Genomic DNA, 104,148 nt, shown 5'->3' with positions numbered 1-104,148 from the left:
CCATCACGGTGGCCAGGGACCTGGACGGCACGACAGTGGACTTCGGTGGCACCGATGGCGCGCGCACGCTGGGCGGCGTGAAGGCCGGTGCGCTGAGCGACACCAGCAACGAAGCGGTGAACGGCTCGCAGCTGCACGCGACCAACCAGAACGTGACGACCAACACGGCCGGCATCGCGGCCAACGCGACGAACATCGCGGCCAACACGACGAACATCGCGGCCAACACGACGAACATCGCCGCCAACGCGACGGACGTTGCGGCCAACAAGACGGCGATCACCAGCATCGACGGCCGCGTGACCAATGTGGAAGGTTCGGTCACGAATCTGACGCAGCAACTGGACGGCGGCAGCGTCGGCCTGGTGCAGCAGGACGCGACCAGCAAGGCCATCACGGTGGCCAGGGACCTGGACGGCACGACGGTGGACTTCGGTGGCACCGATGGCGCGCGCACGCTGAGCGGCGTTGCCGACGGTGCGATTGCAGCGGGCAGCAAGGAAGCCGTCAACGGCAGCCAGTTGTATGCGAACTCGGCGAGCGTGGCCGCTGGTCTGGGTGGCGGCTCGACCGTGAACGCGGACGGCACGATCAGCGCACCGAGCTACAGCGTGGGCGGTACGACCGTGCATAGCGTAGGCGATGCCGTCACCAACCTGGATGACCGGGTCACGCAGAACACCACGGACATCACGAAGCTGCAGACCCAGGTGGGCGACGTCGGAACACAACTGTCGGGCGCGGTGCAGTACGACCGTAACGTTGACGGTTCGGTGAACTTCGGTTCCGTGACGCTGGGTGGTGGCCAGAGCGCAGGTCCGGTGATCCTGACCAATGTGGCGAACGGCACGAGCCAGTATGACGCGGTGAACTACGGCCAGCTGTCGGCGTTGCAGGACCAGGTGACGGATCTCAACGGCCAGGTGATGGATCTCGGTTCCCAGGTGTCGAACATCCAGCCGGTCACCCCGGATGTTTCGTCGTCGGACCGCAACAGTGAAGCAGTGGCTAACGCGGCGATGCCGGGTACCGGTGCGGGCAGCACGGTGGTTGGGGCAAACGCCAGCGCCGCAGCGGAGAACGCGGTGGCAGTGGGCACCAATGCGGCGGCGACCGGCGTCAACTCGACGGCGATCGGCACGGGCTCGCAGGCTGGCAATGCGAACTCGGTGGCGTTGGGTCAGGGCTCGGTGACGGATCGCGATAACTCGGTATCGGTGGGTTCAGCGGGTCACGAACGCCAGATCACCAACGTCGCAGCGGGTACGGCGGACACGGATGCAGTCAATGTCGGTCAGATGAACAGCTCGGTCGCACAAGGCGTTCAGCAGGCCAACAACTACACCGATCAGCGTATCAACGCGACCAACCAGGCGGTCAACAATCTCGCCAGGAACGCCTACTCGGGAATCGCCGCCGCTACCGCGCTGACGATGATTCCAGAAGTCGATCAAGGCAAGAAACTGTCGTTCGGTATCGCGGCAGCGACTTACAACGGTTATCAGGCGATCGCACTGGGCGGTACGGCTCGTATCAAGGACAACATCAAGGTGAAAGCGGGTGTTGGGATGTCCGCGGGTGGCACGACTGCCGGGATTGGTGCCTCGTATCAGTGGTAAGCGGTCGGCGGGAAAGGGTGCGTGTGCCCTCTCCCGCTTTTTCACGATCCCCAGACTTCTTTCGTGGGAACAAAGTGGCAGTTGAACTGCCCTTCTAGTCTTACCGTGTCACATAATTAGTTGCACAGTCTATTGCCGTACAGGAAGAGTGCCATCGTTGCGTGAGTCGTAGTCCAAGCAGGGGTGCTGTCACGTTAAATTGTTCGCGACGCAATAGCGGAGAGGACAGACGCCTGCTCAGAAAACGGACGGAGTTTGGGTGGCCTCAGTGAAACAATGCCAGGCGGCGAAGCGTGTGGCGAGCTGTTTGCGGTAGAGTGAGGCGCGTAGCAGGTGTCGCTTGAGCGCGAAGTGCTGACGGATCGGACCGAAGCTCGATAAGAAAGCCTGCGTGCGTTCAGGATCGCGGAAGCCACGCATGCGTCGCTCACGTTCGCGCGTCGGCTGATGACTGTTTTCAGCTCGGTTATTGATTCGCGCGCTGGCTTTGACGAAAACGTGCTTCACATGAGCGAGCTCGGGAATCTCGGCTTTCGCCGCCGGATAGCTGCGCAGCTGGTCGGTCACGATCTTGCGCGGTGCTTCAGCACACGAGGCAAGCGTTCAATGCATCACCTATGACGCAGGCGAAGGCGCTGACGATCCGCCTCTAATGTTCGCTTTCACAACGGCTATCTGAAATGGAGTCGTTGGCGACTGGTAATACTCGGCGCGTCTTTAGCGAACACGCGGAAAGTATTGCGGCTTTTCATGCACGAAACAGGGACACCCGTCTTCATGGATGGACGCGAGCCTCGAAAATAAATCATCGAACGCGCGCTGCGATTTTTTTCGCATTTTTTCCCCGTACGATGTTTTCGTGCTTTTCTGCCGCTTTGCGAATAGAGGTTTATGAAAAACAGAATTGCCGGATTCGATGGATTGCGCGCGATCGCTGTGCTGATGGTGTTTCTGCAGCATCGACTCTTCGGCGACATCGGCGAAATCGGGCATCTCGGCGTGTGGATTTTCTTTGCGCTGAGCGGCTTTCTGATCATCGGCATCCTGTCGTCGCGGCGCGCGCGCATCGAAGAGGGCGACAGCTGTTTCCGCACCGAACTCGGGCGCTTTCTGTTTCGTCGCACGGTGCGCATCTTTCCGATCTATTACCTGATGCTCGTCGTGATGTGCGTGCTGATGGCATTCGGCCTCGCGAATCCGGAACTGGCGAGCGGCATGCCGTTTCACTTCGCGTATCTGTCCAACTTCTGGATCGGCTCGGTGCTGCGTTACTGGCCGGGCCGCTATTCGCACTTGTGGAGCCTCGCGATCGAGGAGCAGTTCTATCTCGTCGTTGCGCCGTTTTTGCTGCTGCTCGCGACGCGGCGACATCGAGCGGCATGTTGGGCGATCGTGGCGCTCGGCCTTGCCGCGCTGTTCGCGATGCGCGCCGCGCATTGGGATGAGATCACGATCTATACGCACCCGTTGAGCAATGTCTGGTTGCTCGCGTTGGGCGGCATCGGTGGTCTGGTGATCGAGGACGATCGCGGCCGCGTGCGTGCCTGGCTCGGTCATGGCCTGACGCTGTTCGCGCTGAGTCTGGTCGTGATCGGTTTGTGCGCGGCCGAGCCGAGGTGGAACATGCTCGACGATCCCTTGCTGTTTACCGCGATCAGCGCAACGTACGGGATCGGTATCGCGGCGCTGGTGGCTTCGATCGCGTGTTGCCGCAATGCTGCCGTGATGGGTCTGCTACAGACGCGTTGGCTCGCCGGTCTTGGGCGTATCAGTTACGGCTTCTATCTGTATCACAACCTGATCCCCGATCTGACGCGTAACCGTCACGCCGAGGCGTTGTTTGGCGGCACCGTGCCGATGTGGGCACATATGCTTGGCATCGTCGCGTCGTTTGCGATTTCGCTTGGCATTGCGGTGCTGTCGTGGCGGTTGATCGAGGCGCCGATTTTGCGAGTGAAGGCGCGCGGCGAATCGGTATTGAAAGCAGCGGAGAACGTCGCTTCCGACGTAGCCTGAAAGATCGAACCAGGTCGATGCGCGAGGCGCTTTCCCGCGATGCCGACCGACCCGGGATCGTCGGACTTCGCGTAGCGCATCATCAGGCCCGTCAAGCCGCCGCAGGCTCGTGCACGATCTTCAGCGTGCTCTTGTGCTCGGCGATGAACCGATAAACGGTGTCCCCGGGTACGGTCTCGTGCTCGAGCAACTGGTCCGAAATGTCGCGCAGTACCGGCTCGTACGCGTGCAGTAGCCCGTAGCAAAGTTCGTTGAGTTCCTTGAGCAGCACGTTCGCATGCTCGATTGCGCTCTTCATTTGCAGGCCCGCATACTGCGACGGCAGCGCCGCGAGACTGAACAGATCGCCGTCGCTGTTGAAGCCGAACTTCGACACCATGTCGAGGCTGATACGCGAGGCCTCCTGCAAGTCCGACGCGGCGCCGCTCGATGCTTCGGAGAACATCAGAATCTCCGCGTTGCGTCCGCCGAGCAGCACCTGGATCTCGTTGCGGATTTCCGTTTCGCGGTACAGGTGCTTGTCCTGCGCCTTCGTGATCAGCGCGACGCCAAGCGCGCCGCCGCGCGGCAGAATCGTCACTTCCTCGAGCACGCCGGTGCCAAGCAGCGCCGCGACCAGACCATGACCCGCCTCATGCACCGCGATGCGCCTGCGCTCGTCCTCGGTGAGCGCGCGCTCGGCGCCGCTCACGTCGCCGATGCGCGCGATCTTGATCGCTTCCATGAAGTGCTTCGCGGCGATTTCGTTATCGCCCGCCTTGCGCGCGATCAGCCCCGCCTGATTCACGACCATCGCGACGGTGGCCGGCGACAGTCCGGTCGTCAAACGCGCGAGCTGGTCGTAGTCGATATCCGCCGCTTTCGACTTCAGCCGCTGCGCGTAGAAACGGAAAATCTTGGCGCGGTCTTCGCGATCCGGCAGACGTACCTGCACCGTGCGATCGAAACGGCCGGGACGGCGCAATGCCTCGTCGAGATTGTCGGGATGGTTGGTCGCGGCCACGACGATCACGCCCTCGTTCGACTCGAAGCCGTCCATCTCCGCGAGCAGCTGGTTGATGATCCGGTTGCTTTCGGCTTCGACCGGACCACCGCCGGTGTCGGTTCGTTTCGCGAGACCGTCCGCTTCGTCGATGAAGATGACCGTCGGCGCGTTCTTGCGCGCGAGTTCGAACAGGTGCCGCACCTTCTGGATACCGACACCGTAGTACTTCGCGCTGAAATAGCTGCCCGTGATCGAAATGAAGTTCGCGCCGCATTCGCCGGCCAGCGCCTGAGCGAGCCGCGTCTTGCCGACGCCGGGCGCGCCGACCATCAGGATGCCGCACGGCGCGCGCACGCCCAGCGACGAGAACTGCTTCGGATCGGACAGGTAACCGCGAATGTCGGCGAGCGCGGCCTTCGCTTCGTTCGCGCCGATCACGTCGTCGAAACGCAGCGTCGGTGTTTCGCTGAGCAGCTTCGCGCCGCCCTTCATCTCGCGTCGCATAAACCACGCCATGCCGCCGATCAGCGCGAGCGGCAGCAGCACGCTCAGCGCGTCGCGGAACTGGTCGAACAGCTGGGTCCAGCGTGCGCCGTCGCCGTGGATATCGACGTCGGGCAGCCATACGAGCTGATACGCGGCGGCGTCGGAGCGCTCGCCCAGCAGCAGCGCGTGCGAGAAGGTTGCGTTGTGATCGGTGACGAAGTACTTCGAGCCGTCACGCAGCGACACCAGAATCGCGTTGGGACTCACGCCGATCGCCGCGACGTTGGTGTCGTGAATGTCGCGCAGCATCGTCGACGCATCCTTCTCCGCATGCGTCCACGCGGATGCATCGTGACGCATCTGGCTCGCAATGCCGCTCAGCGCCGGCGCCTGCGGCTCGGCGCGATGCTGGATATACCAGACGCCCCAACCGACCAACACCGCGATCAGCACCGCCATAGCCGCCACCGCAATTTTGCGTGCGCGCTTTTTCCCAAGCGAATTATTTCCCGGCTTCATGAGTCATTTCCAAAATGCGGACTTGAACAAGCCCTTACTTAATCAAGCTGTCTGTCAAACTTACCTGTCGAAATCGGAAGGCGGAGTCTGCGGAAAATCGGCTGGGGGCGAAGCGCCACACGGCGAGGCTCAAAGGACAATTCAGAAGGACGACGATCTTTGCGTTCCGGTGAGCCGCGTTAGCCGAAGGCAGTATGCCGGCGGTACGCTTCCGTCAAAGTCGCGGAAAAGGCCTTTGTACCGTCTATCCGGCCATCGACACGCCGGAAGGGGACGCGGGAAGCGCGCGTAGGGCGTCGCCGCCTTGGCTCCGGCGCACAGTTTATCAGCGTAAAAAGCGGCGCGTGTTTTTAAATGTCTATATCTAACCGCACCCCAATTAAAATCAGTCAGAATTACTGACAAAGCGCAATTTAGACAGACCTAAATGATCTGAAAATAGGCCACGATTAAGTCAGGATTTTGGAATCGGCTGGCAATACCGGCGGATGAGCGACGGGTCTCTGTGGACCCGTTCGCGTCATCGCCACTTTTCTCTCAGGTTCTGCTTCTTGGGCGCCGGCGCCGAGCGGCATCGACGGTTCTTTCTACGCTGCACTTCTTTCGGTCTTCGCGGACGACTCCGACATCTCAGGCCGCCGTGCGCCGCTGGCCCGAGCCTGCAAGCGCAACATGTCGCGCAGCTTCGCGATGCGCGCGCGCTGATTCTGGATCAGATGATGCGTGTCCTCGAGCGCGCGAATACGCCGCTCCCAATAGACGTGGTCGAGTTCACCGGATTGCGCGGCGCCCTTGCGCGCCACGAAGGCAAGCACACTCTCGAGATGCTGCAAGTGGCCATCCGCGAATCTGGCCGGAAGCCGCCCGCCGCATTGCGCGGCTGCTTGCCTGTTGGTGAGGCTCATCTTCGCTCCCCCGCGTCCTGCCTGTTGGCCTGATGACTTCGCCGCATCGATCGCTAAAGTCGAAAGCGATCTGCAATCTGACCGTTTGACCATAGCGCAGTTTTTGGATGCGGCTTGACCGTGCGTCTCAAAATAGGGCGCGGGCGTGAGAAATGCCGACTGGTATGGCCCGTCTTTGCGTGCTGAAACAGCTCGTCGCGCGGGATTGCCGCACTCGCATCGCGGCGACCAGGCGCGATGCCGGGCCCAAGGTAGACACCACCCATCACCGATTTTTCGTTCTGCTGCCCGTTCTGACTCAGCGTGATGCCGTCGATCGCGCCGCTTGCATTCGTGCGCAACGCATCGAGCCGACAATAGGCAACACATGGCGCCCGCCATCGGGCACGATGCATAGGGGCACCCATTTCAGGAGATTCGACCATGCAGCCGGCTGAAACCCCTTCCTTCGCGGCGTCGCTCGACGCGGGTCTGAGCGGCGCGACGCGCGTGTATTTCATCGTCGGCGATCCGATTGCGCAGGTGCGCTCGCCGTCCGGCGTGACCGCCGCGTTGCGTTCGGCCGGCCGCGATGCGCTGGTGGTGCCCGCGCACGTCGCGCCAGCCGATCTGCCGGCTTTTTTCGCGGGCATCGCGCCGATGCGCAACGTCGACGGCGTGATCATCACGGTGCCGCACAAATTCACCGCGGCGAGCTATTGCGCGACGCTCGCCGAAGAAGCCGCGTTCCTTGGCGCGGTCAACACGCTGCGCCGCAACGCCGATGGCGGCTGGCATGGCGGCATGTTCGACGGCACCGGCTTCGTTGCGGCGCTCGTCGCGGCGGGCTGCGAACTACAGGGCAAGCGCGCGCTGCTGGTCGGCGCGGGCGGCGCGGGTTCGGCGATCGGCCATGCGCTGATTCAGCGCGGCGTCGGCTCGCTCGACGTGCGCGACAACGACGTCGAACGCACCGGTTCGCTGACCGCACGGCTCAATGCGCTCGGCCGAGGCAAGGCGCGCGGTGCGGCGGCCGACCTCGACCCGAGTCCGTATGACGTGGTCGTCAACGCATCGCCGCTCGGCATGCGCGCGGGCGATTCGTTGCCGATCGACGTCGCGCGCTTGCCGGCCAAGACTTTTGTCGGCGATGTCGTAACGAAACCGCCACTTACGCCGCTGATCGAAGCGGCACGCGCGCGCGGTTGCCCGACCGTGACGGGCACGCAGATGTTCGAACGCGTGTGTGATCGAATGGTGGAATTCTTGCTGGAGACGCCGACGTCTACGTAACGGCGCGAAGCAACCAGGCGCGCGCTGCTACACTGGCGCGAAATTGCCGTGCCGAAGATCCCGCACGGCATGCACGAGGCGTGGCGCAATCCTGCGCCGCGTTCACATCGCCCTCTGCGCGCCAACCCATGCTTCGATTCGACAACCTCAGCAAGCGCTATAGCGACCGCGTCCTGTTCGAAGGACTGCACTTCGACGCGACGTCCGGCTGCGTCGCGTTGAACGATGAATCCGGCAGCGGCAAATCGACGTTGCTCGCCATCCTCGCCGGCGCGCTCGAACCCGACACCGGCGACGTATGGCTCGGCGGTCATTCGCTGCGCGCCGCGCCGCATGCCGCGCAAGCGCTGCTCACGTATGTGCCGGAAGACAGCATGAGCTGGCCCGATCAGACCGGCCGCGATTATCTGCGGCAGGTTGCGGCGGCGCGGCACACCGCGCTGACCGACGACGTGCTCGCGCTCGCCGAACGCTTCGGCCTCGCGCCGCATCTGGACAAACGTTTCGAGCAGATGTCGTATGGCAGCCGCAAAAAGGTGTTTCTGACGGCGGCCGCGCTCGGCGAAACCCGCGTGCTGATCGCCGACGAACCGGCCGGCGGACTCGACGCGTCAGCGCGCGCGGTGCTCGCCGAGCTGTTCAGAACGCTCGGCACGACGCGCACGGTGTTTTTCACGAGTTACGACGAAGGGTTCACGCAGGCCTGCGAAGCGACGGGTGTCAGTTTCGCGGACCTCGCGAGGGGCATTTGAGCTAGGGCCTGTTCACGCTAATAACGGGCTTGCGCTGGCCGCCAGAAGGGCCGAGCGCAAGGATTGCGACGCAACGAATACTCGACGTATTCGCAAGGAGCATGACGCGGCGATCGGCCCTTCTGGCGGCCAGCCCCTTGAAGGTTTTTTTAAAACAGGGGAACGTGCCTTTGCGCCCGTATTGCGGCGTCGGTCGTCGCTTGTTTGGCTCGGCCAAACGGCGCTCCTCTCTCCTTGCACTACGCGCGCAAAGGCACGTTCGCAAGCCCGTTATTAGCGTGAACAGGCCCTGGAGCGATCCCGCGGGTCATGCGGGCCGGGCGCGAGCGTTGAATCCTCAGATCGCCACACAAATCTTGCCGAAGTGCGCACCCGATGCCTCGTGCCGGAACGCGTCGGCGAGCTTGTCCAGCGCGAACGTGCTGTCGATCACCGGCTTGATGCCCGTGGTCTCGAGCGCGCGCACCATGTCGATCTGATCCTGCCGGCTGCCGACGATCAGCCCTTGCAGACGCTGTTGCCGCGCCATCAGATGCGCGGTCGGCACCTGACCCGCGCGGCCGGTCAGCACGCCGATCAGCGCGATGTGCCCGCCGATGCGGCATGCGGTGATCGACTGCGGCAACGTGCCGGGACCACCCACCTCGATCACGTGATCGACGCCGCGCCCGTTGGTGATGTGACGCACTTCTTTGCCCCACTCGGGATTGTCGCGATAGTTGATCGTATGGTCGGCACCCAGTTCACGCAGCTTCGCGAGCTTCGCATTCGACGACGACGTCGCGATCACCGACGCCCCCATCGCCCTCGCCATCTGCAAGCCGAAGATCGACACGCCGCCGGTGCCGAGCACGAGCACGCTGCTGCCTGCCTTCAACTGACCATCGACGACCAGCGCGCGCCACGCGGTCAGCCCCGCCGTGGTCAGCGTCGCCGCTTCGGCGTGGCTGTAGCCGGCCGGCGCGCGCGTGAAGTAGTGGCTCGGCAGCACGACGACTTCGCGCGCGTAGCCGTCGACGCCGTCGCCGGGGGTGGTCGAAAAATCGCCGATCGCGGGCGAACCGTTTTCCCAGTGTGGGAAGAAGCAGGACACGACGTGATCGCCGGCCTTGAATTCGCGCACGCCTGCGCCGACCGCTTCGACGACGCCCGCGCCATCGGCCATCGGGATGCGGCCCGCTTCGGCCGGCAGATTGCCGCAGACGACGCCGTAGTCGTGGTAGTTCAACGAACTAGCGCGAATGCGCACGCGAATCTGCCCGGCCTCGGGCTGACCGGGATCGGCGAGATCGACGACCTGCAGGCTATCGACTGTGGCGGGAGAACCGATTCTGACGGCTTTCATGTTTTCGATCCTTGGTGAGTGGTGCGCTGCCGTGAGCAGCTCGATGTCCACGCACGATGCGCGTCGGATGTGCATGCGCCATGCCGGCGCGAATGCGAACCGGCATGCAGGCGCCGCGCGAGCACCGCGCTATTTGACGGTCTGGATGACTTCGAAGCCTTCGAATTCCGGGTGGCCGAGATACAGCACGCGGTTTTCGTTACCGGCACTGCGATGCGCGGCACGAAACGCGTCGGACTTCGTCCATGTCTCGAACGATCCATAGTCGCGCCAGATCGTATGGCTCGAATAGAGCACGTGATCGTCCTTGCGCGGTCCCTTCAGCAAATGAAATTCGACGAAGCCCGGCACCTCTTTCAGATGGGTGTCGCGCGTGGTCCACAGATGTTCGAAGGCGTCCTCGGAGCCGGGCGCCACCTTGAAGCGGTTCATCGCGATGTACATGCTGTCAGCCTCGTTGAGTGAGTGATGCTGCCAATGATGCTGGCTTGGTCATCCGGTCGCGTTTCATTATAGGCGTGCGTTGCTTTGCCTCCGCTTGACCTTACCACGGCAGGAAGCTCCACGATGTCCGACGTGACCGTTAGAATCGCGCGGATCACGTCGCCACTCTCTTCAACAACGGAAAACCAATATGAAAAACCTTCGCGCGTTGCGCGCTCTCTGTGTGTTCGGCGGTTTGGCATTCGCGGCGGCGGCTCTGCCCGCTCACGCGCAACATCAGGGCATGCCCGGCATGGACATGCCGGATTCGGCGCATACCGGCTCGGGCGCATCGACGCAAGCCTTCAAGGCCGCCGACGAGCGCATGATGCATGAGATGAGCGCCCCCGAATACACCGGCGACGCCGACCGGGATTTCGTCGCGCACATGATCCCGCATCACCAGGGCGCGATCGAGATGGCGCAGGCGGAGTTGAAATACGGCAAGGACCCGGAGATCAAGCGGCTCGCGCGCAACATCATCAAGGCGCAGCATGACGAGATCGCGTTCATGCGGCGCTGGCAGGAAAAGCACGGCGGCAAGTGACGCAGCGCGAGCATCACCAGCGTGGCTGCTTGCGCAACAGCGGCGACATCGCGATCAGACCGATGATCGGCCCAGGCAGCAGCAGCCATGCGACGCGCACGTCAAGCGCGTGAAATACGCTGGTCGACCACAGGATCGAGCATGCGGACAGGAAAAAGCCGAAGCTGTTCTGCAGCGTCAGCGCGCCGCCGATCTTGTCGGCGGGACAGGCCTTCACGGACAGCGCCGAAAACTGCGGCGAATCCGCGATCACGCTGATGCCCCACACGAGAAGTAACCCGAGCTGCGCGGCGGTGCCGAGCCCGGTGGTCAGCGGATAAATCGCGCACAGCGTGCCCGAGATCGTCAGCGCGAGAGCGGCGGTGCGCGCGCTGCCGACCACCTGGCTGAGTCTGCCGCCGAGCAGGCAGCCGAGCGCACCGATCGCGATGATCAGGAACGACCACAACGCGACGGTGCCCGGCGTCGCCGGCGCCCCGCTCGCGAACGCGCGCTGCACGAGCAGCGGCGTCAGCGTCCAGAACGCGTACAACTCCCACATGTGACCGAAATAGCCGAGCGCGGCCGAGCGAAACTCGCTGATGCGCACGACCTGCCCGACGCCCGCCGACAAACCGAAGCGTCGGCTGCCCGAGCGCCGCGCGTGCGGCCCTTCGCCGAGCACGAACACCAGCAGCGCGCCGATCACCGCGAGTCCGGACGAAGTGAGCACCACGGTTTGCCACGGCACGCTCGACAGCAACGCACGAATCGCATGCACCGACGCCGTGCCGAGCGTCAGCATCGCAACGAGCAACGCGAGCGTCTGCGCGGCGCGGCGCGGGTCCCACGTAACGAGCAGCTTCATGCCGAGCGGATAGATGCCGGCAAGCGCGACGCCCACGCCGAAGCGAAACACGAGCGCCGACGCGAGCCCGCTGCTGCACAGCGCGAACAGCGCATTCAAGGTCGCGCCGAGCACGCCGCAGACGGCGAACACCTTGCTTGCCGACACGCGATCCGCGAGTCCGGTGGTCGCCGACAGCAAGGTCCCGACGATAAAGCCAGCCTGCACTGCATTCGTCAGCCAGCCGATACCGGACGCGCTCAGATGCCAGGCGATCTGCAGATCGCGCATCGCGCCGTTCGCGCTGAACCACAACGACGTACCGAGCAATTGCGCAATCGCGATCACGAGCACCGCGCGTCTCGCGCGCGCGATGTCGTGCGCCGCGTCGCCGGACTTCGTTGCGTCGGCGTCCAGCCTGTTCTGCATCGTGGCTCCTCTGCGTCGGGACTGAGTCGGCCGCTGGGGAGTGGTTATGAGTGCGCGGCCGGAGCGGCCATTGTAGACGACGCGAAGGTTTGCATCGGCGAAGGCGGCGGCGGTGGCGCGCCTGGATCGGGGGGTCAACGGAACACGAGTCGCGTCCACGTCACGCCGCTGTCGCGGTTGGCCTTCTGAACCGATGGCGTGCGCAACTCGCGTACGAGTCGCAGGCCTTGCTCGCTCGCCAGCCGGATCGTCTCATCGGGGGTAACGTCGAACATGCGACGGCCGGCGGGAACCGGTCCGTGCCGCAGCGACATGATCAACACGCCGCCGTCGCGCAGCAACGACGCAACGCGCGGCATCGCGCGTTCGCGCTGCCGCGCATCGAGATGCATCCAGACCGCGGTGAGCATGACTACGTCGAAAGTGATGCGCTTCGACTTCGCTAGCACGACAGCGAGATCAGGCAGGCTATCGTCGAGCCACTCGATGCGCGTCGACGCATGCAGCTCGCGCGCCGCGTTGCGCAATGCGTCGACCGGTTCGACCGCGAGCACCGTATGCCCCATCGCCGCGAGCGCGGCCGCGTCCGTGCCGATGCCCGCGCCGATATCGACGATGCGCGACGGCGCCTGCGGTATCCAGTCGAGAATCGGCCGATGCCGATCGCCGAACGACAGCGTGCGCCATCGCTCGATCAGCGCGGCGGCCTGCTCTACGTAGCCTTCCGTGCCGCTGACGTTGGCCGACATCGGCGCCGCCTCAGCCCTGCTGCGGCACCCTGACCCACCCCTCCATCAACACGCGCGCGCTGCGGCTCATGATCGCCTTCGTGACAACCCACTCGCCGTCCTTCTGACTCGCCTGCGCGCCGACGCGCAACGTGCCCGACGGATGCCCGAAGCGCACCGACTCACGCTCGCCGCCGCCCGCCGCCTGATTGACGAGCGTGCCCGCGATCGCCGCCGCGGTGCCGATCGCGACCGCCGCCGTGCCCATCATCGCGTGATGCAGCTTGCCCATCGACATCGCGCGCACCAACAGGTCGACGTCGCCCGCGCGCACCGGCTTGCCGCTCGACGCCACGTAATCAACCGGCTTCGCGACGAATGCGACCTTCGGCGTGTGCTGCCGCGTCGCGATCTCGTCGAGATGCTTGATGAGCCCCATGCGCAGCGCGCCATGCGCGCGAATCGTCTCGAACATCGCGAGCGCCTTCGCGTCGCTGTTGATCGCGTCCTGCAACTCCGTGCCCTTGTAGCCGATCGCCTCGGCGTCGACGAAGATCGTCGGGATGCCCGCGTTGATCATCGTCGCCTTCAACGTGCCGACGCCTGGCACTTCCAGGTCGTCGACGAGGTTGCCGGTCGGGAACATCGCGCCGCCCGCGCCTTCTTCGTCGGCGGCCGGGTCCATGAATTCGAGCGGCACTTCGGCGGCCGGAAAGGTCACGCCGTCGAGTTCGAAGTCGCCGGTTTCCTGCACCGCGCCATCGCTCATCGGCACGTGCGCGATGATCGTCTTGCCGATATTGGCCTGCCAGATGCGCACGATCGCGACGCCGTCGCGCGGCACGCGGCTCGCCTCGACGAGGCCCGCGCTGATCGCGAACGGCCCCACCGCGGCCGACAGGTTGCCGCAATTGCCGCTCCAGTCGACGAACGCCTTGTCGATCGACACCTGACCGAACAGATAATCGACGTCGTGATCGGGCCGGCCGCTGCGCGAAATGATCACGGTCTTGCTGGTGCTCGACGTCGCGCCGCCCATGCCGTCGATCTGCTTGCCGTACGGATCGGGACTGCCGATCACGCGCATCAGCAGCGCGTCGCGCGCGGCGCCCGGTCGCTGCGCGGCCTCGGGCAGATCCTGCAGACGGAAAAACACGCCCTTGCTGGTGCCGCCGCGCATATAAGTGGCCGGAATCTTGATCTGGGGAAGGTGGGCCATGAAGGTGTCCTGAGGTGACATGTTCTTTGATGAAGGGCGATGCGGCTCGTCAAGCCGCATCGCCCTGGTCTGTTGCGACGTTCACTGCAAACGCGCGTCTACCCGTCAAGCCGCTGCTCTGGTCGACTCGAGAAAGTCCTGCGCGAAACGCTGCAGCACGCCACCGGCCTCGTAGATCGACAGCTCTTCGGCCGTATCGAGCCGGCACGTCACCGGCACTTCGACGCGCTCGCCGTTGCGGCGATGAATCACCAGCGTCAGATCGGCGCGCGGCTTGCGCTCGCCGATCACGTCGAACGTCTCCGTGCCGTCGATGCCGAGCGTCAGGCGATTCACGCCGGGCTTGAATTCGAGCGGGAGCACGCCCATGCCGACGAGGTTCGTGCGGTGAATCCGCTCGAAGCCTTCCGCGACGATCGCTTCGGTGCCGGCCAGCCGCACGCCCTTCGCGGCCCAGTCGCGTGACGAACCCTGGCCATAGTCGGCGCCCGCGATCACGATCAGCGGCTGCTTGCGCTCCATATACGTTTCGATCGCTTCCCACATGCGCGTGACCTTGCCCTCGGGCTCGATGCGCGCGAGCGAACCGGCCTTCACCTGGCCATTCTCCAGCACCATCTCGTTCTTCAGCGTCGGGTTCGCGAAGGTCGCACGCTGCGCGGTCAAATGATCGCCGCGGTGCGTCGCGTACGAATTGAAGTCCTCTTCGGGCAGGCCCATTTTCGTCAGGTATTCGCCGGCCGCGCTGTCGGGCAGAATCGCGTTCGACGGCGACAGGTGGTCCGTCGTGATGTTGTCGCCGAGCACGGCCAACGCGCGCATGCCCTTCAGCGTGCGCTCGCCGGCGAGCGCGCCTTCCCAGTACGGCGGACGGCGAATATAGGTGCTTTCTTCGCGCCAGTCGTACAGCGGGTCGGCCTTCGCGCCGGTGTCGGGGGAGACCGCGAACATCGGTTCATACACTTTGCGGAATTGCTCGGGCTTCACGCTCGCGGCGACGATCGCATCGATCTCCGCATCCGACGGCCACAGATCTTTCAGCGTGACCGCATGACCGTACGCATCGACGCCGAGCACGTCCTTCTCGATGTCGAAGCGGATCGTGCCCGCGATCGCATAGGCGACGACCAGCGGCGGCGACGCGAGAAAAGCCTGCTTCGCATACGGATGGATGCGGCCGTCGAAGTTGCGGTTGCCCGACAGCACGGCGGTCGCATACAGATCGCGCTCGATCACTTCCTTCTGGATCACCGGGTCCAACGCGCCGGACATGCCGTTGCACGACGTGCACGCATACGCGACCACGCCGAAGCCGAGCTGTTCGAGTTCAGGCAAGAGCCCTGCCTCTTCCAGATACAGCGTGACCGCCTTCGAGCCCGGCGCGAGCGAGCTCTTGACCCACGGCTTGCGCACGAGTCCACGCCGGTTCGCGTTGCGTGCGACCAGGCCCGCCGCGATCATGTTGCGCGGATTGTTCGTGTTGGTGCAGCTCGTGATCGCGGCGATGATCACCGCGCCGTCCGGCATCAGACCGGGCTCGTTCTCGACCTTGCCGCTGACGCCGCGCGCGGCCAGCTCCGACACCGGCAAGCGGCGATGCGGATTCGACGGCCCCGCGAGCGTGCGCACCACGCTCGACAGATCGAACTCGAGCACGCGCTCGTAGTCGGCGTGCTTCAGCGTATCGGCCCACAAGCCGGTTTGCTTCGCATACGTTTCCACGAGTTTGACGAGTTCGTCGTCGCGGCCGGTCAGCTTCAGATAGCGGATCGTCTGCTCGTCGATGTAGAACATCGCGGCAGTCGCGCCGAACTCGGGCGCCATGTTCGCGATCGTCGCGCGATCGCCCAAGGTCAAATTCGCGGCGCCCTCGCCGTAAAACTCGAGGTACGCGCCGACCACCTTCTCTTTGCGCAAGAACTCGGTCAACGACAGAACCACGTCGGTCGCGGTAATGCCCTCGCCCGGCTTGCCGCTCAGCTCCACGCCGACGATATCGGGCAGCCGCATGTACGACGCGCGGCCGAGCATCACGCTCTCCGCTTCGAGGCCGCCGACGCCGATCGCGATCACGCCGAGCGCATCGACCATCGGCGTATGCGAGTCGGTGCCGACCAGCGTGTCGGGAAACGCGACACCGTCCTTCACCTGCACGACCGGGCTCATGCGTTCGAGGTTGATCTGATGCAGGATGCCGTTGCCCGGCGGAATCACGTCGACGTTGCGGAACGCGCGCTTGGTCCAGTTGATGAAATCGAAGCGGTCTTCGTTGCGGCGATCTTCGATCGCGCGATTCTTCGCGAACGCATCCGGATCGAAACCGCCGCACTCAACGGCCAGCGAGTGATCGACGACCAGTTGCGTCGGCACCACCGGGTTCACGAGCGCCGGATCGCCGCCTTGCGCGGCGATCGCATCGCGCAGACCCGCCAGATCGACGAGAGCGGTCTGGCCGAGAATGTCGTGGCACACGACGCGCGCCGGGAACCACGGAAAATCGAGCTCGCGCTTGCGCTCGATGATCTGTTTCAGCGAAGCGGTCAGCGTCACCGGGTCGCAGCGGCGCACCAGGTTTTCGGCGAGCACGCGTGACGTGTACGGCAGCTTGTCGTAAGCGCCGGGCTCGATCTTGTCGACCGCGGCACGCGTATCGAAGAAGTCGAGCTCGGTGCCCGGAAGGCGTTTGCGGTTGGCAGTATTCATGACGTAGGGACAGGACGGTTATCGGCCGCCGGACGGTATGCCGGCGGCGTCGGGCGGCGCTTCGCTCGCGCGCCGGCCGGACAGTGCGGGTAGTTTAGCTCGCGGCCTCAGCTCAAACGCGCTTCGCCAGCGGCACGAACGGCAGATCGTCCGGACCGGTGTAATTCGCGCTCGGGCGGATGATCTTGTTGTCGACGCGCTGCTCGATGATGTGCGCGCTCCATCCTGCCGTACGCGAGATCACGAACAGCGGCGTGAACATCGCGGTCGGCACGCCCATCATGTGATACGACACCGCGCTGAACCAGTCGAGGTTCGGGAACATCTTCTTCGCGTCCCACATCACCGATTCGAGGCGTTCGGCGATCGAGAACAGTTTCGTGTTGCCCGCTTCCTTCGACAGCTTCTTCGCGACTTCCTTGATGATCTTGTTGCGCGGGTCCGAGATCGTGTAGACCGGATGGCCAAAGCCGATCACGACTTCCTTGTTCTCGACGCGGCGGCGGATGTCGGCTTCGGCTTCGTCAGGCGTCTGGTAGCGCGACTGGATTTCGAACGCGGCTTCATTGGCGCCGCCGTGTTTCGGGCCGCGCAGCGCGCCGATCGCGCCGGTGACCGCCGAGTACATGTCCGAGCCCGTGCCCGCGATCACGCGGCCGGTGAACGTCGACGCGTTGAACTCGTGCTCCGCGTACAGGTTCAGCGAGACGTGCATCGCATCGACCCACGCCTTCGACGGCTCGACGCCATGCAGCAGATGCAGGAAATGACCGCCGATCGAATCGTCGTCGGTTTCGACCTCGATGCGCTTGCCGTTGTGCGAGTAGTGGTACCAGTACAGCAGCATCGAGCCGAGCGAGGCCATCAGCTTGTCGGCGATATCGCGCGCGCCGGGCAGGTTGTGATCGTCTTTCTCGGGCAGCACGGTGCCCAGCACCGACACGCCGGTGCGCATCACGTCCATCGGATGCGCGGCGGCCGGAATCCATTCGAGCGCGGCCTTCACGTTGGCGGGCAGGCCGCGCATCGACTTCAGCTTCGTCTTGTACGCGGTCAGTTCGGCCTGGGTCGGTAGCTTGCCGTGGACCAGCAGATAAGCGATCTCCTCGAATTCGCACGCCTCGGCGATGTCGAGAATGTCATAGCCGCGATAGTGCAAATCGTTGCCGGTCTTGCCGACCGTGCACAGCGCGGTATTACCCGCGGTCACGCCCGACAGCGCGACGGATTTTTTCGGTTTGAAAGCGCCTGCGTTCGGCGTGCTGTTGTCTGCTTCGCTCATCGATTGTCTCCAGAAAGGGTTGGAATTTGGCCATTGCTTCGACTGGGCTGCCTTGTACGCAAAGAACGGGCCAGGCCGCTCACCGCCAGCTAAGTGCCTGATTTGGCGGGAGTCCGGCGAAGCAATGACGCGACCCCGTCCGACGCTCGATTTCATTAATGAAACTCCGGATTTCAAATCGGCAATGAATGCTCGCATAATGGAGGTCCCGAACCATCCCGTTGCGAGCCGTCCGCCTTGAGCACGCCTCTTTATGAACCGCCGCAGCGTCCGCGCGTCTGGGCGCTCAGCATTAGCCGCCTGCGCGATCTGTTCTTCGACATCGCCGGCGAATACGTGGAACGCGCGGATGTTCGCATCGTGTCGCACGCCTTCGAAGACGCGGTGCGCGAAATCGAGGCCGCGGGCGCCGCGCGGCCCGACGTCGTGCTCGCGGGCGGCTCGAACGGCGCGTATCTGAAGACGCGCGTGTCGGTGCCGGTCGTGCGGATCAGTCCGACCGGCTACGACGTCATGCATGCGCTCGCCCGCGCGCGTCGGGAAGGCGCGCGCGTCGCGCTCGTCACGCACGGCGACACCCCCGACGAAGTGCGGCGGTTCGCCGCCGCGTACGCGCTCGATGTCACGTTCGCGTCGTACCAGTCGGCGCAGGACGCGGAGAGCGTCGTGCTCGATCTCAGCGATCGTGGCATCGACGTCGTGGTCGGCCCAGGCATGGTCACCGACCTCGCCGCGAATGCCGGCATGGGCGCGGTGTTTCTGTACTCGCGCGCGTCGGTGCGGGCCGGCTTCGACACCGCGCTCGAAGTCGCGCAGGCCACGCGCCGCGAAACCGTGCGACGTCAGCGGCTCGACACGCTGCTGCAGCACCTGCGCGACGGCGTGGTCGCGCTCGATGCGCAAGGCCGCGTCGAACTGATGAACCAGCGGCTCGCGGGCGTGCTCGGTATCGATGCGGCAAAGGCCGTCGGCCGCGCGCTGCTCGAACTCGCACCCGACCTCGCGGGCAGTCTGCCGGACGCGGAGGGCGACAGCTTCTGCACGGTGCGCGGCGCCAGCTATGTCGTGCATCGCGGGCCGCTCGCAAGCAGCGGCGCGGCGCCGGGCACCGTGCTGACGTTTCAGGAATCGCGCGCGGTCGAACGGCTCGATCGGACGCTGCGCGCGCGTCAACGCGTGCAGCAGTTCACCGCGCGCTACCGGCTCGACGATATCGTCGGCGCGTCGGAATCGATCGAACGGGTGCGCGCGCTCGTCGTGCGTTATGCGAGGTCGGACGCGACCGTGCTGATTCTCGGCGAAAGCGGCACCGGCAAGGAAATGGTCGCGCAGAGCATGCATCAACTGAGCGCGCGACGCGACTTCGCGTTCGTCGCGATCAATTGCGGCGCGTTTCCGGAGGCGCTGCTCGAAAGCGAGCTGTTCGGCTACGAGGAAGGCGCGTTCACCGGCGCGCGCAAGGGCGGCAAGGCGGGGCTGATCGAAGTCGCGCATCGCGGCACGCTGTTTCTCGACGAGATCGGCGAGATGCCGTTGCCGTTGCAGAGCCGCCTGTTGCGCGTGTTGCAGGAGCGCGAGGTGGTGCGGCTCGGGTCGACCGAGCCGATGCGCGTCGATATCCGCATCGTCGCAGCGACGCATCGCGCGCTGACCGACGCCGTTGCAGAGGGCAGTTTCCGTGCCGATCTGTACTACCGGCTCAACATCCTCAGCATCGCGCTACCGCCGCTGCGCGAGCGGCCGAACGACCTGCTGCCGCTCGCCGCCGAACTGTTGCGCCAGGCGGCCGCGCGCGAGCCGAGGCTGGCGGCGCGCGTGCCCGACGCGCAGACCGCCGCTCGCATGCTGGAGGGTTTGGGCGCGGCGTTGCGGCGCTATGCGTGGCCGGGCAATGTGCGCGAGTTGCAGAACGTGATCGAGCGGATCGCGGTTGAACTCGCCGATGGCGATGCGGACACGGATGCGAGTGCGGCGCTCGTCACGCGCGACATGCTGCGCGCGATCGCGCCGGAAGTCGTCGAGCCCATCGCGCGCGCGAAGCCGGCGGCGCTGACGCTGCGCGAGCGCAGCCGTCATGTCGAGGCCGATGAAATCCGCGCGGTGCTCGCGGTTCACGACGGTGATCGCGATGCGGCTTGCGCCGCGTTGGGCATCAGCAAGACGACGCTGTGGCGCAAGTTGAATGCGGGGCGGTAGAGAGGGTTACGGTTTCACTGCCCGCACGATCACGCCGTTCCAACCGAATACGACGCGATGCGCATCCATGCGGAATACGGCCGCGCAATTGTCGCTGTCCAGCAGTAGGGCCTTCGGGGGCAAGCCCGTATCTTCGAGGTTGATGCCGTAATAGTCTTTGAGCTTTGGCGCGGTCTCGACGGTGCGGACGTTGAAACCGCCGTGCGGACGACAGCGGTCGCCTGCGAATTCGATCTGCCCAGTCGATATGCTCAGCACCTTGCCGAGCAGTCGTTTTGCCTCAGGTATTCCGCCCGAGACATCGCTGTATGCGACCACATCGGTGACGGTCCATTTTCCGTTGAATGATGACGGGGTGGCCGTGACCCCGGTGGCAGAGCAGGTGGTCGCAATCAGGTAAATGATCAGCGCCGGGCACAGTGGTTTGAGCATCACGGTCGCTGCTTCCTGAAAGGCGCCGATTCCCGTACCCGCCGATTCGCCAGTCCCCGGCTTCTGCGGGGCGAGCCAATCGGGCGCCCCCGCCGATCGCGTGGGGTCACCTATTGAGCGACATGTGCTGCGCGACTCCTTCCATATCCCCCCGATTTGCAGGGTCCAGCGCTTCTCGTGTATTCCGATCCGTCGAGTTGTATGCGAAAGAGACTGCCGCGTCGAACTGCGCTTGTGTCAGTGCGTGCCCGATGACCGTGGCCCTAACGAGCCGCTCGGCGTCGTGAACGCGCGCCGTTAAGACAGCGTTCACCTGCTCAGGTCAGACCGCGCGCTGCAACTCCGCGTGTGTACAGGGTCCGAGGTGCGCCAGTGTTCCGACTCCCCACGTACAGTTTCCGTTGATGGGCGCATCGTTGTAATAGCGCATGACCACGCCCTCATTGAACCTGAGTGCAGCGTAACCTTCCGCGCTCATCCTCATTGCGTCGTTTGCACCCGGCGTATTTGCCGCCATGTCATCTCCTCGAAGACAATTGCATAGGCGAGCGCTACGGACAACTTGCTCACTGCCCGTAACGCGAGCGGAAATTTACCATCGCTTGCCCTGCTTGAAGCGCTATGCAGTAAATTTTGGGCCGTCGCCCAAACAAACCGCATACCGTCGTCATCCGGCATGCCGCGCTGATAGTCGAACGGCTGCGGATTGCTGAGATTCTGTGGCACGCGGGGCTTTTGTAATAGCGCCCATAAAAACCGCCTCAATAGAGGCAGTAACAGTAATGCAACAGGGGTACCAGGGGAAACAGGCAACCATCGACTCTGCTGCTGGCGACCCGATCATCATACGGACCCTTGACTGGTGGATCCGACTTCGCTGACGCGGTACGGCCTACGGAAACGGAAACTGATCCGGCTCCACGCGCAAACGTTGCTGCACTTCAGGGTGATATATCGAGAGAACGCCAAGCGCCATAGCGCCGAGACGCTTCGCGATGTTTTCACCTAATTTGCCGCCCGGAATCGCTGAAAGACGCCAAGGCGCGACAACGGCGTTTTCGCGTAGAGCGGCCAAGTCGGAATCCTTGAGTGAATACATTTCAAACTGTTGCAGCTCTTCGTTATACGAGACGACGAATGATTTTGACGGGACCATAGTTCAGTATCCTCGACATTGGTTATACAACCGGAAAGCGTTGTCCTTGCACGCGCGCCCCGTTGCCGCAGCGACACCACCGCAGCCGGAGCAGTCGTGGCGGCGGTACTCGCAAGGATGGGCGGGCAGCGGGCAGACGTGATCGTCTATCGCGACAGCACTGGGTAGTTCGAGGGGCTGCTGGTGGACGACGACGACAGCTTTGCCGGCTTTCTCCCACTCGGCGCACGTTCGCTAGCGGAAGCGCTCGCGCGACTTCCTGAAGCGCTCGCGGCCCTGCGCGCGCCGGACGCGCAACAGTAGGTTTGATAACTCCCGAATGCCCGTTGCACGCACAGCGCATAAGTGCGCGGGCGGCGGGCTACGTCTGTGAAGGCTTGTCGATCGGCTCTTGCGTAACCGACATGTACTGCTTGATGTCAGGCTGACCGAGCGCAATCACGTTGAGTATTGCGACGCCGAGCCTCCGCGCAAATTCGTCGTCGAGTTTGAAATCGTACTCATCGAGAAGGATCGGCATTTCGATTTTCCCAGCCAGCAACGGGGCAAGCCTGGTTGGGTCAACGGTTTGCACCGTGAGCCGTTGACGGTCCTCTGTATAGGTTAGAACCACGGAATACGGCGGATGAGTAGCCATCAATATCCTCTGCACTGTTGATAGTTCTGGAATGCCTGCGTTTTGCATAGCACGATGCCGCGTGTACCGCCCATTGGGCCAGCCAGTGCGTTGCACAGGTCTAGGTCCCGTTCGTACTGCGCGAAGCATTCGGTCTCGTGAAAATCGCTCACTCCGCGCGCCGCAATGTCCTGCACATCGTCACTCACGGCATCTGGCTGATAGTTGAACGCCTGAGCATTGCCGAGGTTCTGCGGCGCGCGCGGGCTGTTGCCATAGAGCGAACTTAACACTGGGTACAGTGTCTTTTAGCATCACGGCCACTGCTTCCCGAAAGGCGCCGATTCCCGTAGTCGGAGATTCACGAGTCGAATCGCCTACTCAGCGTCGATGTCGAGCGTCTCAAATTCCACAGCTAGCTCCGCGCCGGCCGTTGCGAGGACTAGCGCTACTTGAGACCCCGGCGTCTTCGAAAACCGCTCGCTTTTAGAGAGCATGGCGCGGGCGAGATCGTAATTCGTGTCCCCCGGCGTGAGGATCTTCATCTCAAAGACGATGTTATTGGACACGCTGAAATGTTCAACGGTGCAGCGACTGGTTCCGCTAAAAGTTGCCGTTGCTCGCTTCCCTTCATCCTCCAACATGACAATAAGTTTATGCTTATCCCGAACCACGAGAGCGTTGATATACCAGTCGTGGAAGTAACCAAATTCCTTGAGTTTGTCCATCAAACAAATCCTTTACCAAGGTAGCAGCGAAAATGCATTTCCCTTATCTCTAACGCCATTTTCCCAATTATGGGAGTGTGGAACGCCAAACCCGTGATCGTGACCGAAATCAATATCGACGGCCGCGTTACCGTCTCCGTCATATAAGCGCCATTGTTTCTTGCCCGATGTGTTTTCGACCCATTGGTTAGGTGACCCTCCTTCTGAGGGAAGCCATGCCGTTTGCATTTCACCGCCCGTGGGAATGTCCTCGCTGTACTCGAACGGCTGAGCTTCGCCTAACGAACCAACACGGGGAGAATACGACGGCGTACCGGCATTCTGCGGCACCCGGGGGCTGTTGCCATAGAGCGAACTTAGCATGTCCGCGTCGGCCGGTTGTTGCGCGCGCGCGGACGCTGTCCGGGACGCCTTTTCCCGCTGCTCCCGTATCGCCTGCACGCACTTGCGCATCTCGTCCCGCTCAGGGACGAAGATCAGGCTACCGTCCTTCACTTCGTTGTAGAGGGCTTTAGCAACCTCATCGTCTTTCATCCTGTACATATGAAAGCGGTTGTCACTCCGGCCGAGCATATCGCGTAACTCGTATGGCTGGTGCGACAGCAGCACGGATGGGCTATGTTGCAGCCACGCCGCGCGCGCTTCCTCCATGCCCTGCACAATGTCATCGTGCGCTTCGCGGGCTGTGCTCGCCGGCAATGCAAAATGGAACCACCGATCCACGTCAAACAACCAGCGAGACCTGATGTGAAGGTTGAACGATCTGTAAAGGCTGACCGAGAAGAAATGTCCGTGCCGCCTTTCACGGACCTCATGATGAGAACCCAGGGAAAGTGAAGTCATCGTGCCTCACAGTCAATAAAGGAGGCCAATTGTGCATCAAGGTACCATCCCAAAAAACCCCTGGTTAAGCCTTGCAGGAGGGGCACGCCGCGCCTGGCACGGCATGAACGAATGCACCACGAATAAAATGACCGCCACCACATCCCCAACCCAATTCTTCAAAGGAGAAGCCCAGCATGTCGAACAAATACCGGATTGCCGTCATCCCCGGCGACGGCATCGGCGTCGAGGTGATGCCCGAAGCGCTGCGCGTACTCGAAGTCGCGACGCAACGCTTCGGCATCGAGCTCGAATATCGGCACATCGAATGGGCAAGCTGCGACTACTACGCGAAGCACGGCAAGATGATGCCGGACGACTGGAAAGCGCAACTGCAATCGGCCGATGCGATCCTTTTCGGCGCGGTCGGCTGGCCCGACACCGTGCCCGATCACATCTCGCTGTGGGGGTCGCTGCTGAAGTTTCGCCGCGAGTTCGACCAGTATGTGAATCTGCGGCCCGCACGGCTCTTTGCGGGCGTTCCCTCGCCGCTCGCGGGACGCAAGGCCGGCGACATCGACTTCTGGATCGTGCGCGAGAACACCGAGGGCGAGTATTCGTCGGTGGGCGGCGTGATGTTCGAAGGCACCGAGCGCGAGTTCGTGCTGCAGGAGTCGGTGTTTACGCGGCATGGCAGCGAGCGCGTGCTGAAGTTCGCGTTCGATCTCGCGCAGCGCCGCGCGCGCAAGAAAATCACCGTCGCAACGAAGAGCAATGGCATCGCGATCAGCATGCCGTGGTGGGACAAATGCGCGGCCGGCATCGCCGCGCAGTATCCGGACGTCACGTGGGACAAGCAGCACATCGACATCCTGTGCGCGCGTTTCGTCCTGAACCCGGACCGTTTCGACGTGGTCGTCGCGACCAATCTGTTCGGCGACATCCTGTCCGATCTCGGCCCCGCGTGCACGGGCACGATCGGCCTCGCGCCGTCGGGCAACCTGAATCCGGACCGCAAGTTTCCGTCGCTGTTCGAGCCGGTGCACGGCTCGGCACCCGATATCGCCGGCAAGCACATCGCGAATCCGATCGCGATGATCTGGTCGGCCGCGATGATGCTCGACTTCCTCGGTCATTCGAGCGGCAAGGAGCGCGCAGCGCACGACGCGATCCTGAAGGCGATCGAGGCGACGCTGAGCGAGGGTCCGCACACCGGCGACCTTGGCGGCAAAGCAAGCACGAGCGAAGTCGGCGAGGCGATCGCGGCAAAACTCGCCTGATATGAACGGCGCGCCAGGCCCATCAAAGCGCGCTGCGAATGCCTGGCCGCCGATCGTTCGACATGAAGGGATGACGGCGCAACGCCGGATGCGCCGTCATCGACAGTTGCGCCGCTCGTAGAGCGACCATTCGCCCTCGTGCGTCACCAGGGCGACATCGCATTCGCTATTGGCGAAGAAATCTTTCGGCAACGGCCCCTCCTTGCGAACGAAGAAATAGCGGTACAGACGGCCATTGTCCTTATTCCATTCGAAACCCGCCGGATCGTGTTCGAGCGTCAGCGGGGCCATAGGCATCATGCCCGGCCTGAAGCGCGCGATCTGCGGCACGTAAGTCGCGAAGTTCGGATCGACGAAACCGTGTTTCTCCGCCTGATACCACAGCGACTGGTGCTCGTACGCGGCCGGGCTCCTGTACGCGGGACTCGCGCGATCGAATATCAGACTTAGCGCGCGTTGATCCGGTTCGGTCCGCGACAGCAGCGCGTCCAGCGGCGCGTTCTCGACGGCGAAACGATGCAGACGAACCGTCTGGTCCGCAAAGAAGATCCAGCATCCGGCGATGATCAACGCTTGTACGGCGACGCCGGGCAGCGCACCCCGGTTCGAACCGGACGACGCACGGCGAGCGCCGTTCGCCGACGTTTGCGGCGCGCAGAACATCAACGCATACGCGGGCAACAGAAACAGCGCGAAACGGTGATACAGGTACGCCGTCTTCAGCGCCGTGCCGGGTACGACGAACCACACGAACGCCACGGCGAGCATCGGCACGATGACCGAGCGATCGGGATTGATCCTGTTGCGCCACAGCCACGGCGCGGCGAACATCAGCGCGACGAGCGGCAAATACACGGCCGCGCTTTTGTTCATGCCCCACACGTAGACGGGCAGCGAAAGCACCCGCTGCAAGTCGAAGCCCCATTTGAATACGTCTACGCCGGGCACCGTCTGCCCCAGCAGCGGATCGGTCGCGCGGCTCCACAACATATACGCGATGCACAGCACACCGAGCGGCACGAACGGCGCGAGCGCGAGGATCTTGCGGACCAACGTCTTCTGTTTGAACAGCACGAAGCCGACGCCTACCGCCATCGCAAGCAGAAACACGAGCCCGTGACAGAAGAACAGCGCCGTGCCCGCAACGAACATCCATACCCCCTTCCTGACCGAAGTCGCCTTCGCATAGTCGTGCGAGAGCCACATGAACAGAATGCCCAACGGGGTCGCGACCAGAAACGTATAGAAGCCCCACATGAAGGCGAAGCCGAAAAATCCCGGCACGAACAGCCAGTCGAGCCGTGGATCGCCGCCCAGATACCTGCGAAAGCCCACGCATGACGCCACGAACGCGAAATACGCGAGCATCAGCACGCAATTGAGCGCGGCGCCGATCGGCATCAGATACGTGAGCGGCAGCGCGAGGCCGTAGCCGACGAGGTACGGCGTCAGCAGATTGAGCTGCACGAGGTTTTGCCACGGCGACGTATGCTCGAGCAGATCGCGCAGCAACATCACCTGTCCCGCGTGTTGCGGCAGGTCCACCAGGGGCGGACGCGGCGCGATCCAGAACAACGCTCCGCCATACAGCACGGTGACGATGAAAAGCACGCGCGGAAGAATGGTGGCGAGCCGGCCGGAGCGCGAAAACAGCGCGTCTGCGGACACCGCGTCGGCGCCCGGGGTCGCCGGCGCCGAACGATCGACGGGAGAATTCATAACGTTTGCTCAATGATGAAACGAGGACGCTGCTTGGTTTCGGCGTACGTCTTCGAGATGTAGCCGCCGATCACACCGAGAAAGAGCAACTGGATACCGCCGAGAAAGTACATCGGGATTACCGTCGAAGCCCAGCCGGGCACCGTGAGGTTGGTGAAGATGCGCGCATAGGCGGCCCATGCGCCGAAGCACAGCGAGCCGATCGCCAGCAATGCGCCGATGCGCGTACTCCATTGCAAGGGAACGGCGGAGAACGACGTGATGCCGTCCAGCGCGAGGACGATCATTTTGCTGAGCGGGTATTTGCTCTCGCCCGCAAAGCGCGCGGCGCGCTCGTATTCGACGATCGCAGTCTTGAACCCGAGCAGCGGAATGATGCCGCGCAGGAAAAGATTGACCTCCTGAAACTGACGCAACGCTTCCACTGTCTTGCGGCTCATCAGGCGAAAATCCGCGTGGCCCGGCAGGATATCGACGCCGAACGTCCGGAGCAGCTTGTAGTAGTTGCGAGCGGTGAAGCGCTTGAAGAATGTGTCCGACGTACGTTTGTGACGCACGCCGAAGACGATTTCCGCACCCGACTGATATTCCGCGAGCATGCGTGGAATGGCTTCGATATCGTCCTGAAGATCCGCGTCGAGACTCACGAGTACATCGCCTTGAGCCGTCATCAGACCGGCGAGCAGCGCATTCTGATGGCCGCGATTGCGCGAGAGTTTGATGCCGCCGCAGCGGGCATTCTGCGCGTGCAGCACTTCGATGATCGACCAGGTACGGTCGCGGGAACCATCGTCAATGAAAGTGATGCGGCTTTCGTTGCTCACCTCGCCGGCTTCGATCAATCGCTCCAGAAGTGCGAGCAGCCGCTTGCCTGTCTCGGTGATAACCTCTTCTTCGTTGTAGCACGGTACGACGAGATTCATCGTCGTCATAGGCAACTCCCCATTCTGAAGCTGGCTCGACCCAGAGTCAGGCACAGAGTCCGGCGTTTAACCTAGTTGGACATTAGTACGCATCGCCGACCACAGGCAAGCATAAGGACCTCTTTGTCCGAAATGTGCTAATGCATCGGAAAAAACGTCGAATTAGAGCCGCAACGGAATTACCACATCGGAATGCGAACAACCACTTTTTACTGGCACTGGTCTGCATCAGCATGCCGATACGCGCAAGGCCATGCGATTGTTCGCGTGGTCCCGTATGATTGGGTCGTGGAGACAATGGAGAATGCATGAACCGTCACGCCAGATCGCTTTCCAATTGCCTTTGGAACCGATGTTCACGGAAAGGATGAATAGCATGGACAAGGCCGAGTTCGACAGCTTTGCTGACGAGTATCTTTCGCTGCACGCCCGTAACATCGCGGCATCGGGAGAAGGTCCGGAGTTTTTCGCCGAGTACAAGATCCGCGACATCGCCGAGGAGATGACGCGACGCGATGCGCTGCCCGCGCGCATGCTCGATTTCGGATCGGGCGTGGGCACGTCGATTCCATGGGTGAAGCGCTATTTGCCGGACGCACAGCTCACGTGCGCGGATGTATCGGAGCGTTCACTGGAAGTCGCGCAAAGCCGCTTTCCCGATTCCTCGCGCTTCGTCCACTTCGACGGTCACACGCTGCCTTTCGAGCAGGGCGAATTCAATCTCGCCTATGCGATGTGCGTGTTCCATCATATCGATCACGCCGAGCATGTTCATTTGTTGGGCGAACTGAAGCGCGTCGTGGGTCCGCGGGGCACGGTCGTCATCTTCGAGCATAATCCGCTGAACCCGCTGACCGTCAGGGCGGTCAACACCTGCGAGTTCGATGTGAACGCCAAACTGATCACCGCGCGCAACATGAAGCGGGCGTGCCTCGATGCGGGCTTTTCCGACGTTGTCGTGCGCTTCCGGATTTTCTTTCCTCACATGCTGGCCAAACTGCGTCCACTCGAAAAATATCTGACCCATGTTCCGCTCGGCGCCCAATACGCCGTCTACGCGAGCGCCGCATGAAGGCGGCCATTCGATGAACAGTCTACGCACGACAGCATCGCGTACCGAACCTCTTCGCCAGTTCATCAAATATCTTCTGGTTGGCGGCCTCAATACGGTGATCTCGGCCGCCATCATCTTTATCGTGCAAGCGGCGGGCGCGATTCCTGTAGTTGCCAACATAGTCGGCTACGCGATGGGTGTGGGACTGAGCTTCGCGCTCAACAGCAGGTTCACGTTCAGGACGGAGGCCACGCGGCACACCGCCATCCGCTTTCTGATCGTCGTGCTGATCTCGTACCTGGCCAATCTCGCGACGATGGTTTCGGTGTTGCATCTCACGCACGCGCCCTATCTCGCGCAACTGTGCGGCATTCCCGTCTACGTGATCGTGGGCTTTCTCGGCAACCGGTATTGGGCGATGCGCGGGCGCGCACGCTGACGATGCGCCTCGTATCCGCACGTCATTGATATCCGTTCACGATTTTGTCGACGTGGCGGGATACGGTAAGCACATGTCTGAAGAACATTTACTATCTTTTGCGGAAGGCGCCAGGAATAACAACGTCTTACGAAAAGATTATCAATGCCATTCACCGAGGACGCCGCCATGAGTCGAGAAGCCTATCCGATCGAAGTCGAATTCCCCGATATCGCGCCGCACGAGCCATCGTCGTCGGGCGTTGCATACGTCCATACGTTCGATTCGGGCGTGCCCGGCCCGCACGTGATGATCAACGCGCTCACGCACGGCAACGAAGTGTGCGGCGCGATCGTCGTCGACGAACTGCTGCGCCGCGCGCTGCGGCCGCGACGCGGGCAGCTCACGCTGTCGTTCGCGAACGTCGCCGCGTACCGGCGCTTCGATCCGGCGAATCCGGACGCCGCGCGCTTCGTCGATCAGGACTTCAATCGCGTATGGACGGCGGCGGTGCTCGACGACACGTCGCGCAGGTCGAGCGAGCTGCAGCGCGCGCGTGCGATGCGCCCGGTGATCGATACGGTCGACGCGCTGCTCGACCTGCATTCGATGCACGAGCGGTGCAAGCCGCTGATCGTCGCGGGACCGCTGCAAAAAGGCATCGACCTCGCGGTGCGGCTCGGTACGCCCGCCACGGTGATCTGCGACGAAGGGCATCCCGAAGGCCGCCGCATGCGCGACTACGAAGGGTTCGGCGATGCCGCGAGCCCGAAGAACGCGCTGCTGATCGAATGCGGCCAGCATTGGGAGCGCCGTGCGGTGGCCGTCGCGCGCGATACGACCGCGCGCTTCCTGCTGCTGGCCGGCGTGATCGACGAAGCGGATCTGCCGCCTGGATGGCTCGCGCCATTGCCGCCCGAGCAGAACATCGTGCGCGTGACACAGCCGGTCGTCGCAACCAGCATGGACTTCAGCTTCGCCGCGGCGTACACCGGCCTCGAGGTTTTCGCCGAAGCGGGCGCCGTGATCGGCTGGTCGAACGGCGAAGAGGTGCGCACCCCCTACGACAACTGCATGCTCGTGATGCCGTCGCTGCGGCAGTTACGCCCCGGTGTGACGGTGGTCCGGCTGGGGCGAATCGAGCGGACGGTGGCCAATCCCGGGGTGACGGCCTGACGGTCAGATGTCTCGACGCCGTTCGCCGGTTGCTTTGGCGCGTTGAGCTTGGCGCGCCTCGTCCTTTCTGCGGCCCTATTGCAGCGCGCCGCCTCCCACGCATCGGCGGGCACGTCAGCCACTGCGAAGCTCGGGTATTCCCCCGTTGACCGCATCGATTTCATTCCTTACAGTGGCGCGCGTTCGCATAGAGAATCACAGTTCTTTATTCGAACAAATTCCCTCGCCCGGCGCGATTCCGTCAAACCGATCCGTCCGGGATGATTCATTGCCGATGAACGGCCAGTTGGCCCGCCGCAGGCATCGTACGCCGTTGCCAGACGGCGTACAGTCTTAGAGAAGAATAGCTCGTCGTGTCGGGCCTTTCGCTGCCAGGAGACCATCATGAACCGCAGCCCCGCTGTGAACGTTCAAACCTTCATCAACGAGCATCCGTTTTCGCCGTTCCAATGGCTGATCTTTTTCATGTGCTTCATCATCGTCCTGCTGGACGGTTTTGACACTGCTGCGATCGGCTTCATCGCGCCTTCACTGATCACCGAATGGGGTATCGACAAGCCCGCGCTCGCGCCGGTGCTGAGCGCCGCGCTGTTCGGCCTCGCGTGCGGCGCGCTCGGCTCGGGTCCGTTGTCCGACCGCCTCGGGCGTCGCTCGATGCTGGTCGGCTCGGTGCTGCTGTTCGGCGTCGCCTGCCTCGCGTCGGCGTTTTCGACCGGCATCGACCAACTGACCGTGCTGCGCTTCGTCACCGGCGTCGGCCTCGGCGCCGCGATGCCGAACGCGGTCACGATGATGGGCGAGTACTGCCCGGACAACCGCCGCGCCACCATGATCAACCTGATGTTCTGTGGCTTCCCGCTCGGCGCCGCGTTCGGCGGCTTCCTCGCCGCGTGGATGATTCCGCATCTGGGCTGGCGCAGCGTGCTGATCCTCGGCGGCGTCACGCCGCTGCTGCTGTTGCTGCTGTTGCTCGCGAAGATGCCGGAGTCGGTCCGCTACATGGTCGCGAATAACAAGCCGGCCGAGCGGATTCGCGCCGCTCTCGCGCGCATTTCCGGCGACGCGGTGCAGGCCGTCGGTTTCACGATGACCGAAACCGCGCCGCAAACCGGCGGCAAGGGGCTCGGCGTCGTGCTGTCGCGCTCGTACATCGTCGGTTCGGTGATGCTGTGGGTCGCGTACTTCATGGGCCTCGTGATCTTCTACGCATCGATCAACTGGATGCCGATCCTGCTGAAGGACGCCGGCCTCACGCCGCAACGCGCGACGCTGATCTCCGCGCTGTTCCCGCTCGGCGGCGTCGGCGCGGTACTGGCCGGCGTGCTGATGGACCGCTTCAACGCGAACCGCGTCATTGCGGTGTGCTATGCACTGACCGCCGTCAGCGTGTACTTCATCGGTCAGGCGGCCGGCAACGTCGGCGCGCTCGTGCTGATCGTGTTCATCGCCGGCGTGCTGATGAACACCGCGCAATCGTCGATGCCGGCGCTCGCTGCCGCGTTCTACCCGACCGTGGGCCGCGGCACGGGCGTCGCGTGGATGCTTGGCGTCGGCCGCTTCGGCGGCATTGCGGGTTCGTTCCTCGTAGCGGAGCTGGCGCGCCGCCACTTCTCGTTCGGCGGCATCTTCGCAACGATCGCGGTGGCGGGTCTGCTATCGTGCGTCGCGCTGCTGATCAAGCAGGCGGCACGGCCGCAGGCGGCGGAAGCGGGTGCGTCGAAGACGGAGTCGTTCGGCCATTGAGCCTGCAATGAAATGTGCGCACCAGCGGACCGGTAACGGGTCGACCGAGTGGTGACCCAGAAGCCGCCCCGCGAATCGCAGGGCGGCTTTTTGTTTCGCTGAACGCCTGGAATCTCTCGCTTACCTGAACGCGAGCTGTTGCTCGACACACAGCAGCACGGCAATCAGAACCATCGCCGCGCCTGAAACCTGGCTAAAGGATCGGCCGCTGCCGCTGTGACGCATCGACGTCACACCCGTTCGCCTGCGGCATTGTGATCCACGGCGGCGAAAAGCGCCCCGGCCTACTTCCCGATACACTACGCAACAATTTTTCCGCGCGCGGCCAGGCGCGGCGATCACCGCCGCTGCCGCGCCGCCGCCGTCTCATGTCAGGACTCCGGTAATGAAACGCGTAGTCGTATCCGCGCTCGTCGCGCTGTGCATCGCACAGCCGGCCGCTCAGGCCGTCGCGCAGACCGTCAGCGATCAATGTTTCGCGCTCGGCGATATCGCCGGCCAGGTCGCGTCGTGGCGCGCACACAAAAAGACCAAAGCTCAGGCGCTCGAACAGGCCGCCCACTACTACAAAGACCCGTCCGACCGCGCGGCCGTCGACGCGATCATCGAAAAGATCTACAGCCCCGACGCGCCACACATGACGCCCGATCAGGCGAGCATGGCGATCACGTCGGAGTGTGTGAACCAGCACAAGGGGCAGGCATCGCCGGCACAGTGATGCCGGCGTGTCACCCGCGACGCGCTAGCGCCGCCGGAACGCATCCAGCGACGACAGTGCGTTGCCGCGGAAATCGAACAGCGTGTTGTTGTCCCACTGGTCGCACCGCGCCGAGAAACTGCGCCTGGCCGGCGGGCGTCTGCGGGTACGGCGAGGTGCCGACATTGGTCATCGAGTCCGGTTCCGGATCGCCGTCGCTGGTCGTCCACGGATACGCGGTCTCGACGACGATCACGTCCTTGTCGTAGCGCGTCGCAAGATCGTTCACATTGCCCTGCAGGTCGCTGAACGAGCCCTGCCCGATCACGTCGAACGTGACGCCACGCTGCGTCATGTTGTCGAACCACCAGCGGCTCGTCGCGTTGTTGCCGCCGCTGTCGATATGCAGCATCACCTTGATGCGCCCGTCGACGGATTTGACCGCGTCGTGCCCGGCCTTCAGCAGCGCCGCGAGGTTATCGAGCTGATCGTACTTGCCGAGCGGCCACAGCATGCCACCGGTAATCTCATTGCCGATCTGCACCCACTCGGTTGACTTCCTGCCGTGACGTGACAACCACACCACGTCACGCGTCTTTCCACGCGCAGACGTCGCCGGTATTCAGGCGCGGCTCGCCGAGCACGAACGTCGCATTGCGCGGTGCTGGCGCCTGCACCGGTTGCGCGCCGAAATTGAATGCGAAGGTCAAGCCGCCGCGGCGGCGCAGCCTCAGTCCGTCGGCGAGTACCTGCGTATCGAGGCCCGCATCGCGCGCCGCCTGCCGCAACAGCGTGCGATGCAGTTCATGCGACAGCCAGCCGGCCACATAGCGCACGTTGCCGTGCGTCAGCAGCGCGGGCCAGGCATCGTCGAAGCGCGCGGCAATGCCTGTCTCGCCATTGGCGCGCACATGCTCGCGCCAGTGCAGCGCGCGACCCTCGGTGCCGTCGATCGACAGCGCGGGCGCGAGCGTCGAGCGCAGCGTTTCGACTTCGAGCACCTGGATCGGCAGCGCGCGCTGCAACGCGCCGGGCGGCAGATTGCCGGGAATCGCGAACGCGTCGGTTTTCGAGCCGCTGCGTGGGCCGAACACCCATTGCGCGTTCGAACGCGCGATCTGCTCGACGAGCGCGGCGTCGATCACCGCGAGGCTCGGCACCACGACTAGCTGGTAGCGCGAAAGATCTGCCCGGCTCGACACGATATCGACATCGAGCCCGAGTTCGCGCAGCGACTCGTAGTAGTCGAACGCGAGCGTCTGGTAGTCGAAGCCCTTGCCGTGACGCTGGATTTCGAACATCCACTGCGTCTCGTAGTCGAATACCAGCGCGGTGGCCGCGCGCGCGGGCGCGGCGAGCGTCGACAGCACCGTACTGCCCGCGATCTCACGCGCGGCCCGTTGCACCTCGAGACCGCCCGGCGACAGTTCGTCGTTCGGCAGATTGAGCCCGGAATGCATCTGCTCCTGCGCATACGGGAACTGACGCCAACGGAAATACGACACCAGCTCCGCGCCATGCGCGAACGCCTCGTACGCCCATAGCCGCACCATGCCCGGCGCCGGAATCGGATTGCACGACGCCCAGTTCACCGGACCGGCCTGCTGCTCCATCACCCAGAAGCGCCCGCCGCCAATGCCCCGGTAGCGGTCGTGATCGAACGCGGACACGTCGGGATGTCCGGTACGCGCGAAGCGCGCCTTCTGCTCCTGCGGCAACGCGATCGACTCAGTGCGCGCAATCGGATAGCTGTCCCATGCGGCGACGTCGATCGCGTTGTCGGCGGCGAAGCGATAGTGATCGAAGGTCGTGAAAAAGCCCATGAAGTTGTGCAGCAGATCCGCGTTCGGCGCATGCTCGCGCAACACCTCGATCTGCTCGCGATGGAAGCTCGCCACCTCGTCGGACATGAAGCGGCGGAAGTCGAGCAGATGGATCGGATTGGCGTCGGTGGGTGTCAGCGTCGGCAGCCCGATCGCGTCGAACGACGGGTACTCCATGCTCCAGAACACGTTGCCCCACGCGTCGTTCAACGCGCCGATCGTTGCGTAGCGCCGCTGCAGCCACGCGTGAAAGCGCTGCAACGCCGCAGCCGAATAGCTCGGCACCGTGTCGTGGCAGCCGAGTTCGTTATCGGTCTGCCATGCGACGATCGACGGATGCCGGCCATAGCGCTTCGCCATCGCGGTGACGATGCGCACGCATTCGCGCCGGTACGTGTCGCTCGAAATATCGTAGTGACGCCGCGAGCCGAAATTCCAGCGCGCGCCGTCCGCGCGCACCGGCAACACGTCCGGATGCGCGTCGACGAGCCACTTCGGCGGCGACGCGGTCGGCGTGCCGAGCACGAGTTTCAGGCCCGCTTTCGCGAGCGTTTCGACCGCTTCGTCGAGCCATTGCCAGTCGAATTCGCCGGCGCGCGGCTCCATACGGCTCCACGCGAATTCAGCGATCCGCACATGCGTGATGCCGAGTTCGACCATACGTTGCGCGTCGTCGGCCCACATCGCGCGCGGCCATTGTTCCGGGTAGTAGCAGACACCAAGTTGCATGTGAAAGTCTCGTGGTGAGTTGACGTCGAGCCGTCGTTTCAATCGTGTTTCAAGCGCCCTTTATCCCTTGCTCGCCCCGAAGGTCAGTCCGGCGACGAAGTGCCTTTGCATGCCGAAGAACATCAGCACCGAAGGCAACGCGGCCAGCACCGAGCCCGCCGCGACGAGGTTCCACGCAGTCGTCCACTGCCCTTTCAGCGCGGCGACGCCCACCGTGATCGGCGCGGCGGCGTCGCCTTGCGTGAGGCACAGCGCCCAGAAGTAGTCGTTCCACACGAACGTGAACACGAGGATCGCGAGCGCGGCGAGCGCGGGGCGAATCAGCGGCAGCACGATGCGCAGATAGATCGTCCACTCGCCCGCGCCTTCGACGCGCGCGGCCTCGATCATCTCGAACGGCAGTTGCTTGATGAAGTTGCGCAGAAACAAGGTGCAGAAGCCGGTCTGAAACGACACATGAAAGATCACCAGCGCCCACACGGTGTTGAACAGGCCGAACTTCAGCGCCATGTCGCGCACTGGAATCATCAGGATCTGGATCGGCACGAAATTGCCGGCGACGAACGCGAACAGCACGGCCGTGTTGCCCGGAAAGCGATACGTCGCCAACGCGAAGCCCGCCATCGACGCGAGCACGATCGCGCCGATCACCGACGGCACCGTGATCAGCACGCTATTGGCGAAGTAATGCAGCATCGGCGTTTGCGTGAGCGCGGTGCCATAGTTCTCCAGCAACGCGAAGTGTTTCGGCCACGTCCAGTAGTCGCCTTGCGACAATTCATCCGTCGAGCGGATCGAGGTCAGCAGCACGGCGAGCATCGGCAGCAGCCAGATAAACAGCGCCAGCGGCAGCGAGGCCTTGTAAAGCGTGCGATTCAGCGGTTTCCAGCGTTCGACGGGAAGCGGATACATGACCGGGTACTCCTGACGTTCAGAGAATCAGCGTTCCTCGCGCAACATGCGGCGCAGATGGAACACGATATAGACGAGCATGATCGCGAACAGCACGACTGCAATCGCGGCGGAATAGCCTTCGCGGTAGTACTTGATCGCCTGGTCGTACATGAAATAGGCGAGCACGGTGGAACTGTCGAACGGACCGCCGCCACTCATCACCGCGATCAGATCGAAGCTGCGCAGTGCGCCGATCACGGTCAGCACCACCGCCATGAAGGTGGCCGGCCGCAATTGCGGCAGGATCACGTGCCACAGCAGTCGCAGCCCTTGTGCGCCTTCCATGCGCGCGGCCTCGACCACCTCGGGATTGATGCCGGTGAGCCCGGTCAGATACAGGATCATGCAGAACGGCGCCTGCGGCCACAGCGCGGCGAAGATGATGCCGAACGTGACCGTGTGCGGATCGCCGAGCACCGGGATGCCACGGCCGACGATCAGCCGCAGCAGCCCGAACGTCGGATCGTAGAACCAGCTGAATACGAGGCCGACCACGACGCCCGACAGCACGAACGGCGCGAAAAACAGCGACTTCACGACGCGCATGCCGCGCACCTGCTGGTTCAGATACAGCGCGAACAGCAGACCGAGAGGCGGCGCGAGCAGAAACAGCGCGAGCCAGATCAGGTTGTTCTTCAGCGCCGTATAGAACGTATCGGACTGAAACAGCTCGACGTAATTGGCGAGACCGGCGAAGGTCTTCGGCGTCATGCCGTCCCAGTGGTAGAAGCTCAGCGAAATGCTGCTGATGATCGGATAGATCACGCACAGCGCGAACAACGCGCAGCCCGGCAGCAGAAAGAAAAACGCGGCGCGATGCTGATGACGGCGCGTCGTCGAGACGCGACGGTGCCGCGCCGCGGGCAGGCGGCGCGCTGCGGTATGAGACATGGAGCGGCCTCGTCGGAAATCGAAGGCGGAATTGGGACCCGCAAGCCGGCCGCGCTCAGGCGGCCGGCGCGGCGGGACTTACTTCTGGTAGATGCGCTTGCGCGTCGCTTCGAGATGAGCAAGCACGCTGTCGAGTTGCGACGGATCGCTGTAGAACTGCTGCATGGCCTTCATGCCTTCGTCGGCCATTTCCTTCTGCATATCGCGATCGTAGAACTGCGCGATGCCGCCCTTCGTGTTCGCGAGCGTCTGGAAGCCGACCTTCGAGATCGCGTCCTCAGGCGCCGCCGCCTGGCTGTTCGACGGCAACTGTCCCCAGCCCTTCGCGAGTTCGGCGTTGATCTTCGGCGTCTCCATGAACGCGAGCAGCTTGCGCGCGTCGGCCTTGTTCTTCGCCTTCGCCGGAATCAGCAGCACGTTGACGGGGCCGTCCTCGGCCATCGGCACGTTCGCGTCGAGCACCGGAAAGCGGAAGAAGCCGATCTGGTCCTTGATCGACGGCGGGAAGCTCGCCGAGAAGAACGTGCCCATCAGCATCATCGCGGCTTTGCCGTTGTTGAGGATCGGGCCGATCGAATCGACGTCGTACGACAGCGCATTGTCGATAAAGTCGTGATTGTCGAGCAGCGTCTTCCACGTCGTGTAGACCTTCTTCACGCGCGGATCGGTGTACGGAATTTCGCCGGCCATCAGCTTCTGATGGAACTCGTTGCCGTTGATGCGCAGATCGAGATAGTCGAACCAGGCGGCCAGCGTCCAGCTGTCGCGTGCAGCCACCGCGATCGGCGCGACGCCGATCGCCTTCAGCTTCTTGTTGGCTTCGAGCAGTTCGTCCCACGTTTTCGGCTCGCTCCTGATGCCGGCCTTCTCGAACAGATCCTTGCGATAGAAGAAGCCGTACGCGTCATAGCCGAGCGGTGCCGCATACTGCTTGCCCTTGTACGTCGACGCGTCCTTGACCGACGCATACTGCTGCGACCAGCCGTTCTTCGCCCAGTCCGAGCTCAGATCTTCGAGCAGACCACGTTGCGCGTAATAGGCCATCCGCTCGCCGTCGTGCCACGAGACGACGTCGGGTGGATCGGTGGCGAGCCAGCCGCCCATCTGCACCTTGTAGGCTTCCTCGGTCACGTAGGTGATTTTCAGGTCGATGTCGGGATTGGCTTTCTTGAACTGGTCGAACGCATCCTGCCAGGTCGAGCGCTAATTACCGCGCGCCGATACGTTGACGTTCAGCGTGGCCGCGTCGACCGCGGCGCTGCCGAGCGCGCCGACCATCACGGCGGCGGCGATCGACACCTGTGCGAAATGGCGAAGGCGAAGAGCAATCATCTATGTCTCCTTGTCTACCTTGTTGACCGGCTACGCAGCGTGGCCGGCGATGTAACCCGCTCTATGGCGGAATTCAGTCCGACGAACCGTTGAAGCAGACGCGCGATCTCGACGCGCGTCTGGCCGCGCAGCGCGGCATCGAGATTCGATAGCGGCTCGTCGAACAGAAACACGCCCGGCTCGCGCACGATCGCGCGGCCGATCGCGACGCGCTGCCGCTGGCCGCCCGACAGCGCTTTCGGATGTCGTTCGAGCAAGCCTTCCAGTTGCAGAATCCGCGCGGCTTCGCGCACCTTGCGCTCGATCACGTCCTTCGGCTGCTTCGCGAGCTTCAATCCGAACGGCATGTTGTCGAACACGGTCATGTGCGGAAACAGCGCGTAGCTTTGGAACACCATCGCGACGCCGCGCTCGGCGGCCGGCACGTCGTTGACGAGGCGGCCGCCGATATGCAGCTCGCCTTCGCTGAGGTCTTCGAGACCGGCGATCATCCGTAGTAAGGTCGACTTGCCGCAGCCCGAGGGGCCGAGAAAAACGCAGAATTCATGCTGCGCGATCTCGAGATTCACGCGCCGGATCACCGGCGGATGGTCGCCGTAGGCCTTTTGCACATCGCTCAAACGGATCGTCGCCATGCTGTCTCCGCCTTGATTTAACCGCTTAAATTTTGGCCGAAATAAAACGCCCCGGCCTTGTGCCGGCGGCATTTAATCGCTTAAATTCGAGTTCGACGGATAAAGTCATGGTGGGTGTCTCCGTTACGTTTTTGAGAAAGTTAGCAATGTCGCAGGCCGTTTGCAACATTTGAATTGACCTCCCTAAATATGGGATAACCCGACATGGTCACGTTGTCCGAAGTCGCGAAACGCGCGCAGGTTACCGCCGCCACGGTCTCCAACGTTCTGCGCAATCGCGAGAAAGTCCGCCCTGAAACGGCTGAGCGCGTGCTGCAGGCGATCGCCGAACTCGGCTACCGGCCGAACCTGAATGCGCGCGCGCTCGCCGAAGGCCGTTCGTCGACGCTCGCGCTCATGCTGTCGAACATCTCGAACCCGTTTTACCCGGAGTTCGTGCTCGCCGCCGAGCGCGCGGCGCGCAAGACCGGCCACTTCCTGATGGTCTGCAATACCGACGACGATGCCGAAATCGGCCGCGCATATCTGAACCAGATCGCCGGCACGCTCGCCGACGGCGTGCTCGTGATGAACACGGACATCACGATCAACGACCTGTGCGCGTCTGCGACGCATAGCGCGCCGATTCTGCTCGCCATGTGGGAGCACCCCGAGTCGCCGCCCGAGCTACCGTGCGTCGCAGTCGACTTCGCGCGTGCCGGCGAGCTGGCCGCGGGGCATCTGCTAGGACTAGGCCATCGCGAGATCGGCTTGCTGATCGGTGACGGCTGCGGCGGTTTGCAGGACGCGCGCTCGAACGGCTTTCGCGCCGCGATGCGCATGGCCGGCATCGAAGCCGATGCAGCCGCCGTGCTGCAGATTCGCGACTCTATCGACGCCGGCTTCGCCGCCTGCATGGAACTGATGGCGAACCGCCCGCAACTGAGCGCGATCTTCGCGACCAACGACCTGCTCGCGATCGGCGCGATCCAGGCGTTGATCACGCTCGGCCGCTCGGTGCCCGACGACGTGTCGGTGGTCGGCATCACCGACATTCAGCTCGCGCATCAGGTGCATCCCGCGCTGACCACGGTCGCGATTCAAACCGCGGCCGTCGCGGAGCTTTCCATCAAGAGCCTGATCCGTTTGATCCAGACGCCGGAGCGGCAGCCGTCGATGGTGCTCGGGCCACCGCCCGAGCTCGTGGTGCGCGCCTCGACCGGGCCGCGCAGGAAACGCTGACGCGTTAGGGCCTGTTCACGCGCTCGGTCGCCATCCGCGTGACGATGTCGAACGCCTTCTGCGTCGCGCCGACGTCGGCCTTGCCCTGGCCGTGGATGTCGAACGCGGTGCCGTGCGCGGGCGTCGCGATCGGAACCGGCAAGCCGCCGTGCACGGTCACGCCGCGCCAGAAACCCATCAGCTTCATCGCGATCTGGCCTTGATCGTGGTACATCGTGACGACGCCGTCGAAGGCCTTCTGGTCGCGCGCGCGCACGAAGATCGTGTCGGCGGGAAACGGTCCCTGCGCGTCGTAGCCGAGCTTGCGCGCGGCCTCGACGGCCGGCGCGATCACGTCGATCTCCTCGCGGCCGAACGCGCCGTTGTCGCCGTTGTGCGGATTGAAACCGCATACCGCGATACGCGGCTGCGGATGGCCGGCTCGCTTCAGGCCTTCGTGAATCAGCCGCACCGCGCCGACGATGCGCTCCTCCGACAACTTCGCGCTGACGTCCTTCAACGCCATATGCGAGGTCACGCGCGAAGTCCATAGCTCGTCGAGCACGTTGAACTCGCAGAAGCTGCCCGTGTAGCCGAGCTGCTTCGCGAACCACTCCATCTCGTCGCCGGTTTCCATGCCGGCCAGATGCAGCGAGGTCTTGTTGACCGGCGCGAACAGCATGCCTTGGGTGACGTTGCTTTGCGTCAGCGCGAGCGCGTGCCTGAACGCGGCGAGACTATAGCGGCCGCCGTGTTCGGTCGCCACCGCACGCTCGAAAGCTTGATCGCCGGGCAGACGGAAATCGATCAGCGACGGCACGCCCTCGCGTTGAAACGCGGCATGCGCATCTTCGACCACGTCGTAATCGAAGCGCTGCTGCGCGATCTTCATGCCGGTTTCGAGCTCGCGCCGGTCGCCGATGACCAGCAGCTCCGCGCGCGCGCGGTTCGCCCGCTGCGCGAACAGATGCGCGATCAGCTCGGGACCGATACCGGCGGGGTCGCCGAGAAGGACTGCGATGCGTGGCTTCATGTGCTTTCCTCGGATCGGTCCACTCATTCGACGATGTTGAAGTCGGCAAGATACTTGTCGCTCAACTTGATGCCAAGACCCGGCACGTCGTCCGACAGTTGCAGATAGCCATTTTCCGGCCGCGGCTCGCCTTCGAAGATGTAGTAGAACAATTCGTTGCCAACTTCGACATCGAACACCGGGAAGAACTCCGACATCGGGCTCGCGGTGCTCGACATCGTCAGATGATAGTTGTGCATCTGTCCCGCATGCGGAATCACCGGCACCGACCACGCTTCGGCCATCGCGTTGATCTTGCGCGCCGCCGTGATCCCGCCCACGCGATTCGTGTCGTACTGGATCACGTCGATCGCGCGGCGTTCGAGCAGATCCTTGAAGCCATAGCTCGTGAACTCATGCTCGCCACCCGACACCGGCATCAGGTTCATCTTCTTCAACTCCTGATAGCCTTCGACGTCGTCGCCGATCACCGGCTCCTCGATCCAGCGTGGATTGAATTCGGCGAGGCGCGGCAGCATTCTGCGCGCGTATTCGAGCGTCCAGCCCATATAGCATTCGAGCATGATGTCGACTTCGTCGCCGACCAGTTCACGCAACAGACGCACCTGTTCGATGTTCTTCGCCATGCCTTTCGGGCCGTCTTTCGGACCGTAGCCGAAGCGCATCTTCATCGCGGTGAAGCCGCTGTCCAGATAGCTTTCCGCTTCGCCGAGGAAAGCGTCGCGATCATCGTTGTTGTAAAGCTTCGATGCATAGCACCAGATCTTTTCTTTCGTGCGCCCGCCGAGCAGCTTGAACACCGGCTTTTTCACGGCCTTGCCCATGATGTCCCACAGCGCGATATCGATCGCGGAGATCGCCGCCATGCCGATGCCTTTGCGGCCCCACGCGAGCGTGCGGCGATACATCTTCTGCCAGATGTATTCGTTGTCGAACGGGTCTTCGCCGATCGCGATCGACGCGAGGTATTCGTCGATGATCTGCTTCGCGATGCGCGGCGCGAGCGCGCAATTGCCGATGCCCACGGTGCCGTCGTCGCATTCGACTTCGACGACGAGCCAGCCGTGAAAGCGGAACGACCCCATCGCATCGCCACGCTCGTACAGAATATCGACCGCGTTCGTGCAGAAATGCGCTTGCGGCGGCACGACTTTGCCTTTCCACTCGAAAACACGCGTTCGGATATGCTTGATTTTCATGTTCGACGATTTCCTTCAGAGAATCAGAGAGTCAGTGGCCCGGGCGTTCGCCGAGCGGGCCGCTGCGATGAGAGACGGAATGGGAGGCGGCAGGGGCGAAGCGGAACGTCAGCAGCAGCAATGCGCCGATCAGTCCGACCACCGCGAGCGAGAACATACCCGCCTGCGAAGAGCCGATCGCGCGCTCGGCCAGCCCCTTCAGATTCGGCGCGACGAAGCCGCCCAGATTGCCGATCGAATTGATCAACGCGATGCCGCCCGCGGCCGCGGCGCCGCCCAGGTAACCGGTGGGCAGCGTCCAGAACAATGGCTGCACGCAGACGAAACCGATGGCGGCGAAACAGAAGGCGGCAATCGCAAGCGTGACCGACGACGTCATCGCCGACGCGGCAATGCCGACCGCCGCGAGCGCGAGCATCGCCGCGGCCCAGGTACGGTGATGACCGTGGCGGTCGGCGTAGCGCGTCACCCAGAACGTGCCGATGATCGCGGCGATCCACGGAATCGCTGTCAGCATTCCGACCTCGACGCCGACATGGCCGCCGCTTGCGAGCCCGGCGATGCGGGTTGGCAGATAGAACACGACGCCATACACGCTCATCTGCACCGCGAAGTAGATCAGGCCGCAGAACAGTACGCGCGAATCGCGCAGCGCCGCGAGCACCGAAGCCGGACCATGCGCGAGCTTCTGGCGGTCTTCCTGGCGCAACGCGTGATCGAGCGCGTCACGCTCTTCGGCATCGAGCCAGTGCGCCTGCACGGGCCGGTCGGTCAGATAGAAGTAAGCGACGACGCCCACCACCGACGCCGCGAGCCCCTCGACGACGAACAGCCATTGCCACGGATGCATGCCGAACGGATTGCCCGCATCGAGCAGCAGACCCGAGATCGGGCTGCCGAGCAGGAGCGCGAGCGGGAAGCCGAAATAGAACATGCCCATCGTCTGCGAGCGCGTTTTCGCGGGAAACCAGTTCGACAGGAACAGGATGATGCCGGGAAAGAAACCGGCTTCGGCGATGCCGAGCAGCGTGCGCAGCACATAGAAGCTCGTGGCGCTGTCGACGAAGGCGGTGCACGCGGACACGATGCCCCACGTGACCATGATGCGGCTCATCCAGATGCGCGCGCCGAAGCGGTACATCAGCAGGTTGCTCGGTACTTCGAACACCGCATAGCCGACGAAGAAAATGCCGGCGCCGAACGCGAACGCCGCGTCGCTCAAGCCCGTGTCGGCCTGCAGCACGTTCTTCGCGAAGCCGACGTTCGCTCGGTCGATGAACGCCAGTACGTACATCAGGATCAGAAAAGGCAGCAGCCTCGTGCGCGCTTTGGTAATCGCGCTGTCGAGCGCGGGGCTCGCGATCATCGTCATGCGTCGTCTCCGGTTTTGTCTTGTCAACGCGAACGGCGTTGCGATTGCCGTCCTGCGATAACCGCCAGTGTGCGAAACTATCCGATAACTGACCACTGAATAATTCGAATCGGCCGATTCGCTAAAGTTATCGCTCATGATCCCGCCCGCCTCCACCATTCGCAAACGCTTGCGCCTGCGTCATCTGCAACTGATGGTCGCGCTGTCGGAAACGGAATCGCTGCGGCGTGCCGCCGACGATCTCGCGATGACCCAGCCCGCCGCGACCAAAGCCTTGCAGGAACTCGAAGACACGCTCGGCGTATCGCTGTTCGTACGCCATGCGCGCGGCATGGAGCCGACGATCTTCGGCGAGGCCGTGATGCGCTATGCGCGCGTCGTGTTCCAGGATCTCGACGAGCTGCGCGAGGAGTTGGCCGGCATCGAGGCCGGCGACATCGGCAAGGTGCGCATCGGCGCGGTGATGGCGCCGTCGCCCGAATTGCTGACGCACACGATCGTCAAGCTGAAGGAAGCGCACCCGCGCCTGCAGATGGCGGTCACGATCGACACCAGCGACGTGCTCGTGCAGTCGCTGCAACAGGATCAGCTCGATATCGTGATTGGCCGGATTCCCGATGGTTTTCCGGCGCTCGATCTGAGCTTCGAGACGTTGGCGGAAGAGGCGCTGTCGATCGTCGTGCGGCCCGATCATCCGGCCGTGAAAACAGGCAAACAAACGGGCATGCGGCCGAAGCTCACGGACCTCGCGCGCTATCCGTGGATCATCCAGCCGCATCCGAGCCCGATGCGCCAGGTCATCGATCAAACGTTTCGCGAGTCGCGCGTTGCGCCGCCGGTGAGCACGGTCGAGACCTCGTCGATTCTGACCACGCTGTCGTTGCTGCGCGACTCGGACATGCTCGCCGTGCTGCCGAGTTCGGTCGCGCAGTACTACGTCGCGCTCGATGCGATCGCCGCGATCGCGACGCCGCTGCGCGGCCGGCTCGCACCGTATGGGCTGATTCTGCGCAGAAACCGGCGCGTCACGCCGGCGATGCAACTGGTCATCGATTCGATTCGCGCGGCGTGAGGTTTTCTGCGAAGCGCAATTCGCCGCCCGCATTGATGTCCGCGAGATCCGGGTGAGCGCGAGCCGCGTCGAGCGGAATATCCGGCCGCATGAAGAAGGTCGCGACGATGCCGAGCGCGAGCAGTCCGAGCGAGCCCGCGAACGGCAGCGTCCAGCTACCCGTGCGGTCCACGATCAGGCCGAACACGATCGGCGTGAAAATCCCCGCAACCGCCGAGCCCGCATTCACGAGCCCGCTCGCGACACCGACGTGCCGCGGGCTGATGTCCATCGGCACGGCCCAGATCGGCCCGATCGTCATTTCGAGGAAGAAGAACGACAGGCTCATGCACGCTGCCATGACCGGCAGCGACTTCACGACCATCACCGGCGCGAGGAACACCAAAGCGCCGAGAAACGCGCAGATGATCACGTTGCGGCGCGCCGCGACGACGTTGCGCGTACGCTTCAACACGCGGTCGCTGAGCACGCCGCCCGCGGTATTGCCGACCACGCCGGACAGAAACACGCCCGCGGAGAACATCGCCGAGCTTTTCAGATCGAGGCCGCGACCGTGCATGAAGAACGTGGGCAGCCAGGTGAAGAACAGCCAGCCGGTCCAGCCGTAGCAGAAGTAGACGAGCATTGTTGGTGCGATGCGTTTGAGCAGACGCCGCCACGGCGTGGGCTCGCGCGTCGCTTCGACCGCGGATTGACGGACCGGCGGCAATTGCGTTTCCTGCTCCGCGGTCATATGGCGATGCTTGCGCGGGTCGTCGGTGAAATACCATGCGTAGACCACGACCCACACCAACGTCAGCGCGGCGACCGCGAGAAACGACACCCGCCACGACGAATACCCGACCAGCAGCGCGATCAGCGGCGGCGTAATCGCATTGCCGAGCCGCGAGAACGAATGCGTGAGGCCTTGCACGAAGCCGCGTCGGTTCGACGGGAACCAGTTGGTCAGCGCCCGCGCCTGCGCGGGCAGCGCCGCGCCTTCGCCGATGCCGAGCAGCAGCCGCGCGCCGAACAGCGACGCGAGCCCGCCCGCGAGACCGGTCGCGACCGTCGCGACGATCCAGATGCTTGCGCAGGTCACGAGCGTGAGCTTCGCGCCGAAGCGGTCGCTGACCCAGCCGCCGATCACCTGGCACAGCGCGTACGTGTATGCGAACGCGGCGAACACGAGGCCGACGTTGGTATTGCTCAGATGCAGATCGTCGCGGATCAGCCCCGCCGCCGCCGACAGGTTGACGCGATCGAGATACAAGATGAACGACATCGCGCACATGAGTGCGAGAACCGCCCGGCTGACCTTGGGTCGCAGCATCGTCTCCTCCGGATTGTCGCGTGAGCCCGCGCCGATGCTCCGACGGTGGCGTCCGCTATGGCTTGTTTTGTGCGCACATTATCAGAAGCCGGGTGATAGTTGACTAATGAATTGTTTGGATACAGCGATCACTGGGGGTTATCGCTTTCATCCTTCGCCCATAGCCGAGCGTTGACTGTCAGGTATAGATTTGGGGCTCCATGCGACCGACCCGCAGTACGGCGCAAAACTGATCAGCATCATTCGCTCACGCCATCTCGATCAATATGACGTCCGGTAGAACAGACAAAACCTTGAGGACACGATTGGTGACCTTCGCTCTGCTTCTCGCCAGCGTGCACGCAATGGCATCGGGGCAGACGATCGCCACAGCGGATCAGGCAGCGGATCAGGCAGCGGACCGGGCAGCGGAAGTTACCCAGAGCCACCATCTATCCTCCAACCGCACCCAATGCCTGATGTTCGACGTATCCGATGAGAAGCGCTATTTCATCGTCGGGGTTCATGAGAAACACACCCCCGAATGCGGTGGCGATCCGGCTACCGCACCGGTGCTGTTCTTCCTGAAGATACGCAAGCGAGATGGCTATGTCGTCACCAATCATCGTGACGGGGATCATTTCGCGCCGCTCCCGCCGAAACAATGATCCCGGACCCGCCACCACCACGGCGGGTCCCTCCTCTGTTGCCTCGCACCCCGCACTGGTTGCGCTCGCTCTTACCCAGCATGAACCTCGGGGCTCTACAGTGCTTCGTCATTCTCGCGGAGGTACTCAACTTCAGCCGCGCCGCGAAGCGGCTGCATACCGCGCAGCCCGCGCTGAGCCAGCAGATCCGCTCGCTCGACGAACTGCTCGGCACGCGGCGGCGTCGACCGCACGCGGCGGATCGACTCAATCACAACTTAACGCACATTGGATGTAAGCGCTATTGACCCGTACAACACTTGTTAGGACAATCGGGCTCAAACGATATTTCAACACGCCGGCCGTTTTCGACATCGTTCTTTGAATAGACGCGCGAACTGGTCTTTACCGTTCCACGCAAGAAGCCAAATTGATCCAGCACCGCTTTACCCGCTATCAGGCGAGCTTGGGCCAATTGGGTTGCGTTCTGTTCGCGTTCCTCAGCATGCCCACTTACTAGCGTTGTTTCCTTGGTTTTGTGATTCGCATATGTAATATTTTGATCGACTACCCAGTTAGCAAGGGCGGTTTCAAGAGTGAAGCGCAACGGCGGGATTAATGTTTAGAGCTTTGAGGTTGACTTGCTGATGCGAGGGTCGCGGCGAAGACCTCGAATGGTGAATGGAAGTTGTGAGTTGCACGAGGCCGGCTGTTCAGGCTGTCGGCGATGGCGTCGAGTTCATCCTGACTGTAGACCGAAAGGTCGGTGCCTTTTGGCAGATACTGTCGCAGCAGCCCGTTGGTGTTTTCGCAGGTGCCGCGCCCGCCGGTGTCAGTCGTCGGTTGGGAAGCCTCTCGGCCGGTCTGCTCGCCATTGCGCCGGCCGATGTCGACGCGGTCATCGAAGGCGCGCGGCGTCAGCGGGTCAAGAAAGCGGCGGTGCTCGCGTCGATTGCCAGCAGCACGTTCGAGCGCGGCTGGGTCAACGAGCAGCGCGACCCGGATGATGAACAGCTATGAGCGCCTTGCCACCAGCCACATGGCGCACTACCTGAACGCTGCAAGCCTTCTCGATCTCGCGCGCGCGGCGGCGCGGCGGCGCAGCGGCACCCGGTGCAACAACGCGCTGCCGCGCCTTGCGAATGCACGGGCACTCCCCTCGACGGCTGGCAATCGCAACCGCTGTCGCTCGACGAAACGCTGTTCGAGAAGACCGGCACACTGGTGCCGGAGGATGATCCCGAGCCGACCTTCAGCGAATATCTGCCAGATAAGACGAGCTACTGGTCGGCCGATGCGCCGGTCGCGCCGCGCTATTTTCCCGTACAACCGCTGCGGCGTATGGCAGTGCTCGACCTGCGGGCGACTGTACATGCGCCATGTCGAAGGCGGCGGTTATTTTGTCGATCGCAGGATTCGCGCGGTAAATGCTGATCTGATCGAGGACGTGCCACTGCCCGCATAACGCGGTTTGCCATAGCCGCGCTTCACGCATCGTCCTTCCCCGTGCGCGCGACGCTCAGCAGTTCTCTAACGCGCCGCGCGAGATTCGACAACGCGCCGCCGGACCGCGCGACGGCCTGCTGTCTGTGTGGCATACGTTGCAGATCGTGCCAGTCGTCATCGAGCGCTCTTGCGTGAGCGTCGGCGCCATACGGCCATTCGACCACCACCGCGCGCAAGCGGGCGGCGCGCGAGCTTCTGTCGGCGCGATCGATATACGCATTGATCTGCGACGCCTCGTACCGCGCCGATTCCTCCGAATCCACGGCAATGAAGTCGTTCAGTCCTTCGATATGGACGCACCATAACTGTTCGCTCACGTCGCGTCTCCTACTACGTTTTTTTGGCCTGCCCGATCAGCCCAGTGACAGCCGTGCAAACTCAGGTTCGGCCCTGAGCCGTTCCCAGTTCAGATCCGCGAAGCACGGGCCTTGCGTCGCCTCGCTGAATTTGACGTCGTTGTGCTTGCCGTTCCACTCCATCACCTTGACCTGGCCGTTCGCGTCGACCGTGAGATCCCAGCCGATGCAGCGCGCAAACGGAATCTTCCTGTGCAGGCGTAGCACGGTGGCCACGCATTTCTCGAAACAGGGGATCTTCAGGCCCGCAAAGCGCGCGCCCGAGTCTGGATGCGCGTCCACCGCGGCCCAGTCGCTCATATACCCCTTGTCGCACAGTTCGCCCGTTTCGAGTTCGACCGGCACGCATATCTCGCGATCGCTCAGCACATGCGTATCGTCCGCTCTGCCGAGTCGCAAGTAGCAGGCCCGAATGGAAATGCGACCGGCCTCGTCCACCACGGTCGTGAAGCGCAATGTCGCCACCGGCTTCGCAGCAAACGTAGCGAACAGACTGTGCTGGTTGATGAACGTCTGAACCACGCCATTGCCGAGCGACCTGATGACCGCGGGGTCGAAGTTGGCACGGTCGAAGAAGTAGACACCGTTGCCCTGTCCGGAACCGTCGAGCTTGAATACGACGCGTTCGGTATGCTCGAACACGACGTCTGTCAGATCGCGCTCGGGCACCACGACGCCTTTGTCGGTAAAGAACAGCCCATTGGCAAAGTACGCGATGTCCGGCAATTCGTCGCCGTCGAAGATCAGCCGTGAAATGGGTTTGAGGCTCGAAATCTTGCCGTACCAGCCTTGCATTTGCGGCACGACGACGATGCCGTAGTAGTTGTCCGGAATCCAGCCTTCCTTGAAGGTGCCGCAAAACGCGGTATAAACGCGCAGCCAGGGTGCGTAGACCGGGTCGCCGAACACGTCTCGCGCATAGGTGTCCGCGAGCCGCAGTTTGTTCGGATCGGTCTTGCCATACCTGCTTTCGAGTCGCTCCAATATTTTTCTCGCCTGCAATTCGTGATCGTGGTGAAAGCGGTAAAGCGAGACCCGCTTCGCAGATCGTCTTACTATATTTTCAACTCCGGATAGCATCATGCTCAGTACGCGTTTGGATGATGAAGCCCCTTGAAAATCGTGGCCAGAATGATCTTCATGTCGAGCCAGAACGACCAGTTGCGCAGGTAGTACAGATCGTGTGCGACGCGGCCCTCCATCTTTTCCAGGCGATCGGTTTCGCCGCGATAGCCGTTGATCTGCGCCCAGCCGGTAATGCCGGGTTTGATCCGATAACGGTGAATATAGCCCGATACGATGTTCTGATAGAGATCGTCGTGTTCGAGCGCATGCGGGCGCGGCCCCACCACCGACATATCGCCGCGCAGCACGTTGAAGAACTGCGGTAGTTCGTCGAGACTCGTGCGGCGCAGGAACGCGCCGACGGTCGTGATGCGTGGATCGTCGCGCGTGGCCTGTTCGAGAATGCCCGGCTTCTGCTCGTGCAGGCGCATCGTGCGGAACTTGTAGATCGTAAACACGCGGCCGTCGGCGCCTTTGCGACGCTGCGTGAAGAACACCGGCCCGCGCGAACTCAGTTTGACGGCGATCGCGCAGTTCAGCAGAATCGGCGAGATCGCGATCAACGCGACGAGCGCGAACAGACGATCGAACAGGTCTTTTTGCACCAACGCCTTCGGCGGCAGCGGCGACGCGGCAAGATTGATCGTCGGCAAGCCGAGCAACTCGGTCATGCTGCCTTCGAACAGCGCAAGCGAGCGCACGTCGGGCATGAAGCGCACATTGATCAGGTCGTTGCGAAACTCCGCCACCAGCTTGAGAATCGCGCGCTCCTCGGTGAGCGGCAGCGCCAGCCACACTTCGCCGATCTGCTGTTCGCGCACGTAGCGAGCGAACGCACCCTGTTCTTCGAAGACCTGCACCGACGAGCGCGGCGCAATGCAGCAGCCGGGGTGCAGGTTATACAGCGCATTCGCGCGAAAGCCGGCCGCGGGCGACGTCTCGATCTTATGGATGATCTCGTCGCAATGTTCGCCGCACGCCGCCACCGCGACCTGCTGCAAGTTCATCCCCGCATGACGCATGCGCCCAAGCAACGCATGCGTGACCAGTCGGCCGGCCATCATTGCCGCGCCCGAAATACCGGTCCAGTACACGAACCAGAGTCGCGACACGAAATCGATCCGGTGCAGCGAGAACATCAGCACCATCGCGCAGGCCTGCACGACGAGCCAGCCGAGCGCCACCTGGCTCGCCAGCACTCTTTTCGAGCGGCCACGCCACGATTCGTAGACGCCAAGCGCCGGAAAGACCGCGAGAGCGAACGCCGCGGCAAAAGCGACGAAGGCGAAATAAAAGCTCCGCTGCGAGCCGCCGTCGAAGCGGATCTGGGAGGCCGCAAATGCCCCAGCCACGATCATCGCGACGTCGAACGCTCTCGCCAGTAGACCAGTCAGCAATCGCATCACAGCCCCCTCATAGGACGTAGCAGGTCGACTCCGTCGCATCAGCCGCAACGCCCGTACTTGTCGTCGAAACGAACGATGTCGTCTTCGCCGAGATAAGTACCCGACTGCACCTCGATGATCTGCAGCGGCACGCGGCCCGGATTTTCGAGCCGATGGCGAACACCCAACGGGATATAGGTCGATTCGTTCTCGCCAAGAAGAAACTGCTCTTCCCCACGCGTGACGTGTGCGGTTCCACACACCACGACCCAATGCTCGGCGCGATGATGATGCATCTGCAACGACAGACGGCCGCCGGGCATCACGACGATGCGCTTCACCTGAAAGCGCTCGCCATGATCGATCGAGTCGTAAAAGCCCCACGGGCGGCGCACTTTTCTGTGCGCATCGGCCTCCGGCGACTTCTCGGCCCTGATCCGCGACACGAGTCCCTTGATGTCCTGCACATGCGAGCGATCCGCGACGAGCACCGCGTCGTCGGTTTCGATCACGATCATGTTGCTGGTGCCGACGCAGGCGAGAAGCCTGCCTCCTTGCGAGCGTGCGTAGGTCGCGGTGGCCCCTTCGAACACCACGCGGCCGCTGGCCGCGTTACCGCAGTCGTCCTTCTCCGTCGCTTGCCATACGGCATCCCACGAGCCGAGATCGGACCAGCCTGCTTCTAGCGGCACCACCACGCCGGAAAACGCCGACTCCGGTTTGCCAAGCTGTTCCATCACCGCATAGTCGATCGAGTCGGACGGCGATCCCAGAAACCCCTCGGCGTCCGGGATGATGCATTCTTCAGTCTTCTTCGCGTCGCGGTATGCCTGAACGCAGGCCGCGTGCATGTCCGGCTGAAACCGCTCGATGATGGAGAGCCAAACCGACGCTCGCACGACGAAGATGCCGCTATTCCACCAGTAATTGCCCGACGCGACGTACTGGGCCGCGAGTTCCGTCGCGGGCTTCTCGACGAAGCGCTCGATGCGGCGCGCGCCGTCTGGCAACGCGTCGCCGAGCCGGATATAACCGAAGCCCGTGTCGGGCCGTTCGGGCGGTACGCCTAGCGTGACGATCGCGCCGTCGCGCGCATGCCTCGCGGCGATGTCCAGCGCGTGGTGAAGCGCTCCGAGATTCGCGATCGCATGGTCGGCGGGCATGGCGACCAGAATGGCGTCTTCGTCTTCCGCGCATGCCGTCAACGCGGCAAGCGTCAATGCCGGCGCCGTATCGCGACGCGCGGGTTCGACCACGATCCGCGCGTTCACGCCGATCTCGCGCGCCTGTTCGTAAGTGGCGAAATAATGCTCGGTTCCGCAGACGATCACGGGATCGGCCGCGACGTTCCATGCACCATCAAAACCCGCCATGCGCCCCATGGTTGCTTGCAGCAAAGTCTGATTGCCGATCACGTCGATCAGTTGTTTTGGAAACTGTTCGCGCGACACCGGCCACAACCGGGTGCCGGAACCACCGGCGAGAATCACCTGCACCAGCGTCGGAAACTCCGCCTCGGCAGAATCCTGTCGTATCGTTTCGACATCCGCTGCGGCTGCTGCCGCGGTAACCTTGCCCATCGCTCACTCCTTCGCATTGAAACCGGCTCGGGAACGCGTTTCCCTCGAGGACACCGCATAACGCGGTGTGCCGCGATCCACGCAAATACCGTCTGATGTGATTCATGACAGGGCGTGCGCGTCAAACGGACCAGACCAGTAGTTCAGTTCGCAGTGAAAGATGCATGCGCCTACAGCGATCCGGCTCGATCGGGAAGTACGGAAACTGACTGGCCGAATCGCAATGGTCTGCTCGACAACGACGACCGGAAAACGATTGAAACGAAAGATCGAATGCGGCAAACGACCTGCATCGGATCTAGTCGACATCGTGCCCCGATGAATTCATCATAGTTAGACCGCATTGCGACGCAGCCCATCTGGCGCGAAGCGCGGAAGTTTTGGCGGTGCTCGCGGACTTGATTTAACAAGCTTGCGAACGAGCTTGCACTTCTATTGCAGGGCGCGCGATTGGAAATAAGCAGCGACACGTGCTACCGTTTGATGAACGTCCTGTGGCATTCATGTCGAAGATAAACAGCGGTGTGATCCCCGCGCGGCCCACACTGTGAGTTTTCCGCTGTTCCAATCTCGCCATCATCCAGCGCATGGGCACAACCCCAACCGGCGCGCCATTCGTTTTTCTGGAGTTGCAATGGCCTATATTTCGCTGCTCGCACTTTTCCTGACGGTCACGAATTTCGTGCCCATCAGTGCGATCGGCTTTGTCCCGTTGCTATTGCTGGCATGGCGCTTTTACGGCCGCAGTTATCCCGCGTTCATCGCGCCGCTTACCGCTTTCGCGGTGCTCGCGACCGTCTCGACGCTGCTCTATGATCCGCAGTCGTTCCTCGACTTCGACTTTTATCGGCGCGACGGCAATTTTTTCATTTCCTATGCGCCCATTTTTGCCGGTTTCGTGTATGCGCACCGCTGGGATCTGCACAAGGTACTGCGTGCGCTGTTCATTTTCGCGGTCGTCATCAATCTGCCGATGTACGTCTACTACATCGCCACGAACGGGCTGTTCAGCATCTTCGTTAATCCGGCCGACAGTTTCGGCAGCTACTTCATTGCGCGCAACGCAGCCGGCGGCTTCCTGGCGATGCTGTTCTGTCTCGGCATAGCGTGCTACCTGCAAAAACGCAGCAAGCTGCTGATCGCGCTGCTCGCCTGCAATGTGCTGATGCTGTTTTCGACCTACAGCCGTGGCTCGCTGCTTGGCGCGGCGGCCGTTCTGCCCTATCTGTACTTTGGCCGCAAGCGCTGGATTCTCGGCACGCTGATAGCCGTGCTGCTGCTAGCCTCGGTCGCCGTCGCGATCTACCATACCCAGCCGAACGTCGACTACATGGGCTATACGTTCGCGATTCACGCCAATGACGCCAAGGTCAACAACCTCGACATTCGCTACGAGTGGTTGTGGCCGCGAGCGCTCGCGTATTTCGTGCAAAGCCCGCTCGTCGGTCTCGGCTTCGGCTCCTTCGACGACCACATCGGCAGCCTCACCTCGTACTTCCATCTGTTCGCGGTGCCGTCCGACATAGTGATCGAGCACAGCGACTCGCACGCTCACAACTCGTACCTGAATATCCTCGCCGAGCTCGGCGTAGTGGGCTTGACGCTGATCCTCGCGTTCTTCTGGAGACTGATCGAGTGGAGTAGGCAGGGGGCGGCGTATGCCGCGTTGGTCGAGGGCGGCCGCCAGTTCGCGGCGTTCCGCTTCGTCGAAATTTCGTCGGTTTGCCTGCTGGTGATGTCGGCAACCGAGCATCGGCTCGTTTCGCCGTCGAATGTATTGATTCTTTCTCTGGTGATCTCGCTGCTGCTAGCCGCGCGTCCGCTGGCGGCCACCGCATTCAGCCCCGGCCCGCGCGGAGCGCGCAAGGCGGGCAACGTGGGCACGCGAGCTGCACAGCCCGTGCCCCAGCGCCCGACTCAGGGCGTAACGTCGGCAAGATGACGTTCTTCGGCCGGCAGCGACTGACTCGGCGCATAGGGAAGAAACTGTTCGACGCACGCATACGGGAGCCGCGCGTCGACGAAGCCCATCAGGGCCTTCTTGAAGTTTTCCGACGAAAACCGCTCGGCATTCTTGCGGCACACGCGTGCGTCGAATAGGGCTGCGTTGCTCTCGAACCGGGTAACGGCTTCGAGCAACGACGCGGTGCTTTGCTCACCGAAGAAAACCCCGGTGGGTCGCTCGAGCGGCAATCCCACCACCGATTCAAGCGCGCCACCGCGGCCGAAGGCGATCACCGGCGTGCCGCATGCCTGCGCTTCGACCACCGAAATGCCGAAGTCTTCTTCCGCCGCGAACACGAACGCGCGCGCGCGCCGCAAATGATCGACCAGCACATCGGACGGCTGATGCCCGAGAATCTGGACGTTGTCGCCGGCCACCGCTTTGATCTTCTTCATCTCGGGACCGTCGCCGATCACGACCAGCTTGCGTTCAGGCGTTTGCGAAAAGGCCTGAACGATCAGATCGATACGCTTATAAGGCACCATCCGCGACGCCGTCACGTAGAAATCCTCTTTCTCCGTACCAATAGGCATGTTCACCAGATCGACCGGCGGATAGATCACGGTCGCTTCGCGCTGATAGGCCTTTCTGATACGCCGCGCAATGAACTGAGAATTCGCGACGAGATGATCGACGCCGTTCGCGGAGCGCGAATCCCAGCCTCGAATGTAATGAAGCAGCACGCGCGCCAACGCGGAGCGCAGCCCTGTGTCGAGATGGGATTCACGCAGGTACTGATGTTGCAGATCCCACGCATAGCGGATCGGCGAATGAATGTAGCTGATATGCATCTGGTTCGGCCCGGTCAACACGCCTTTCGCGACCGCGTGCGAGCTCGAAATGACGAGATCGTAGCCTGACAGATCCACCTGCTCGATCGCAATCGGCATCAACGGTAGATAGGCGCGGTATCGTCTTCGCGCAAACGGCATCTTCTGGATGAATGACGTGTTGACGGACTTCCCCTTCACGCAATCGCGGTCTTCGAGAAAATCGACAATCGAAAAGACATCCGCATCCGGGAAGCACTCGATGATGTTCTTCAATACTTTCTCGGCGCCGCCGGACACTACGAGCCAATCGTGAACAATAGCGACTTTCACTTCGACCTCCTGTGACAATCCACCCAAACTCCCACACACCCACGCGCCACTTCAATCGTCCTTTGCGCCGCCCGCCTGCGTACTAAGTCCGCACACCACCCGCACCCGCTCGAGCGCGCGCTCGGCGCCGGGCAACAGCCCGACCAGCTCGAGGCGAATCAACACGCTGAGCAGCGTCACCGACAGCGCCGCTTCGCCGATCACCCGAGCAGAGGCCATGCCAATCGCGCCGAAACGCGGTGCGAGAACGAGCGCCGCTGCGAGATTGACCAGCGCCGAGGCGACGCCGGCCATCGCGAGCACCCGGTCTCTCCTGCGTGGCACGAATACATAGAGCGCGACGAACTCGTTGAAAGCCGCGAACGGGAACATCCATGCAAACACCTGCAACACGTGCACGCTCGGCTCGAACGCGGCGCCGAGAATCAGCGGCAACACGAAAGGCGACAGCGTCAACGCGCCGCACAGCACGAGCACGCCATAGCCGAGCAGCAAGATGGCGCCGCGCCGCGTCGTGACATGCGCGCCCGCCTTGTCGCCCTGCGCGAGTTGCCGGGTTATCGTCGGAATAAAGACTTGCGCCGCGGGGGCCATCAGGCTGAGTCCGATCGTCGCGAAACGCTCGGCCGCGCCGAAATAGCCGACCTCCGCCGGCGTCGAGAACAAGGTTAGCAAATACGTCGACGATGCCGTCAGCACGACGGAGCCGGACGAATAGCAGAACAGCATCGTCGACCGGCGCACGAGCGGCAGGACGCCGGCAAACGCCAGACGCGGCCAGCCGAGTTGCCACGTCGTCAAACCGTAGGCAATGATCAAGGACGCGATACCCGCAATCAGCAGACTCGCCAACACCCATACGGCATCGTTCGGTCCTTTGACGAGAGTCAGCACCAGCACGAGACTCAGCGCGAAGCCGAACACTTCGATCATGATCGGCGTTCGAATGTGTTGCCGCCCCTGAAACAGCCAGCCGAGATTGCATGCCGACACGATACCTAGCAAGGTCGCGAGCAGGCCGATCAGCGGCCGCTCCGACAGTAACGGTGAACAGAACGTCGCAATGATGCCGATGCCCGCGCCGATCACGGCGAGTGTCAGCCGCGCGCTGACATGCAGCGAATAGATCGCATTGCATTCCTGGGTCGACTGCGCTTTCGCCACCTCGCGCATGCCGACAAAGGTAAAGCCGAAGCCGACGAGCATCCATATCACGTTCATCAGCGACATCGACGCGAGTACCCGGCCGTATTCGGCCACGCCGAGCACCCGGCCATAGAACGGCACGACGATCAGGAGGTACACGTACCTCATGAAATAACCGGCGTAAACAAATACGATCAGGTTGGCGCTCGTTCGTCTATCCATGCCGTCCTCCTTCGCCTCAGCGTCCTGCGACGCGACGGCGCGCGAGCGGGTTCGCGATATAACGCACCGCGAAATCCGACAGCGGCGAATAAGGCACGAGACACAGGCTCGACAGTACGAGCGTGCCGAGCTTCTTCTTCAGGCTCCAGAACGGATTTGCAATGATCGTGTGCAGATAGTTACGCGAATCGAGGATCATCCAATGCCAACGCCGGAACAGGGTCGCGCGATAAACGGAAGAGCAGAATGTCGCTTTCTCGTGTGAGAAGTCGAGAAATGTTGCCGGTAGTTCTATGTCGAGCCGATCTTTGGCGATATTGCGCAGAATGGCCCAGCGCATGTTGAACGCGCGCGGTGCTTTCGTCAGTTGTTCCGAGTTCGCGAACGACACCGTATCACTGCCCGCGTTATGCACCCGGTAGCCGCCTAGCGACTTCGACACGGTAGCGATCGGTCCGGCCAGCGCGACGCCATAGATCGCATAAAAGTCCGCGCCATAGCGATTCACGCCCTCTTCGGGAACCGGGAAGATCTGCTTGAGCGCGCTCACCCGGTAAGCATTGCCAGACGCGGGCGGGGACGGATAGAGCCACCCGCCGCGCAGCAGCCTGCCGCAGTCGTGTGGCGGCTCGCTATTCGGCACGTAGGCACCCGTCAATGCGCCTTCGTTGTCCATCACGTCGAGCCGGAATTGCACCTTGGCCCACTCGCCGCCCTCGAAAAAGCGCATGACTTCGGTAACCGCGGATGGGTACAGCACGTCATCGGAATCGAGAAGGATCACGTACTCCGTGGTGAGCGACGCGATTGCATGGTTGTAGGCGGATACTTGCCCGCCGTTTTTCTTGCACAACGTCAGTACGCGATCGCCATAGCTTTCGATGATCGCGCGCGAACCGTCGGTCGAGCCATCGTCGACGACCATGACGGTGGTCGCCGGATAATCCTGCGCGAGCGCCGAGTCGATCGCCGCGGCCAGATAGTGCTCGTAGTTGTAATTGCAAATCGCAATGGTGACCTGCTTCATGATGTGTCAACGCTATCCGTCAGGTTCGATCCGCCGGCTCCCGGCGGTCGTCATGCTCGCGAAATATCGCTATGCCACTGCCTGCGTCACACGACGCACCACGAGATAAGCCAGATGTTTGGGTGGATTATTGCCAGCGCCGTTCACCTGGTCGGGTACCTTGAATCGCACGTTCATCAAATCGTTGTCCCAACTCAGTGCAACCTTGTCCGGTGCGCTCGCCTCGCCGCTCAGCGCATCGATGAAATCGACCTGCACCGCGTGCGAGCGCAGCGGCTGCAGCCCGCCGATGGAAATGTTCTGCCAGCCCGCGCTGCTGCTCACCTGCATCACGAGGTCGTTGCCGGAAAGCAAGGCATTGGCAGCAACACCCGGACCGCATTGCAGCGGCTTCGAAAAATTCGCCAGATGCCCACCCGCTGTTTGATGCAACACGACCAAGCTTCGACCGGAAACGTTGTAGGTTCGTTCAGGCGGACCGGGATGCGTGAGACGAAAAGGTTCATAGCCGTCCCAGTGATAGATCATCGACAGGTACTTGTTCGGTTCGTCCCAATTCCTGCCGAGCGCCCACACCGCGAAGTCGAAGAAATAACGCGGCAAATAGTGCGGGTCTTTCATGTACTCGTTGCCGATCTCCGTTTGCCAGATGCCACGCGCGGGACCGTTCTTCACATATCGCTGGTACAGCGATTCCATATCGGCAACCGGCAAGTAGTGCGTGTCGATGTAGTCGACCCAATCGAGCATGCGCTCTTTCAAGACCGGACTGCGATATTCGAGCCAGCGGTGGAAGTTATCGAGGCCGCCCTGGTCCGGCCAGCCGCCATACACCACATACGCGCGATAACTGCGAATGATGCGGGCCGCCGGAATATGAATCCGCTCCACGTAATCCTGCATCGCGCGCTCATACGGTTTCGAGCGTCTTTCGTCCTTGCTGAACTCCGGGCCGTGCCAGAACACGGACTGCGGCAAGCCGCCGGACAACCTGCCGGCCGCCTCGTTCCAGATCTGGAAATAGCGCAGGTTATAAGGCGGCGCCGAATACTTGCGCACCACCGCGTCGACATACTGCTTCCACGCATCCACGTCGACGGGTGCCGAATTGCTGTCGCCGGGCACGGTCGCATTCCATCTCGGCGTATAGCCGAGCATCAACAGCGAACCGATTCCATTGCGTTCGTTTCGCAACAGTGCCGACGGCAGATCGATATCGAACGCCGAGCTCGTTTTGTCGATGCGCATCGCCTCGCCGGGCCGATCAGGTTGACCAGGGCCGACCGTGTCACGGCCCCAGCTAATGCCCATCGCTCGCCACATCTCGATGTCCGCGGCCGATCCGGCCCAGCCGTTCGTGCCGATCAGATCGGTCATCATGCGGGCGCGCGCGTTCGCGGGCGCCGGGTCCGGTACCAATGCGAGAGCGGGCCGGAGACTCGATAACGGCGCGGCCGCACCCGCCGCCAACGCGGCGAGTGTGCGCAATGCACGTCTTCTGCCAGCACGGGTCTTCATGCGATCCATGTTCGTGCCCACCCATCGCTAGCTCGCGGACGCGCGCGGCGTCAGTTCGGGCAGCCGCTCGCCAGTCTTGACATCGAGGATTTCGAGCACCGTTTGCGCCGCGCGCTCCCAGCGAAACTCGCGCGCATGCAGCAGCCCCGCGCTGCGATAACGTTGGCGAAGATCGGCGTCGCTCATCATCTGCGCGATCTTGGCGGCGATGTCGTCCGCGGAGGTCGCGTCGCAGTACATTGCGGCATCGCCGCATGCTTCCGGTATCGACGTGCGCGCCGACGCGATCACCGGACAGCCGCAATACATCGCTTCCAGAGGCGGCAGGCCGAAACCTTCGTACAGCGACGGAAACACGAGGCAGCCAGCGCTCTCGTACAGTGCCTTCAGCTCCGCGTCCGACACGAAACCTGCCCACACGACCTGCCGCGAATGCACAGGATGCTCGACGCCTGCACCGCTGAAGATGCGCGGATACTGTTTTCCCACGATGACGAATTTGACGTCGCGCAGATGCCCGAGCCGCACGATCGCATCGAGCACGCCGCGCAGATTCTTGCGCGGATCGAGACTGCCGACGATCACGCAATAGGCGTCCTTGTTCAATTCGAGCCGTTGCAGCACCGATGGGTCGGCAACGATCCGGTCGAAATGATCCGCGCCGGGCGCCACCACTTTCACGCGCGATTCGTCGATTTTCAGGTGATGGCAGATACGCATTTTCGAAAACGTCGAGACCGTCAGAACGATCGGATGGGTGCGCGGCAAGAGCGCGAAACAGATGCGATACCAGAGCCGGAATTTCCTCGAAAAGCCTTGCGGCATGTCAAGGACGGCCATGTCGTGAACCATCACGACCTGACTGTGCTTGAACAGCGGGTTCGTATTGCACAGACTCAGCAGCGTGATGCCGCGTGCGGCGATTGGCAGCGTGATCTGCTCCCACAGCGTGCCGCGCAGCCACGGAAAGCGCCGTTGCGGTTTGAGCAGCGCCCCCGGCTCGACGGCGTTTTGCGGCACGAACACTTCCGGTTCGTCACCGGGCGCGGCGCGCATCTGCATGGCCCGCGTCAGCTCATACGCAACGCGTTGAACCCCCGTGATGGACTGAGAAGTAAACTTTCCGTTGATTGCAAAGGCCATCTGGTTCTCCGTTTTACGCCATCGCGAACGCGCTTTTACCGCGTTGGGGTCTCCACACGCTCAGGCGCCTCGCGGCGCTTGCTGTCCGACGTCGCTTTCGCCGAAATCGCTGGCATAGTTCGTTTCGTAGCCATAGTTCTTCGTGCTTCGACGCAGCGGAATGCCGTTGAACACCGCGCCCGCGATGCGCCCTTCCGCGCGCTCCACCTTTCTGATCGTGTCGGCGATCTCCTCCTCGCTTTGCATGCCCGAGCGCAGCACGAGCAGAGATGCGCCCGCCTCGTTCGCGACGATCGAGGCGTCGGTGACCGCGAGGAAAGGCGGCGTATCGATGATCACCAGATCGAACTGGCTCGACAGCCGCTCGAGTACTTCCTTCAGGTGCGGCCTCATCAGCAGCGCGGCGGGGTTCTCCGGGCGCACGCCGCATGACAGGAACGTCAATCCGTCGATGCGGGTCGAGCGCAGCGCATTGCGGAGCGGCAGGCGTTCGGACAGTACTTCGGAAAGGCCTCCACGATTGCTCTCGTTGAATAGCGAGGCGAGATGACCGCGTCGCATGTCGGCATCGATCAGCACCACCCGTGAGCCGATTTCAGCGTGGAGGATCGCCAGATTCGCGGCGACGAAGCTCTTGCCGGCCGATGGCGTGGGCCCGATGATCATCACGATGTTGTTGCGTGCATGCGCGAGATCGCGCGTGACGGCGGTCCGTACGCTGCGCAGCGCTTCGACCGATGTGTCGTGCGGAAAGCGCGCGGCGAGAATCCTGTTCTGGACGCCGGAATCGAACTGAATCTCGTGCAGACTCTTCTGCATCGGCGGATGGGCGCGCCCGGCTGTTGCCGGCAGCGATTTGCGCCCCGCGGTCGCATCGCGGTCGAGCAGCAGTTGCTGATGGCTGAACAGAATCTCGCCAAACACCGGCACGCTCATCTGGCGCTCGACGTAGCGCGGGTCGGTCACGCCGATCATCACGTGGCGGCGCATGAAGACCAACACGACGCCGGACACGATACCGAGCACCAATCCGCCGCCGAGCACGAGAATCGGCTGTGGCATGACCGGCATATGCGGTCTGATCGCGCGATCGAGAATATGCGCGCCGCCCGTCGTGCTGGCGCGGCGCACCTGCAATTGCTCGGCCTTCTGCACCATGCCGAGATACACCGTTTCCGCGACCTTCTGCGCGCGGATCAGATCGACGCTCGCGCGTTCCGACGCGGGCATGCCGTTGAAATGGTCGGAGAATTTCGCTTTCGCATCTTTCAATTGCGCCAGTTGCTCGTCGACGTTCTGCACCCAGCGGCTCTGTTCCGTATAGCGCTCGAGCATTTGCGTGCGCTGCAATTGCAGCGCCGCGATCTGCTTGTCGAGATCGAGGCCGCCCTGCAAATAGGCTTGCGCCTCGTTGGTCGGCTGCATCGATCGCGAGCTCGAACGGAAGTTCTTCAGCGCTTCCTCGGCTTTTCGCAGATCGCCGAGTAGACGCGGGAGTTCGCCGTTAATGAACGCGAGCGTCTGCGTGTCGTTCGCTTGCCGGCTCGCCACCGCGGATGCGAGGTATTGCTCTCCCAATGCATTGGCGACGGCCGCGGCTTTGTCCGGACTCTTGTCGCGGTACTGGATTTGCATCAGCCCGGAGTCTTTCACCTTGTCGCCAATCTTGACGAGACTGGTGAAGCGCTTGATGGCATCGAGCTCATTCCAGCGGATCACCTCGAACTTCGTGCCCGGCCGCGCAGCGAGTTCCTTCACGAGCATCGACACGCCGTTCTGCTTGAGCGGCATGCCGACCGTGCCACTCGCCAGCAACTCGCCGGACGGGCCGTGCAATTCGAACGCGCCATTGTCGAGCGCGGTCAAGGTCAGCTTCTCTTCCTCGAGTTCGCGCGGCACGTCGAGCGCGGCGATCTGCACACGCTCGCCGCCCCATGCAAACGATTTCAGCCCGAGCCACGGCGCCGCGGGCTGTCCCGGTGTAGCGAATTTTTCGGCGATGTCGCCGAGAACCGGAAGCTTGTGCGGCTTCACCGAAATGTCGAAACGGAACTGGTCCATCACCGGCTGCAAAACTGCACGGCTTTCCATGACCGCCATTTCGGTTACCGACGACGGCGTCGGTGGCGGCAACAGTTCCTGGTTCTGCAACGCGAGTCCGAGGGCATTTGGCTCGGGTGGGTCCACGCGAATGATTACGTCAGCGGAATAGATAGGCGTGGCAATCAGAAGATACGCGACCGCGAACGTGAGGACGACGACCGTCGTCACCACGATCTCCCAGATGTGGTCGCGCATTAGCGTGAGCATCGCGCGGGCACTGAGTTGTCTACGCTCGGTATCAACAGCGGGATAGAGCGAGTTTTGCGGATAGTAATCCACCGGTCTGATCCTTGCAGGTTGATGAAACAAAACGATCGGCGATCGCTTTGCGTCGCCACGTCGCTATTTATGCCGCCGGCCGGATAGACCCTCGATTGGCTGGCAGCACGGCGAAGCGACGTGCTGTGTCGGGTTAGGTCGGGGAGCGTGTTCGGGACCTCTCGAACCACGGAAGGCTACACACCTATTGCTTATCCACCGCGGCATTGCCGATTGTTCTTCTCACGAATCAGCAAATGCGAAGCCCGCCATTCACGTAATCCGCGATTGACAATTTCTCTCTCGATGTTGCGCTGAAGCATAGTCCGCAAAGGATCGAGGCATTCGCCTGCGGCCCAAAGTAGGGTGCTATTGGCCGATAATGCGGAGCCTTTTACAAATGAAACAGAAGCCGGAAAGGCTTGTTGCGATCTGCAATTGCTGTAACAGAGTAATACGACAGGCATCGTACATCGCGACAGAACGCCAATTGCACGGCTCAAGTGTCAGGAATGCCCTTGTTATCCCGCAAATCGCGCCGAATCCAAGCCACTCGGCGCATTCCGCCGATGCCCCAGCATTTCGCTTGCAAGAATCGCGCTAATTGATCGGGAAAAAAATTCCGTGCAACGTTAATTAGTAGCACGCATTTCTGCGAATAGCGAGGTAAGAATTTCTTGAATCCTGACGATTACGCCAAAACACCCACGCATGCCGGCCAAGCTCGTCTCGCCCAAATCGATGCGCTAATCTCAATGCGTAGATTTTCCTGACTGGAGAAGCTCGCGTGATGAAGCACATTGGTCTATTCGTCTTTCAGGATTGTTCGATGGCAAGTACCGGCGCGATCGGCGACGCGTTCCGGCTTGCCAATGAGTTCAAGAGAACGGCTGGCGAAGAGGCGCCATACCGGTTTACCGTGGTATCCGACGGCGGCGGTCTGGTGACCAGTTCGTCCGGCATATCGATCTGGACGCAAGGCCTCGAACGCTACTGCCTCGCTGATTTCCACGCGCTCTTCGTGGCCTGCCGCGACGTCACCGAAGTCGCGGAATCCAACGACCGCTTTCTGTCGTGGATCTCGCTGCAAGGATCGATTGCATCTTTCGGCATGCAACAGGGTGCGAATCTCGCGGTCGTCTGCAACGATCCGCTGCAATCGATCGTGCCGATTTTTCTGTTCGACGACAGCGGTGACGCCGCGCGCACGCAAAGCAATGTGACGCCGACCGATCTCGCGCTCGCGCAGATCGAACGCGACATCAATACCGACACTGCCCGCAAGATAGGCCGCATCCTGCAAACCGGCTACGCCGAGAAAAGCCGCTCCGAGTTCGACGACGTCAACATCACGACGACGACGGAGAAGATTCGCGAATCGGCGCGCTGGATCAAGGAAAACTACAGCAAGGCTATTTCGGTTGCGCAGGCGGCCGAATCGGTGGCGATGAGCAAGCGCAATTTCCAGCGCCGCTTCAAATGCGAGTTCGGCATGACGCCGCTCGAATATCTGCTGCGCACACGCTTCGAGATCGTTCGCTCGATGCTGAAGAACACCGATCTGCCGGTCGACAAGATTGCGCGCCGCTGCGGAATGGGCGACGGTAATCGGCTTGGGCGGCTATTCAAGGAGCGCTATGGCATGTCGCCGACGCAATTCCGCGCGCAACAGCATGTGGATGCGGAGGAACGCTGGCTGACGCCGGAGGAAAGCTGGAGTGCCGCGACCGAGATGTTGCGGCAAGCGCCGCTGACACTTTGATTTCAATTCCCGTTACTCCGAGGACGACTCGTCGACTCGACCGCAAAGGGATTAGAACATGACGATCATCAAATCCGCCGAACTGGCCGCGCAGGATGCGGCCGTCGCGCCGAAAAACATGGCCTCCTTACGCTCCGGCGACAGTGCTCTGGCCGCGCCCTGCGGGCAGCCGGGCTTGCACACCGGTGCGCATGCGGCGCACGGGCAATCGCCATCTACCGCGAGAAAAATCAAGGAAGCGGCGAAAACGCTATTGCCGGACGCCCTTTTCCTAAGCCTGTTACATCACAAATGCATTGGCCGCTATCCGAACCTGATTCGTCCGGTGACGTTCAATGAGAAGATCCTGCAGCGCAACCTTCATCCTGATCCGCGCTATATCGACCTGACCGACAAGCTTCTGGTGCGGGAATATATTGCCCGGAAAATCGGCGACAAGCATTTGATACCGCTGATCGCAGTGCCCGATGCATTCACGCCCAAAGTGTTCGACGCACTGCCGGATGCTTTCGTAATGAAAGCCAATCACGGCAGCAGCTACGTCGAAGTGGTGAGAAACAAATCAGAGACCTCGTTCGAGAAGCTGAAGAAGCTCGCCGACCAATGGTTGCGCACCGAATTCTATTACGTTGGGCGCGAGCGGCACTATCGGACGATCGAGCCGCGCGTTTTCTTCGAGCAGTTGCTGCTCGATCGGCGCGGCCAGATTCCGGCGGATTTCAAAATGCACTGCTTTGGCGGCCGTCCTGGCGGGCCGATCATCTATATCCTCGTGATCTCGGATCGATTCGGCAACGCGACGCACGGCGACGTGTACGACGCCGACTGGAATCACCTCGATATCGCAATCGGCGACTACAAGCGCAGCGCGTTGCCCGCTCCGCGCCCGCCGCATCTACAGGCCGTGCTCGATGTCGCGGCCCGTCTGTGCGAAGACTTCGACTATGTGCGCGTCGACCTGTATGCGCCGGACGACCTCGTTTATTTCGGCGAACTTACATTTACGCCCGGCGCGGGGGTGCTGCCCTTCACGCCGGACAGTATCGATTACGAGTGGGGCAAGCTGCTGGCTTGAATCCGCTTTCATTCGTAGCGTTTTGCCTCCTCCATCCGATCGGGCGTGCCGGTCGGCGCTTTCAGCGTTTCGACGCCGAGCATGCGCTCGCGCAAAGAGATGGAGGCGGAAAAGGCAAGGACACAAGCCTGGGCGGCGAGCGCCGCCCGCCATCAAGCCGGCGACATGCCGTTTTGCAGCTTTGCGCCGTCGGCCTCGCGCGAGGCCAGAAACGCCAGCAACGCCTGGGCTGCTTCACGCTGGCGCGCCACCGTGCAGATCGCGGCGGTGAAAGTCGTGGTGGACTGGGCGGCGGCCGGAAGCTCGCCGAGCACGTCGATGCCCGCCACGTGAATCAATTCGCTCATCTGCTGAAAGCCGAGCGCGACTTCTCCGCGCGCGACGAGCGTGCCGACCGGCACACCCGGCGGCGCCTTCACGATACGCGAAGCGATCTGCCCGGCAATGCCCCAGCGTTCGAACAGCTTCAGTAGATGCGTGCCGCTCGGCCCCGTCGAGTAACCGATGCTGCGCGCACCGAGAATCGCGTCGCGCAGCGCTGCTTCGGACGCGATGTCCGGGTGCGTTTCTCCGGCCGCGACCGCGACCGCGATGCCCGAGCGCGCGAGCCCGACGCGGCTCGCCGCCTCGACGCAACCCGTCACCACGAGCCGCTCGATCGCGTCGGCGGCAAGCACGACGATGTCGAAGACTTCGCCATCCTCGACCCGGCGCGCCGCATCGACGCCGCCGACCGATTCGATGGCGACGCCTTGCCCCGTGCGCCGCTCGTAGAACGCGACGAGTTCGGCCAGCGCCTGGCGCATGGCCATCGACGAAATGCCGGTGATCGGCGCGCGCGTGGCTGGATCGTTGATCATTGCGACCACGCCTGTCAGTCCTTGTAGCGCAGTCCGGCCTGCTCGAGCGGCCCGCGCATGTTGTACATGTCGAGACCGAGCACCCCAGCGGCGAGTTTCGCGCGCTTCCCGGCTTCATTGGCCTCGCGCGCCGCAGCCTTGTCGAGCACGGCTTGCGCGGCGGCCGCCGGCACCACGACCACGCCGTCCTCATCGGCAACGACGACGTCGCCCGGTGTGACCAACGCACCCGCGCACACGACCGGAATGTTCACCGAGCCGAGCGTCGCCTTGACCGTGCCTTTCGCGGAAATCGCCTTGCTCCAGACCGGGAAGTTCATTTCGGTCAGTACGCTGACGTCGCGCACGCCGGCGTCGATGATCAACGCATGCGCGCCGCGCGCCTTGAAGCTCGTGGCCAGCAGATCGCCGAAGTAACCGTCTGTGCTCTGTGCGGTGACGCCCGCGACGACGACGTCGCCCGGCCGGATCTGTTCGGCCGCGACGTGCAGCATCCAGTTATCGCCCGGTTGCAGCAGCACCGTGACGGCCGTGCCGCTCGCGCGCGCGCCGGTATAGATCGGGCGCATATACGGTTGGAGCAGGCCCGTGCGGCCCATCGTTTCATGCACGGTGGCCGAACCGAGCGCGCCGAGTTTCGCTGCCACCTCCGCATCCGCGCGCTGGATATTGCGATAGACGACTCCGATTTCATCCATGATCACAGCCCCTTCGTTTTCAGCAAGGCGTCGAGACGCGGATAGACGCGCCGCGCGTTACCTTCGTAGATCTTGTAGCGCTGCTCCGGATTCATATCCGCGGCTTCGACGTAGCGCTTCGTGTCGTCGAAATAGTGACCGGTTTGCGGATCGACGCCGCGCACCGCGCCGATCATTTCGCTCGCGAACAGGATGTTGTCCACGGGAATCACGCGCGTGAGCAGGTCGATACCCGGCTGATGATAGACACAGGTGTCGAAGAACACGTTGTTCAGCAGATGGTCTTTCAGCAAGGGCTTTTTCAGTTCCTGCGCGAGGCCGCGGAAACGACCCCAGTGATACGGCACCGCACCGCCGCCGTGCGGAATCACGAAACGCAGCGTCGGGAAATCGCGAAACAGGTCCGAGGTCAGGCATTGCATGAACGCGGTGGTATCCGCATTCAGGTAGTGCGACCCGGTGGTGTGGAAGCACGCGTTGCAACTCGTGCTCACGTGAATCATCGCGGGAATGTCGTACTCGACCATCTTCTCGTAGATCGGATACCAGGAACGGTCCGACAACGGCGGGCTGGTCCAGTGGCCGCCCGACGGATCGGGATTCAGGTTGATCGCGACATTGCCGTACTGCTCGACGCATTTGACGAGCTCAGGAATACAGGTGGCCGGATCGACACCCGGACTTTGCGGCAGCATCGCGGCCGGCACGAAGTTCTCGGCAAACAGCCGGCTCACGCGATAGCACAGTTCGTTGCAGATCGCGGCCCACGTGCTCGAGATTTCGAAGTCGCCGATGTGGTGCGCCATGAAGCTCGCGCGCGGACTGAAGATCGTCAGATCGAGGCCGCGCTCGCGCATCAGTTTCAACTGGTTGTTTTCGATCGACTCGCGCAGCTCGTCGTCGCTGATCTGCAATTCCGACCCCTTCGGCATCCCGGAAGGACTGTTGATGCCTGCGATCTGGCGGTTACGCCACGTCTCCAACGCTTTCGGCGCGGTGGTGTAGTGTCCGTGAATGTCGATGATCACCGTGATTCCTCAGTAGATGAATTTATCCAGCGGCGCCCGCGAAACGCACGCGCGCCGCGTTGCCTCACGCCTCAATGCGCGATATTCGGCTGCGCCACCGTTTCGGCGCCGCCCACACGCTGGCTCACCAGGATGGCGATAGCGGCGAGTGCGGCGGGGATCGCGAGCATCGCCAGGATCGCGCCGAACTGCCAGCCGAAGCCGAGCAGCGCGCCGCCGATCGCCGAGCCGAAGATACTGCCGAAGCGGCCCATGCCGAGCATCCAGCTCACACCAGTCGCACGCGCAACGGTCGGGTAGCGGCCGGGTGCAAATGCGTTCAGACCGGTTTGCGCGCCGCTCATGCAGAAGCCCGCGGCAAACACCAGCAATGCAAGCGACGAAGACAGCGCGCCGATGTAGCCGAGCCCGAGCACGCACAGTGCGCCGCCGATATAGGCGGCGCTGATGACCGGCGCCGGACGCGCCTTGTCCATGAGCCAGCCGACGAGGATCGCGCCGATCGTGCCGCCGATCTGGAACATCGCCGTGACGTTGGCCGCGGTCGTGACCGACAGACCCGCATCCTTCATCAGCGTCGGCAGCCAGCCGGTCAGCAGATAGATGACGAGCAGGCCCATGAAATACGTGACCCACAGCGCGATCGTCATCGAGCCATAGCCTTGCGAGAACAGCACGCCGATCGGCTTGCGCGTCGGCAGCGGCGGTTCGTTCGACACGAACACTTCATTGCCCGCGAAGTGCACGCCGCACACACGACCAAGCACCTTGCCGATACGCTGCGCGGGCGCGCCGCGCACCGCGAGCAGACGGGCCGACTCAGGCAGCAGCCAGATCTGGAACGGGATCAGCACGAGCGGCAGTGCGCCGCCGAAAATCAGCACCGCGCGCCAGCCGTGAACCGGAATCAGCCAGCCGGCCGCGAAGCCGATCAATGCCGAGCCGAGATTGAAGCCCGTGAACATCACGGTGATCAGCAGCGCGCGCTTGCGTTGCGGTGCGTACTCGGACAGCAGCGTCGTCGAGTTCGGCATCGCGGCGCCGAGACCGACACCGCTGAGCAGACGCAATGCTGCCATCGAAAACGGCGATTGCGCGAACGCAGTCGCGATCGTGAACAGGCCGAACAGAAACACCGACGTAATCAGCACCCACTTGCGGCCGATGCGGTCCGATGCCGGACCCGCGAACAATGCGCCAATCACGAGACCGAGCGGCGCCGCACTCATCACGAGTCCGAATTCGGGGCGCGAAATCGCCCAGTCATGAATGATGGAAGGCGCGACGAAGCCGATGATCGCGACGTCCATGCCGTCGGCGGTCACGATCAGAAAACACAGCACGACCAATAACCACTGGTAGGGCGAAATCGACCGTTCGTCGATGAACTTCTTGATATCAATCCTGTTGCCGCTGGTAGTACTCGTCATCAAAACTCTCCTGTCTCCTTCATTGGTCTCATCGCGCGCTCGAAGCGGGTAGCTTCGCAAAGTACGTCGACTCGGTAACCATCGTGGCGATGGGCCCCTACACGGCTTACTCAAATAACTGGCGTGAAGGTACGTTTCGTCCTTCGCGGGCCAAAGCGCGGGTTAACCATCGGGTCGATGCGAGTATCCGCATTCTCAGCGTTCCGCATAGCATCGGCGAAGCCCGTCCGATTCGCGCAAAGCCCCGCTGGACAAGCGTTCAAACCAGAGTCGCGGCCCTTCGAAGCGGGCTTTTCGAACGCCTGCCGGTGCACACCCTGATAAACAGAACAGATGAAGCGGGAATGAACTCGCATAGAACGGCAGTGAGACGCCCCGCTTTTCCGATCAACATGGATGCGCCGCGCTGGTAGCGGATTTGCCCCGCGCAAAAAGAGCACAAAAAGAAAAAAGCGGCATGACCGTGCTATGGCCATTCCGCTTCGGGCTGAGCCGGCCTCGCGAGACCGGCTGGTACTCAATTACCGTTGTGCGCTACCCGGCTCAGAGGGCTGCGACACCCCTTCCGCGCTGCAACCTTCGAGCCAGCGTCAGTCCGTAGTCAGGAATGTCGTATGCTGCGTTTCCCATGCGGCGGGACGGCCTGCCTGCGCGATGTGCATCGTCATTGAAAGTCGACAGCAAGAACGAAAAGATTTCAGACACGACGGAATAACCGTCGATCGATCGCGTTACCGCTTCGGGCGCAATGCCAGTCTGACGCTCGCAGCGTAACTCGTCGCCCGATCCTGCTTGCGCCCCCGTACCGGCGCCGACGGCATCCCGTTGACGGCTCCCGCGGCACCGGAATGATTGTCAACGAGCATGGAGTGGTCTCGAGGCACAACATGGTTCAACCCGGTTGGGTGCGAATTACGCACTGGATCAATGCTGTCGCGGTCGTGCTGATGGTAATGAGCGGCTGGCAGATCTACGACGCGTCGCCGATCTTTCCCGCAATTGAGTTTCCACCTTCGATCACGCTTGGCGGCTGGCTCGCCGGAGCGCTGCAATGGCATTTCGCAGTGATGTGGCTGCTGGTCGCGAATTTCATCGTCTATCTGGCGCTGAATCTGGCGACCGGACGCTTTCGACGCAAGCTGCTGCCTGTCCGGCCGAAACAGTTGGTCGCCGATCTGCTCGCTGCGCTGAGCGGGCGCCTGAAACACGACGACCTCGCGCACTACAACTCGGTGCAAAAGCTCGCCTATCTCGTCGTGATCGCCGACATCCTGCTGATCGTGTTGTCCGGGCTCGCCATTTGGAAGTCGGTGCAGTTCCCGCTGCTGCGCACGCTGATGGGCGGATATGACAACGCGCGCGTGGTGCACTTCATGTGTATGAGCGTCCTGGTCGCTCGCTGCTGTTGATGCTACGCGGACGGTAAATCATGACGATCCGAAAACGAACCGCGCAACAAGGCACCTTCCTCGCGACGCATGGCGAATCGATCATTCGCGATGCTCAGCGCGAACTCAAATCGCCTGCGCGCCGGCTGTTCGGCCGGCGGCTGCTGACGTTAGGCGGCATCGCGCTGCTGTCCGGTTGCGATCTGACCGACGACAAGGCGGTGAATACCGCGCTGCGCCGCATCTCGTTCTTCAACGACGACGTGCAGGCACTGCTGTTCGATCCGAACAAGCTGGCGCCCACGTATCCGGCATCGATGATCACGCGGCCGTTTCCGTTCAATGCGTTCTATGGCGTCGACGAGGTGCCCGAGATCGATGCCGCGACCTACCGTCTGCAGGTCAGCGGCCTCGCGCACGGCAAGCGTACGTGGGCGCTCGACGAACTGCGCGCGCTGCCGCAGGAAAGCCAGATCACGCGTCTTATCTGTGTCGAAGGATGGAGCGCGATCGGTCGCTGGGGCGGCGTGCGCTTTTCCGAATTCCTGCGCCGCGCGGGCGCGGACACGCGTGCAAAGTACGTGTCGCTTCATTGCGCGGACTACAACTACTGGACGAGCATCGACATGCCGACGGCGCTCCACCCGCAGACGCTGCTCACGCTGACTTACGACGGTGACGTGCTGCCGCCGAAGTATGGTTTCCCGATGAGGCTGCGTGTGCCGACCAAGCTCGGCTTCAAGAATCCCAAGCATGTCGTCGCTATCGAAATCACGAACCAGTATCCGGGCGGCTATTGGGAGAACCAGGGCTACAACTGGTTCAGCGGCTCGTGACGCAATGATGTTTTTCTCCTTCCATCAACCACGCACAGCGTCATGTTGACGTGACGCTGGCTAAGTCGTGCAGGATCATTGCGCGCGGACCCATACGAGCAGTCGATGGGTTGACAAAATATTACGTTTTTCACCGTGGTAGATCGCGTAGCATACTGGGGGTATGTCCTGCGAGCGCCCCCACTCGCATTCGTCATTCAACCGCGGAGATTTCGGAAATGAGTATTTTTGGTGACATCGTGCACAAGCTGTTCGGCAAAGCGAAGCCGGACCAACCTCCTCCCGCGACGGAACCCACCCCCGACCCGGCCGCCGCGCAAGCCGCGACGCCCAGCGCTCCCGCCGCGCCCGCGCCGCTGACCGACGTCGACGTGGCCGCCGTGATGGATCAACTCGTCAGCGAAAGCGGACAGACGTTGAACTGGCGTACGTCGATTGTCGACACGATGAAGGCACTCGGCGTCGACAGCAGTCTCGAACACCGCAAGCAACTTGCGCAGGAATTGAAGTACAGCGGGGACATGAACGACTCCGCGAGCATGAACATCTGGCTGCACAAGCAGGTGATGCAGGCGCTCGCGGCAAACGGCGGCAAGCTGCCGCCCGATCTGGCAAGTTAAGCAGGACGAAGCAGGCGTTTCGCAGTAAGCGAAGCGCAGTGGAAGTCGCGCAGTAAAAATCACGCAGTAACAATCAAACACTCACTCCAGGTTGCCCGGTCGAAACACGAAACCGGGCAACCGGAAACTTCTCCGCTCGGCAATCAATGCTCGCACAATCGACTGTCGAGAGCGCGCACTGCACGCGCCCGCGACAGCACGATTGCCATCAGCCCACGTATCGAAACGCGGGTGACGGAACACATTGCGATGGAATAGACGCGGCTATTGCGCCGCGGTGAGCTTGAGTCCCGGCCGCAACGGCTGGGGAGGCTCCAGAGGAGCCTTGCGTTCGTCCGATACCTGTTCGATTCCCTTTCTCGTGACTTCTTCGAGGAAGGTCAGGCGAGCCCGATAGTAATCGGCACGCAGCTGTGCGTCGAGCACGAGCTGTTCGGCCTGAAACAGTTCCATGCGCAAGTTGTTCAGCGCGCGTTCGGCCTGTTTCTCGGGAGTAGGAGCATGTTGTGAAGCCCAGTTAGCAAGCCACCTTATCATGGTGAAGCCCTCCTTGAGTTCAATGCTCTGCTGCGACAAAGGCTATCAAAATATGGATGCGGCGTGTGTTAAATCGCTTCAGGCGTTGCTTATTGTGCGAGCTACCGTGGGTCGTCGCACGATCGACTTCACCGCCGCGCCTTGACTACTGATACCACAACACGCGCGAGGCGAAAAAAGCCCGCACAGCAAAGGCGGGCAATCCCACTCTCTTTGAAAGCGTGTCACGAGGATGACACGCCACAAGTTTAGAGCTCGTGCAACCCCAACGTCCGTGTGCTGGCGATCACTTTGCGCGAATATATCGATCTCCAATCATGCGTCGCGCGTTATTGCAGCTCTTGAAGCGCTGCCACATTTTTCGCAATGGCCCGCGCGAACTGCGCGATCTGCCGGCCCTGCTCGATCAGATCCATGGCGATCCGGAACGTGACCACGTCCGCCTTGTCCGCCAGCTGAAGCTTCGCGAGCACGACCTGACGCGCGGTCGCGGCAAGCTTGTCGATGCCGGCCTTCGCGTCGACGACCTTCGCGACCTCTTCCGGATCGCGCGTCTCGATCGTGCGGATCGCCTGCTCGAGATTGCGGATCACCGCCTCGGTAAACTGCGTGGTCGCCGCATCGCGCAGACGCAGCAGATCGATCTGCTGCGTCATTCGTTGTTGTCCGACCGTCATCAGCGTCATGCCGACAATGCCGCTGATGCTCTCCAGATGACTCGTGACCTGCGTGTAGCCGACCACCTGCTGACCTTCTTCCTCCGAGTGCTGCCGCTGCGACAGGCGGCCGATATATTGAAGAATCTCGAAGGCCAGCCGGTCGCTTTCCTTGTCCTGATCGAGCATCTGATTGATCTCTTCCATCGTGCCGGTCGACACCATTTGCGAGCCGCGTTGCACAACGTCGAGCACCTGCGCACCGAGCCGGGTCAGCTCGATACGCACGCGTTGCAGTGCAAGCGCCGGCACCGCCAGCGACGTCTCGTCGAGATACTGCGGATCACCCGCGGGTTTGGCGGCCTTCGCGCGCTTCGGCACGACCAGTTGCGCGAGCCGCGCGATCGGACCGGCAAACCAGATCAGCAGCAGCGTGTTCGCCACGCTGAACAGCGTATGCACATTGGCTACCTGACGCGGCGCCTCGGCCGCGAGGCGTGCAAGCCCTTGCAGTTCCGGATGCGACGGCGATATCCAGCGCACGACCTCCGCCATCTGCGGAATCAGGAAGAGCGCAATCACGACGCCGAGCACATTGAAGATCAGATGCACGACGCCGACCTGCAACGCTTCCGGTGGCTTGCCGATCGAGGCGAGCAGTGCCGTGCCGCAGGTGCCGACATTCGCGCCGAGAATCAGCGTGATGGCGGCTTCGAGCGGCATCAAGCCCTGGCCGCTCAACGCAATCACGACCGCGAGCGTCGCCGCCGAGCTTTGCACAACCGCGGTGAAGACTGCCCCCACGATGACGCCGACGAGCGGATTGCGCATGTCCTGCATCGCGTCGATGAACGGCTGATAGGTGCGCAGCGGATGCGTGGACTCGCCCATCAGCTGGATGCCCATGAACAGCAGTCCTAGCCCCATTACGACGCGTCCGATCTGCCGCAGCAGCTCGCGCGGGGCAAACGCGTGCAGCACGAAGCCGATCGACAGCATGTACGGCGTCAGACGCGAAACGTCGAAGGCGATGATCTGCGCGGTGACGGTCGAGCCGATGTTCGCGCCCATGATCATCGGCACCGCCTGGGTCAACGTCATCAGGCCGGCGGACACGAAACCGACCAGCAGCACCGTCGTGATGGTCGACGAATTCAGCAGCGCGGTCACGACGGCGCCCGCCACCACGCCGCGAAACCGGCTTGCGGTCAGCACGCCGATCAGCGACTGCAGTTTCGATCCCGCGATCGCCTTCAGGCCGCCGGTCAAGAACTCCAGACCGAGAAGAAACAGCGCGAGGCCGCCAATCAACAGCCCGAAGATCCCAAGGAAGTTCAACCTGTCGGGATCGATGTCAGCAAGATAATCAGTCATCCTGATGTGCCTCTGATGATCACACGAATAGACGCGGGAGCGAGGGACGGCTTCGCGCCCCGCATCGACGACCGTGCAGGCAGTCTGCCGCACGGTGTCCGGGGCAGGTACTTAAGGCTAACGCTAAGGGTAAGAGGAAGACGGCGCGCAGGCAAGGACGGGAGGGCGGCCGGCAGTCTCGAGCGACCCCGGAGTTCGCAAAGCATGCAACCCGCAATCGACGTAATTCATTGCCCCGTCAAGCAACGATTCCACGCCTGATTTGGCAGTTAACCCGTAGGTGAAAATGCCCATCGTCCCAGGCATTGGCCGCTGCCAATAATAGGTCCATCCTCCAATCAAACGTGCTCAACTCACCCAAACAAGAAGGAGGACTTATGGCAAACCGTGTTGCATACGTAACCGGCGGCATGGGCGGTATCGGAACCGCCATTTGCCAGCGCTTGCACAAAGAGAACTACACCGTCATCGCGGGCTGCGGCCCGAACTCGGCGCGCAAAGCCCGATGGCTGGAAGATCAGAAAGCGCTCGGCTATAACTTCGTCGCATCGGAAGGCAACGTCGCGGATTGGGAGTCCACCGCGAAAGCGTTCGAGAAGGTCAGGAAAGAAGTCGGTGAAGTCGACGTGCTCGTCAACAACGCGGGCATCACGCGCGACGGCATGTTCCGCAAGATGACGTTCGAAGACTGGGAAGCGGTGATCGACACCAATCTCACGAGCCTGTTCAACGTGACCAAACAGGTCATCGAGGGCATGGTCGGCCGAGGCTTTGGGCGCATCATCAACATCTCGTCGGTCAACGGCCAGAAAGGCCAGTTCGGGCAAACCAACTACTCCACGGCCAAGGCCGGCATTCATGGCTTTACGATGTCACTCGCGCAGGAAGTGGCGACCAAGGGCGTGACGGTCAACACCGTGTCGCCGGGCTACATCGGCACCGACATGGTCAAGGCCATCCGTCCGGAAGTACTGGAAAAAATCGTCGCGACAATTCCGGTACGGCGTCTCGGCACGCCGGAAGAGATTGCGTCGATCGTCGCGTGGATCGCGTCGGATCAAGCGGGCTTTGCGACCGGGGCGGATTTCTCGCTGAACGGCGGTCTGCATATGGGCTAGCGGGAACGGCGCCGCGTCGCGCGCGGCGCAGCCGTTTTCCGTTATGGACGTTGTCAGGTTCCGTGATGGTGTAGCGGCCGGCGCGAGCCGGCCGCCTCAGTGAGCTTATGACCAGAAAAGCGAGCCCTGCTCGCGCTGCACCCGCGAAGTCGCCGCGCACGCACCCGAAGGCTATGCTGCGCCCGATCGTACCTGCCAAAGCAGGCGAAATTTCGCTCGACTATCACATGACGCTCGAGGCATTACGCAGCGGCGCCGCCAACCAATATCACGTCGGCAGCATGGCACAGGCCATTTACATGGCGATGCTGCTGAATCAGCGCGGCTATGGTTCGGCCGTACCCGAGCTGTTTCGCGACGCGGAGGGCGCGATTCTGCGCTGCCGGCAGGCGGGACTCGAAACGGGCCTCTGCGTGGTCGATCACGACGCCTACGCGCTACTCGGTCAGGTTCTCACGCTCTTCGATCAGCAACTCGCGGCGGCGCCAGTACGGGAGTTGATCGCGGTCAATGCGAAGCTGAAGACGCTGTTCAGCGCCGCCAATGGCCACTGCGACGGCAACGAGAACACCGCATGACGAGGCGCGTTGGCATTTACTTGCGCAATGCGCCGCGCACGCTCGACACATCGTTTCGCGTGACCGGTCCGGCCATATTTCCCCATGTGGTCCGAACAAACGTGAGCACGCGGGCCATTTCGGTGTCCGTCAGCTTGCCGGCGAAAGACGGCATCTTGCGCGGCTCCGGTCCCGACTCGGTATGCGGACTGCCCCCGCCTTCGACCAGCAAGCGCACCAATGACGCGCTCGACGCCGACAACACCGCGGGGTTGCCCGCGAGGCGCGGATACTTGTTCGGCACCCCCGCCCCATCCATCTGATGACAGCGCGCGCAATACGATGCGTAAATGCCCGCGCCGGGTCTTTCCACATCCCCGGTTTTCAGCGCCCGTACGGTTTGCTGCGCGGCGGCGGAGCGGGCGTTGAAATAGCCGCTTGGCGCGCGCGGCGGCAGGCTCTTCAAATACGCGGCGATCGCCGCGAGATCGTCGTCGTTCAGGTACTGCGTGCTGTCTTCGACGACCTGAACCATGCTGCCGAACGGGATGAGTCCGCCGCCGTGGCCGTTTCGAAGGAACTCGACGATGTCGGTCGCGGAACTGCGGCCGAGCCCCGAGCCCGGGTCGGCGCTCAGGTTCGGCGCGAACCAGTGATCGTTGATGCCTCCCGTCAAATAGGCCGATGCCGACTCGTCATAGCCGCGCTCTTCGTACGCCGGTCCGCGCGGCGTGTGGCAGGCGCCGCAATGGCCGAGCGATTGCACCAGATACGCGCCGCGATTCCATTGCGCATCGCGTTTCGCATCGGCTTTGAACTGGCCTTTCGGCGCGAATGCCCAGTCCCAGAACATCAATACCCAGCGCTGATTGAATGGAAACGGCAAGCGCGTTTGCGGGGCAGGCGCCGCGACCGGTTGCACGCCGTGCATGAAGTACGCGTAGAGGGCATGCATGTCGTCATCGGTGATCTTCGCGAACGACGGGTACGGCATCGCCGGATAAAGCCGCTTGTTCCCGGGCGCGATGCCCTCGCGCACCGCGCGTGCGAAGTCGTCATAGCTATAGCGGCCGATGCCGTATTGCGGATCCGGCGTGATGTTCGACGTATAGATCGTGCCGAACGGCGAACCCATGCCGAGGCCGCCGGCAAACGGCGGTGTGGCCTCAGGCGCCGCGCCCGGATGCGGCACGCGCGGCGCGGCGGTGTGGCAACCGGCGCAATCGGCGGCTTTGGCGAGATATGCGCCGCGCGCGACCTGCGCGGCGTCGGTGGAGGCGCCGGCGGCGTTTGCGGTCGCTGCTATCGTCAGCGGGCATGCGGCCGCGATGGCGAACCTGACCGCGTTGAGAACGTCGCGCTTCATCACCACCACCTGCACGGCGACACGATCGCGACCGCGGCATCCGTTGCGATCAATGCGAACAGAAACAGCGTGCTGCACATCACCGCGACGTGCGTCAGAAACCAGTCGAGTTCGGCACGCGTGCGGCGCTCGCCGTTCAGCGCACCGAACTTCAGTGGCGCGACGCGGCGCAAATTGCGCCACGCGACCCACGTGCCGAACGCGCCCGCGATCAGACACACGGTGCCGAGCGCGACGAGCGCCGGACGCATCCACGACACGAGCGGCGCGCCGAGCGGATGGTTGTACGGATAGCAGGCCTGCGCCGCGAGCGCTTCCGCGAGCATCATCTGCAACAGCCACGCGAACGGCGCCGCGAGCAGACCGATCAGCACGTAGGGCATCGAGATGTGCGAGTCTCTGGGCGCTGTCGTCATGACCACTCCCGGAACAGATACGGCGTCAGATACAGCGTGCTGAAAATGAACAGCCAGACGACATCGACGAAGTGCCAATACAGCCCACCGACCGACAGCGCCGCGCAGCGTTTGTCGTCGAAATAGCCGAGCGCGGTCCAGATCGCCAGCAGCGTCAGCACGACGATCCCGACCAGTACGTGCGCCATGTGAAAGCCGGTAATCGTGAAGTACAGCGAACCATAGAGATGCGAGGTCAGCCCGTACGGGTGGTTGTGCCATTCGCGCAACTGAATGCCCAAGAAGATGCAGCCCAGCACGATGCCCACCGCCATCGACGCGACACCGAGCCGCAATCGCCGCCGACGCACGCAGCGCTCGCAGAACCAGACGAACACGCTGCTCGATAGCAGAATGACCGTATTGGCGCTGCCGAGCCCGAGCTTCGGCAATCCTTCCGGCGGCCAATGCTGCTGGCTTTGCGAGGCCAGATACAGATACGAGAAGATCAGATAGCCGAATAGCGCGCCTTCGGTCGTGATCAGCGTGAAGCAGCCCCACCAGCCGCTCGATCGCTCGCCCGCGCTGCCAACCGGCAACGCACGCGCGGTCTCGTCCGGTTCGCTCGACGAGCGATTGAGATCCAGTGCATCGCTCATGTCAGCCTCCCGCATCCTCGAGCGCGACCGGCTCGCGCTGGATCAGCGCGCGCTCGGGCCACAGCCACGTGATGATCGAGACCGCGCAGCCGGCCAGCATCGCCCCCACGAACACCCAGGCGGTCAACGCGAGCCCCGCGAACAGTAGCGCGGCAAAGACCGCGAGCCAGAACGGCGCGTACGAATCTTCGGGCATCTTCAGGATCACGTCGGGACTCGCCTCGAGCGCGGTCGTGCCCAACGCTTCGCGACCGTGCGCGAGCAGATAGCCTTCGTCGAGTTGCGAGCGTGTTTGAACCGCGTCGCCCGGCTCTTCGATCCGGCCTTCCCACAACGGATGCCGGCTCGCGAGCGTCGGCACCACCGCGAAGTTGTACGGCGGCGGCGGCGAGCTGATCGACCATTCGAGCGTCGGCGCGTCCCACGGATTGTTGCCGGCGACCTTTCCGCGCCTCAGGCTCACCGCGATATCGATCAGAAACAGCAGCACGCCGGCCGCAAACAGGAACGAACCGAGCGACGTGACGAGATTCACCGTGTTCCAGCCCATGTCGGCGGGATACGTGTACATGCGGCGCGGCATGCCGAGCAGTCCCGCGATATGCATCGGAAAGAACGCGACGTTGAAGCCGATGAAGAGCACCCAGAACGCGAGCTTGCCGAGACGCTCGCTCGTCATCCTGCCGGTGAATTTTGGAAACCAGAAGTAGATGCCGCCGATCACCGGAAATACGTTGATGCCAAGCAGCACGTAGTGCAGATGCGCGACGACGAAGTACGTGTCGGTGAGTTGCCAGTCGAACGGCACCGCGGCCGTCATCACGCCGGAGACGCCGCCGATCACGAACAGCAGCACGAAGCCCGCGAAAAACAGGAACGGCACGCGATACACGGGGCGACCGGTCCAGATCGTCGCGACCCAGGCGAACGTCGCGACCGCGCTCGGCACCGCGATGACCATGCTGGCCGAGCCGAAGAACGACAGCGCGAGCGCGGGGATACCGGTCGCGAACATATGGTGAATCCACACGGCAAAGCCGACCACCATCGTCGCGACCGTCGCCAACGCGACCGGCCCATAACCGACCAGCGGCCGGCGGCAAAAGACCGGCAACGCATCCGACACGATACCCATGGCCGGCAACACGACCACGTAGACCCACGGGTGCGCGAAAATCCAGAACAGGTGCTGCCAGAGCAGCGGCCGCCCGCTATTGAGCACGTCGAAGAAATGCGTGCCGATGCGGCGGTCCATCCACAGCATCAGAAACGCGAGGCTCACCGACGGCACCGCCAACAGATTGCCGGCCGACGCGGTCAGCGTGCCCCACACGAGCACCGGCACGCGATCGAGCGACATGCCCGGCGCGCGCATCCTCAGCAGCGTGACGACGAAGTTCATCGCGCCGACCGTCGTCGAAATGCCGAGCAGCACCATGCCCAGCGCGTACACGTCGATATTCGGGCCGTTGCTGTACTCGAGGCCGGACAGCGGCACGTAGTTGAACCAGCCGGCGTCGGGGGCCTGTCCCGTCGGAAAACTCGCATACAGGAAGATGCCGGCGAACAGGAACACCCAATACGACAGCGCGTTCAGGCGCGGAAAGGCCATGTCGCGCGCGCCGAGCACGAGCGGCCATAGATAGTTCGAGAAGCCGGACAGAACGGGCAGCGCGTATAGAAAGATCATCGTCAGTCCGTGCATCGTGAACAGCTGGTTATACTGTTCGGGCGTCAGCACCGTTGCGTTGGGGCGCGCCAGTTGAACGCGCATGATCAGCGCTTCGACGCCGCCCATCAGCAGAAAGATGAACGCGGTCACCAGGTAGCGCAAGCCGATGGTCTTGTGATCGACCGTCGAGAACCAGCCGCGCCAGCCGGGCCGCGACTCCCAGATTTCGCGCAGCCGCTTTTCCTGCTCGCTGCCGGGCTCGACACGGCCGCGCCGCGGCGTGCGGGTCAGCGCGGGTAGCGAAGCGGAAGCGGGATGATCGGACATTGAACGGGCTCCTCGAGTGCGATGCGCTTCAATGCAGCGTCGCGAGATACGCCGACAACGCGGCGGCCTCGCTGGTGGTCAGCGCGATACTGGGCATCAATGCATCGGGTTTGATCCGCTGGGCGTGCTCGATCCAGTCGAGCAGGTGGTCGGGCGTGTTGCTGAGCGCGCCTGCCGCGATCGTGCGACGCGAATCGAGATGGGTCAGATCGGGCGCCTGCACGCCAGTCGCCTTGGTGCCGCGAATCGTATGGCAACCCGCGCAGCGCTCCTCGAACAGATGCTGGCCGGCCGCGACGGCCGCGTCGCCCGTGGGCACGGTGGCCGCGCGTCCCTGCGCGTCGCGCCACGCGTTGAACGCCGCGGCGTCCTGCGCGATCACTTCGAACGCCATATGCGCGTGCTGCGCGCCGCAGAACTGCGAGCACTGCCCACGATAAATACCGGGACGGTCCGCCTGCAGCCACTGCTCGTTGGTTTGGCCTGGAATCGTCTGCGTCTTGCCTGCGAGTTGCGGTACCCAGAATGCGTGCACGACGTCCGCGCTTTTGAGCTCGATCTTCACCGGCTCACCGACCGGAATATGAATCTCGTTCGCCGTGCTGAAGTTGCGGGCGGGGTTCGGATCGTCGCGGTAATCGGCTTTCCACCACCAGTCGTAAGCGGTCACGGTGATCGTCAATTGCGGATACGACGCGGGCGACGCCACCGATTCGAGCGTGATCAATGCATAGACCAGCATCGCCAACAGCACGACCGACGACACCGCGGTACCGATGAACACCCAGCGGATGCCGCCGGGCTCGGCGCTCAGCGCATCCGGTTGCGCCGCGGGACGCTTGCGGACCATCGCGCCGATCAACAGGCCAGCGACGATCAGCGTGACCAGCGTCACGATCGCGGTGAAAACCCAGCCGAGGTACAGCGTCGGACGAGCCGCCGGGCCAGCCGCGTGCAGGAAGTAGTTCAGCGGCGCCACCGTGTTCGCGTGTGCGGAGTTGGCGAAACCGATAGCCAGCGCCGGTAACAACGTGACGCTGCCGCGCCTGACGCGCCGGCCTGACGTTCTGGATGCTTCCGCTGCTGCCACTGAGAACCCCGCTGACAGTGATGACCTTTCGACACGCGCCGTCCCCTGCGAACGAGGCGACGTCCGAGCACATCAGCAAAAATCAGGCCGCGTCTGCCGAGAGTGCGGGCGTGAGGTTCGCGCTGACTTGAACAGGTCAGCAGAAGGTTGCATTCGCTCGGTTATGCGAACGCGTAGACGAGCTGTTGCGTAGGCAGGAATTGTCGGTGCGGAAAATTTTTTAATATTGGCTTTCTCAATATAAATCGCCTTTAAAATGGCCGTTCGGCATCACTGAGCTATTTCTTATTTCACACTTGGCAGCCGATATGGAGGACTGATGCTTCAATGTTCACTCAAACTGAATAATAAACCGATGAGTGAATTTCGAATTGGCGCGCTAGCGTTTCCCGCCTACTCTGGGCAGGAAGGTTATATCAATAGGGCGGCTGGAATGTGCACGCCGAAGTATGGCGCCATTCCCGTCGGCAGGTATTATATTTTTGACCGAAGGTCCGGAGGCATTCTTGGGTCATGGAAAGATCAGCTTAACCTGAATGGCAATAACAAGAGCGAATGGTTCGCGCTCCACGCTATCGACGGCGATATTGATGACGATGAGCTCTTGTGCGACGGCATCGCTCGTGGCCGATTTCGATTGCATCCAAAGGGAAGATTGGGGAAGAGCGAGGGCTGCATAACTATCGATCAACTCGCGGACTGGCGTCATATCCGTTCAATACTTTCCGATACGCCGAAAGTCTCAATTCCCGGATCGAAACTTAAAGCGTACGGTGAAGTGACGGTGAGATGAAAAAGCTCCTAATCTGCCTCGCGGTCGGTTTCGGCTTACTGCTCGCAATCTTTGCCAATGCGCTGTGGTGGATGATGAATCCCGAAGCGCCCTTGAACTTTTCGAATCCGATATGGAAATGGGCGGTTCGTATGTATGGGGTCACGACGGCATATCAAAAATCCGACCTGGCCTTTCTCATGTCGTCGGCCGCAATCGTGCTAGGGTTCGCCGCAGCTGTGCTGGTTTTCCGGCGGAGCAGGAAGCGTGGTCAGCGAAAGCTTGACGACTAGCCCTCTCACGGTGGAAATAATCGCTGTTGGCGCGGAAATTTTTTAATAGTGGTTTTCTCAAAACAAATCGCCTTTAAAATGGCCGCACGGCATCACCGAACTATTTCTTATTTCACTCTTTCCAGTCGATATGGAGGACTGATGCTTCAATGCTCATTCAAACTGAATAATAAACCGATGAGCGAATTTCGGATTGGTGCACTATCGTTTTCTGCTTACTCTGGGCAGCAAGGTTATATCAATAAGGTGGCTCTAACGTGCACGCCGGTCTTCGGCGCCATACCGGTCGGCAGATACTATATCTTTGATCGAAGATCGGGCGGGAAGCTCGGCCCGTGGAAAGATGCGCTCAACCTGAACGGCAATAACAAGAGCGAATGGTTTGCGCTCCATGCAATCGACGGGGATATCGACGATGACTCGGTCCTTTGCGATAACATCGTTCGCGGCCAGTTTCGTTTGCATCCAAAGGGGAGATTCGGCAGGAGCGAGGGGTGCATAACGATCGACCAGCAAAGTGATTGGCAGCGTATCCGCTCGATACTCACCGATACACCGAAAGTATCAGTACCCGGGTCTGAACTTAAAGCGTACGGCGTAGTGACGGTGGCATGAAAACAATCCTGCTCTGTCTAGCTGTCGGCATAGCTTTCGTGCTCGCAATCTCTGCTAATGCAGTCTGGTGGATTTGGCATCCAGATACGCCCTTGAACTTTTCGAACCCGATATGGAAATGGGCGGTTCGTATGTATGGGGTCAAGACGGCGTATCAAGAATCCGACTTGGCCTTCCTCATGTCGTCGGCCGCAATCGTGCTAGGGTTCGCCGCAGCTGTGCTGGTTTTCCGGCGGAGCAGGAAGCGTGGTCAGCGAAAGCTTGACGACTAGCCCTCTCCCGGTGGAAATAATCGCTGTCTCAGCACCAAAACCTGCGCGTGAAGCTCGCCGCCCAGCGGGTTTCGCGCGGCTAGCTCCGCTCGCACGTCCGGTCGCCTAGCCTTGAAAATCGTGTCATGCCATTGCCGACGCCCAGGGCTTTCGGCAAGGCTTCTTGCACTCGTGGACCGAGAACATTTTTCAAGGCAGTTTTGCCTTGGCACGGTCCCACCATGAAGGCGGTAGCTCGATTTCTCCGTCGTCGCCTTCCGCCGAGGTGTCGTATATCAGAGAGTCCTCTGTCCAGAACAGGCGGATTCGCTCTGGATATCGATAAACTCGCGCGGCGAGCAATTCCGCCGTAGTTGCGCGGTACAGCCTCACGGCGATCCGGTCACGGGGCAGATATGCATACCGCGCGATGTATTTCCCGTCATCTGATTTCTCATCGTGAAATGTGGCTCCTTTCATTTGCGTGACCGCGGAACGATACTGGACCGCCCCGAGCGCGATAATCGCACTCATCGTTACGATGAACACCCTGGCGAGAACCGATCGCAACGCCTTGCTCTTGAAGACATTCATTGATCAAAAATGCACGACGATCGGCCGCTGGAGACAAATTGTATTGAAATCAGAGTAGACGATGAAATCACCTCCGCGATTGTGCTTCCGTTGCCACTGTCTGAAATCCCTGTTTCTGATCGGATAATAGACCTTACCCGGATCCGACAACGCCTGTGTTGGGCCAATCACGACAGGAAAATCTATCCAAGGTGAACCCGCCAGATTCGCCAGTTCGGTGGCGGCCGAAATTGCCACGCCTCGCCTGCTCCAATGTCCCAAGTATTGCGACGTGGTGTCCAACTCGCCCTGAAAGGAGTAGCTATCCTTCACATAAACGACGATTTTCTCGACCACGCCGATTCTTTTCTGAAAGTCGTATTCGATCTCCGAAATAGCTGCGTTGATCACGAAGGAACCGAGCGCTGCTGTCAGACCATCGGGTGCATGAGCAGTCGATTGGCGCAAGGCCGTTTTTGCTTTTTGCTCGAAAGTGCCATCTACGGTCACATACTGAAACTGGAAATCTTTGTGCAGTATCCGAATATCATGGCGACAGATACCCCACGCGCTCAGATACATACGACCGAATGACATGTAACGCGCAACTATTTGCCGAACTGCGCTAGCCGCCTTTGAACTGTAAATCCTCTCGTTGACAAGATCTTCGTACTGCTCTCTGGCGCGTCTGAATCCAAGGACCCATTTCATTTTGATTATGCCGTGGTCATACATGCTGTCTGGATACGGCTTGCCGTCCTGGTTGATCTCGTATTTCTGATCGTCCTCAGACCTCGAATAGTTGAGTTCTCCTGCGAACCATCGGTCCATCAGTTTTGCACCGACCGGCATCATCTCTTTGCGCATCGCGGCCGGGATGTCCTGGATGTCAAACGGAGGCACGGTCGTTTCACGCTCCGTCAGTCGAGGCGGTTTAGGCGGCTGCGGTACTTCGGGCTTGCTCAACTGGGTCTTAGAACGGGACAAGGCCTGCGCATTTTTGCCGTTGTCATCCGGCAGATTTCCCCGCTGAGCAGGCGCCGGCGGCCTGGACTTCGGTTCGGCTTGTTCTACATGTGCTTTCAGCGGATTTAGCTGCGCTGGCGGAGGCTTGTCCAACGACATACCGACACCGCGCACGGCGCGCGCGTCGTCCTGCTTGGTCCAGCGCCACAACAGTTTGTTGATCTTGTACACAGAAATTTCGTTAGGCACGCTATAGCTTCTCGCTCTAGATTTAACGTTCGTGAACTACTAATGACCGGAATGCGAGTCCACTGCCTTCTAGCCACCTGACATTAATAGCTAACTGACAGTTCGAAAGAAATCAGAGCACGCCCAAATGGGGCGTCCAGTCACAATCTTTCTTGACGCCGAGCGACACGCCCGTCACCGCTCAACGTTCGCCCAACCACAAAAGGCCATGCGTTCGAACGTCTCTCTGCTCCGCCGTCTCGCCGCCCTGCTGATCGCCCTGCCCGTCGCCGCCGCTCTGCCAAGCTGCGCGAGTCTCGATGCGGACAACGTCGCGCACACCGGCCCGTATCGCGCCGACATCCGCCGCACCGCGCTCGGCATTCCGCACATCAACGCCGACAACTGGGGCAGCCTCGGCTACGGATACGGCTACGCGCAGGCGCAAGACAATCTGTGCACGATGGCCGAAAGCTTCGTCACCTATCGCGGCGAACGCTCGCGCTTCTTCGGCGCCGACGCGCGGCCCACGCTCGGCGCGACGTTCGGCCAGCCCAACAATCTCAATTCGGATTTCTTCTTCCGTTTCATCGTCGACGATGCGACCGTCGCGCGTTACCGCAAAAGCCAGACCGACGACATGCGCGCGTTGATCGACGGCTTCGTCGCCGGCTATAACCGCTACCTCGCCGATCTCGCGCACGGGGATTTCCCGGGCGCGCATGCGGCCTGCCGCGCGGCGCCGTGGCTCGGCAAGATCAGCAACGCGGACTTGTACCGGCGTCAGATCGCGGCGAATCTGGCCGGTGGCGAGGCGCGCTTCATCAACGCGATCGCGACCGCGCAACCGCCCCAGCCGATGCCGGTGCCGGTGCCGCCGCAAAGCGCGTTGCACGACGATGCCCCCGTCGACCCACCGCTCGCGGAATTCGGCGGCCATGCGGGCATCGGCAGCAACGCTCTCGCGTTCGGCGCGGACGCGACGCACACCGGCAGCGCGCTGCTGCTCGGCAATCCGCACTGGTTCTGGACCGGCCCCGATCGCTTCTACCAGGCTCAACTCACTATTCCTGGCAAGCTGAACGTCAGCGGCGTGTCGTTTCTCGGCGTACCGCTGATCATGATCGGCTTCAACGACAACGTCGCCTGGACCCATACCGTCTCCACCGCGAAGCGCTTCGGCCTCTTCAAGCTGACGCTCGAACCTGGCGCGCCAACCCGGTATCAGGTCGACGGCAACAGCGAAGCGATGACGCCGACGCGCGTGAACGTCGAGGTACGCGCCGCCGACGGTTCGCTGCATACCGTGTCGCGCACGCTGTATCGTTCGCGCTTCGGAGCGCTGGTCAATCTCGGCACGATGTCGCCCGCGCTCGCGTGGAATGCGCAGCAGGCGTTCGCGCTGCGCGATATCAATACCGACAACTTCCGCGTGTTCGAAAACTTCCGCGCATGGAATCAGGCGGCCTCGCTCGACGATTTCATCGCCATCCAGAAGAAGAACGCGGCGGTGCCATGGGTCAACACGCTCGCGATCGGCCGTGACGATCCGCGCGTCTGGTACGCCGATATCGGCGCGACCCCGGACGTGCCCGACGAACTCACGCAGCGTTGCACGCCGCCGGTCGGCCGGGCACTGGCGCGGATCATGCCCGGCGTGCCGGTCCTCGACGGTTCGCGCAGCGACTGCGACTGGCGCGACGAGCCCGGCGCGGTACAGCATCATGCGTTGCCGGTCGCGCAGATGCCGTCGCTGCTTCGGCGCGACTATGTCGGCAATTTCAACGACAGTTACTGGCTCAGCAACCCGGCCGAACCGATGACCGGCTATGCGAAGATCATCGGTGCGACCGCGACGCCGCAGACGCTGCGCACGCGACTGGGCCATACGATCGCGGCGCAATTGCAGAGCGATCCGCATGGCGTTTCCGCCGATACACTCGGCCACGCTGCGCTCGACAGCCGCTCGATGTCGGCGTTGCTGTTCAAGCAACCCGTGCTCGACCGTCTGTGCGGCAGCGACGCGCTCGCGGCCCTGCCGGCCGGCCCGAACGCCGACCCGCAGCGCGCGGCGTGCAAGGTACTCGCCGCATGGGACGATACGGCCGCGGCCGACGCAGTGGGGGCAACCTTGTGGGACGAACTGTGGCGACGTCTGCTGACGATACCGCCCGCGCAGCTATACGCGGTACCGTTCGAACCCTCGAAGCCGTTGACCACACCCGCGGGCATCGCCGCCGATCCGGCGCAGCTCGCCGCCGCGCTGCATGACGCGCTCGCGGCACTGCAACGCGCCGGCATCGCGATCGATGCACCGCGCAGCGCGGCGCTCTACGTGCAACGCAACGACGAGCGCATTGCGCTATTCGGGGGTTGCGACGCGGGCGGCTATTTCACCTCGGCGTGTGCCGCGCATCCCTTCGATGCGAGCGGCTATTCGATGAACGTCAAGCCAATGGGCGACACCTATCTGCAGATAGTGTCGTTCGCCGGCGCTCAGGTGATCGCGCGCACGCTGCTCGCACCGTCAGAATCGGATGACCCGGCGTCGCCGCACTATGCCGACGGGACGCGCGATTACGCGGCCCAACGCTGGACGTTTATTCCGTTCTCCGAAGAAGCGATTGCGCACGATCCGGCGTTGAGTGTGCGCACGGTAAGTTCGTCGGATTCTGAGGGAAAAGCGCAATAAATAAGCGGGACGACGGGCAACAGGCCCGTCGTCCCGCAGAAAATCACAGATCGAGCACCAGCAGCGGCGATTTCGCGCGCGAGCAGCACGGCAGGAACTGGTCGTTTGCCGCGCGTTCCTCGTCGGTCAGATACGAATCCAGATGATCCGGCTCGCCGGACAGCACCCGCGTCAAACAGGTACCGCACACGCCCTGCTCGCACGACGTGATCACTTCGACGCCATGCGCGGCCAGCGCCTGCACGACCGTGCATTCGGGCGGCACGTCGATCGTCGCGCCGCTGCTCGCGATGCGCACCTGGAAGCTGCCGCCCGTCGCCGCCTGATTCGCGGCCGCGCCGAAGAACTCGTAGTGCAGCCTGTTTTCCGGCCAGCCCTTCGCACGCGCGGTCTCGAGCACGAAGTCCATGAAGCCGCGCGGACCGCAGACATACAGGTGGGTGCCGGCCGGCGCATCGCTGAGCGTCTGCTCGATATCGAACGTCGAGCCGCCCGGATGGTCATCGTGATGAAGCTGGACCGACTTCGCGAAGCCAGCTTGTGCAAGACGCTCGACGAACGCCGTGCGTTCCTTCGAGCGCGTGCAGTAGTGCATGTCGAACGAAGCGCCCGTGGCGGCAAGCCGCTCGGCCATGCAAAGAATCGGCGTGACGCCGATCCCGCCCGCGAGCAGCAGATGATGAGCCGCATCGTCAGCGAGCGCGAAATGATTGCGCGGCGCGCTGATCTGCAGGCGATCGCCTTCGCGGACCAGATCGTGCACCGCTTTCGATCCGCCGCGTCCCCCTTCGTCGCGCAGCACCGCGATCAGATAGCGATGCGTTTCGCGCGGATCGTTGCACAACGAGTACTGACGCACGAGCCCGTTCGGCAAATGCACGTCGACGTGCGAGCCGGCGTCGAAGGCCGGCAACGCCTGAGCGTTTTCGCTCGCGAGTTCGAAGCTCGCGATACCGAGCGCTTCGTCGCGCCGGCGCGCGACCACCACATTCAGCACGGGATGATTCATGTCGCCGTCCGCACGGGAATGACGCGCGTCACTTCAGCCTGCGGCGCGCCCGTCTCCGCGCGTTCCTGCGCGACGAGCCGATCGATCACGCGGCGCGACATCACGCCGCCCGCATCGATATTGAGCTTCAGCAGATTGCGCTCGGGCCAGCGCAACAGGTTCTGCTGCTGACGTTCGAGCATCTCCAGATCTTCACTGAAGATCTTGCCCTGCCCTTCGCGGATGCTCGCGGTCAGCGCCGCATCGTCGGGACGGAAACTGCGCGCCATGCCCCAGAAATACCAGATCGACGTTTCCGTTTCCGGCGTGATGAAATCCACCACGATCGACGACGCTTTCTGGTCGGCCGGCGCGTGATAGCCACCATGCCCGGCATGCGCGACGCCTACCTCGATCAGCACGTGACTCGGCGGCGTGAAGTGGCAGATCTGCCAACGGTCGACGGGCACGTCGTCGGCGAGACCATTGCCGCGCAACGCCATCTTCCAGAACGGCGGCGCCGCGACGTTTTCCATGAAACGGCTCGTGCGCACGGTATCGCCTTCGGCCACGGTTTTGGGCGCGGCTTCGTCGATTTCCTTTTGCCCGATGCTGTTGGCGTGCACATAGGTCTCGTGCGTCAGATCCATCAGGTTGTCGATCATTAGCCGGTAGTCGCAGCGGATGTGATAAAGACCGCCGCCGTACGCCCATTCGGCACTCTCGGCCCACTCCAGATGATGCAGCCTGGCGGCATCGGCCTGCGCCGCATCGCCGGGCCACACCCAGACGAAGCCATAGCGCTCGATCACTGGATAGCTGCGAATCGCTGGAAAGCCGTTGACGCGTTGCCCCGGCATGCCGGTCGCCTTGCCCTGACAGCCCATTTCGAGGCCGTGATAGCCGCACACGAGCGTGCCATCGCGCACGAAACCGAGCGACAGCGGCGCGCCGCGATGCGGACAGAAGTCTTCGAGCGCCACCACGGCGCCTTGCGCGTTGCGATAGAAAACCATCGGCTCGCCGCAGATCTGCCGGCCGAACGGCTTATCCGCGACTTCATCGGGCATACATGCGACGTACCACGCATTCTTGGGAAACATGTCAGTCTCACTCCCTGGATTATTCATGGATTGCATTCAGCCTACTCATTGAGATTCAGTGTACTCAATGCGTCTTTAATGATTAAATGAAGGTTTTCCTTTAGACGAACTTTCAATCAGGTAACACGAACGCCGGTTCGCCATTTCCATTCGCAACGAAAAGGCGCGAGATCTTCAGAACTAATATGGTCACTTCAACCGATACCAGCACTTCCGCGATCAGCATCGATCTGTACGACCAGCCCGGCCATTTGATCCGACGCGCGCATCAGATTTCGGTGTCCATGTTTCATGATCTGATCGGACGCGAGGTGACGCCCGTTCAGTATGCGGTGCTCAGAATGCTGCAGGAATTGCCCGGACTCGATCAGGTCACGCTCGCGCAGCGAGTCGGCCTCGACACGTCGACCACCGCCGATATCGCGGTACGGCTCGAAGCGAAAGGCTGGATCGTGCGCGAAGTTCTGCCGCGCCGCCAGCGTCGTCTATTGCTGACGCCGGCTGGAGAGCAGTTGCTCGATGAATTGATCCCCGGCGTCAACGCGCTCAATCACGGCCTGCTCGACGGGATGGGAGACGAGGATGCGCGAGAGCTATTGAGACTGTTGAGAAAGTTCGTGCATCTGAATAACGATCAGAGCCGCGCGCCGCTGCGCAGCGCGAGCGACGACGCGAATCCGAACTAGCAGACAGCGCGCTCTCCGTACTACGACGCCACCTCCACCACGATCTTGCCGCGCACGTGGCCTTTCGCGAGCCGTTCCAGCGCCTTGGCCGTCGCATCGAACGCAAACCGTTCGGCGACCACGACACGCACGCTGCCCTTGTCGAGCAACGACGCGATCTCCGTCAATTGCCGGCCGTCGGGTCGCGCGGTATAACGCGTGGCCCGTGCGCCATGGCTCGACGCCTCGGCCTGCGACGGCTCGTTGAGCGTCGAGATCAGCGCGCCACCGGTCGCGACGGCCGACCACGAGCGGCGCTGCGTATCGCCGCCGATCAGATCGAACACGAGGTCGATGTCGCGCGCGACGTCTTCGAAGCGCTGCGCGTGATAGTCGATCACGCGATCCGCACCGAGCGAGCGCACGAACTCGATGCCGTCGCCGGACGCCGTAGCGTACACTTGCGCGCCCTTCTGCCTGGCGAACTGCACGGCGAAATGTCCAACGCCGCCCGCGCCCGCATGAATCAGCACGCGGCCGCCGGCTTCGAGGCAGCCGTGATCGAACAGGCCCTGCCATGCGGTCAACGCGGCGAGCGGCACGGCGCCCGCGGACCCCACATCCAGTTTTTCCGGCGCATGCGCTAGCGCGCTCGCGGGCACGACGACGTATTCCGCGTACGCACCCTGTCCCTGGCCAACGAAGCCATACACCTGCTCGCCCGCGCGCCATTGCCCGACGCCCTCGCCGACCCGTTCGACCACTCCGGAAAAATCGCGCCCCAGCGTATAGGGCAGCTTCTCTTCACGAATCAACGGGTACTGGCCCGAGCGCGTCTTCAGGTCCACCGGATTGGCGCTGGCCGCGCGCACGCGCACCAGCACCTGGCCGGCGCCAGGCTCGGGGATCTCGATCTTCTCGGCCTTGAACACCTCGGGACCGCCGAAGCGGTGAATGCGATATGCGAGCATTGTGCTCATGATGGCCTTCTCCTTGAAAGGTCCTGTGTCAGCGGCGCTATTTTGCCGGCTGCACGCAAGCCGCGTTCCTCATCGCGGGGTTCTTTTTCATCCGCACGACGTGCGCCGCTGGAAAACGCAACCCGAGCCCGCGCGCCGAGGCACGAGATATGCGGCACGTAGCAGTAGGCGCGCAGTCGTGATGTACTCATTCAAGGAGGAACCATGTCACAGCACCCCGCCCATTCCCAGGATCACCGCCACCCCGGTCAGCCGAATCCCGCTGACGTCGAAAAAGCACTCAGTGGTGTGAATTACCCGACCACACGCGAAAAGCTGGTCGCACAGGTGCGCAAAAATCACGCGAATACCGACATCGTCGATCTGGTCGACCGTCTGCCCGATCACAATTTCGACAGCCCGGCCGCGGTGGCGAAGCAAATCGCGCGTATTCAATGACGCTGCGATCCGTCGAGTCGGAGCCGGACTCCGAACCCCATTCCGCCGGACCCGACGCGCGAATGAAGAAAACCGGCGATGTGCGTATCGGCATTTCCGGCTGGCGCTACCAAGGTTGGCGCGGCACCTTTTACCCAGAGGATCTCAAACATGCAGCGGAATTACAGTACGCGTCGGCGCTATTCGGCACGATCGAAATCAACGGCACGCATTACAGCCTTCAATCGCTCGATAGCTGGCAGCGTTGGTACGCGCAAACGCCTGACGGCTTCGTGTTTGGCATCAAAGGCGCGCGCTATCTGACTCATATGCTGCGGTTTCGCGATGCGAGCGCACATGTCGGCATCGCGAACTTCTTCGCGCAGGGGCTACTCGCGTTGAACGAAAAGCTTGGTCCGATCCTATGGCAATTTCCGCCGTCGTTCCGATTTGAGCCCGAGGCAATGGAGCGCTTTCTGAGCGTGTTGCCGTTCGAGATCGCGAGCGCATCGGCGCTGGCGAAGCACCATGATGCGCGTGTCAAGACGCCTTATGTCGACATCGATCGCAAGCGGAAGTTGCGTCACGCGGTCGAAGTGCGCCACGCGAGCTTTGTCGATCCGGCGTTCGTGACCTTGCTTCGGCAATACGGCGTCGCGCTCGTCGTTTCAGATTCCACCGAACCGTGGCCCGTCGCCGAAGATCTGACGGCGGACTTCGTCTATATTCGCCTGCACGGCAGCGAAGCCAAATACTCGGGTGCGTATGGGGACGACGCTCTGCAACGATGGGCCGAGCGAATCGATGCATGGCGCGGCGGCTCCCAGCCTGCCGACGCGCGATTGATCGCGCCGCAACTCCGGCCGCCTCGCCGAGCCGCGCGAGACGTCTACTGCTACTTCGACAACGATGTAAAAGCTCGGGCGCCGTTCGACGCACAACGATTGATGAAAGTCCTCGGATTACGAGCGACGCACGCGCCGGCGTCATCCTGAGCGCTTGCCGCCGTGGGCCAGCTTCTGTGCGGTGCGCAATGCCGCGACGCTTCGCTCGTACACCTCGCGACGCGTTTCAGGGTCCGGCGCGCGCAGCGCAAACGACGGATGGTACGTCGCGACCACGCGTTGCTCGCCGCGCTCGAGCGTTTTGTCGAACGCGTCCTGCAAGCGCGCGTGCGAGTCGTGAACAACCGCTTTCAACGCGGTCGCGCCCAGCGCCACGACCACGCGCACATGCGGCATGTCGAGCTCCTGCTCCAGCCAGTAGCCGCAAGCATCCACTTCACGCTGAGCGGGCGTTTTGTGCAAGCGACGCTTGCCGCGCGCGATCCACTTGAAATGCTTGACGGCGTTCGTCACGTAGACCTCGTTACGCTTGACGCCCGCTTCTTCGAGCGCGCGGTCGAGCAACGCGCCGGCAGGCCCGACGAAGGGCTTGCCCTGCAGATCTTCCATGTCGCCGGGTTGCTCGCCGACCAGTACGATCGACGCATGCCGCTGCCCTTCGCCGGGCACGGCCTGAGTCGCATTGCGCCAGAGCGCGCAACGGCGGCAATCGCCGAGCTTCGCCGGATGCTGATCGGGTTCGACATCCGCCGGCTCCGATTGCGGGTCGCCATCCGCGCGCCTTTTCCGCGGCCTGTCGGTCATGGGTACGACCGCGCGTGCTGAAGCAGCTTATTTCTCACTCTTCTTCGGCATCTTCGCGCCCGACTTGCGCGCCTGATTCAACGCGATCGCGACAGCCTGCTTGTGCGGCTTGCCATGCTTCGACTCGGTCTTGATGTTGTGCGACACGGTCTCTTTCGATGTACCTTTCTTCAGCGGCATGATCTTCTCCGGGTGTAGATGACGAGAGGAAAAATCAGGACCCGCACGGAATGGCGTCCCTGCCGAAGCTACGCAGCATATGCTGTGCCCGGGGGCCTCATAGGCCGGATCGGCCGCGTCGAAATCAACCGGAAACGCCCGCTGCCGCCGCATTCAACGCCAGCGACACGCCCCCCACCAGAATCAGACTCGACGCCCACACCGCATCGAGATTGAACCAGCTGCGCGACACGAACCTGAGCCCGAGGTAGCGATAAACGAGCCATGCGAGCACGCCGCCGGCCATCGTCATCGCGGCCGCATGCACCGCGGAGACCGACAGCGCCATGCGCAGACTCGTTTCGATCAGCGTTTGGGCGGCTTGGTGCGCGCTGTCCATTGCGTCTGCGCGGCACAGACCGAGGTAGATCGGCACCAGCATCAAGCCGGCGCCGTGCGCGATCGCCACCGCGAACGACCAGAGCGCGAGCCGCGACGGCGGAATTCTCGCCAGTACGCGCGGATGGCGCCGGCGCATCAGCAACACCAGACCGAAGCCGATCACCAGCACGCTCGCGCCGATCTGCATCTGACGCTGCCACGCGAGCACGCTGGCCAGCATCGCGAACGGCAGCATCATCAGCAATATGGCGAGCGCGTGCCCCGCCGCGAGATAAAGAAGCGCTACGACCAGCGCTTGCGAGCGCCGCTGCATCAGCGCGTTCGACACCGCGAGCGGCCACCCCATCGCCGGATTGAGTCCGTGATACACACCGCTCGCGAGGACGGCCAGCCACAGTGCCGCTTGCGGCGACACCGCGCCGCTCAAACGCCCACCGAGGGATAGCAGAACGAATCGGTCGAACAGTCGCCGCCTTCGAGGCGAATCTGGTGCGCGCGATAGCCGGCGGGAAACTCGACGAAGTAATCTTCGACGAGTTCGAGACCGCCATTGGGCTCGGCATGCGCCATCACTTGCACGCCGGGCACACCATCCGGGTAGAACTGGTCGTCCCACGTCGAATAGAGCGAGTTGGTCCAGTAGATGCGCTTGCCGTCGCGACTGATCTCGACCATCTGCGGACCGCCGGCGAAAGCCTTGCCGTTCGGATGCGGCGCGCAATGTTCGATTCCACCGATGCGCACCGAGCCCGTCAATTTCGGCTTGCGCGGTTCGCTCACGTCGTACTGGCGCATCTCGCCGGTGCCCCAGCAGGAGACGTAGAGGAATTTATCGTCGATCGAAAGATCGATGTCGGTGACGAGCGGCGGCACCGCGCCGAAACCTTGCAGCAGCGGCGGCAATTCATCGGCATGCGCGGGCTCCGGTGGAATGGTCGCGGTCTTTTCGATGTGGAAGTGGCCGCCTTCGCGCCACCAGGTCCAGATCGACCCTTCCAGATTCGTCGTATCGACCACGACGCCGATAAAGCCGTACTCGCGGCTCGGGTCGTGCGCGGGCCGCACTTCGAGCGCCATCTGATGATTCGCGCCGAGATCGAGCGTCTGCACGTTGCGCCTCGCGCGCAGATCCCAGCAGTGCACGCGGTGGCCGTATTTGTTCGCGAGCAGGTCTTCGGGCACGATGCCGTTTTCGAATTGCGGCGGCAGCGCCCATTCGGTCGACACCATGTAGTCGCGCGGCAGATTCCACCAGAAGTCGTAATGCTTTTCCTGCGCGCCGCGCTCGATTTCCCAGCGGCCCAGCACCTCGAATGTTTGGCAGTCCATGATGAAGATTCCGGGCGGCCCGTCGGTGCCGTCCTTGCCACCGCCGCCGAGCGTGCTCACGTAGATGCCCTCCGGTCCGCAATGCACGGTGTGCGGACGCGAATAGCCGGTCTTGCGGAAAATTTCCTCCGGCTCGATGATCTTGTGAATCTTCGCCTGGGTCGGATGCGGCTTCGTATCGACGATATAGATGCGCGACGAGCGCATGCCCGGAATGATCAGATAGCGACGTTCCAGAAACGCGTGGCCTGTCAACGGCGACAACGCGGACGAACACGCGTTCCAGCCGAAGTGATGGAATTCGTCGCCCTTGTTCGGCACCGGCACCGTGTGGACCACCTGGCTATAAGTCGGCGAACCGGGCTTCACGTCGATCACGGCGAGCGCGTCGGGCTGCGAGGAGTCCGGACTTAGCAGCACCGTGTACGCGTATTCTTCCGCCGGCGCATCCATCGCGAGCTTCGGCGATGCATGAAAGGTAGGATCGGGGCGCATTCTCATGACGGCACTCTCCCTGTCGTTCTGAACGGTTCTGAACGGAAGCCCGGCCCGCCAAAAATCGAGCCAGCGTAACTTTAGATTTGTAGTTCACGATAGCGACGGACGCAACCGGAAATATGCACCCGAACGCAGGTGCGATCCGACTGCCGGGCCGCATCGCACGAGAACTGCCAATTTGGTGGGGGTGAAGAGGCGCGGGGAAGGCGGTATGGCGGGGTGGTATTGGAGGAATGAAAGGGAGCCAGCGGTTTGGGGCTATTGCGCTATCGCGCACGCCGAGCTTCGATAAAAGCTTCGACATAACGCAGCGCCTGTTCGCACTGCTCGGGCGTGAACGCGTGAATGCTCGCCGGAACCGGATCGAAGCCAAGCTCGGTCGCGACCCACCGGATCGCTTTCGCGCGGGCTTCGAACGCGTTGACACCATCGCGGCGCACCTTCCCGGCAACGAGCGGTTCGAGCGCATCGTGCAGCTTGCTCTTCGACTCGCGCAACGTCGCGTCGGCGAGGCGGCCGAGCGGCAGGTTGTGTTTGCTGCGCGAATAAACGCCGATCCACGCCTGACATGCGGTGCAGATCCACAGCGGCCCTTGATCGCTGCGATAGGGGTAGGACTCGTCGCCGTAACGCGCGAGCAACGCACGGTTGCCGCAGTAGTCGCATGACGGCTGCGGCAGTGCCTTGACGGGCTTGCCTACGCGCATGGGGAGTGCCCCCGGGATAATTCGCCGTACTTCATCGCATCGATCCGACTGACGGAAACGGGTAGAGCCACACAGTTTAATGGAATGCCCGTACCCGCATGCAAGACTTAGCTTCTCTGCGCGATCTCCATCACCACCCGGCGCCGCGCGGCCAGGCCTTCCGCCGAGCGTCGCCGGACCAGTTCCACCACCGCTTGCGGCGCCAACGCCGGATCGCCCGCGTCGAACGGCGGGGCCGGCGCGTATTCGAGTTCGAGCTGGATCGCCTGCGCCTCTTCTACGCCCGCCAGTTCGGCCGCGACGGTCAACCCGAAATCGATGCCCGCCGTCACGCCGCCGCCGGTAATCAGATTGCCATCGCGGACCACACGCGCATGTGTCGGTATCGCGCCGAGCGGTTCAAGCAGCGAGTGAAACGCCCAGTGAGTCGTCGCGCGCCGCCCGCGCAGCAAGCCGGCCGCGCCAAGCAGCAACGCGCCGGTGCAGACCGACGTCACGTAGCGCGCGCTCGCGGCCTGTCGGCAAACGAAGTCGATCGTTTGCTCGTCTTGCAACAGGTCGGTCACGCCGTTTCCGCCTGGCACACAGATCACGTCGAGCGGCGGGCAGCTTTCGTAGGTCGTGCCCGGCGTCAGCACGAGCCCGTTACTCGACACCACGGGCTCCCGTGTCTTCCAGATCAGATGCATCGTGGCGCCCGGCAACGATGCAAGTACGTCGTGCGGGCCAGTCAGATCGAGTTGCTGTACTTTCGGAAACACCAGAAAACCGATTTGCAGGTTCATATGGATACCTTATTCAGGGAGAAATCGAAACGCGTGATCCGCCGCGTCTTCCAGGTGGACGGACTGATTCTATGCGCGTAGTCTTTGGCAAGACTGCCATTAACCCCGGTTTTTCTGCCACGCGCTCGCTCCCTCTTACAGCCCCCCTGTTACACACGATATGTTCAGCGCTCCCCCCTCCATCGTGCTGCTCGCCTTCCCCAACATGCAACTGCTCGACGTCAGCGGTCCGCTGCAGGTATTTGCGTCCGCCAATGAACTCGTCGCGCAGCGTGGGCTCGACGAACTCTACTCACCCCGCGTCGTGGCAGCCGAAGCCGGGCCCGTCACGTCGTCGTCGGGACTTGCGGTACTCGCCGGTTCGCTGCGCTCGGTGAAAGCGCCGGTCGATACGCTGATCGTTCCGGGCGGCTGGGGGATTCGTCAGGCATCGGCCGATCAGCGTCTGATTCGCTGGACGCAGCGCCATGCGCCGCATTGCAGACGCGTTGCCTCGGTCTGCTCGGGCGCGTTCCTGCTCGCCGAGGCGGGACTGCTCGACGGCCGCCGCGTCGCCACACATTGGGGGCGTTGCGACGAGCTCGCGCAGGCGTATCCGCAACTGCACGTCGAAGCCGATCCAATCTTTATTCGCGACGGGGCTATCTGGACATCGGCGGGCGTCACCGCCGGCATCGACCTCGCGCTGGCCATGCTCGAAGAAGATCACGGGCGCGCGTTGGCGCTCGATGTCGCGCGCGAGCTCGTCGTGTTTCTGAAGCGGCCGGGGGGTCAGTCGCAGTTCAGCGCGACGCTGTCGCTGCAACATGCCGACGACCGTTTCGGCGAATTGCATGCATGGATGACGTCGCATCTCGCATCCGACCTGTCGGTCCCCGCGCTCGCGCGAAGGCTTCATATGAGCGAGCGCAGCTTCATGCGCCACTACAAGGCACAAACGGGCCGCACGCCGGCCCGCGCGGTCGAGCAGTTGCGCATCGAAGCGGCACAGCGCTTGCTATGCGAGACATCCTGGTCGATCAAACGAATCGCGGCGCGGTGTGGATTCGGCAGCGAGGAAACGATGCGATGCAGCTTCGTGCGTCAGCTGCGCGTGGCGCCGCAGGTGTATCGCGAGCGCTTTTCGTCGACGTGACTCGTCGACGTGACATGCGCGGCCGTCCGACATCACTCAGTAGCGACGTTTGACGATCAGCGTCGCGCCCGTATCGTGAGAATGCAGAACCGCGACGCGCGCGGTGCCGGAGAACACCCAGTCGTCGATCGTCAAGGACAAGCGTCGCTGCGGTGACGCGCCTATCGACAACGCTGAACTGTTCATCTGAACGATGGACAATTGCGGCGCGGTAGATGGACCCAGATGCAGAGGATTCGAAGCATTTTGCGCGGCAGGTTTTGCGCCCGGTTCGGACACCGGCGCGAACTCCGGTCCGGACGACCCCAATGCCTTCGCCGTGCCGAGCTGGACATCGCGCGTCACGTCCACACTATAGTAATTCTCCATTTGCGCGAAGAACGGCTTGCCCTGATCCCCGTGATACTCCATCGCATAGCGCTGCTGCTCGAAGTAGTGCCGAGGCTCGGGAATCGGCGGCACGACTTCGACGGGCGACGCGACGATGTTGGCGACCATCATCGCTTGCGGCACATCGCCGAAGGGGCCGCCCGCAAACGCGTAGCCGCTCACCAAGACGAGTACCGCTCCGACAATCCTCTCGTTTTGGCACGTCATCGCATGCCTCCAGTGAAGGAATTGAAATGTCACATGACACGGCGCTCCCGTCGAACCGAGCGCCTTGCAGCGTCGCTTGCACTCAGACATTGTAGTCAGTCATTGGCGTACTGGTAGGTCAAAGTGTGAGGTACGTCGCGTGTGTGGCGAGCGCATGCGCCTTCGCGACTCAGCGCTGGAGTCGACGTCGAAGTGGACCGATTGAGAATGATTCCTGGCAACGCTCTCCGGCCTCGAAGACCGGCAAGACCTTCTGGCGCAAGCCTCGTGAGTCGGTCGAACCCGGCAACTCTTGCGAGGTTTCGCAAGCAACTACGCTGCTCGATTGGATACCTGCACCTTCAACCGTTGCAGCGTCAACGTTCGCGCCCGCGTGAGTCAGTCGACTCGTGTCGGCCGGCCATTGAATGCCGGCGCGATCTGCAAAACGATCGTTCGAATGCGCTTTCGCCAGGCGCGCGGCCATGCGAGAACGGCATCCGGCATGAAGCGCGCGACGAGCAGCAGCAACGCGAGCAGCGCTGGACACCAGCGCAGATCGGTCGGCACCGGTTCGCGGCGAGCGAAGCGCGCATCGAGCAGCGCATCGCCGAACGACGTCACGTTCAGCAGGCGCCGGTAGTCGAGGCCAGTCTGCCCCGCCACCGACGCAAGGTACTCGCCGCGCAATTCGGACAACTCCTCGTGCGTTTGCGCCTCGACACCGGAGCCTGGCGTCGGCGGCACCTGGATCACGTCGTCGGCCTGCCAGTAGCCGATCCGGTTACCGTCGGCGTCGGTCTTCGGAATGGCCGCGGGCTGGTCGCCGCCGACGCCGATCAGCCAGCCCCTGATTCGCGCGGCATTGATGCCCTCCATCAGCGGGCGCGCCGCCGATACCGGCGGCGCCTCCTGACCATCGGTGACGAACGCGATGGCCGCGCCGCCGCCGACCTCCTGCGCGACCCGCACGGCCGAATACACACCGCCCTCGGCAATGCGGCTCCAGTTGGTCCAGCGCATGCGCCCGTCGATGCCCTCGAGCGACACCAGCAGCGCGTCGTAGTTGCCACAGACTTCGACCGGCGCCATCAGCAGCAACACCCGTTGCCCCGTGAACACGCTCCAGCCGACCTTCGAGCCGCACGGCAAGCGCCCGAGCGCGTCGCGCATCGCGGCCTGCGCGAATTTGAGCCGGCTGACCGGAGCGCCGTCGAGCACCACGTCCTCGACGTCCATGCTTTGCGTGATATCGAACGTCACGATGTAGTTAAACGTGTTGCGCGGCAAAGTGAAGTCCGGCATCGCAACCGCCGCGATCAATGCGACGAGCGCGAGCGGCGTCAACGCGTGACGCCATCTTGCGAAGCCGCGCTCGCGCGAGACGCCGCTCATGGCAAGTCCTGGCTCTGCGGGTCACGCAGCTTGACATTGTGCTGCTCTTTCACATCGGGCCCGGCGAGCGCGGACGGCGTTTCCGGCGCAAGCCACAGCGCGCGCTCGAGGTTGTAGCGCACGTCCCAATCGTCGGGCGCCGCGCGCAGCGCGAGCCGGTAGCGCGCCTTGGCCTCACCGATCATCGCGAGAGACCTGACCGTCTGCGCCGTGTCGCCGCTGCCTTCGCGCAGGTACAGGTTGCCGAGATCGAACAGCGCCGCGCGGCCGACTTCGTCAGGCGGGCTGCCCGCGGGGATCAGACCGTTATAGAGCCGCGCCGCCGCGTCATACGCGCCCGCTTTCGACAGCGCTATCGCGCGGGCCAGTTGGACCTCGCGCGCGTCGTCGCCGGCAGGCTGGTCGCGCGAAGCGGCGTTCGTCGCGAGAATGGCCTGATCGACGCGCTCCGCGTGCTGCAGACGAACGAAGCCATACCCGGCCCACGCGGCGCAACAGATCGCCACGGTGCCGAACAGCGTATGGATCAGCGTGCGCTTCATGCCCAGCTCCTGACCTGCAACTGGTGCAGCAGCACCAGCAGCGCCGAACAGAACAGCGCGAGCGCGAAACAGTACAGACTCAGGTCCTGGCGAGGCAGATGCTCGACGAACGTCGTCGTCGCGTTCTGCTGCCGGTTGATCTCCGCGATCGCCGCCATCATCGCCTTCGGGTCTTCGGCCTGAAACAGCCTATACGGTGTCCTGAGCGTCAGAAAAAAGCGATGCAGCTGCGCTTCGGCCGAGGTTCCGCTGACGGGCTGCGTCGCGTTCAGATCGGGACTGAAGACGCTGCTGCGCAAGTAGATGAAGTACAGGGCGATCCGGTTGCGTCGCAGTCCCGCCTCGATACGCCGTTGCATCGTTTCGTCGAGCAACGCGCCGCCATCGGAGACGAGCACGATCGCGCGGCGGCCCGACGACAAGCGCCCGTCGAACTGCGCGATCGCCGCGAGCATGCCGCGATCGAGCTCGGTGTCCGGCATGCCACGGCCAATCGCCGTCGCCGCGACAGCGGCCTCGATCACGCGATGGTTGTACGTGAACGGCATTGCCAGCACGGGGTTTGTGCCGAACATCATGAACGCGAGCCGGTCGTTGGGCCGCTGCTCGACGAAGCGCGTCAACGCGGCGCGCGCCACGTGGTTCTTGGAGTCGCCGCGCGGCGCCTCGACGCCCTTGCTGCCCATCGGCTCGTCCATGCTCGCGCTGCGGTCCATCAGGATCAGGATCTGCGCGCCGCTGCCGGTGCGCAGCACCTGCAACTGCGAGCGCCCCGGCCCCGCCAGCCCGACGACGATCGCGGCGATCGCCAGTGCCGCGCCGCCGCGTACGAGCCAGCCGGCCGCGCGCCCGAGATCGTCGGCGGGCAGCCACGCGACGCTCGAGAACACCAGCGTGTCGCTGCGTCGCCGCAGCAGCGGCAGCGCGGCGAGCGGCAGCAGCACCAGCATCCACGGCAGGGCGAAATCGAGGCTCATGGTCATCGCTGATGGCGCCTCTCCGCCCGATACAACGCACGGCACAGCGCGTGCAACGAAAGCTCGCCGGGATTCCCGACGGCCTTCGGCGCCGGTGTGAAAAAGCGCTCGGACGACGCCAGATAGAAACGTTCGAGCTGCGCGCGCAGCGGTTGCAGATAGGGCGCGCGCGCAAGCAACGCGGATAGCGAAGTCGCATGCACGACCTGGCCGGCGGTTTCGTTCAGTGCGCGATGCAGGCAGACCCACGCATCGTTCGATGAAGCAGCGGGCGCCTCCGGCAGCCGTTGCATCTGCCGCCATGCACGCGCGAACGGCAGCCGTGCCGCCTC

The 104,148-nt window shown here is 62.6% G+C and carries 95 protein-coding genes and 8 pseudogenes (1 of these 103 cut by a window edge); 34 read left to right on the top strand and 69 right to left on the bottom strand.

What is annotated here, in order from left to right:
- Positions 1 to 1,619 (top strand): YadA-like family protein (locus tag HDG32_RS07390; protein ID WP_184064965.1); only part of this gene is annotated, 1,619 nt, incomplete at its 5' end.
- Positions 1,620 to 1,856: 237 nt separating this feature from the next.
- Here HDG32_RS07390 and HDG32_RS07385 read toward each other — a convergent pair.
- Positions 1,857 to 2,201: pseudogene (locus HDG32_RS07385) on the bottom strand (DDE-type integrase/transposase/recombinase); the annotation flags it as partial.
- Between the two features lie 309 nt (positions 2,202 to 2,510).
- On the opposite strand from HDG32_RS07385, the gene HDG32_RS07380 reads away from it, so the two are divergent.
- Positions 2,511 to 3,635, top strand: a complete 1,125-nt coding sequence (locus HDG32_RS07380; RefSeq protein ID WP_184064962.1) for an acyltransferase — start codon at positions 2,511 to 2,513, stop codon at positions 3,633 to 3,635.
- Positions 3,636 to 3,726: 91 nt separating this feature from the next.
- Here the strand turns inward: HDG32_RS07380 and HDG32_RS07375 are convergent, their stop codons facing one another.
- From HDG32_RS07375 to HDG32_RS07365, 3 genes are all read right to left on the bottom strand, one after another.
- On the bottom strand, positions 3,727 to 5,625 hold the full coding sequence (locus HDG32_RS07375; protein WP_184064959.1) for an ATP-dependent metallopeptidase FtsH/Yme1/Tma family protein: 1,899 nt from the start codon (positions 5,623 to 5,625) through the stop codon (positions 3,727 to 3,729).
- Positions 5,626 to 6,212: 587 nt separating this feature from the next.
- Positions 6,213 to 6,530: a hypothetical protein gene (locus HDG32_RS07370; protein WP_184064956.1), complete on the bottom strand. Its 318-nt coding sequence runs from the start codon at positions 6,528 to 6,530 to the stop codon at positions 6,213 to 6,215.
- Between the two features lie 53 nt (positions 6,531 to 6,583).
- Positions 6,584 to 6,955, bottom strand: a complete 372-nt coding sequence (locus HDG32_RS07365; RefSeq protein WP_184065049.1) for a hypothetical protein — start codon at positions 6,953 to 6,955, stop codon at positions 6,584 to 6,586.
- On the opposite strand from HDG32_RS07365, the gene HDG32_RS07360 reads away from it, so the two are divergent.
- On the top strand, positions 6,954 to 7,802 hold the full coding sequence (locus HDG32_RS07360; RefSeq protein WP_184064954.1) for a shikimate dehydrogenase: 849 nt from the start codon (positions 6,954 to 6,956) through the stop codon (positions 7,800 to 7,802). The genes HDG32_RS07365 and HDG32_RS07360 overlap by 2 nt on opposite strands.
- A 128-nt stretch (positions 7,803 to 7,930) precedes the next feature.
- Positions 7,931 to 8,554, top strand: a complete 624-nt coding sequence (locus tag HDG32_RS07355; protein ID WP_184064951.1) for an ABC transporter ATP-binding protein — start codon at positions 7,931 to 7,933, stop codon at positions 8,552 to 8,554.
- 337 nt (positions 8,555 to 8,891) lie between these two features.
- Here HDG32_RS07355 and HDG32_RS07350 read toward each other — a convergent pair whose 3' ends face one another.
- Positions 8,892 to 9,899 (bottom strand): NAD(P)-dependent alcohol dehydrogenase, encoded by a 1,008-nt coding sequence (locus HDG32_RS07350; protein ID WP_184064948.1) that lies wholly within the window; start codon positions 9,897 to 9,899, stop codon positions 8,892 to 8,894.
- Between the two features lie 129 nt (positions 9,900 to 10,028).
- Entirely contained in the window at positions 10,029 to 10,343 is a 315-nt protein-coding gene (locus tag HDG32_RS07345; RefSeq protein ID WP_184064945.1) for an antibiotic biosynthesis monooxygenase, read from the bottom strand.
- Between the two features lie 190 nt (positions 10,344 to 10,533).
- Here HDG32_RS07345 and HDG32_RS07340 point away from each other — a divergent pair, with 190 nt between their 5' ends.
- Entirely contained in the window at positions 10,534 to 10,929 is a 396-nt protein-coding gene (locus HDG32_RS07340) for a DUF305 domain-containing protein (protein ID WP_184064942.1), read from the top strand.
- 13 nt (positions 10,930 to 10,942) lie between these two features.
- Here the strand turns inward: HDG32_RS07340 and HDG32_RS07335 are convergent, their stop codons facing one another.
- From HDG32_RS07335 to prpC, 5 genes are all read right to left on the bottom strand, one after another.
- The gene (locus HDG32_RS07335) at positions 10,943 to 12,184 is read right to left on the bottom strand and encodes an MFS transporter (RefSeq protein WP_184064939.1); all 1,242 of its coding nucleotides are present in this window, start codon (positions 12,182 to 12,184) and stop codon (positions 10,943 to 10,945) included.
- Positions 12,185 to 12,318: 134 nt separating this feature from the next.
- Positions 12,319 to 12,933 (bottom strand): bifunctional 2-polyprenyl-6-hydroxyphenol methylase/3-demethylubiquinol 3-O-methyltransferase UbiG, encoded by a 615-nt coding sequence (locus HDG32_RS07330; protein ID WP_184064936.1) that lies wholly within the window; start codon positions 12,931 to 12,933, stop codon positions 12,319 to 12,321.
- A 10-nt stretch (positions 12,934 to 12,943) separates the two neighbouring features.
- On the bottom strand, positions 12,944 to 14,131 hold the full coding sequence (prpF, locus tag HDG32_RS07325; protein ID WP_184064934.1) for a 2-methylaconitate cis-trans isomerase PrpF: 1,188 nt from the start codon (positions 14,129 to 14,131) through the stop codon (positions 12,944 to 12,946).
- Positions 14,132 to 14,236: 105 nt separating this feature from the next.
- The gene (gene acnD, locus HDG32_RS07320; RefSeq protein ID WP_184064931.1) at positions 14,237 to 16,834 is read right to left on the bottom strand and encodes a Fe/S-dependent 2-methylisocitrate dehydratase AcnD; all 2,598 of its coding nucleotides are present in this window, start codon (positions 16,832 to 16,834) and stop codon (positions 14,237 to 14,239) included.
- Between the two features lie 112 nt (positions 16,835 to 16,946).
- A complete protein-coding gene (prpC, locus tag HDG32_RS07315; RefSeq protein WP_090809234.1) occupies positions 16,947 to 18,116 on the bottom strand; it encodes a 2-methylcitrate synthase in 1,170 nt (389 codons plus the stop codon).
- A gap of 237 nt (positions 18,117 to 18,353) precedes the next feature.
- On the opposite strand from prpC, the gene prpR reads away from it, so the two are divergent.
- A complete protein-coding gene (prpR, locus tag HDG32_RS07310) occupies positions 18,354 to 20,312 on the top strand; it encodes a propionate catabolism operon regulatory protein PrpR (RefSeq protein ID WP_184064929.1) in 1,959 nt (652 codons plus the stop codon).
- Between the two features lie 6 nt (positions 20,313 to 20,318).
- Here prpR and HDG32_RS36275 read toward each other — a convergent pair whose 3' ends face one another.
- From HDG32_RS36275 to HDG32_RS36265, 8 genes are all read right to left on the bottom strand, one after another.
- On the bottom strand, positions 20,319 to 20,744 hold the full coding sequence (locus tag HDG32_RS36275; RefSeq protein WP_260336222.1) for a hypothetical protein: 426 nt from the start codon (positions 20,742 to 20,744) through the stop codon (positions 20,319 to 20,321).
- A 106-nt stretch (positions 20,745 to 20,850) separates the two neighbouring features.
- Complete coding sequence (locus HDG32_RS37200) at positions 20,851 to 21,057, bottom strand: glycoside hydrolase family protein (protein ID WP_409340008.1); 207 nt, start codon at positions 21,055 to 21,057, stop codon at positions 20,851 to 20,853.
- 167 nt (positions 21,058 to 21,224) lie between these two features.
- A complete protein-coding gene (locus tag HDG32_RS07300) occupies positions 21,225 to 21,470 on the bottom strand; it encodes a hypothetical protein (RefSeq protein WP_184064927.1) in 246 nt (81 codons plus the stop codon).
- A gap of 166 nt (positions 21,471 to 21,636) precedes the next feature.
- On the bottom strand, positions 21,637 to 21,900 hold the full coding sequence (locus HDG32_RS07295; RefSeq protein ID WP_090809231.1) for a hypothetical protein: 264 nt from the start codon (positions 21,898 to 21,900) through the stop codon (positions 21,637 to 21,639).
- Between the two features lie 361 nt (positions 21,901 to 22,261).
- Positions 22,262 to 22,537 (bottom strand): hypothetical protein, encoded by a 276-nt coding sequence (locus tag HDG32_RS07290; protein ID WP_090809227.1) that lies wholly within the window; start codon positions 22,535 to 22,537, stop codon positions 22,262 to 22,264.
- Complete coding sequence (locus HDG32_RS07285; RefSeq protein ID WP_184064925.1) at positions 22,537 to 22,809, bottom strand: hypothetical protein; 273 nt, start codon at positions 22,807 to 22,809, stop codon at positions 22,537 to 22,539. Before HDG32_RS07285 ends, HDG32_RS07290 begins: the two co-directional genes overlap by 1 nt.
- Before the next feature lie 84 nt (positions 22,810 to 22,893).
- Complete coding sequence (locus HDG32_RS07280) at positions 22,894 to 23,244, bottom strand: hypothetical protein (protein ID WP_221307645.1); 351 nt, start codon at positions 23,242 to 23,244, stop codon at positions 22,894 to 22,896.
- A 12-nt stretch (positions 23,245 to 23,256) separates the two neighbouring features.
- Positions 23,257 to 24,087 carry a hypothetical protein gene (locus HDG32_RS36265; protein ID WP_260336220.1) on the bottom strand — a complete coding sequence of 277 codons (831 nt, stop codon included), beginning with the start codon at positions 24,085 to 24,087 and terminating at the stop codon, positions 23,257 to 23,259.
- 176 nt (positions 24,088 to 24,263) lie between these two features.
- Here HDG32_RS36265 and HDG32_RS07270 point away from each other — a divergent pair, with 176 nt between their 5' ends.
- Complete coding sequence (locus tag HDG32_RS07270; RefSeq protein ID WP_184064923.1) at positions 24,264 to 25,346, top strand: tartrate dehydrogenase; 1,083 nt, start codon at positions 24,264 to 24,266, stop codon at positions 25,344 to 25,346.
- A 96-nt stretch (positions 25,347 to 25,442) separates the two neighbouring features.
- Here HDG32_RS07270 and HDG32_RS07265 read toward each other — a convergent pair whose 3' ends face one another.
- Together HDG32_RS07265 and HDG32_RS07260 are read right to left on the bottom strand one after the other, a co-directional pair.
- Positions 25,443 to 27,065, bottom strand: coding sequence for a hypothetical protein (locus tag HDG32_RS07265; protein WP_184064921.1), 1,623 nt, complete (start codon positions 27,063 to 27,065; stop codon positions 25,443 to 25,445).
- A complete protein-coding gene (locus tag HDG32_RS07260; protein ID WP_184064919.1) occupies positions 27,062 to 27,997 on the bottom strand; it encodes a glycosyltransferase family 2 protein in 936 nt (311 codons plus the stop codon). Before HDG32_RS07260 ends, HDG32_RS07265 begins: the two co-directional genes overlap by 4 nt.
- Before the next feature lie 367 nt (positions 27,998 to 28,364).
- Between HDG32_RS07260 and HDG32_RS07255 the strand changes: the two genes are divergently transcribed.
- The 5 genes from HDG32_RS07255 (at position 28,365) to HDG32_RS07235 (ending at position 33,097) form a co-directional block, all read left to right on the top strand.
- A complete protein-coding gene (locus HDG32_RS07255; RefSeq protein ID WP_184064917.1) occupies positions 28,365 to 29,060 on the top strand; it encodes a class I SAM-dependent methyltransferase in 696 nt (231 codons plus the stop codon).
- 13 nt (positions 29,061 to 29,073) lie between these two features.
- Positions 29,074 to 29,481: a GtrA family protein gene (locus tag HDG32_RS07250; RefSeq protein ID WP_184039660.1), complete on the top strand. Its 408-nt coding sequence runs from the start codon at positions 29,074 to 29,076 to the stop codon at positions 29,479 to 29,481.
- Positions 29,482 to 29,649: 168 nt separating this feature from the next.
- Positions 29,650 to 30,636, top strand: a complete 987-nt coding sequence (locus tag HDG32_RS07245; RefSeq protein WP_184064914.1) for a M14 family metallopeptidase — start codon at positions 29,650 to 29,652, stop codon at positions 30,634 to 30,636.
- A gap of 384 nt (positions 30,637 to 31,020) precedes the next feature.
- On the top strand, positions 31,021 to 32,379 hold the full coding sequence (locus HDG32_RS07240; RefSeq protein WP_184064911.1) for an MFS transporter: 1,359 nt from the start codon (positions 31,021 to 31,023) through the stop codon (positions 32,377 to 32,379).
- A gap of 385 nt (positions 32,380 to 32,764) precedes the next feature.
- Complete coding sequence (locus HDG32_RS07235) at positions 32,765 to 33,097, top strand: hypothetical protein (RefSeq protein WP_184039654.1); 333 nt, start codon at positions 32,765 to 32,767, stop codon at positions 33,095 to 33,097.
- 24 nt (positions 33,098 to 33,121) lie between these two features.
- Here HDG32_RS07235 and HDG32_RS07230 read toward each other — a convergent pair.
- From HDG32_RS07230 to HDG32_RS07205, 6 genes and pseudogenes are all read right to left on the bottom strand, one after another.
- Positions 33,122 to 33,671: pseudogene (locus tag HDG32_RS07230) on the bottom strand (glycosyl hydrolase 53 family protein); the annotation flags it as partial.
- Complete coding sequence (locus HDG32_RS07225) at positions 33,664 to 35,628, bottom strand: beta-galactosidase (RefSeq protein ID WP_184064909.1); 1,965 nt, start codon at positions 35,626 to 35,628, stop codon at positions 33,664 to 33,666. The pseudogene HDG32_RS07230 and the gene HDG32_RS07225, both read right to left, overlap by 8 nt.
- Before the next feature lie 60 nt (positions 35,629 to 35,688).
- The gene (locus tag HDG32_RS07220) at positions 35,689 to 36,540 is read right to left on the bottom strand and encodes a carbohydrate ABC transporter permease (protein WP_184064906.1); all 852 of its coding nucleotides are present in this window, start codon (positions 36,538 to 36,540) and stop codon (positions 35,689 to 35,691) included.
- A gap of 27 nt (positions 36,541 to 36,567) precedes the next feature.
- Positions 36,568 to 37,473 carry a carbohydrate ABC transporter permease gene (locus HDG32_RS07215; protein ID WP_090809213.1) on the bottom strand — a complete coding sequence of 302 codons (906 nt, stop codon included), beginning with the start codon at positions 37,471 to 37,473 and terminating at the stop codon, positions 36,568 to 36,570.
- Positions 37,474 to 37,551: 78 nt separating this feature from the next.
- A pseudogene (locus HDG32_RS07210) lies at positions 37,552 to 38,805 on the bottom strand (ABC transporter substrate-binding protein).
- A gap of 83 nt (positions 38,806 to 38,888) precedes the next feature.
- A pseudogene (locus tag HDG32_RS07205) lies at positions 38,889 to 39,440 on the bottom strand (ABC transporter ATP-binding protein); the annotation flags it as partial.
- Between the two features lie 204 nt (positions 39,441 to 39,644).
- Here HDG32_RS07205 and HDG32_RS07200 point away from each other — a divergent pair.
- Complete coding sequence (locus HDG32_RS07200) at positions 39,645 to 40,661, top strand: LacI family DNA-binding transcriptional regulator (protein ID WP_184064903.1); 1,017 nt, start codon at positions 39,645 to 39,647, stop codon at positions 40,659 to 40,661.
- A gap of 4 nt (positions 40,662 to 40,665) precedes the next feature.
- On the opposite strand, the gene HDG32_RS07195 is transcribed toward HDG32_RS07200, so the two are convergent.
- The 3 genes from HDG32_RS07195 to HDG32_RS07185 are packed head-to-tail and all read right to left on the bottom strand — an operon-like array spanning position 40,666 to position 44,244.
- Positions 40,666 to 41,673, bottom strand: coding sequence for a 4-hydroxythreonine-4-phosphate dehydrogenase PdxA (locus tag HDG32_RS07195; RefSeq protein WP_184064900.1), 1,008 nt, complete (start codon positions 41,671 to 41,673; stop codon positions 40,666 to 40,668).
- 23 nt (positions 41,674 to 41,696) lie between these two features.
- Entirely contained in the window at positions 41,697 to 42,872 is a 1,176-nt protein-coding gene (locus HDG32_RS07190) for an L-rhamnonate dehydratase (RefSeq protein WP_184064898.1), read from the bottom strand.
- Between the two features lie 31 nt (positions 42,873 to 42,903).
- The gene (locus tag HDG32_RS07185; protein ID WP_184064895.1) at positions 42,904 to 44,244 is read right to left on the bottom strand and encodes an MFS transporter; all 1,341 of its coding nucleotides are present in this window, start codon (positions 44,242 to 44,244) and stop codon (positions 42,904 to 42,906) included.
- A gap of 136 nt (positions 44,245 to 44,380) precedes the next feature.
- On the opposite strand from HDG32_RS07185, the gene HDG32_RS07180 reads away from it, so the two are divergent.
- Positions 44,381 to 45,316: a LysR family transcriptional regulator gene (locus HDG32_RS07180; RefSeq protein WP_184064892.1), complete on the top strand. Its 936-nt coding sequence runs from the start codon at positions 44,381 to 44,383 to the stop codon at positions 45,314 to 45,316.
- Here the strand turns inward: HDG32_RS07180 and HDG32_RS07175 are convergent.
- Positions 45,291 to 46,628, bottom strand: coding sequence for an MFS transporter (locus HDG32_RS07175; RefSeq protein WP_184064889.1), 1,338 nt, complete (start codon positions 46,626 to 46,628; stop codon positions 45,291 to 45,293). The two genes, HDG32_RS07180 and HDG32_RS07175, sit on opposite strands and share 26 nt — an antisense overlap.
- Before the next feature lie 308 nt (positions 46,629 to 46,936).
- Here HDG32_RS07175 and HDG32_RS07170 point away from each other — a divergent pair, with 308 nt between their 5' ends.
- Both HDG32_RS07170 and HDG32_RS07165 read left to right on the top strand, forming a co-directional pair.
- Positions 46,937 to 47,275 (top strand): hypothetical protein, encoded by a 339-nt coding sequence (locus HDG32_RS07170; RefSeq protein WP_184064886.1) that lies wholly within the window; start codon positions 46,937 to 46,939, stop codon positions 47,273 to 47,275.
- An 80-nt stretch (positions 47,276 to 47,355) separates the two neighbouring features.
- Positions 47,356 to 47,535: pseudogene (locus HDG32_RS07165) on the top strand (LysR family transcriptional regulator); the annotation flags it as partial.
- Between the two features lie 334 nt (positions 47,536 to 47,869).
- On the opposite strand, the pseudogene HDG32_RS07160 reads toward HDG32_RS07165, so the two are convergent.
- Positions 47,870 to 48,076, bottom strand: a pseudogene (locus HDG32_RS07160) (transposase); the annotation flags it as partial.
- A 39-nt stretch (positions 48,077 to 48,115) separates the two neighbouring features.
- On the opposite strand from HDG32_RS07160, the pseudogene HDG32_RS36260 reads away from it, so the two are divergent.
- A pseudogene (locus HDG32_RS36260) lies at positions 48,116 to 48,269 on the top strand (RraA family protein); the annotation flags it as partial.
- A gap of 24 nt (positions 48,270 to 48,293) precedes the next feature.
- A pseudogene (locus HDG32_RS07155) lies at positions 48,294 to 48,719 on the top strand (hypothetical protein).
- Positions 48,720 to 48,741: 22 nt separating this feature from the next.
- On the opposite strand, the gene HDG32_RS07150 reads toward HDG32_RS07155, so the two are convergent.
- The 4 genes from HDG32_RS07150 to HDG32_RS07135 are packed head-to-tail and all read right to left on the bottom strand — an operon-like array spanning position 48,742 to position 53,146.
- Entirely contained in the window at positions 48,742 to 49,077 is a 336-nt protein-coding gene (locus HDG32_RS07150) for a hypothetical protein (protein WP_184064884.1), read from the bottom strand.
- Between the two features lie 36 nt (positions 49,078 to 49,113).
- Complete coding sequence (locus tag HDG32_RS07145; RefSeq protein WP_184064881.1) at positions 49,114 to 50,199, bottom strand: sugar-transfer associated ATP-grasp domain-containing protein; 1,086 nt, start codon at positions 50,197 to 50,199, stop codon at positions 49,114 to 49,116.
- A 2-nt stretch (positions 50,200 to 50,201) separates the two neighbouring features.
- Entirely contained in the window at positions 50,202 to 51,584 is a 1,383-nt protein-coding gene (locus tag HDG32_RS07140) for an undecaprenyl-phosphate glucose phosphotransferase (RefSeq protein ID WP_184064878.1), read from the bottom strand.
- A 41-nt stretch (positions 51,585 to 51,625) separates the two neighbouring features.
- Positions 51,626 to 53,146: a mannose-1-phosphate guanylyltransferase/mannose-6-phosphate isomerase gene (locus HDG32_RS07135; RefSeq protein ID WP_184064874.1), complete on the bottom strand. Its 1,521-nt coding sequence runs from the start codon at positions 53,144 to 53,146 to the stop codon at positions 51,626 to 51,628.
- A gap of 634 nt (positions 53,147 to 53,780) precedes the next feature.
- Here HDG32_RS07135 and HDG32_RS07130 point away from each other — a divergent pair.
- On the top strand, positions 53,781 to 55,088 hold the full coding sequence (locus HDG32_RS07130; protein WP_184064871.1) for an O-antigen ligase: 1,308 nt from the start codon (positions 53,781 to 53,783) through the stop codon (positions 55,086 to 55,088).
- Here HDG32_RS07130 and HDG32_RS07125 read toward each other — a convergent pair.
- From HDG32_RS07125 to HDG32_RS07100, 6 genes are all read right to left on the bottom strand, one after another.
- A complete protein-coding gene (locus tag HDG32_RS07125; protein ID WP_184064868.1) occupies positions 55,064 to 56,254 on the bottom strand; it encodes a glycosyltransferase family 4 protein in 1,191 nt (396 codons plus the stop codon). The two genes, HDG32_RS07130 and HDG32_RS07125, sit on opposite strands and share 25 nt — an antisense overlap.
- Positions 56,255 to 56,305: 51 nt before the next feature.
- Positions 56,306 to 57,622, bottom strand: a complete 1,317-nt coding sequence (locus tag HDG32_RS07120) for a lipopolysaccharide biosynthesis protein (RefSeq protein WP_184064864.1) — start codon at positions 57,620 to 57,622, stop codon at positions 56,306 to 56,308.
- A gap of 16 nt (positions 57,623 to 57,638) precedes the next feature.
- A complete protein-coding gene (locus HDG32_RS07115) occupies positions 57,639 to 58,649 on the bottom strand; it encodes a glycosyltransferase family 2 protein (protein WP_184064861.1) in 1,011 nt (336 codons plus the stop codon).
- A gap of 69 nt (positions 58,650 to 58,718) precedes the next feature.
- Positions 58,719 to 60,176, bottom strand: coding sequence for a hypothetical protein (locus HDG32_RS07110; protein ID WP_184064858.1), 1,458 nt, complete (start codon positions 60,174 to 60,176; stop codon positions 58,719 to 58,721).
- 18 nt (positions 60,177 to 60,194) lie between these two features.
- Entirely contained in the window at positions 60,195 to 61,310 is a 1,116-nt protein-coding gene (locus tag HDG32_RS07105; protein WP_184064855.1) for a glycosyltransferase family 1 protein, read from the bottom strand.
- A 60-nt stretch (positions 61,311 to 61,370) separates the two neighbouring features.
- Entirely contained in the window at positions 61,371 to 63,692 is a 2,322-nt protein-coding gene (locus HDG32_RS07100; protein WP_184064852.1) for a polysaccharide biosynthesis tyrosine autokinase, read from the bottom strand.
- Positions 63,693 to 64,500: 808 nt separating this feature from the next.
- Here HDG32_RS07100 and HDG32_RS07095 point away from each other — a divergent pair.
- On the top strand, positions 64,501 to 65,433 hold the full coding sequence (locus HDG32_RS07095; protein ID WP_184064849.1) for a GlxA family transcriptional regulator: 933 nt from the start codon (positions 64,501 to 64,503) through the stop codon (positions 65,431 to 65,433).
- Between the two features lie 58 nt (positions 65,434 to 65,491).
- On the top strand, positions 65,492 to 66,508 hold the full coding sequence (locus tag HDG32_RS07090) for an ATP-grasp fold amidoligase family protein (protein ID WP_184064846.1): 1,017 nt from the start codon (positions 65,492 to 65,494) through the stop codon (positions 66,506 to 66,508).
- 152 nt (positions 66,509 to 66,660) lie between these two features.
- On the opposite strand, the gene HDG32_RS07085 is transcribed toward HDG32_RS07090, so the two are convergent.
- The 4 genes from HDG32_RS07085 to HDG32_RS07070 form a co-directional block, all read right to left on the bottom strand.
- Positions 66,661 to 67,368, bottom strand: coding sequence for a substrate-binding domain-containing protein (locus HDG32_RS07085; protein WP_184064843.1), 708 nt, complete (start codon positions 67,366 to 67,368; stop codon positions 66,661 to 66,663).
- Positions 67,369 to 67,382: 14 nt separating this feature from the next.
- Positions 67,383 to 68,066: a 4-carboxy-4-hydroxy-2-oxoadipate aldolase/oxaloacetate decarboxylase gene (gene ligK, locus HDG32_RS07080; RefSeq protein WP_184064840.1), complete on the bottom strand. Its 684-nt coding sequence runs from the start codon at positions 68,064 to 68,066 to the stop codon at positions 67,383 to 67,385.
- 2 nt (positions 68,067 to 68,068) lie between these two features.
- Entirely contained in the window at positions 68,069 to 69,094 is a 1,026-nt protein-coding gene (locus tag HDG32_RS07075; RefSeq protein ID WP_184064837.1) for an amidohydrolase family protein, read from the bottom strand.
- A 71-nt stretch (positions 69,095 to 69,165) separates the two neighbouring features.
- Complete coding sequence (locus tag HDG32_RS07070) at positions 69,166 to 70,524, bottom strand: MFS transporter (protein ID WP_184064834.1); 1,359 nt, start codon at positions 70,522 to 70,524, stop codon at positions 69,166 to 69,168.
- Between the two features lie 887 nt (positions 70,525 to 71,411).
- Here HDG32_RS07070 and HDG32_RS07065 point away from each other — a divergent pair.
- The 3 genes from HDG32_RS07065 to HDG32_RS07055 all read left to right on the top strand — a co-directional run bounded on the left by HDG32_RS07065 (position 71,412) and on the right by HDG32_RS07055 (position 73,368).
- The gene (locus tag HDG32_RS07065; protein ID WP_184064831.1) at positions 71,412 to 71,933 is read left to right on the top strand and encodes a cytochrome b/b6 domain-containing protein; all 522 of its coding nucleotides are present in this window, start codon (positions 71,412 to 71,414) and stop codon (positions 71,931 to 71,933) included.
- Between the two features lie 20 nt (positions 71,934 to 71,953).
- Complete coding sequence (locus HDG32_RS07060) at positions 71,954 to 72,748, top strand: molybdopterin-dependent oxidoreductase (RefSeq protein WP_184064828.1); 795 nt, start codon at positions 71,954 to 71,956, stop codon at positions 72,746 to 72,748.
- Between the two features lie 218 nt (positions 72,749 to 72,966).
- Positions 72,967 to 73,368, top strand: coding sequence for a DUF3597 domain-containing protein (locus HDG32_RS07055; RefSeq protein ID WP_090809158.1), 402 nt, complete (start codon positions 72,967 to 72,969; stop codon positions 73,366 to 73,368).
- A gap of 264 nt (positions 73,369 to 73,632) precedes the next feature.
- On the opposite strand, the gene HDG32_RS07050 is transcribed toward HDG32_RS07055, so the two are convergent.
- On the bottom strand, positions 73,633 to 73,905 hold the full coding sequence (locus HDG32_RS07050; protein ID WP_013091148.1) for a hypothetical protein: 273 nt from the start codon (positions 73,903 to 73,905) through the stop codon (positions 73,633 to 73,635).
- Positions 73,906 to 74,234: 329 nt separating this feature from the next.
- Complete coding sequence (locus tag HDG32_RS07045) at positions 74,235 to 75,935, bottom strand: Na/Pi cotransporter family protein (protein ID WP_184064825.1); 1,701 nt, start codon at positions 75,933 to 75,935, stop codon at positions 74,235 to 74,237.
- 377 nt (positions 75,936 to 76,312) lie between these two features.
- Here HDG32_RS07045 and HDG32_RS07040 point away from each other — a divergent pair, with 377 nt between their 5' ends.
- Positions 76,313 to 77,053 carry a 3-ketoacyl-ACP reductase gene (locus HDG32_RS07040; protein ID WP_090809155.1) on the top strand — a complete coding sequence of 247 codons (741 nt, stop codon included), beginning with the start codon at positions 76,313 to 76,315 and terminating at the stop codon, positions 77,051 to 77,053.
- 173 nt (positions 77,054 to 77,226) lie between these two features.
- Positions 77,227 to 77,631, top strand: coding sequence for a Fis family transcriptional regulator (locus HDG32_RS07035; RefSeq protein ID WP_184064822.1), 405 nt, complete (start codon positions 77,227 to 77,229; stop codon positions 77,629 to 77,631).
- A 16-nt stretch (positions 77,632 to 77,647) separates the two neighbouring features.
- Here the strand turns inward: HDG32_RS07035 and HDG32_RS07030 are convergent, their stop codons facing one another.
- The 5 genes from HDG32_RS07030 to coxB are packed head-to-tail and all read right to left on the bottom strand — an operon-like array spanning position 77,648 to position 83,119.
- Positions 77,648 to 78,976, bottom strand: coding sequence for a cytochrome c (locus HDG32_RS07030; protein ID WP_184064818.1), 1,329 nt, complete (start codon positions 78,974 to 78,976; stop codon positions 77,648 to 77,650).
- The gene (locus HDG32_RS07025; RefSeq protein ID WP_184064815.1) at positions 78,976 to 79,392 is read right to left on the bottom strand and encodes a hypothetical protein; all 417 of its coding nucleotides are present in this window, start codon (positions 79,390 to 79,392) and stop codon (positions 78,976 to 78,978) included. The genes HDG32_RS07030 and HDG32_RS07025 overlap by 1 nt, the downstream gene beginning before the upstream one ends.
- Positions 79,389 to 80,030: a cytochrome c oxidase subunit 3 gene (locus HDG32_RS07020; protein ID WP_090810416.1), complete on the bottom strand. Its 642-nt coding sequence runs from the start codon at positions 80,028 to 80,030 to the stop codon at positions 79,389 to 79,391. The genes HDG32_RS07025 and HDG32_RS07020 overlap by 4 nt, the downstream gene beginning before the upstream one ends.
- A gap of 1 nt (position 80,031) precedes the next feature.
- Positions 80,032 to 82,029 (bottom strand): cytochrome c oxidase subunit I, encoded by a 1,998-nt coding sequence (gene ctaD / locus HDG32_RS07015; protein ID WP_184064807.1) that lies wholly within the window; start codon positions 82,027 to 82,029, stop codon positions 80,032 to 80,034.
- A 28-nt stretch (positions 82,030 to 82,057) separates the two neighbouring features.
- Positions 82,058 to 83,119 (bottom strand): cytochrome c oxidase subunit II, encoded by a 1,062-nt coding sequence (coxB, locus tag HDG32_RS07010; RefSeq protein ID WP_409340007.1) that lies wholly within the window; start codon positions 83,117 to 83,119, stop codon positions 82,058 to 82,060.
- Positions 83,120 to 83,438: 319 nt separating this feature from the next.
- Here coxB and HDG32_RS07005 point away from each other — a divergent pair, with 319 nt between their 5' ends.
- From HDG32_RS07005 to HDG32_RS06995, 3 genes are all read left to right on the top strand, one after another.
- Positions 83,439 to 83,912, top strand: a complete 474-nt coding sequence (locus HDG32_RS07005) for a DUF2778 domain-containing protein (RefSeq protein ID WP_184064804.1) — start codon at positions 83,439 to 83,441, stop codon at positions 83,910 to 83,912.
- Positions 83,909 to 84,184 carry a hypothetical protein gene (locus HDG32_RS07000; protein WP_184064801.1) on the top strand — a complete coding sequence of 92 codons (276 nt, stop codon included), beginning with the start codon at positions 83,909 to 83,911 and terminating at the stop codon, positions 84,182 to 84,184. The genes HDG32_RS07005 and HDG32_RS07000 overlap by 4 nt, the downstream gene beginning before the upstream one ends.
- A gap of 141 nt (positions 84,185 to 84,325) precedes the next feature.
- Positions 84,326 to 84,799, top strand: coding sequence for a DUF2778 domain-containing protein (locus HDG32_RS06995; RefSeq protein ID WP_184064798.1), 474 nt, complete (start codon positions 84,326 to 84,328; stop codon positions 84,797 to 84,799).
- Between the two features lie 461 nt (positions 84,800 to 85,260).
- Here the strand turns inward: HDG32_RS06995 and HDG32_RS06990 are convergent, their stop codons facing one another.
- Positions 85,261 to 85,644, bottom strand: a complete 384-nt coding sequence (locus tag HDG32_RS06990; RefSeq protein WP_184064794.1) for a hypothetical protein — start codon at positions 85,642 to 85,644, stop codon at positions 85,261 to 85,263.
- Positions 85,645 to 85,647: 3 nt separating this feature from the next.
- Positions 85,648 to 86,820 (bottom strand): DUF6402 family protein, encoded by a 1,173-nt coding sequence (locus tag HDG32_RS06985; protein WP_311539615.1) that lies wholly within the window; start codon positions 86,818 to 86,820, stop codon positions 85,648 to 85,650.
- A 226-nt stretch (positions 86,821 to 87,046) separates the two neighbouring features.
- Here HDG32_RS06985 and HDG32_RS06980 point away from each other — a divergent pair, with 226 nt between their 5' ends.
- Positions 87,047 to 89,509: a penicillin acylase family protein gene (locus HDG32_RS06980; protein WP_184064791.1), complete on the top strand. Its 2,463-nt coding sequence runs from the start codon at positions 87,047 to 87,049 to the stop codon at positions 89,507 to 89,509.
- A gap of 43 nt (positions 89,510 to 89,552) precedes the next feature.
- Here HDG32_RS06980 and HDG32_RS06975 read toward each other — a convergent pair whose 3' ends face one another.
- Both HDG32_RS06975 and HDG32_RS06970 read right to left on the bottom strand, forming a co-directional pair.
- On the bottom strand, positions 89,553 to 90,518 hold the full coding sequence (locus tag HDG32_RS06975) for a PDR/VanB family oxidoreductase (protein ID WP_184064788.1): 966 nt from the start codon (positions 90,516 to 90,518) through the stop codon (positions 89,553 to 89,555).
- Positions 90,515 to 91,600, bottom strand: a complete 1,086-nt coding sequence (locus HDG32_RS06970) for an aromatic ring-hydroxylating dioxygenase subunit alpha (protein WP_184064785.1) — start codon at positions 91,598 to 91,600, stop codon at positions 90,515 to 90,517. Before HDG32_RS06970 ends, HDG32_RS06975 begins: the two co-directional genes overlap by 4 nt.
- A gap of 185 nt (positions 91,601 to 91,785) precedes the next feature.
- On the opposite strand from HDG32_RS06970, the gene HDG32_RS06965 reads away from it, so the two are divergent.
- Positions 91,786 to 92,286: a MarR family winged helix-turn-helix transcriptional regulator gene (locus HDG32_RS06965; RefSeq protein WP_090809135.1), complete on the top strand. Its 501-nt coding sequence runs from the start codon at positions 91,786 to 91,788 to the stop codon at positions 92,284 to 92,286.
- Positions 92,287 to 92,306: 20 nt separating this feature from the next.
- Here the strand turns inward: HDG32_RS06965 and HDG32_RS06960 are convergent, their stop codons facing one another.
- Entirely contained in the window at positions 92,307 to 93,245 is a 939-nt protein-coding gene (locus HDG32_RS06960; RefSeq protein WP_184064782.1) for an NADP-dependent oxidoreductase, read from the bottom strand.
- A gap of 204 nt (positions 93,246 to 93,449) precedes the next feature.
- Here HDG32_RS06960 and HDG32_RS06955 point away from each other — a divergent pair, with 204 nt between their 5' ends.
- Both HDG32_RS06955 and HDG32_RS06950 read left to right on the top strand, forming a co-directional pair.
- Positions 93,450 to 93,683: a DUF2795 domain-containing protein gene (locus HDG32_RS06955; protein WP_184064779.1), complete on the top strand. Its 234-nt coding sequence runs from the start codon at positions 93,450 to 93,452 to the stop codon at positions 93,681 to 93,683.
- A 62-nt stretch (positions 93,684 to 93,745) separates the two neighbouring features.
- Entirely contained in the window at positions 93,746 to 94,657 is a 912-nt protein-coding gene (locus tag HDG32_RS06950; RefSeq protein ID WP_184064777.1) for a DUF72 domain-containing protein, read from the top strand.
- Here the strand turns inward: HDG32_RS06950 and HDG32_RS06945 are convergent.
- The 6 genes from HDG32_RS06945 to HDG32_RS06920 all read right to left on the bottom strand — a co-directional run bounded on the left by HDG32_RS06945 (position 94,649) and on the right by HDG32_RS06920 (position 99,191).
- Positions 94,649 to 95,311: a UdgX family uracil-DNA binding protein gene (locus HDG32_RS06945; protein ID WP_184064774.1), complete on the bottom strand. Its 663-nt coding sequence runs from the start codon at positions 95,309 to 95,311 to the stop codon at positions 94,649 to 94,651. The two genes, HDG32_RS06950 and HDG32_RS06945, sit on opposite strands and share 9 nt — an antisense overlap.
- Positions 95,312 to 95,338: 27 nt before the next feature.
- The gene (locus tag HDG32_RS06940; protein ID WP_184064770.1) at positions 95,339 to 95,491 is read right to left on the bottom strand and encodes a DUF6496 domain-containing protein; all 153 of its coding nucleotides are present in this window, start codon (positions 95,489 to 95,491) and stop codon (positions 95,339 to 95,341) included.
- Positions 95,492 to 95,615: 124 nt separating this feature from the next.
- Positions 95,616 to 96,299: a hypothetical protein gene (locus tag HDG32_RS06935; protein ID WP_184064767.1), complete on the bottom strand. Its 684-nt coding sequence runs from the start codon at positions 96,297 to 96,299 to the stop codon at positions 95,616 to 95,618.
- Positions 96,296 to 97,702: a selenium-binding protein SBP56-related protein gene (locus tag HDG32_RS06930; protein WP_184064764.1), complete on the bottom strand. Its 1,407-nt coding sequence runs from the start codon at positions 97,700 to 97,702 to the stop codon at positions 96,296 to 96,298. Before HDG32_RS06930 ends, HDG32_RS06935 begins: the two co-directional genes overlap by 4 nt.
- A 263-nt stretch (positions 97,703 to 97,965) precedes the next feature.
- Entirely contained in the window at positions 97,966 to 98,406 is a 441-nt protein-coding gene (locus HDG32_RS06925) for a zinc-finger-containing protein (RefSeq protein ID WP_090809124.1), read from the bottom strand.
- Positions 98,407 to 98,513: 107 nt separating this feature from the next.
- Complete coding sequence (locus HDG32_RS06920; protein WP_184064761.1) at positions 98,514 to 99,191, bottom strand: DJ-1/PfpI family protein; 678 nt, start codon at positions 99,189 to 99,191, stop codon at positions 98,514 to 98,516.
- Positions 99,192 to 99,351: 160 nt separating this feature from the next.
- Between HDG32_RS06920 and HDG32_RS06915 the strand changes: the two genes are divergently transcribed.
- Positions 99,352 to 100,326, top strand: a complete 975-nt coding sequence (locus HDG32_RS06915; RefSeq protein WP_184064758.1) for a GlxA family transcriptional regulator — start codon at positions 99,352 to 99,354, stop codon at positions 100,324 to 100,326.
- Between the two features lie 36 nt (positions 100,327 to 100,362).
- Here the strand turns inward: HDG32_RS06915 and HDG32_RS06910 are convergent, their stop codons facing one another.
- The 5 genes from HDG32_RS06910 to HDG32_RS06890 form a co-directional block, all read right to left on the bottom strand.
- A complete protein-coding gene (locus tag HDG32_RS06910) occupies positions 100,363 to 100,923 on the bottom strand; it encodes a hypothetical protein (RefSeq protein ID WP_184064756.1) in 561 nt (186 codons plus the stop codon).
- A gap of 378 nt (positions 100,924 to 101,301) precedes the next feature.
- Complete coding sequence (locus HDG32_RS06905) at positions 101,302 to 102,297, bottom strand: MxaL protein (protein WP_184064753.1); 996 nt, start codon at positions 102,295 to 102,297, stop codon at positions 101,302 to 101,304.
- On the bottom strand, positions 102,294 to 102,839 hold the full coding sequence (locus tag HDG32_RS06900) for a tetratricopeptide repeat protein (protein ID WP_184064750.1): 546 nt from the start codon (positions 102,837 to 102,839) through the stop codon (positions 102,294 to 102,296). Before HDG32_RS06900 ends, HDG32_RS06905 begins: the two co-directional genes overlap by 4 nt.
- Positions 102,836 to 103,822 carry a vWA domain-containing protein gene (locus tag HDG32_RS06895; protein WP_090809112.1) on the bottom strand — a complete coding sequence of 329 codons (987 nt, stop codon included), beginning with the start codon at positions 103,820 to 103,822 and terminating at the stop codon, positions 102,836 to 102,838. Before HDG32_RS06895 ends, HDG32_RS06900 begins: the two co-directional genes overlap by 4 nt.
- On the bottom strand, positions 103,819 to 104,148 hold the end of the coding sequence (locus tag HDG32_RS06890) for a calcium incorporation protein MxaA (protein WP_184064747.1). 594 nt of this gene lie beyond the right edge of the window; the window shows 330 of its 924 coding nt (coding positions 595–924); its start codon lies beyond the right edge, outside the window; its stop codon occupies positions 103,819 to 103,821. Before HDG32_RS06890 ends, HDG32_RS06895 begins: the two co-directional genes overlap by 4 nt.

Origin of the sequence: Paraburkholderia sp. CI2, from assembly GCF_014201055.1 — a bacterium.
GTDB lineage: Bacteria > Pseudomonadota > Gammaproteobacteria > Burkholderiales > Burkholderiaceae > Paraburkholderia > Paraburkholderia tuberum.
Note: the sequence above shows the minus strand (reverse complement) of the source record. Positions and strands in the feature narration are given on the sequence as shown.

Excerpts from the sequence above, each read along its gene's own strand:
- HDG32_RS07115 (WP_184064861.1), bottom strand. The coding sequence starts at position 58,649 with ATGAAGCAGGTCACCATTGCGATTTGCAATTACAACTACGAGCACTAT.
- HDG32_RS07110 (WP_184064858.1), bottom strand. The coding sequence starts at position 60,176 with ATGGATCGCATGAAGACCCGTGCTGGCAGAAGACGTGCATTGCGCACA.
- HDG32_RS06955 (WP_184064779.1), top strand. The coding sequence starts at position 93,450 with ATGTCACAGCACCCCGCCCATTCCCAGGATCACCGCCACCCCGGTCAG.
- HDG32_RS07105 (WP_184064855.1), bottom strand. The coding sequence starts at position 61,310 with ATGGCCTTTGCAATCAACGGAAAGTTTACTTCTCAGTCCATCACGGGG.
- HDG32_RS07225 (WP_184064909.1), bottom strand. The coding sequence starts at position 35,628 with ATGCAACTTGGTGTCTGCTACTACCCGGAACAATGGCCGCGCGCGATG.
- HDG32_RS06975 (WP_184064788.1), bottom strand. The coding sequence starts at position 90,518 with ATGAATCATCCCGTGCTGAATGTGGTGGTCGCGCGCCGGCGCGACGAA.
- HDG32_RS07085 (WP_184064843.1), bottom strand. The coding sequence starts at position 67,368 with ATGATCAACGATCCAGCCACGCGCGCGCCGATCACCGGCATTTCGTCG.
- HDG32_RS07355 (WP_184064951.1), top strand. The coding sequence starts at position 7,931 with ATGCTTCGATTCGACAACCTCAGCAAGCGCTATAGCGACCGCGTCCTG.
- HDG32_RS07050 (WP_013091148.1), bottom strand. The coding sequence starts at position 73,905 with ATGATAAGGTGGCTTGCTAACTGGGCTTCACAACATGCTCCTACTCCC.
- acnD (WP_184064931.1), bottom strand. The coding sequence starts at position 16,834 with ATGAATACTGCCAACCGCAAACGCCTTCCGGGCACCGAGCTCGACTTC.
- HDG32_RS36275 (WP_260336222.1), bottom strand. The coding sequence starts at position 20,744 with ATGCTCAAACCACTGTGCCCGGCGCTGATCATTTACCTGATTGCGACC.
- HDG32_RS07045 (WP_184064825.1), bottom strand. The coding sequence starts at position 75,935 with ATGACTGATTATCTTGCTGACATCGATCCCGACAGGTTGAACTTCCTT.
- HDG32_RS07145 (WP_184064881.1), bottom strand. The coding sequence starts at position 50,199 with ATGATGCTATCCGGAGTTGAAAATATAGTAAGACGATCTGCGAAGCGG.
- HDG32_RS07140 (WP_184064878.1), bottom strand. The coding sequence starts at position 51,584 with ATGCGATTGCTGACTGGTCTACTGGCGAGAGCGTTCGACGTCGCGATG.
- HDG32_RS06960 (WP_184064782.1), bottom strand. The coding sequence starts at position 93,245 with ATGAGCACAATGCTCGCATATCGCATTCACCGCTTCGGCGGTCCCGAG.
- HDG32_RS06940 (WP_184064770.1), bottom strand. The coding sequence starts at position 95,491 with ATGCCGCTGAAGAAAGGTACATCGAAAGAGACCGTGTCGCACAACATC.
- HDG32_RS07370 (WP_184064956.1), bottom strand. The coding sequence starts at position 6,530 with ATGAGCCTCACCAACAGGCAAGCAGCCGCGCAATGCGGCGGGCGGCTT.
- HDG32_RS06905 (WP_184064753.1), bottom strand. The coding sequence starts at position 102,297 with ATGAGCGGCGTCTCGCGCGAGCGCGGCTTCGCAAGATGGCGTCACGCG.
- HDG32_RS07065 (WP_184064831.1), top strand. The coding sequence starts at position 71,412 with ATGGTTCAACCCGGTTGGGTGCGAATTACGCACTGGATCAATGCTGTC.
- HDG32_RS06950 (WP_184064777.1), top strand. The coding sequence starts at position 93,746 with ATGAAGAAAACCGGCGATGTGCGTATCGGCATTTCCGGCTGGCGCTAC.
- HDG32_RS07020 (WP_090810416.1), bottom strand. The coding sequence starts at position 80,030 with ATGAGCGATGCACTGGATCTCAATCGCTCGTCGAGCGAACCGGACGAG.
- HDG32_RS06895 (WP_090809112.1), bottom strand. The coding sequence starts at position 103,822 with ATGACCATGAGCCTCGATTTCGCCCTGCCGTGGATGCTGGTGCTGCTG.
- HDG32_RS07025 (WP_184064815.1), bottom strand. The coding sequence starts at position 79,392 with ATGACGACAGCGCCCAGAGACTCGCACATCTCGATGCCCTACGTGCTG.
- HDG32_RS07070 (WP_184064834.1), bottom strand. The coding sequence starts at position 70,524 with ATGACGAGTACTACCAGCGGCAACAGGATTGATATCAAGAAGTTCATC.
- HDG32_RS07055 (WP_090809158.1), top strand. The coding sequence starts at position 72,967 with ATGAGTATTTTTGGTGACATCGTGCACAAGCTGTTCGGCAAAGCGAAG.
- HDG32_RS07215 (WP_090809213.1), bottom strand. The coding sequence starts at position 37,473 with ATGTCTCATACCGCAGCGCGCCGCCTGCCCGCGGCGCGGCACCGTCGC.
- HDG32_RS07335 (WP_184064939.1), bottom strand. The coding sequence starts at position 12,184 with ATGCAGAACAGGCTGGACGCCGACGCAACGAAGTCCGGCGACGCGGCG.
- HDG32_RS07175 (WP_184064889.1), bottom strand. The coding sequence starts at position 46,628 with ATGCTGCGACCCAAGGTCAGCCGGGCGGTTCTCGCACTCATGTGCGCG.
- HDG32_RS07255 (WP_184064917.1), top strand. The coding sequence starts at position 28,365 with ATGGACAAGGCCGAGTTCGACAGCTTTGCTGACGAGTATCTTTCGCTG.
- HDG32_RS07270 (WP_184064923.1), top strand. The coding sequence starts at position 24,264 with ATGTCGAACAAATACCGGATTGCCGTCATCCCCGGCGACGGCATCGGC.
- HDG32_RS07200 (WP_184064903.1), top strand. The coding sequence starts at position 39,645 with ATGGTCACGTTGTCCGAAGTCGCGAAACGCGCGCAGGTTACCGCCGCC.
- HDG32_RS07340 (WP_184064942.1), top strand. The coding sequence starts at position 10,534 with ATGAAAAACCTTCGCGCGTTGCGCGCTCTCTGTGTGTTCGGCGGTTTG.
- HDG32_RS07005 (WP_184064804.1), top strand. The coding sequence starts at position 83,439 with ATGCTTCAATGTTCACTCAAACTGAATAATAAACCGATGAGTGAATTT.
- HDG32_RS06980 (WP_184064791.1), top strand. The coding sequence starts at position 87,047 with ATGCGTTCGAACGTCTCTCTGCTCCGCCGTCTCGCCGCCCTGCTGATC.
- HDG32_RS07120 (WP_184064864.1), bottom strand. The coding sequence starts at position 57,622 with ATGGATAGACGAACGAGCGCCAACCTGATCGTATTTGTTTACGCCGGT.
- HDG32_RS07380 (WP_184064962.1), top strand. The coding sequence starts at position 2,511 with ATGAAAAACAGAATTGCCGGATTCGATGGATTGCGCGCGATCGCTGTG.
- HDG32_RS07190 (WP_184064898.1), bottom strand. The coding sequence starts at position 42,872 with ATGAAAATCAAGCATATCCGAACGCGTGTTTTCGAGTGGAAAGGCAAA.
- HDG32_RS07185 (WP_184064895.1), bottom strand. The coding sequence starts at position 44,244 with ATGACGATGATCGCGAGCCCCGCGCTCGACAGCGCGATTACCAAAGCG.
- prpF (WP_184064934.1), bottom strand. The coding sequence starts at position 14,131 with ATGGCCCACCTTCCCCAGATCAAGATTCCGGCCACTTATATGCGCGGC.
- HDG32_RS06965 (WP_090809135.1), top strand. The coding sequence starts at position 91,786 with ATGGTCACTTCAACCGATACCAGCACTTCCGCGATCAGCATCGATCTG.
- HDG32_RS07280 (WP_221307645.1), bottom strand. The coding sequence starts at position 23,244 with ATGGACAAACTCAAGGAATTTGGTTACTTCCACGACTGGTATATCAAC.
- HDG32_RS06910 (WP_184064756.1), bottom strand. The coding sequence starts at position 100,923 with ATGACGTGCCAAAACGAGAGGATTGTCGGAGCGGTACTCGTCTTGGTG.
- HDG32_RS07180 (WP_184064892.1), top strand. The coding sequence starts at position 44,381 with ATGATCCCGCCCGCCTCCACCATTCGCAAACGCTTGCGCCTGCGTCAT.
- HDG32_RS36265 (WP_260336220.1), bottom strand. The coding sequence starts at position 24,087 with ATGACTTCACTTTCCCTGGGTTCTCATCATGAGGTCCGTGAAAGGCGG.
- ligK (WP_184064840.1), bottom strand. The coding sequence starts at position 68,066 with ATGGATGAAATCGGAGTCGTCTATCGCAATATCCAGCGCGCGGATGCG.
- HDG32_RS07060 (WP_184064828.1), top strand. The coding sequence starts at position 71,954 with ATGACGATCCGAAAACGAACCGCGCAACAAGGCACCTTCCTCGCGACG.
- HDG32_RS06945 (WP_184064774.1), bottom strand. The coding sequence starts at position 95,311 with ATGACCGACAGGCCGCGGAAAAGGCGCGCGGATGGCGACCCGCAATCG.
- HDG32_RS07095 (WP_184064849.1), top strand. The coding sequence starts at position 64,501 with ATGGCAAGTACCGGCGCGATCGGCGACGCGTTCCGGCTTGCCAATGAG.
- HDG32_RS07220 (WP_184064906.1), bottom strand. The coding sequence starts at position 36,540 with ATGTATCCGCTTCCCGTCGAACGCTGGAAACCGCTGAATCGCACGCTT.
- HDG32_RS06995 (WP_184064798.1), top strand. The coding sequence starts at position 84,326 with ATGCTTCAATGCTCATTCAAACTGAATAATAAACCGATGAGCGAATTT.
- HDG32_RS07350 (WP_184064948.1), bottom strand. The coding sequence starts at position 9,899 with ATGAAAGCCGTCAGAATCGGTTCTCCCGCCACAGTCGATAGCCTGCAG.
- HDG32_RS06915 (WP_184064758.1), top strand. The coding sequence starts at position 99,352 with ATGTTCAGCGCTCCCCCCTCCATCGTGCTGCTCGCCTTCCCCAACATG.
- HDG32_RS07195 (WP_184064900.1), bottom strand. The coding sequence starts at position 41,673 with ATGAAGCCACGCATCGCAGTCCTTCTCGGCGACCCCGCCGGTATCGGT.
- HDG32_RS07260 (WP_184064919.1), bottom strand. The coding sequence starts at position 27,997 with ATGACGACGATGAATCTCGTCGTACCGTGCTACAACGAAGAAGAGGTT.
- HDG32_RS07135 (WP_184064874.1), bottom strand. The coding sequence starts at position 53,146 with ATGGGCAAGGTTACCGCGGCAGCAGCCGCAGCGGATGTCGAAACGATA.
- HDG32_RS07375 (WP_184064959.1), bottom strand. The coding sequence starts at position 5,625 with ATGAAGCCGGGAAATAATTCGCTTGGGAAAAAGCGCGCACGCAAAATT.
- HDG32_RS07240 (WP_184064911.1), top strand. The coding sequence starts at position 31,021 with ATGAACCGCAGCCCCGCTGTGAACGTTCAAACCTTCATCAACGAGCAT.
- HDG32_RS07090 (WP_184064846.1), top strand. The coding sequence starts at position 65,492 with ATGACGATCATCAAATCCGCCGAACTGGCCGCGCAGGATGCGGCCGTC.
- HDG32_RS07360 (WP_184064954.1), top strand. The coding sequence starts at position 6,954 with ATGCAGCCGGCTGAAACCCCTTCCTTCGCGGCGTCGCTCGACGCGGGT.
- HDG32_RS06900 (WP_184064750.1), bottom strand. The coding sequence starts at position 102,839 with ATGAAGCGCACGCTGATCCATACGCTGTTCGGCACCGTGGCGATCTGT.
- HDG32_RS06970 (WP_184064785.1), bottom strand. The coding sequence starts at position 91,600 with ATGTTTCCCAAGAATGCGTGGTACGTCGCATGTATGCCCGATGAAGTC.
- prpC (WP_090809234.1), bottom strand. The coding sequence starts at position 18,116 with ATGAGCGAAGCAGACAACAGCACGCCGAACGCAGGCGCTTTCAAACCG.
- HDG32_RS07290 (WP_090809227.1), bottom strand. The coding sequence starts at position 22,537 with ATGGCTACTCATCCGCCGTATTCCGTGGTTCTAACCTATACAGAGGAC.
- HDG32_RS06930 (WP_184064764.1), bottom strand. The coding sequence starts at position 97,702 with ATGAGAATGCGCCCCGATCCTACCTTTCATGCATCGCCGAAGCTCGCG.
- HDG32_RS07245 (WP_184064914.1), top strand. The coding sequence starts at position 29,650 with ATGAGTCGAGAAGCCTATCCGATCGAAGTCGAATTCCCCGATATCGCG.
- HDG32_RS07040 (WP_090809155.1), top strand. The coding sequence starts at position 76,313 with ATGGCAAACCGTGTTGCATACGTAACCGGCGGCATGGGCGGTATCGGA.
- HDG32_RS07265 (WP_184064921.1), bottom strand. The coding sequence starts at position 27,065 with ATGAATTCTCCCGTCGATCGTTCGGCGCCGGCGACCCCGGGCGCCGAC.
- HDG32_RS07235 (WP_184039654.1), top strand. The coding sequence starts at position 32,765 with ATGAAACGCGTAGTCGTATCCGCGCTCGTCGCGCTGTGCATCGCACAG.
- HDG32_RS07330 (WP_184064936.1), bottom strand. The coding sequence starts at position 12,933 with ATGTCGGCCAACGTCAGCGGCACGGAAGGCTACGTAGAGCAGGCCGCC.
- HDG32_RS07030 (WP_184064818.1), bottom strand. The coding sequence starts at position 78,976 with ATGAAGCGCGACGTTCTCAACGCGGTCAGGTTCGCCATCGCGGCCGCA.
- HDG32_RS07295 (WP_090809231.1), bottom strand. The coding sequence starts at position 21,900 with ATGGTCCCGTCAAAATCATTCGTCGTCTCGTATAACGAAGAGCTGCAA.
- HDG32_RS07000 (WP_184064801.1), top strand. The coding sequence starts at position 83,909 with ATGAAAAAGCTCCTAATCTGCCTCGCGGTCGGTTTCGGCTTACTGCTC.
- HDG32_RS07345 (WP_184064945.1), bottom strand. The coding sequence starts at position 10,343 with ATGTACATCGCGATGAACCGCTTCAAGGTGGCGCCCGGCTCCGAGGAC.
- HDG32_RS07365 (WP_184065049.1), bottom strand. The coding sequence starts at position 6,955 with ATGGTCGAATCTCCTGAAATGGGTGCCCCTATGCATCGTGCCCGATGG.
- HDG32_RS07250 (WP_184039660.1), top strand. The coding sequence starts at position 29,074 with ATGAACAGTCTACGCACGACAGCATCGCGTACCGAACCTCTTCGCCAG.
- HDG32_RS06925 (WP_090809124.1), bottom strand. The coding sequence starts at position 98,406 with ATGCGCGTAGGCAAGCCCGTCAAGGCACTGCCGCAGCCGTCATGCGAC.
- HDG32_RS07035 (WP_184064822.1), top strand. The coding sequence starts at position 77,227 with ATGCTGCGCCCGATCGTACCTGCCAAAGCAGGCGAAATTTCGCTCGAC.
- HDG32_RS06990 (WP_184064794.1), bottom strand. The coding sequence starts at position 85,644 with ATGAATGTCTTCAAGAGCAAGGCGTTGCGATCGGTTCTCGCCAGGGTG.
- HDG32_RS07130 (WP_184064871.1), top strand. The coding sequence starts at position 53,781 with ATGGCCTATATTTCGCTGCTCGCACTTTTCCTGACGGTCACGAATTTC.
- HDG32_RS06920 (WP_184064761.1), bottom strand. The coding sequence starts at position 99,191 with ATGAACCTGCAAATCGGTTTTCTGGTGTTTCCGAAAGTACAGCAACTC.
- ctaD (WP_184064807.1), bottom strand. The coding sequence starts at position 82,029 with ATGTCCGATCATCCCGCTTCCGCTTCGCTACCCGCGCTGACCCGCACG.